At 68.8% G+C, this 113,619-nt stretch carries 109 protein-coding genes (1 of these 109 only partly in view); 53 read left to right on the top strand and 56 right to left on the bottom strand.

What is annotated here, in order from left to right; all coding sequences use genetic code 11:
* Together ACH413_RS18205 and ACH413_RS18200 are read right to left on the bottom strand one after the other, a co-directional pair.
* A protein-coding gene (locus ACH413_RS18205; protein WP_360034825.1) for an acyltransferase crosses the window boundary here: on the bottom strand, positions 1–681 show its 5' portion. The gene continues 417 nt to the left of window position 1, outside the view; the window shows 681 of its 1,098 coding nt (coding positions 1–681); the start codon lies at positions 679–681; its stop codon lies off the left edge, out of view.
* A gap of 58 nt (positions 682–739) precedes the next feature.
* Positions 740–1,339 carry a TetR/AcrR family transcriptional regulator gene (locus tag ACH413_RS18200; RefSeq protein WP_360034828.1) on the bottom strand — a complete coding sequence of 200 codons (600 nt, stop codon included), beginning with the start codon at positions 1,337–1,339 and terminating at the stop codon, positions 740–742.
* A 90-nt stretch (positions 1,340–1,429) separates the two neighbouring features.
* On the opposite strand from ACH413_RS18200, the gene ACH413_RS18195 reads away from it, so the two are divergent.
* Entirely contained in the window at positions 1,430–2,290 is an 861-nt protein-coding gene (locus tag ACH413_RS18195; protein WP_360034831.1) for an alpha/beta fold hydrolase, read from the top strand.
* 51 nt (positions 2,291–2,341) lie between these two features.
* Here ACH413_RS18195 and ACH413_RS18190 read toward each other — a convergent pair whose 3' ends face one another.
* Complete coding sequence (locus ACH413_RS18190) at positions 2,342–3,463, bottom strand: citrate synthase (protein WP_360034834.1); 1,122 nt, start codon at positions 3,461–3,463, stop codon at positions 2,342–2,344.
* Positions 3,464–3,505: 42 nt separating this feature from the next.
* Between ACH413_RS18190 and ACH413_RS18185 the strand changes: the two genes are divergently transcribed.
* Positions 3,506–4,615: a citrate/2-methylcitrate synthase gene (locus tag ACH413_RS18185; RefSeq protein ID WP_360034837.1), complete on the top strand. Its 1,110-nt coding sequence runs from the start codon at positions 3,506–3,508 to the stop codon at positions 4,613–4,615.
* Here ACH413_RS18185 and ACH413_RS18180 read toward each other — a convergent pair.
* A complete protein-coding gene (locus tag ACH413_RS18180; RefSeq protein WP_360034840.1) occupies positions 4,608–4,757 on the bottom strand; it encodes a hypothetical protein in 150 nt (49 codons plus the stop codon). The two genes, ACH413_RS18185 and ACH413_RS18180, sit on opposite strands and share 8 nt — an antisense overlap.
* A 70-nt stretch (positions 4,758–4,827) precedes the next feature.
* Between ACH413_RS18180 and ACH413_RS18175 the strand changes: the two genes are divergently transcribed.
* Positions 4,828–5,772, top strand: coding sequence for a helix-turn-helix domain-containing protein (locus ACH413_RS18175; RefSeq protein ID WP_360034843.1), 945 nt, complete (start codon positions 4,828–4,830; stop codon positions 5,770–5,772).
* Here ACH413_RS18175 and ACH413_RS18170 read toward each other — a convergent pair.
* Positions 5,677–6,120 carry a MarR family winged helix-turn-helix transcriptional regulator gene (locus ACH413_RS18170; protein ID WP_396425115.1) on the bottom strand — a complete coding sequence of 148 codons (444 nt, stop codon included), beginning with the start codon at positions 6,118–6,120 and terminating at the stop codon, positions 5,677–5,679. The genes ACH413_RS18175 and ACH413_RS18170 overlap by 96 nt on opposite strands.
* Before the next feature lie 184 nt (positions 6,121–6,304).
* On the opposite strand from ACH413_RS18170, the gene ACH413_RS18165 reads away from it, so the two are divergent.
* A complete protein-coding gene (locus tag ACH413_RS18165; protein WP_360034849.1) occupies positions 6,305–6,862 on the top strand; it encodes a YceI family protein in 558 nt (185 codons plus the stop codon).
* Here the strand turns inward: ACH413_RS18165 and ACH413_RS18160 are convergent.
* Entirely contained in the window at positions 6,849–7,652 is an 804-nt protein-coding gene (locus ACH413_RS18160) for a universal stress protein (protein WP_360034852.1), read from the bottom strand. The genes ACH413_RS18165 and ACH413_RS18160 overlap by 14 nt on opposite strands.
* A 99-nt stretch (positions 7,653–7,751) precedes the next feature.
* Between ACH413_RS18160 and ACH413_RS18155 the strand changes: the two genes are divergently transcribed.
* Positions 7,752–8,402: a response regulator transcription factor gene (locus tag ACH413_RS18155; protein WP_360034855.1), complete on the top strand. Its 651-nt coding sequence runs from the start codon at positions 7,752–7,754 to the stop codon at positions 8,400–8,402.
* Here ACH413_RS18155 and ACH413_RS18150 read toward each other — a convergent pair.
* On the bottom strand, positions 8,399–9,964 hold the full coding sequence (locus ACH413_RS18150; protein WP_360035137.1) for a GAF domain-containing protein: 1,566 nt from the start codon (positions 9,962–9,964) through the stop codon (positions 8,399–8,401). The two genes, ACH413_RS18155 and ACH413_RS18150, sit on opposite strands and share 4 nt — an antisense overlap.
* A 157-nt stretch (positions 9,965–10,121) precedes the next feature.
* Between ACH413_RS18150 and ACH413_RS18145 the strand changes: the two genes are divergently transcribed.
* Positions 10,122–10,772: a hypothetical protein gene (locus ACH413_RS18145; RefSeq protein WP_360034858.1), complete on the top strand. Its 651-nt coding sequence runs from the start codon at positions 10,122–10,124 to the stop codon at positions 10,770–10,772.
* A 20-nt stretch (positions 10,773–10,792) separates the two neighbouring features.
* On the opposite strand, the gene ACH413_RS18140 is transcribed toward ACH413_RS18145, so the two are convergent.
* The 3 genes from ACH413_RS18140 to ACH413_RS18130 all read right to left on the bottom strand — a co-directional run bounded on the left by ACH413_RS18140 (position 10,793) and on the right by ACH413_RS18130 (position 13,395).
* Positions 10,793–11,467 carry a family 16 glycoside hydrolase gene (locus ACH413_RS18140; protein ID WP_360034861.1) on the bottom strand — a complete coding sequence of 225 codons (675 nt, stop codon included), beginning with the start codon at positions 11,465–11,467 and terminating at the stop codon, positions 10,793–10,795.
* A 123-nt stretch (positions 11,468–11,590) separates the two neighbouring features.
* Entirely contained in the window at positions 11,591–12,748 is a 1,158-nt protein-coding gene (locus ACH413_RS18135) for a hypothetical protein (RefSeq protein WP_360034864.1), read from the bottom strand.
* Positions 12,749–12,831: 83 nt separating this feature from the next.
* Positions 12,832–13,395: a CGNR zinc finger domain-containing protein gene (locus ACH413_RS18130; protein ID WP_396425016.1), complete on the bottom strand. Its 564-nt coding sequence runs from the start codon at positions 13,393–13,395 to the stop codon at positions 12,832–12,834.
* 81 nt (positions 13,396–13,476) lie between these two features.
* On the opposite strand from ACH413_RS18130, the gene ACH413_RS18125 reads away from it, so the two are divergent.
* Positions 13,477–13,911, top strand: coding sequence for a nuclear transport factor 2 family protein (locus ACH413_RS18125; protein ID WP_360034870.1), 435 nt, complete (start codon positions 13,477–13,479; stop codon positions 13,909–13,911).
* Positions 13,912–13,916: 5 nt separating this feature from the next.
* A complete protein-coding gene (locus ACH413_RS18120) occupies positions 13,917–14,597 on the top strand; it encodes an MOSC domain-containing protein (protein WP_360034872.1) in 681 nt (226 codons plus the stop codon).
* Here ACH413_RS18120 and icmF read toward each other — a convergent pair.
* Positions 14,594–17,800: a fused isobutyryl-CoA mutase/GTPase IcmF gene (icmF, locus tag ACH413_RS18115; RefSeq protein ID WP_360034875.1), complete on the bottom strand. Its 3,207-nt coding sequence runs from the start codon at positions 17,798–17,800 to the stop codon at positions 14,594–14,596. The two genes, ACH413_RS18120 and icmF, sit on opposite strands and share 4 nt — an antisense overlap.
* A 138-nt stretch (positions 17,801–17,938) precedes the next feature.
* Here icmF and ACH413_RS18110 point away from each other — a divergent pair, with 138 nt between their 5' ends.
* Positions 17,939–18,280: a DUF1801 domain-containing protein gene (locus ACH413_RS18110; protein WP_360034878.1), complete on the top strand. Its 342-nt coding sequence runs from the start codon at positions 17,939–17,941 to the stop codon at positions 18,278–18,280.
* On the opposite strand, the gene ACH413_RS18105 is transcribed toward ACH413_RS18110, so the two are convergent.
* Positions 18,277–19,533 carry a LuxR C-terminal-related transcriptional regulator gene (locus ACH413_RS18105; RefSeq protein WP_360034881.1) on the bottom strand — a complete coding sequence of 419 codons (1,257 nt, stop codon included), beginning with the start codon at positions 19,531–19,533 and terminating at the stop codon, positions 18,277–18,279. The two genes, ACH413_RS18110 and ACH413_RS18105, sit on opposite strands and share 4 nt — an antisense overlap.
* 139 nt (positions 19,534–19,672) lie before the next feature.
* Between ACH413_RS18105 and ACH413_RS18100 the strand changes: the two genes are divergently transcribed.
* Entirely contained in the window at positions 19,673–20,572 is a 900-nt protein-coding gene (locus tag ACH413_RS18100; protein ID WP_360034884.1) for an NADP-dependent oxidoreductase, read from the top strand.
* 16 nt (positions 20,573–20,588) lie between these two features.
* Entirely contained in the window at positions 20,589–21,437 is an 849-nt protein-coding gene (locus ACH413_RS18095) for an NAD(P)-dependent oxidoreductase (RefSeq protein ID WP_360034887.1), read from the top strand.
* Here ACH413_RS18095 and ACH413_RS18090 read toward each other — a convergent pair.
* Entirely contained in the window at positions 21,343–22,236 is an 894-nt protein-coding gene (locus tag ACH413_RS18090; protein ID WP_360034890.1) for a polyprenyl synthetase family protein, read from the bottom strand. The two genes, ACH413_RS18095 and ACH413_RS18090, sit on opposite strands and share 95 nt — an antisense overlap.
* Positions 22,237–22,413: 177 nt before the next feature.
* Between ACH413_RS18090 and ACH413_RS18085 the strand changes: the two genes are divergently transcribed.
* A complete protein-coding gene (locus tag ACH413_RS18085; RefSeq protein ID WP_360034893.1) occupies positions 22,414–23,379 on the top strand; it encodes an aldo/keto reductase in 966 nt (321 codons plus the stop codon).
* Between the two features lie 30 nt (positions 23,380–23,409).
* Positions 23,410–23,808 carry a molybdopterin-binding protein gene (locus ACH413_RS18080; protein ID WP_030479020.1) on the top strand — a complete coding sequence of 133 codons (399 nt, stop codon included), beginning with the start codon at positions 23,410–23,412 and terminating at the stop codon, positions 23,806–23,808.
* Positions 23,809–23,814: 6 nt separating this feature from the next.
* Here the strand turns inward: ACH413_RS18080 and ACH413_RS18075 are convergent, their stop codons facing one another.
* From ACH413_RS18075 to ACH413_RS18050, 6 genes are all read right to left on the bottom strand, one after another.
* Positions 23,815–25,005 carry an acyl-CoA dehydrogenase family protein gene (locus ACH413_RS18075; RefSeq protein WP_360034896.1) on the bottom strand — a complete coding sequence of 397 codons (1,191 nt, stop codon included), beginning with the start codon at positions 25,003–25,005 and terminating at the stop codon, positions 23,815–23,817.
* Positions 25,005–25,841, bottom strand: a complete 837-nt coding sequence (locus ACH413_RS18070; RefSeq protein WP_360034899.1) for a 3-hydroxyacyl-CoA dehydrogenase NAD-binding domain-containing protein — start codon at positions 25,839–25,841, stop codon at positions 25,005–25,007. Before ACH413_RS18070 ends, ACH413_RS18075 begins: the two co-directional genes overlap by 1 nt.
* Positions 25,838–26,557, bottom strand: a complete 720-nt coding sequence (locus tag ACH413_RS18065) for an acetoacetate decarboxylase (RefSeq protein ID WP_360034902.1) — start codon at positions 26,555–26,557, stop codon at positions 25,838–25,840. Before ACH413_RS18065 ends, ACH413_RS18070 begins: the two co-directional genes overlap by 4 nt.
* Position 26,558: 1 nt before the next feature.
* Positions 26,559–27,302: a crotonase/enoyl-CoA hydratase family protein gene (locus tag ACH413_RS18060; RefSeq protein ID WP_360034905.1), complete on the bottom strand. Its 744-nt coding sequence runs from the start codon at positions 27,300–27,302 to the stop codon at positions 26,559–26,561.
* Positions 27,299–28,447, bottom strand: a complete 1,149-nt coding sequence (locus tag ACH413_RS18055; protein WP_360034908.1) for a CoA transferase — start codon at positions 28,445–28,447, stop codon at positions 27,299–27,301. Before ACH413_RS18055 ends, ACH413_RS18060 begins: the two co-directional genes overlap by 4 nt.
* A 114-nt stretch (positions 28,448–28,561) precedes the next feature.
* Positions 28,562–29,470, bottom strand: coding sequence for a LysR family transcriptional regulator (locus tag ACH413_RS18050; RefSeq protein WP_360034910.1), 909 nt, complete (start codon positions 29,468–29,470; stop codon positions 28,562–28,564).
* A 95-nt stretch (positions 29,471–29,565) separates the two neighbouring features.
* Here ACH413_RS18050 and ACH413_RS18045 point away from each other — a divergent pair, with 95 nt between their 5' ends.
* On the top strand, positions 29,566–30,831 hold the full coding sequence (locus ACH413_RS18045; RefSeq protein ID WP_360034913.1) for an FAD-binding oxidoreductase: 1,266 nt from the start codon (positions 29,566–29,568) through the stop codon (positions 30,829–30,831).
* Here ACH413_RS18045 and ACH413_RS18040 read toward each other — a convergent pair.
* Entirely contained in the window at positions 30,828–33,371 is a 2,544-nt protein-coding gene (locus ACH413_RS18040; protein ID WP_360034916.1) for a BTAD domain-containing putative transcriptional regulator, read from the bottom strand. The genes ACH413_RS18045 and ACH413_RS18040 overlap by 4 nt on opposite strands.
* A gap of 63 nt (positions 33,372–33,434) precedes the next feature.
* On the opposite strand from ACH413_RS18040, the gene ACH413_RS18035 reads away from it, so the two are divergent.
* Genes ACH413_RS18035 through ACH413_RS18025 form a run of 3 tightly spaced genes read left to right on the top strand, consistent with a single transcriptional unit; the run spans position 33,435 to position 36,286 of the window.
* A complete protein-coding gene (locus ACH413_RS18035) occupies positions 33,435–35,057 on the top strand; it encodes a C39 family peptidase (RefSeq protein WP_360034918.1) in 1,623 nt (540 codons plus the stop codon).
* Between the two features lie 42 nt (positions 35,058–35,099).
* Positions 35,100–35,564 carry a hypothetical protein gene (locus ACH413_RS18030; protein ID WP_360034921.1) on the top strand — a complete coding sequence of 155 codons (465 nt, stop codon included), beginning with the start codon at positions 35,100–35,102 and terminating at the stop codon, positions 35,562–35,564.
* Entirely contained in the window at positions 35,561–36,286 is a 726-nt protein-coding gene (locus ACH413_RS18025; RefSeq protein ID WP_360034924.1) for an alpha/beta hydrolase, read from the top strand. Before ACH413_RS18030 ends, ACH413_RS18025 begins: the two co-directional genes overlap by 4 nt.
* On the opposite strand, the gene ACH413_RS18020 is transcribed toward ACH413_RS18025, so the two are convergent.
* Positions 36,256–36,855, bottom strand: coding sequence for a TetR/AcrR family transcriptional regulator (locus ACH413_RS18020; protein WP_360034927.1), 600 nt, complete (start codon positions 36,853–36,855; stop codon positions 36,256–36,258). The two genes, ACH413_RS18025 and ACH413_RS18020, sit on opposite strands and share 31 nt — an antisense overlap.
* A gap of 81 nt (positions 36,856–36,936) precedes the next feature.
* Between ACH413_RS18020 and ACH413_RS18015 the strand changes: the two genes are divergently transcribed.
* Entirely contained in the window at positions 36,937–37,881 is a 945-nt protein-coding gene (locus ACH413_RS18015; protein ID WP_360034930.1) for a beta-ketoacyl-ACP synthase III, read from the top strand.
* A gap of 88 nt (positions 37,882–37,969) precedes the next feature.
* Here the strand turns inward: ACH413_RS18015 and ACH413_RS18010 are convergent, their stop codons facing one another.
* The 7 genes from ACH413_RS18010 to ACH413_RS17980 all read right to left on the bottom strand — a co-directional run bounded on the left by ACH413_RS18010 (position 37,970) and on the right by ACH413_RS17980 (position 49,606).
* Positions 37,970–41,662 carry a M28 family peptidase gene (locus ACH413_RS18010; protein ID WP_360034932.1) on the bottom strand — a complete coding sequence of 1,231 codons (3,693 nt, stop codon included), beginning with the start codon at positions 41,660–41,662 and terminating at the stop codon, positions 37,970–37,972.
* Positions 41,663–41,693: 31 nt separating this feature from the next.
* Complete coding sequence (locus tag ACH413_RS18005) at positions 41,694–43,262, bottom strand: serine protease (protein WP_360034935.1); 1,569 nt, start codon at positions 43,260–43,262, stop codon at positions 41,694–41,696.
* A gap of 151 nt (positions 43,263–43,413) precedes the next feature.
* Positions 43,414–45,540 carry a fibronectin type III domain-containing protein gene (locus ACH413_RS18000; RefSeq protein WP_360034938.1) on the bottom strand — a complete coding sequence of 709 codons (2,127 nt, stop codon included), beginning with the start codon at positions 45,538–45,540 and terminating at the stop codon, positions 43,414–43,416.
* Positions 45,541–45,861: 321 nt separating this feature from the next.
* The gene (locus ACH413_RS17995; RefSeq protein ID WP_360034941.1) at positions 45,862–47,244 is read right to left on the bottom strand and encodes an FAD/NAD(P)-binding oxidoreductase; all 1,383 of its coding nucleotides are present in this window, start codon (positions 47,242–47,244) and stop codon (positions 45,862–45,864) included.
* Positions 47,241–48,068, bottom strand: a complete 828-nt coding sequence (locus tag ACH413_RS17990; protein WP_360034944.1) for a 4Fe-4S domain-containing protein — start codon at positions 48,066–48,068, stop codon at positions 47,241–47,243. Before ACH413_RS17990 ends, ACH413_RS17995 begins: the two co-directional genes overlap by 4 nt.
* A 160-nt stretch (positions 48,069–48,228) precedes the next feature.
* Positions 48,229–48,963, bottom strand: a complete 735-nt coding sequence (locus tag ACH413_RS17985; protein WP_360034947.1) for a DUF4142 domain-containing protein — start codon at positions 48,961–48,963, stop codon at positions 48,229–48,231.
* A gap of 40 nt (positions 48,964–49,003) precedes the next feature.
* On the bottom strand, positions 49,004–49,606 hold the full coding sequence (locus tag ACH413_RS17980) for a hypothetical protein (RefSeq protein WP_360034950.1): 603 nt from the start codon (positions 49,604–49,606) through the stop codon (positions 49,004–49,006).
* 113 nt (positions 49,607–49,719) lie between these two features.
* Between ACH413_RS17980 and ACH413_RS17975 the strand changes: the two genes are divergently transcribed.
* Genes ACH413_RS17975 through ACH413_RS17960 form a run of 4 tightly spaced genes read left to right on the top strand, consistent with a single transcriptional unit; the run spans position 49,720 to position 52,004 of the window.
* Complete coding sequence (locus tag ACH413_RS17975; RefSeq protein ID WP_045315736.1) at positions 49,720–50,289, top strand: sigma-70 family RNA polymerase sigma factor; 570 nt, start codon at positions 49,720–49,722, stop codon at positions 50,287–50,289.
* Entirely contained in the window at positions 50,286–51,026 is a 741-nt protein-coding gene (locus ACH413_RS17970; protein WP_360034953.1) for a zf-HC2 domain-containing protein, read from the top strand. Before ACH413_RS17975 ends, ACH413_RS17970 begins: the two co-directional genes overlap by 4 nt.
* A gap of 57 nt (positions 51,027–51,083) precedes the next feature.
* Entirely contained in the window at positions 51,084–51,521 is a 438-nt protein-coding gene (locus tag ACH413_RS17965) for a hypothetical protein (RefSeq protein ID WP_360034956.1), read from the top strand.
* A 12-nt stretch (positions 51,522–51,533) separates the two neighbouring features.
* Positions 51,534–52,004 carry a DUF1232 domain-containing protein gene (locus tag ACH413_RS17960; protein ID WP_360034959.1) on the top strand — a complete coding sequence of 157 codons (471 nt, stop codon included), beginning with the start codon at positions 51,534–51,536 and terminating at the stop codon, positions 52,002–52,004.
* On the opposite strand, the gene ACH413_RS17955 is transcribed toward ACH413_RS17960, so the two are convergent.
* Positions 51,939–52,424: a GNAT family N-acetyltransferase gene (locus ACH413_RS17955; RefSeq protein ID WP_360035140.1), complete on the bottom strand. Its 486-nt coding sequence runs from the start codon at positions 52,422–52,424 to the stop codon at positions 51,939–51,941. The two genes, ACH413_RS17960 and ACH413_RS17955, sit on opposite strands and share 66 nt — an antisense overlap.
* Before the next feature lie 65 nt (positions 52,425–52,489).
* Between ACH413_RS17955 and ACH413_RS17950 the strand changes: the two genes are divergently transcribed.
* From ACH413_RS17950 to ACH413_RS17940, 3 genes are read left to right on the top strand one after another with little or no spacing between them, the layout of a single operon-like run.
* On the top strand, positions 52,490–53,635 hold the full coding sequence (locus ACH413_RS17950; RefSeq protein WP_360034962.1) for a SpoIIE family protein phosphatase: 1,146 nt from the start codon (positions 52,490–52,492) through the stop codon (positions 53,633–53,635).
* A complete protein-coding gene (locus tag ACH413_RS17945; protein WP_360034965.1) occupies positions 53,632–55,152 on the top strand; it encodes an ATP-binding protein in 1,521 nt (506 codons plus the stop codon). The genes ACH413_RS17950 and ACH413_RS17945 overlap by 4 nt, the downstream gene beginning before the upstream one ends.
* On the top strand, positions 55,145–55,585 hold the full coding sequence (locus ACH413_RS17940) for a response regulator (RefSeq protein WP_360034968.1): 441 nt from the start codon (positions 55,145–55,147) through the stop codon (positions 55,583–55,585). The genes ACH413_RS17945 and ACH413_RS17940 overlap by 8 nt, the downstream gene beginning before the upstream one ends.
* Here ACH413_RS17940 and ACH413_RS17935 read toward each other — a convergent pair.
* From ACH413_RS17935 to ACH413_RS17920, 4 genes are all read right to left on the bottom strand, one after another.
* On the bottom strand, positions 55,560–56,000 hold the full coding sequence (locus ACH413_RS17935; RefSeq protein ID WP_360034971.1) for a ClpX C4-type zinc finger protein: 441 nt from the start codon (positions 55,998–56,000) through the stop codon (positions 55,560–55,562). The genes ACH413_RS17940 and ACH413_RS17935 overlap by 26 nt on opposite strands.
* A 207-nt stretch (positions 56,001–56,207) precedes the next feature.
* Positions 56,208–56,933, bottom strand: a complete 726-nt coding sequence (locus ACH413_RS17930) for a lysophospholipid acyltransferase family protein (RefSeq protein ID WP_360034974.1) — start codon at positions 56,931–56,933, stop codon at positions 56,208–56,210.
* On the bottom strand, positions 56,930–57,934 hold the full coding sequence (locus ACH413_RS17925; RefSeq protein WP_360034976.1) for an MBL fold metallo-hydrolase: 1,005 nt from the start codon (positions 57,932–57,934) through the stop codon (positions 56,930–56,932). Before ACH413_RS17925 ends, ACH413_RS17930 begins: the two co-directional genes overlap by 4 nt.
* A gap of 21 nt (positions 57,935–57,955) precedes the next feature.
* Complete coding sequence (locus ACH413_RS17920; RefSeq protein WP_396425015.1) at positions 57,956–58,225, bottom strand: GNAT family N-acetyltransferase; 270 nt, start codon at positions 58,223–58,225, stop codon at positions 57,956–57,958.
* 38 nt (positions 58,226–58,263) lie between these two features.
* On the opposite strand from ACH413_RS17920, the gene ACH413_RS17915 reads away from it, so the two are divergent.
* The 4 genes from ACH413_RS17915 (at position 58,264) to ACH413_RS17900 (ending at position 63,265) form a co-directional block, all read left to right on the top strand.
* Positions 58,264–59,241 carry an LLM class flavin-dependent oxidoreductase gene (locus tag ACH413_RS17915; protein ID WP_360034980.1) on the top strand — a complete coding sequence of 326 codons (978 nt, stop codon included), beginning with the start codon at positions 58,264–58,266 and terminating at the stop codon, positions 59,239–59,241.
* 46 nt (positions 59,242–59,287) lie between these two features.
* Positions 59,288–59,773 carry a hypothetical protein gene (locus ACH413_RS17910; protein WP_360034983.1) on the top strand — a complete coding sequence of 162 codons (486 nt, stop codon included), beginning with the start codon at positions 59,288–59,290 and terminating at the stop codon, positions 59,771–59,773.
* A 182-nt stretch (positions 59,774–59,955) separates the two neighbouring features.
* On the top strand, positions 59,956–60,750 hold the full coding sequence (locus ACH413_RS17905) for an ABC transporter ATP-binding protein (protein WP_360035143.1): 795 nt from the start codon (positions 59,956–59,958) through the stop codon (positions 60,748–60,750).
* Complete coding sequence (locus ACH413_RS17900) at positions 60,743–63,265, top strand: FtsX-like permease family protein (protein ID WP_360034986.1); 2,523 nt, start codon at positions 60,743–60,745, stop codon at positions 63,263–63,265. The genes ACH413_RS17905 and ACH413_RS17900 overlap by 8 nt, the downstream gene beginning before the upstream one ends.
* Positions 63,266–63,323: 58 nt before the next feature.
* Here ACH413_RS17900 and ACH413_RS17895 read toward each other — a convergent pair whose 3' ends face one another.
* Complete coding sequence (locus ACH413_RS17895; protein WP_360034989.1) at positions 63,324–63,947, bottom strand: helix-turn-helix domain-containing protein; 624 nt, start codon at positions 63,945–63,947, stop codon at positions 63,324–63,326.
* 54 nt (positions 63,948–64,001) lie between these two features.
* Between ACH413_RS17895 and ACH413_RS17890 the strand changes: the two genes are divergently transcribed.
* On the top strand, positions 64,002–64,436 hold the full coding sequence (locus ACH413_RS17890; RefSeq protein ID WP_360034992.1) for a VOC family protein: 435 nt from the start codon (positions 64,002–64,004) through the stop codon (positions 64,434–64,436).
* A gap of 55 nt (positions 64,437–64,491) precedes the next feature.
* On the opposite strand, the gene ACH413_RS17885 is transcribed toward ACH413_RS17890, so the two are convergent.
* On the bottom strand, positions 64,492–65,331 hold the full coding sequence (locus ACH413_RS17885; protein ID WP_360034995.1) for a dienelactone hydrolase family protein: 840 nt from the start codon (positions 65,329–65,331) through the stop codon (positions 64,492–64,494).
* Between the two features lie 241 nt (positions 65,332–65,572).
* Here ACH413_RS17885 and ACH413_RS17880 point away from each other — a divergent pair, with 241 nt between their 5' ends.
* Positions 65,573–67,498, top strand: coding sequence for a hypothetical protein (locus ACH413_RS17880; RefSeq protein WP_360034998.1), 1,926 nt, complete (start codon positions 65,573–65,575; stop codon positions 67,496–67,498).
* Here ACH413_RS17880 and ACH413_RS17875 read toward each other — a convergent pair.
* Positions 67,482–69,194, bottom strand: a complete 1,713-nt coding sequence (locus ACH413_RS17875) for a discoidin domain-containing protein (RefSeq protein ID WP_360035001.1) — start codon at positions 69,192–69,194, stop codon at positions 67,482–67,484. The genes ACH413_RS17880 and ACH413_RS17875 overlap by 17 nt on opposite strands.
* 214 nt (positions 69,195–69,408) lie before the next feature.
* Between ACH413_RS17875 and ACH413_RS17870 the strand changes: the two genes are divergently transcribed.
* From ACH413_RS17870 to ACH413_RS17860, 3 genes are read left to right on the top strand one after another with little or no spacing between them, the layout of a single operon-like run.
* Positions 69,409–70,245, top strand: coding sequence for a DUF1996 domain-containing protein (locus ACH413_RS17870; RefSeq protein WP_360035004.1), 837 nt, complete (start codon positions 69,409–69,411; stop codon positions 70,243–70,245).
* Positions 70,242–70,703, top strand: coding sequence for a hypothetical protein (locus ACH413_RS17865; protein ID WP_360035007.1), 462 nt, complete (start codon positions 70,242–70,244; stop codon positions 70,701–70,703). Before ACH413_RS17870 ends, ACH413_RS17865 begins: the two co-directional genes overlap by 4 nt.
* A gap of 5 nt (positions 70,704–70,708) precedes the next feature.
* Entirely contained in the window at positions 70,709–71,680 is a 972-nt protein-coding gene (locus ACH413_RS17860) for a LacI family DNA-binding transcriptional regulator (protein WP_360035009.1), read from the top strand.
* Here the strand turns inward: ACH413_RS17860 and ACH413_RS17855 are convergent, their stop codons facing one another.
* From ACH413_RS17855 to ACH413_RS17845, 3 genes are read right to left on the bottom strand one after another with little or no spacing between them, the layout of a single operon-like run.
* The gene (locus ACH413_RS17855; protein WP_360035011.1) at positions 71,681–72,340 is read right to left on the bottom strand and encodes a hypothetical protein; all 660 of its coding nucleotides are present in this window, start codon (positions 72,338–72,340) and stop codon (positions 71,681–71,683) included.
* Complete coding sequence (locus ACH413_RS17850; protein ID WP_360035014.1) at positions 72,337–73,212, bottom strand: ABC transporter ATP-binding protein; 876 nt, start codon at positions 73,210–73,212, stop codon at positions 72,337–72,339. The genes ACH413_RS17855 and ACH413_RS17850 overlap by 4 nt, the downstream gene beginning before the upstream one ends.
* A complete protein-coding gene (locus ACH413_RS17845) occupies positions 73,212–73,580 on the bottom strand; it encodes a GntR family transcriptional regulator (protein ID WP_360035017.1) in 369 nt (122 codons plus the stop codon). Before ACH413_RS17845 ends, ACH413_RS17850 begins: the two co-directional genes overlap by 1 nt.
* 65 nt (positions 73,581–73,645) lie before the next feature.
* Between ACH413_RS17845 and ACH413_RS17840 the strand changes: the two genes are divergently transcribed.
* Together ACH413_RS17840 and ACH413_RS17835 are read left to right on the top strand one after the other, a co-directional pair.
* A complete protein-coding gene (locus ACH413_RS17840; RefSeq protein ID WP_360035020.1) occupies positions 73,646–74,464 on the top strand; it encodes a hypothetical protein in 819 nt (272 codons plus the stop codon).
* Complete coding sequence (locus ACH413_RS17835; protein WP_360035023.1) at positions 74,461–75,141, top strand: SDR family oxidoreductase; 681 nt, start codon at positions 74,461–74,463, stop codon at positions 75,139–75,141. Before ACH413_RS17840 ends, ACH413_RS17835 begins: the two co-directional genes overlap by 4 nt.
* On the opposite strand, the gene ACH413_RS17830 is transcribed toward ACH413_RS17835, so the two are convergent.
* The 9 genes from ACH413_RS17830 to ACH413_RS17790 all read right to left on the bottom strand — a co-directional run bounded on the left by ACH413_RS17830 (position 75,131) and on the right by ACH413_RS17790 (position 84,531).
* Positions 75,131–75,325: an MbtH family protein gene (locus tag ACH413_RS17830; RefSeq protein WP_360035026.1), complete on the bottom strand. Its 195-nt coding sequence runs from the start codon at positions 75,323–75,325 to the stop codon at positions 75,131–75,133. The two genes, ACH413_RS17835 and ACH413_RS17830, sit on opposite strands and share 11 nt — an antisense overlap.
* 22 nt (positions 75,326–75,347) lie before the next feature.
* Entirely contained in the window at positions 75,348–76,598 is a 1,251-nt protein-coding gene (locus tag ACH413_RS17825) for a SidA/IucD/PvdA family monooxygenase (protein ID WP_360035029.1), read from the bottom strand.
* Positions 76,599–76,787: 189 nt separating this feature from the next.
* Positions 76,788–78,122 carry a GH1 family beta-glucosidase gene (locus tag ACH413_RS17820; RefSeq protein ID WP_360035032.1) on the bottom strand — a complete coding sequence of 445 codons (1,335 nt, stop codon included), beginning with the start codon at positions 78,120–78,122 and terminating at the stop codon, positions 76,788–76,790.
* Entirely contained in the window at positions 78,115–79,071 is a 957-nt protein-coding gene (locus tag ACH413_RS17815) for an ABC transporter ATP-binding protein (protein ID WP_360035035.1), read from the bottom strand. Before ACH413_RS17815 ends, ACH413_RS17820 begins: the two co-directional genes overlap by 8 nt.
* Positions 79,068–79,886 (bottom strand): ABC transporter permease, encoded by an 819-nt coding sequence (locus ACH413_RS17810; RefSeq protein ID WP_093604263.1) that lies wholly within the window; start codon positions 79,884–79,886, stop codon positions 79,068–79,070. Before ACH413_RS17810 ends, ACH413_RS17815 begins: the two co-directional genes overlap by 4 nt.
* A 7-nt stretch (positions 79,887–79,893) precedes the next feature.
* Positions 79,894–80,874 carry an ABC transporter permease gene (locus ACH413_RS17805; RefSeq protein WP_360035038.1) on the bottom strand — a complete coding sequence of 327 codons (981 nt, stop codon included), beginning with the start codon at positions 80,872–80,874 and terminating at the stop codon, positions 79,894–79,896.
* Complete coding sequence (locus ACH413_RS17800; protein WP_360035041.1) at positions 80,871–81,776, bottom strand: oligopeptide/dipeptide ABC transporter ATP-binding protein; 906 nt, start codon at positions 81,774–81,776, stop codon at positions 80,871–80,873. Before ACH413_RS17800 ends, ACH413_RS17805 begins: the two co-directional genes overlap by 4 nt.
* Positions 81,777–83,420 carry an ABC transporter substrate-binding protein gene (locus ACH413_RS17795; RefSeq protein ID WP_360035043.1) on the bottom strand — a complete coding sequence of 548 codons (1,644 nt, stop codon included), beginning with the start codon at positions 83,418–83,420 and terminating at the stop codon, positions 81,777–81,779.
* Between the two features lie 115 nt (positions 83,421–83,535).
* Positions 83,536–84,531, bottom strand: coding sequence for a LacI family DNA-binding transcriptional regulator (locus tag ACH413_RS17790; RefSeq protein WP_093604271.1), 996 nt, complete (start codon positions 84,529–84,531; stop codon positions 83,536–83,538).
* Between the two features lie 264 nt (positions 84,532–84,795).
* On the opposite strand from ACH413_RS17790, the gene ACH413_RS17785 reads away from it, so the two are divergent.
* Positions 84,796–85,335, top strand: coding sequence for an MOSC domain-containing protein (locus tag ACH413_RS17785; protein ID WP_360035046.1), 540 nt, complete (start codon positions 84,796–84,798; stop codon positions 85,333–85,335).
* Positions 85,336–85,339: 4 nt separating this feature from the next.
* Here the strand turns inward: ACH413_RS17785 and ACH413_RS17780 are convergent, their stop codons facing one another.
* Entirely contained in the window at positions 85,340–86,074 is a 735-nt protein-coding gene (locus ACH413_RS17780; protein ID WP_360035049.1) for an alpha/beta fold hydrolase, read from the bottom strand.
* A gap of 181 nt (positions 86,075–86,255) precedes the next feature.
* On the opposite strand from ACH413_RS17780, the gene ACH413_RS17775 reads away from it, so the two are divergent.
* The 3 genes from ACH413_RS17775 to ACH413_RS17765 all read left to right on the top strand — a co-directional run bounded on the left by ACH413_RS17775 (position 86,256) and on the right by ACH413_RS17765 (position 89,200).
* Positions 86,256–87,152 carry an anti-sigma factor RsbA family regulatory protein gene (locus tag ACH413_RS17775; RefSeq protein WP_360035051.1) on the top strand — a complete coding sequence of 299 codons (897 nt, stop codon included), beginning with the start codon at positions 86,256–86,258 and terminating at the stop codon, positions 87,150–87,152.
* Between the two features lie 61 nt (positions 87,153–87,213).
* Complete coding sequence (locus tag ACH413_RS17770) at positions 87,214–88,512, top strand: wax ester/triacylglycerol synthase family O-acyltransferase (RefSeq protein WP_360035054.1); 1,299 nt, start codon at positions 87,214–87,216, stop codon at positions 88,510–88,512.
* A 22-nt stretch (positions 88,513–88,534) separates the two neighbouring features.
* On the top strand, positions 88,535–89,200 hold the full coding sequence (locus tag ACH413_RS17765) for an HAD family hydrolase (RefSeq protein ID WP_360035057.1): 666 nt from the start codon (positions 88,535–88,537) through the stop codon (positions 89,198–89,200).
* Here ACH413_RS17765 and ACH413_RS17760 read toward each other — a convergent pair.
* From ACH413_RS17760 to ACH413_RS17745, 4 genes are all read right to left on the bottom strand, one after another.
* The gene (locus ACH413_RS17760) at positions 89,197–90,471 is read right to left on the bottom strand and encodes a serine/threonine-protein kinase (RefSeq protein ID WP_360035060.1); all 1,275 of its coding nucleotides are present in this window, start codon (positions 90,469–90,471) and stop codon (positions 89,197–89,199) included. The two genes, ACH413_RS17765 and ACH413_RS17760, sit on opposite strands and share 4 nt — an antisense overlap.
* A 72-nt stretch (positions 90,472–90,543) precedes the next feature.
* Entirely contained in the window at positions 90,544–91,770 is a 1,227-nt protein-coding gene (locus ACH413_RS17755) for an ATP-grasp domain-containing protein (RefSeq protein WP_360035063.1), read from the bottom strand.
* A 92-nt stretch (positions 91,771–91,862) separates the two neighbouring features.
* Positions 91,863–92,480 carry a ScbR family autoregulator-binding transcription factor gene (locus ACH413_RS17750; RefSeq protein ID WP_360035066.1) on the bottom strand — a complete coding sequence of 206 codons (618 nt, stop codon included), beginning with the start codon at positions 92,478–92,480 and terminating at the stop codon, positions 91,863–91,865.
* The gene (locus ACH413_RS17745) at positions 92,477–92,887 is read right to left on the bottom strand and encodes a nuclear transport factor 2 family protein (RefSeq protein ID WP_093604291.1); all 411 of its coding nucleotides are present in this window, start codon (positions 92,885–92,887) and stop codon (positions 92,477–92,479) included. Before ACH413_RS17745 ends, ACH413_RS17750 begins: the two co-directional genes overlap by 4 nt.
* A 254-nt stretch (positions 92,888–93,141) precedes the next feature.
* On the opposite strand from ACH413_RS17745, the gene ACH413_RS17740 reads away from it, so the two are divergent.
* The 4 genes from ACH413_RS17740 (at position 93,142) to ACH413_RS17725 (ending at position 98,762) form a co-directional block, all read left to right on the top strand.
* On the top strand, positions 93,142–93,450 hold the full coding sequence (locus ACH413_RS17740; RefSeq protein WP_360035069.1) for a helix-turn-helix transcriptional regulator: 309 nt from the start codon (positions 93,142–93,144) through the stop codon (positions 93,448–93,450).
* A gap of 236 nt (positions 93,451–93,686) precedes the next feature.
* The gene (locus ACH413_RS17735) at positions 93,687–94,130 is read left to right on the top strand and encodes a lamin tail domain-containing protein (protein ID WP_360035072.1); all 444 of its coding nucleotides are present in this window, start codon (positions 93,687–93,689) and stop codon (positions 94,128–94,130) included.
* A gap of 137 nt (positions 94,131–94,267) precedes the next feature.
* On the top strand, positions 94,268–94,903 hold the full coding sequence (locus ACH413_RS17730) for a lamin tail domain-containing protein (RefSeq protein ID WP_360035075.1): 636 nt from the start codon (positions 94,268–94,270) through the stop codon (positions 94,901–94,903).
* 151 nt (positions 94,904–95,054) lie between these two features.
* Entirely contained in the window at positions 95,055–98,762 is a 3,708-nt protein-coding gene (locus tag ACH413_RS17725; RefSeq protein WP_360035078.1) for a S8 family serine peptidase, read from the top strand.
* Here ACH413_RS17725 and ACH413_RS17720 read toward each other — a convergent pair.
* Positions 98,756–99,718: a helix-turn-helix domain-containing protein gene (locus ACH413_RS17720; protein WP_360035081.1), complete on the bottom strand. Its 963-nt coding sequence runs from the start codon at positions 99,716–99,718 to the stop codon at positions 98,756–98,758. The genes ACH413_RS17725 and ACH413_RS17720 overlap by 7 nt on opposite strands.
* 138 nt (positions 99,719–99,856) lie before the next feature.
* On the opposite strand from ACH413_RS17720, the gene ACH413_RS17715 reads away from it, so the two are divergent.
* Genes ACH413_RS17715 through ACH413_RS17705 form a run of 3 tightly spaced genes read left to right on the top strand, consistent with a single transcriptional unit; the run spans position 99,857 to position 105,037 of the window.
* On the top strand, positions 99,857–101,281 hold the full coding sequence (locus ACH413_RS17715) for a glycoside hydrolase family 28 protein (RefSeq protein ID WP_360035084.1): 1,425 nt from the start codon (positions 99,857–99,859) through the stop codon (positions 101,279–101,281).
* A 4-nt stretch (positions 101,282–101,285) separates the two neighbouring features.
* The gene (locus ACH413_RS17710) at positions 101,286–102,662 is read left to right on the top strand and encodes a glycoside hydrolase family 28 protein (protein ID WP_360035087.1); all 1,377 of its coding nucleotides are present in this window, start codon (positions 101,286–101,288) and stop codon (positions 102,660–102,662) included.
* Complete coding sequence (locus ACH413_RS17705) at positions 102,659–105,037, top strand: TIM-barrel domain-containing protein (RefSeq protein ID WP_360035090.1); 2,379 nt, start codon at positions 102,659–102,661, stop codon at positions 105,035–105,037. The genes ACH413_RS17710 and ACH413_RS17705 overlap by 4 nt, the downstream gene beginning before the upstream one ends.
* Here ACH413_RS17705 and ACH413_RS17700 read toward each other — a convergent pair.
* Complete coding sequence (locus tag ACH413_RS17700; protein WP_360035092.1) at positions 105,024–105,485, bottom strand: MarR family transcriptional regulator; 462 nt, start codon at positions 105,483–105,485, stop codon at positions 105,024–105,026. The genes ACH413_RS17705 and ACH413_RS17700 overlap by 14 nt on opposite strands.
* A 109-nt stretch (positions 105,486–105,594) precedes the next feature.
* Between ACH413_RS17700 and ACH413_RS17695 the strand changes: the two genes are divergently transcribed.
* On the top strand, positions 105,595–106,755 hold the full coding sequence (locus tag ACH413_RS17695) for an FAD-dependent monooxygenase (protein ID WP_360035095.1): 1,161 nt from the start codon (positions 105,595–105,597) through the stop codon (positions 106,753–106,755).
* Between the two features lie 48 nt (positions 106,756–106,803).
* Complete coding sequence (locus ACH413_RS17690) at positions 106,804–107,607, top strand: intradiol ring-cleavage dioxygenase (protein WP_360035097.1); 804 nt, start codon at positions 106,804–106,806, stop codon at positions 107,605–107,607.
* On the opposite strand, the gene ACH413_RS17685 is transcribed toward ACH413_RS17690, so the two are convergent.
* Positions 107,581–108,843: a PucR family transcriptional regulator gene (locus tag ACH413_RS17685; RefSeq protein ID WP_360035100.1), complete on the bottom strand. Its 1,263-nt coding sequence runs from the start codon at positions 108,841–108,843 to the stop codon at positions 107,581–107,583. The genes ACH413_RS17690 and ACH413_RS17685 overlap by 27 nt on opposite strands.
* 81 nt (positions 108,844–108,924) lie before the next feature.
* Here ACH413_RS17685 and gabT point away from each other — a divergent pair, with 81 nt between their 5' ends.
* The 4 genes from gabT to ACH413_RS17665 all read left to right on the top strand — a co-directional run bounded on the left by gabT (position 108,925) and on the right by ACH413_RS17665 (position 113,447).
* Complete coding sequence (gabT, locus tag ACH413_RS17680) at positions 108,925–110,208, top strand: 4-aminobutyrate--2-oxoglutarate transaminase (protein ID WP_360035103.1); 1,284 nt, start codon at positions 108,925–108,927, stop codon at positions 110,206–110,208.
* Positions 110,103–111,515, top strand: coding sequence for an aldehyde dehydrogenase family protein (locus tag ACH413_RS17675; RefSeq protein ID WP_396425014.1), 1,413 nt, complete (start codon positions 110,103–110,105; stop codon positions 111,513–111,515). Before gabT ends, ACH413_RS17675 begins: the two co-directional genes overlap by 106 nt.
* A 46-nt stretch (positions 111,516–111,561) precedes the next feature.
* A complete protein-coding gene (locus ACH413_RS17670; RefSeq protein WP_360035106.1) occupies positions 111,562–112,524 on the top strand; it encodes a LacI family DNA-binding transcriptional regulator in 963 nt (320 codons plus the stop codon).
* 401 nt (positions 112,525–112,925) lie between these two features.
* Entirely contained in the window at positions 112,926–113,447 is a 522-nt protein-coding gene (locus ACH413_RS17665; protein ID WP_396425013.1) for a CAP family protein, read from the top strand.
* The last annotated feature ends 172 nt before the right edge of the window (positions 113,448–113,619 follow it).

Below are 113,619 nucleotides of genomic sequence, written 5' to 3'. Positions count from 1 at the left end.
CCGGTAGATCTCGTCCGGCACCCGTTCCGCGAGCTTGCGCCCGCCGATCGCCCCCAGCAGCAACATCCCCAGGCACTGCGGCCACCACCACAGGTGCAGGTCCCCGACCTGCCCGCTGCGCGCCGGAAAGACCAGCCGCGTCAGAAACGTCGTGCCGGCAACGATCATCGTCATGCCGACGACGGTCTTCGTCGTGATGGTGCGTTCTTTGATCGGCGGTGCCAACGCGATCGCGATGCTGAAGATCAGCAAGACCCCGACGAACCACAACGACCCGCTGTCCAGGAACGGCTGCCGGTCCGTGAACGCCTGCCACCACGAGACGTCCCGCCCGGCGCCGTTGTAGGCGATCCACACGAACGTCGGCCAGACGACCAGCGCGGTGACGACCCACGGCGTGCCGAGCCGCACGAGCCGCTCGACGATGAACCGCCGCCGCCCTTTGCGCTCGATCGAGCCGGGCGTGAAGATCCCGGCCATGAAGTAGAAGGTGCCCATGAAGAACAACCCCGACGGCCCGATCACCGCCGCCAGCACCGTCTCGACGCCGGGGTGGAACGTGACCTCGTTGACCTCGTCGTAGGGCCAGCCACCGATCGCGGCGTAGCCGAGCAGCGCGTGGCCGCCGATGACCCACGCCACCAGGATCACCTTCAGGTTGTCCACTGCGGACAATCTCATGGTTTTCATGGTCCGCTTCGCGACGCGATCACGCCAGCGGCCAAGGGGGCGGACCGCGCTAGGCGGAGAACAGCTGGTCGAGCCGGTAGTCGACGATCCGCGTGGCCTGGTCCGCGTCGTAGGCGTCGACCAGCATCGCGCTGAGGAGGCCGGCCGTCATGGTCGCGAGCGCGTCCGCCTCCAGCTGGAGGTCGAGGTGTGCCGGGACCCGGTCGCGTTTCCTGGCGAGTCCGAGCTGGTCAGCGAGCAGGCGCACGAGGTAGGGCATCATCGCCTGCTGGTCCGGCGCCTGACCGCCGCGCGTGACGTCCATGGCGAAGTAGGCGATCTGCACCGCGCAGAGCATGCGGCTGCGCTCGTCCGTCGGCAGGACCGCGAGCAGACATGCCCGCATGACCGCGCGTTCGTCACCGGTCCGCATCGCCTCCGCGATGCGCTGCCCGGCGCGTTCGGCGCCCAGCTCGGTGATCCGCTGCCAGGCGTGCCGCAGCATCTCTTCCTTGGTCGGGAAGTAGTACTGGATCTGGAACATCGACACGCCCGCCTCCGCCGCGACCGCGCGCAACGTCACCGACTGAAGGCCTCGCGTCGAAGCGATCCGGAAGAGCGCCTCCGCGAGGTCACGCCGTTTCTCCTCGTGGTCGACGCGCTTCGGCATGTGATCACTGTGTCACAACGACCGGTGTCGACGAGCACCCCGCGGCGCTGTTACATTGCATCTGCATTGGAAAAACAACCTGGGGGTGTGATGGTCGGGAAGTTCGTGGACCAGAAGGCACAGGAGCGCTACTTCGCCACCTACGAGGCGATCCGGCGGAAGTGGCCGGTGCCGTCGGAGGAACTGGACGTGGAGACGCGGTTCGGCTCGACCCGCGTCCGGCGCAGCGGCACCGGCACGCCGATCGTGCTGCTGCACGGCGCCATGGGCACTTCGCTGTCCTGGTACCCCTTCGTCGCCGAACTGGCGGCGCGGCACACCGTGTACGCCGTCGACATGATCGGCGAGCCGGGGCGCTCGGTTCAGACTCGGCCCATGGAGAGCACCGACGACGAGGCGGACTGGCTCGCCGACGTCCTCGCGGGCCTCGGCCACGAGAAGGTCCACCTGGTCGGGATCTCGCGCGGTGCCTGCCTGGCGCTGAACCTCGCCACCCGGCGTCCTGCGGGGGTCGCCGGCGTCCTCGCCTTCGAACCGGGCGGGTTCGGGATCAACTTCCGGAAGTTCGTCCTCTGGAGCATCGGCGAGCTGTCCAGCTGGTGGCTGCCCGCCGCGATCCTGCGCCGGGTCAGCGGCGGCGATCCCGCCGTGCGTCACACGATGCGCCCGCTGGTGTTCCGCGGCATGAAGTACAAGGTCCAGATGGCTCCGCTGCACGTGTTCACCGACGACGAGCTGCGGTCGATCGACGTGCCCACCTACTTCATCCTGGGCGAGCGCAGCTTGATCAAGGCACCGGAGCTCGCCGCGCGCGTCGAGTCGCTCGTGCCGCGCGTGCGCACCGAGATCGTCCCTGGGGCGACCCATGCGCTGAACCTGGAGGAAGTCGAGCTGACCAACGCGCGGATCCTCGCCTTCGCCGGGGAGGACCACGCCGGTCTGCCGGACTGAACGAGCTCTCAGCTGCCAGGCGTCCTGGGGGTCGCCTGGCGCTTCACCCGGCTACGGCCGGTCGCCCGTGTACACGCCCATCGTGCGGAACCGCAGGCCCGGCTCCTTGTACTCCTCCATGGCGTGCGCGATCCACCCCACGATCCGCGCGATCGCGAAGATCGCCTCGCCGGCGTCCGGCGCCATCTTGAACAGCAGGGCGAACTGGGCGAGCGCGAGGTCGACGTTCGGGAACGTCTGCGACTGGGTGGCGATCACCTTGTCCGCCACCAGGTCGCCGTGGCTGCGCAGCAGGGCGAAGAGGTGGTCGGCGCGCGGGTCGCGGCGCTGGTAGACGCGGTGGCCGAAGCCCGGGATGGGCTGGCCGGAGCGCAGGTGCTCGGCGACGGTGCCCATCGGGTCGGACTGGGCCTGCAGCAGGAACCGGTACGCGATCGTGGTGGCGGCGCCGTGCTTCTGGCCCTCCATCGCGCCCATGCCCGCCGACACGACGGCGTACGGGTTGGCGTGGGCGGAGGCGGCGACCCTGGCGGCCATGGTCGAGATGGCCAGGTCGTGGTCGGCCAGCAGGATCAGGGCGGCGTTGAGCAGGTCGGGCTGGGCGGGCTCCGGCGAGAGGCGGGCCCACAGGCGTTCGGCGATGTCGGTGCCCTGCGGCCTGCCGATCAGCGGGAGCGACTCGACGACGTCGGCGATCAGGGACTTGGCCGTGGTGACGGCCCGGTCGAGGTCGTAGCGCAGCGGATCGCCGACGCTGGCCAGGGCGATCGCCACGCGGACGCGGTCGGTGAGGGTGGCGCTGTCGGGCAGGGCCATCCAGATCTCCTGGCCCTCGGGGAACTGCATGCCCGCCGAGTCGATCTCGGTCCACAGCCAGTGCGCGACGTCCTCGAAGCGCTTGGTGCTGGAGAGTTCGGGGACGGAACGGCCGCGGTAGTGCAGGCGGTCGTTCTCCAGCAGGGAGATGCGGGTGCGGATGCGATCCGTCACAGCGGCCACTGCTCCGCGCGCACCAGTGCGCTGTGCCAGGGCCTCCACCTCGGCGACGCCGAACATGCTGTGGCGGTTCACCTTCGTGCTGGTCAGGTGGCCGCGGCTGACGTACGCGTAGACCGTCGCCGGTTTCACGCCCAGGCGGCGAGCAGCTTGATTCGTCGTCAACATTGATTCCATCAACGTTGACTGTACAAGACATGTTGACGGAGCCTGGTGTCCATGTTGATTGATGCACCCAAAGGGCTTAAAGACGTCGTCGTCACCACGACCCTGATCGGGGACGTGAACGGTGCCGCGGGCTACTACCACTACCGCGAGCACGACGCGATCGAACTGGCCAGGACGCGGTCGTTCGAGGACGTGTGGTTCCTCTTCACCGAGGGCAGGCTGCCGGACCCGGACGAGGCCGCGCTGTTCGCCCGCCAGACCGCCGAGCTGCGCACGGTGCCCGCATCGATCCGCGAGGTGCTGCCCGCCGTCGCGCGGTCGGGGTGCACGGCGCTGGCCGGGCTGCGGACCGCGTTGTCGATGCTGCCGGCGCAGCCGATGTGGGACGCGCCGATGAGCACCAGGAAGGCGGACGCGTTGAAGGTCAGCGCGATGACGCCGACGATCCTCGCGGCACTGCACCGGCTCAAGCTCGGACTTGATCCCGTCAACCCCAGGGTTGATTTGTCAACGTCGGCGAACTGGTTGTACATGTTGACCGGGCAGGAGCCGTCAACATGGGCGGCCCGTGCTGTCGAGCAGTACTTGATCGCCACGATCGACCACGGCTTCAACGCGTCGACGTTCACCGCACGCGTGGTCGCGTCGGCGGGAGCGGACGTCGTGTCGGCGGTGACGGCGGCGATCGGCACGTTCTCCGGGCCGCTGCACGGCGGCGCGCCGGACCGGGCGCTGGAGGCGCTCGACCTCATCGGGACGCCGGACAACATCGACGCCTGGGTGCGGGAGCGCATCGAACAGGGTGACCGGATCATGGGGTTCGGGCACGCCGTCTACAAGACCGAGGACCCGCGGGCGCGTCTGCTCAAGGAGATCGCGCTGGAGCAGCCCACGCGGCTCACGGAGTTCGCGGTCACCGTCGAGCGCAGGGTCACGGAGCTGCTGGCCGAGCTCAAACCCGGCCGGCAGCTGTACGCGAACGTGGAGTTCTACGCCGGCGTGGTGATGGAGCAGTGCGGCATCCCGCGAGAGATGTTCACGCCGACGTTCGCGTGCAGCCGGGTGATCGGGTGGTGTGCCAACGCGCTCGAACAGTCCGAGGACACGAAGATCATCCGCCCGGTCGCCCGCTACACGGGGCCGGAGCCCCAGATCAGGTGAGGTACCGCAGGTCGTTGCGCACGCGGCTGCGGTCGCGGTCGTTGACGTCGGACGAGCCCGCCAGACCGGAGGTGCGGTCACGGTGCCTGTCGAGCCAGACGGAGAGTGCTGCTACTGCCAGGACGATCGCTGCAAGAGTCATGTCATAAATGTATGGTCGGCAATATCCCGCCAACAGTGGCAGATCTGACGCTGCGCGCTAATATCCTGCCATGCTGGCTTCGGTGGCGGTTCCCCTCATCGACGGCGTCGCGCCGTTCGAGTTCGGCCTGCTCTGCGAGGTGTTCGGCGTCGACCGAACCGAGGAGGGCGTGCCGCTGATCGACTTCCGGGTCTGCGGCGAGCTCCCGAACGAGCCGGTGCCGACGAACGTCCGGGGCGTGAGCATCACGCCGGAACACGGGTTCGACGCGCTGCAGAGCGTCGACCTCGTCGCACTGCCCGCCGCACGGGTCCGCGACCAGTACCCCGAGAAGCTGGTCAAGGCGCTCCAGGAGACCAGCGCGACGCTGCTCAGCGTGTGCAGCGGGGCGTTCATCCTCGGCGCGGCCGGACTGCTCGACGACCGGAACTGCACGACGCACTGGCGCGAGGCGCGGCAGTTCCAGGAGCGGTTCCCGAAGGCCCACATGGACCCGGACGTGCTGTTCGTGGACGACGGCAACATCATCACCAGCGCCGGCACGGCGGCGGGGATCGACGCCTGCCTGCACCTGGTCCGGCGGGAGCTGGGCACCAAGATCGCCAACATCATCGCGCGCCGGATGGTCGTGGCGCCGCAGCGCGACGGCGGTCAGCGGCAGTTCGTGGAGCTCCCGATCCCGGAGTGCAGCTCCGACAGCCTGGAGCCGGTGCTGGAACAGGTGCTCGACACGATCGCCGACAACCACACGGTGGCCACGATGGCGAAGCTCGCCGTCATGTCCGAACGAACTTTCGCGCGCAGGTTCGCCGCGGAGACCGGCACCACCCCGAACAAGTGGCTGTCACTCCAACGGGTACTTCACGCGCGCAGGCTCCTCGAGGAGACCGACCTGGACGTCGACTCGGTCGCGACCAGGTCAGGCTTCGGGACAGCCGCTCTCCTCCGGCACCACTTCCATCGGGTCGTCGGCATCGCACCGAGCGATTACCGCCGCACATTCTCCTGTCGTTAGGCGCGTGAAGATCTTCTCGGAGATCTCCCGCAGCGCCGTCACCTCGGAGTCGTCGAGCAGGTCGAACACCAGCTTGTTGACCGTCTCGGCGTGCGCGGGCGCCGCCTCCTCGATCGCCGACCGTCCCTGGTCCGTCAGCACGACGAACGACCCGCGCCCGTCACTGCGGCAGTTCTCCCTGCGCACCAGGCCGCGCTTCTCCATCCGTGCGACGTGATGAGAGATACGGCTCTTCTCCCAGTGCAAAAACCGTGCAAGCTCCAACACGCGTACGCGTTCATCAGGCGTGTCGGTGAGCTGCACCAGCACGGCGAAGTCAGCCATCGAGATGTCCGAGTCGACTGACATTTGCCTGCTCAGATGCGCATTGAGCTCCCCCTGCATGCGGACGTAGGCACGCCACGCCCGCTGCTGCTCAGGTTCCAACCATCGTGTCACTGGTTCAGCATACGGGAATAGTTGACACATCATCCACGTTCCGGCAGGGTGAGTGACACTTCAACCAAATCGAGCAACCGAAGGACTTGACACCATGACCACCGCCACCAACCTCTCCGAACTGACCGGCGACTACGTCATCGACGGCTCGCACTCCCGCATCGGCTTCGTCGCACGCCACGCGATGGTCACCAAGGTTCGTGGTGCGTTCAACGAGTTCGACGGCAAGATCTCCATCGACGGCGACAAGCCCGAGAACACCACCGCCGCGGTGACGCTGAAGGTCGCGAGCATCGACACCCGCAACGCGCAGCGCGACGGTCACCTGACCACCAACGACTTCCTCGACGTCGAGACCCACCCGGAGATCACGTTCGTCTCGACCTCCGCGAAGCAGATCGACGACGACAACTTCGAGATCACCGGTGACCTGACCATCAAGGGCATCACCAAGAGCATCACGATCCCGTTCGCCTTCGAGGGCGTGGCCATCGACCCGTACGGCCAGACCCGCGTGGGCTTCGAGGGCTCGCACACCATCAACCGCAAGGACTACGGCGTGACCTGGAACGCCGCGCTCGAGACCGGCGGCGTGCTGGTCAGCGAGAAGGTCGTCCTCGAGTTCGAGATCTCCGCCGTCAAGCAGGCCTGACGACGGCCACCGGGCACGGGGCGTGGTAGATCAGGGCCTGCGAGGTAGATCCGAGCAGCATCCCGGCGAATCCACCACGCCCCCGGGACCCGACGACGAGCAGCCCGGCCCGTTGCCCCAGCTCCAGCAGCAACGGGATCGGCCGCTCCCCCACCACCAGTTGGTCCACCGCGACGTCCGGGTACTTCTCCAGCCACCCGGACATGCGCGTGTTCAGCAGCGACGACTGCTCGTCGACGTGCGCCATCGCCGCGACCAGCGACACCCCGGACGCCGCCGCCTCCTCGAACCCGAAGCCGATGGCCGGGTCCGACTCGGGCGAGAGATCGACACCCACCACCACGGGCCCGTCGTGCTGCTGTGCTCGATTCTTTGGCCACCTCACCACCACCACGGGACACTCACCGTGAATCGACAGCGCCACGGCCGTTGAGCCGATCAGCGCTCCGGTGAACCCGCCCAGCCCGTGCGATCCCACCACCACCTCGCGTGCGCGTGCAGACTCCGCGATCAACACGGGCGTGGGGTGTTCCATGCGCAGGTCGTGCTCCACGGACACGTCAGGTGCTTCTGCCCGTGCGACGGCAACGGCCTGAGAAAGCCACATTCGTCCCTGGTCGTACATGGCCGACCGCAGGTCACGCGCCGATGAGATGACTTCGGGATACCCGCGCGTCGGCAACGTGTACGCGTGCACCAACCGCAACGGCGCACCGTGATGCGCACACGACCGAGCGGCCCATGCCACCGCGGCGAGCGCGGACGAGGAACCATCGACTCCGACGACCACGGGAAGTCTGCTCGTGATCCCAAAGTAGGCCCGATCGTCGCAGTGAGCCGCGTGCCGTTGGTCCCCTCGTGGCAGGGTCTTTGGGCTACCGTGGCCCTCATGGCGACGCGTGTTTTCCTCGTCGACGACCACGAGATCGTCCGGCGTGGCATAGCGGACCTGCTCGGCGAGGAGTCCGATCTGGTCGTGGTCGGTGACGCCGCGTCGGTCACGGAGGCCCTGGCCAAGGTGCCGGGCGCCCAGGCCGACGTGGCGGTGCTCGACATCCGGCTCCCGGACGGCAACGGCATCGAACTGTGCCGCGAACTCCGCAGCCGGATCCCCGGCCTGCAGTGCCTGATGCTGACGAGCTTCGCGGACGACGAGGCCCTCTTCGACGCGATCATGGCCGGCGCCTCCGGCTTCGTGCTGAAGCAGATCCTGGGCGCCGACCTGGTCAACGCGGTCCGCACGGTCGCGGCGGGACAGTCCCTTCTGGACGCCCGCACGACTTCCGCGCTACTCAACCGGATCCGCCGCGAACGCGAGGAGGGCGACCCGCTGCGCATGCTCAGCGAGCAGGAGCGCACGGTCCTCGACCTGATCGGCGAAGGCCTGACGAACCGGCAGATCGCCGAGCGCATGTTCCTGGCCGAGAAGACCGTCAAGAACTACGTCTCGCACCTGCTGGCGAAGCTCGGCATGCAGCGCCGCACGCAGGCCGCCGTCTTCGCGTCGCAGTTCCGCAAGGACGTCGAGAAGCCGCACTAGCCCAGGGGAACGCGCCACACCAGGCAGGCGCCGCCGCCCTCCGGCTCCCGCACCTCCAGCGACCCGCCGAACTTGGCCGCGCGGTGGGTGAGGTTGCGCAGCCCGCTGCGGGCGGCGTCGGCCGGAACGCCCACTCCGTTGTCCTGCACGGTGATCACGACGTCGTCGCCGGCGTCGATGAGCACCGTCAGCTCGGTCGCGGACGCGTGCCGGACGCAGTTCGTCACGGCCTCGCGCACCACGGCCTCGACGTGTTCGGCGAGTTCGGGTGGCACGGAGTTGTCCACGGTGCCGGACATGCGGACGGACGGCTTGAGGTCCGTCGCCTCGGTCAGGCCCGCGACGAGGTCGAGGAGCCTGCGCCGCAACGACGTGTTGTCCGTCGAGTGCAGGTCGAAGATGGACGTGCGGATCTCGCGGACCGTCTCGTCCAACTGCTCGACGGCGGTCCGCAGGCGGGCGGCCACGTCGGGTTCGGTGATGCGGCGCATGGTGGCCTGCAGGGTGAGGCCGGTGACGAACAGCCGCTGGATCACGTGGTCGTGCAGGTCGCGGGCGATGCGGTCGCGGTCCTCCAGGACGTCGAGCAGGCGTTGTGAGCGTTGCTGCTCGGCGAACTCCAGGGCGACGGCCGCCTGGTCGGCGAACGACGCCAGCATCGGCACCTGGTCGGGCAGGAACCGCGTCTCACCGCAGCGGCGCAGCACGACCAGGGCTCCGGTGACGCCCATCTCGGACCGCAACGGCACGGCGAGGGCAGGACCGAAAGTCGTGCCGAGGTCGTCCACCAGCAGCGGGACGCCGGAGCGGACCACCTCGTCGACGGCGTAGTCGGAGGCGGTGAAGTTCTCGATCTTCACGCCCGCGCTCGCGGCGACGGACAGCGGCGTGTGGTCTCCGTCGCCGAGCACGACCAGGGCGGAGTCGGCGCCGGCCAGTTCGACGGTGCGCTGGGTGATCAGGCGCAGCGCGTACTCGCCGGACGCGCCGCCCAGCAGTTCGGAGTTGACCTCGCCGATCGCCTCGAGCCACCGCTCGCGCATGCGGGAGCGTTCGAACAGCCGGGCGTTCTCGATCGCGATGCCGGCCGCCGCGGCCAGGGCCTGCAACACGGCCTCGTCGTCGGCGGTGAACTCGGCGCCGTCGATCTTCTCGGTCATGTACAGGTTGCCGAACACCTCGTCGCGCACGCGTACGGGCACGCCCAGGAAGCTGTGCATCGGCGGGTGGTTGGGCGGGAAGCCGACGGACATCTCGTGCTGCGCGAGGTCGCTCAGGCGCAGCGGCGTCGGGTCCTTGATGAGCAACCCGAGCAGGCCCTTGCCCTCGGGCAGGTGGCCCATGGACGCGCGCGTCACCTCGTCCACGCCGACGTGCATGAACTCGGACAGGTCGTCACGGGTGCCGAGCACGCCCAGCGCGCCGTAGCGGGCGCCCACCAGGTCGGCGGCGGCCTGGACGATGCGCAGCAACGTCGGCTTGAGCTCCAGACCCGACGCGACGGCGAGCATGGCGCCGAGGAGCTCCTGCATCTGGTCGCGGGTGGTCACGATCTCGTCCATGCGGTCTCGGACCTCGTCGAGCAGCTCGTCGAGGTCGCGGCGACCAGGCACGTCAGGCACGCCGCCTAGATTCGCACATTTTCCGACGTCTCACGGCCCTAGTAAGAGGGGACCTTCGACTGTGGTCGATCTACGTCTCCGGCCGGAGAGTGAGCACATGACCATCGCACTGCCCGGCTCACTAGGACTCGTGGGTGAGGACGTGCGTGCCGTCCTGGCACTCGCGAGGGCCTCGGTCTCGGGGGTGCGGTTCGAGGTGCGGCCCGAGCAGATCGAGCTGCACACCTCCACTCCGCACGGCCGGGAGACGCGCGTCGCCTGCGGAGTCGCGCTGCTCAACGTCCGGCTGGCACTGCAGGGGCACGGCATCCGTCCACTGGTGACGTTGCTGCCGGGGCCGAGCGCGCACGACGCGGCCGCGGCCATCCGGCTCGGCGGGTACCAGGAAGCAAGTCCGGACGTGCTGGCGTTGCTGCACTCCCTGCGCACGAACCGTCGCGCGTGGACGGCGTTCCCCGAGCTGGCCTCCTGGCGCGGGCTGTTGTCGCGGGCGGCCGAGGTGGAACGGGCGTGGCTGCACGTGCGCAGCGGGACCGAGCTGGTGCTGTGCACGTTCAACCAGGGGGCGGCGGCGGAAATCCGTGCGGGACAGGCGATGCAGCGCGTGATCCTGACGGCGGGGACGATGGGGTTCGACGTCTCCCCCGCACTCGACCCGGTGGACCTGGCCGCGTTGCGCGCGGACCTGCGCCCACTCCTCGGCAGCACGTTGGTGCCGCAGATGGTGCTGCGGCTGGGCGCGCGGTAGACGCGCCCAGCGGCACGTGATCAGGTCGTGAGGAACTTCGTCGGGTCGGCCACGGGTGACTCGACGACGAGGTCCTTGTACTCGTCCTCGATGCCCTTGTTGTGGATCTGGATGGCCAGCGGGGCTTCGCGGCCCGCGGGTTCCTTCTTGTCCTCGAACTTCAGCACTTCCTGCGCCTTGCACTTCGCCGCGCCGTCGGGCAGCGGGCAGCACGCCATGCGCGCGATTCCGGTGTCACCGTCGGCGAGGATCTCGCACTGCGCCCACTTCTTCACGTCCCAGCTCGGGTGCGGGTACTTCGTGAACAGCTTGCCGCCGCCGTTGTTGTGGCCTGGGCGGTAGTCCCACGCGCCACCGTTGGGCGGCTGGAACTGGATGGCGCCCAGGCCGTTCAGGGCAGGGGTCGCGATCTTGCCCCAGATCAGCACGGTCGGCTTGTGGTCGCCGGAGACCTGGCGGAGCTTGAAGATCCAGCGGAAGCTCTTGTACTGCTGCTTGTTGTAGTAGATCCAGCCGCGCGAGGCGTTCTTCTGGCTGTGGATCGCGCCGTTCTTCACGACGAACGCGTCCTTGGCGTGCATGGTCCAGCCGTCGAGCGTCCTGCCGTCGAAAACCGGTACCAGCACGGGATCCGCGGCCTGCGCCGGCGTCGTGCCCGCCACCAGTGCCAGCACGAAGGCAGCGACTATCCACAATGGACGACGAAACATTTGCTACCGTCCTCGGCTCCGAGGGATTTCGGCAGCGACGGTGACCCCACCGTAGAACCGAGACATCGGAGCAGTCAACGGAAACGCGTGTTTCTGAAAACGGACAAACTAACGCGTCATCACCGCCTTCCAGAGCAACCGAGCCAGTTCCGGATGACAGATGTCGTTGTGCGCACCGGCGATTCCGTCGATGCGGCGGATCACCGACGTGCAGTCGACGTTGTGCACCTGCCCGCGCTGCAGCTCGCCGGGAGATCCGATGTTGTGGCCGTGGGCGTAGGTGCCCTGCACGCCGTGCGAACCGAGGCCGCCGTACTTCGGGTACTCGTCCAGGTCGACCTGGCGGCCCGATCGCGCGGCCAGCGGGTAGAACCTGCCGATCGCGTAGTCGTTCGACGACGTGGTGACGATGATCGGCCCGGGCACCCGCCCGAGCACGCCGCGGAAGTAGCCGGAGCCGGGTTCGCCGGGCAGCCGTTCGGCGAACGACCACAGCGACATCGCGCCCTGTACCAGGGTCAGCGTCGCGGCGGGCACCACGTTCGCCATGGCGGTCGCGGTGATGCAGCCGAAGCTGTGGCCCATCAGGTGGACGCGCGCGTTCGGGGCGGCCTGGGCGACCTCGCGGGCGATCCTCGCGGCGCCGCTCTCGCCGAACACCTTGGCCCGGCGCTTCATCTTCCAGAACGTCAGGATCCGCAACGGCGACAGGATCCCGCCCAGCGCCGGATCCTCCAGGCACGCCCGGTAGAGCTGCTCGGCGTCGAACGCCATCCCGTCCTCGCCCGGCAGGTCCGGAACCGAGCTCTCCAGGTAGTCGTAGGCCTGCTTGACCGCACCCGACATGCGGCACGGGTGTTGCCGCGCGGCCTCGACGATCGTGCGCACCGCGGCCGTACGTCCGGCACCGCCGCCGAGACGCTGGGCCTGGGCCTTGATGAACTCGTCCGACCGCACGTCCTCGTCGCCCCACGCCTTCGACGGCCAGTGCAGGCCGACGAGCAGGGACTTGAAACCGCCCGGAAGCCCATGCGCCGCTTCACGTTCGGCGCGGCAGTCGGCCATCGTCGCGACCCACCGCCCGTACTGTTCGCGGGCGGCCGGCACGTCGCCGTTCCACCCGTGGATGAAGAAGAAGACGTCGGTGACACCGCGGCGGGCGTCGTACAGGACGTCCGCGCTGTCGCGCCCCCGCTCGTTGCCGGTCTCGTCGAAGCAGACGAGGTGATAGCTGATGTCGTGACCTGGCACGGATTCTCGGGACATCGCGGATCACCACCACACACAAAGCGCGCCCAACTGTTGTCCGTTTAATCGGAACTGAGGCGGCTCATGTTTACCCCCGCTGATCAGGAAAACCCGTTCGGACCAGGGGATTCACCCCGATTGCGCCGGTAGTGGCGGGCCGCGCGGACCCTGTTGCCGCACGACGGCGAGCACCATTCACGGCGCGGATGGTCCTTCACGAAGTACAGCACGCAGCCCGGCGCATAACAGGCGCGCAACAGAAGCCGCTCCTCGCCGGTGAACAGCTCCACGGCCTCCGCGGCGATCGACGCGCGCTCACGATCCGCGAGCGAGCCCTCACTTTCGTTGAGCCGCAACAGTTCCCCGTCTCGCACAGCCAGCTGCGGCCACTGGTGCGCACTGCGCGCCGCACGGTTGACCTCACCCACGGCCCGTTCGAGGTCACGATCCTGCGCGACCGGACGCGTGTCCTCGGTGAGCACGCCCGCGAGGTCCCGCAACGCCTGCCGCAACGCGCGGAACGCCGTCAGGTCGGCCTGATCCGCCGGCACGCCCAGAAAATCGCGGAGCCCACCGACAGTCGTCAGGTCGTCGTGCACCTGCGACCGATTGGCCCAGACGGTGTTCATCAGCAGGACCGGACGGGGTTCGTCGGGGGTCAGCACGTCTAACGGTAACACAGGCTTGCATCCGTTAGAATCTCGTTCTAACGTTTGCAGCGTCGCCCAACCGTTGGAAGGACCGTCGTGAAACTCGTCCCCCCGTTCGACGCCGAGACCGCCCGGCTCAAGGTGCAGGCGGCCCAGGACGCCTGGAACACGAAGGACCCACAACGCGTCGCCGGCGCGTACACGCCCGACTCGGTGTGGCGCAACAGGTCCGACTTCGTCCGCGGCACCGACGAGATCGTCGCGTTCCTGACGAGGAAGTGGGAGCGCGAACACGAGTACGTGCTGCGCAAGTCGCTGTGGGCGTTCGGCGACGACCGCATCGCCGTGCGCTTCCAGTACGAGTGGCACGACGACGAGGGCCAGTGGTGGCGCAGCTACGGCAACGAGAACTGGGAGTTCGCCGAGTCGGGCCTGATGTCGCGGCGCGAGGCGAGCATCAACGACGTGAAGATCGCCGAAGCCGACCGCCGCATCGACCCGAACTCGACCTACGAGATCCCGCAGGAGTGAGGAACGTGCACGTCAAGGCACTGTGGCGCTTCCCGGTGAAGTCTCTGGGCGGCGAGGAACTGGACCAGGCCACGTTCACTCCGGACGGTGTGGAGGGCGACCGGCTGGTGCACGTGCAGGGCCCGCGCGGCGTGCTGACCGGACGCACGCGGTACGGACTGCTCACCATCCCGGCCACCACCGGCCCGGACGGCCCGCTGGTCGACGGACACCCGTGGGACAGCTGGCAGGCTCACGAGAAGGTGCTCCCCTTCGGCGGCAGGCTGACCCGCTACTCCGGGCCGGAGCGCTTCGACGTGCTCAACGTCCTCGTGGCCACGGACGGCCAGGTCGAGGCCGCGGGCGTGGACGTGCGGCGGCTGCGGCCCAACATCCTCATCGGCGGCGTCGAGGCCGGCGAGGAGGACGGCTGGCCGGGGCACGCGCTGGTGGCCGGCGACGTGGTGATCGGGATGTACCAGAAGCGCGCCCGGTGCGTGGTCACGACGATCGACCCCGACACCGGCGCTCAGGACCTCGACGTGCACCGGCGCATCCGGCACGAGTTCGGCGGCGTGCTGTGCCTGGACAGCTGGGTGATCCGGCCGGGCGTGGTCACCGTCGGCGACCCGGTGGAGCTGGTGCCGACCGACGAGCTCCCCGACCACATCGGCGGGTGGATCGTCGGCCGGCCCTACGCCGTCTAGATGTTGCGGCGGTACTGCCCACCCACCTCGAAGAACGCCTCGGTGATCTGACCCAGCGTGCAGACGCGGGCGGCGTCCATCAGCACGGCGAACACGTTCTCGTTCGTCTGCGCCACTTCACGCAGGCGGGCCAGCGCCTTCTGGGCCTCGTCGCGGTGCGCCGCCTGGTAGGCACGGGTGCGGTCGACCTGCGACTCCTTCTCCTCCTCGGTGGCGCGCGCGAGCTCGATCTTCACGACCTCGCGCGTGCCGTCCTCCGGCAGGAAGGTGTTGACGCCGATCAACGGCAGCGAGCCGTCGTGCTTGCGCTGTTCGTAGAGCATCGACTGGTCCTGGATGCGGCCGCGCTGGTAGCCGGTCTCCATCGCGCCGAGCACGCCGCCGCGTTCGGAGATGCGGTCGAACTCCAGCAGCACGGCCTCTTCGACGAGGTCGGTCAGCTCGTCGATGACGAACGAGCCCTGCAGCGGGTTCTCGTTGGCGGAGAGGCCCCACTCCTTGTTGATGATCATCTGGATGGCCATCGCGCGGCGGACGGACGACTCCGTGGGAGTGGTGATCGCCTCGTCGTAGGCGTTGGTGTGCAAGGAGTTGCAGTTGTCGTAGAGCGCGCACAACGCCTGCAGCGTCGTGCGGATGTCGTTGAAGTCCATCTCCTGCGCGTGCAGCGAACGGCCGGACGTCTGCACGTGGTACTTGAACTTCTGCGAACGCTCCGCGGCGCCGTAGCGGTCGCGCATGGCCACGGCCCAGATCCGCCGGGCCACGCGGCCGATGACGCTGTACTCGGCGTCCATGCCGTTGGAGAAGAAGAAGCTCAGGTTCGGCGCGAAGTCGTCGATGTTCATGCCGCGCGCCAGGTACGACTCGACGTAGGTGAAGCCGTTGGCGAGCGTGAAAGCCAGCTGCGAGATGGGGTTCGCCCCGGCCTCGGCGATGTGGTAGCCCGAGATCGACACCGAGTAGAAGTTGCGGACCTGCTGCTGGATGAACCACTCCTGGATGTCCGCCATCATGCGCAGCGAGAACTCCGTGGAGAAGATGCAGGTGTTCTGGCCCTGGTCCTCCTTGAGGATGTCGGCCTGAACGGTGCCGCGGACGTTGGCCAGCGCGGAGGCCCTGACCTTCGCGTACTCCTCGGCGTTCGGCTCACGGCCTTCCGCGTCCCTGAACTTCCCGACCTCCTGGTCGATCACGGTGTTCAGGAAGTAGGCGAGGATCGTCGGCGCCGGGCCGTTGATCGTCATCGACACGGACGTCGTCGGCGCCACGAGGTCGAAGCCGTCGTACAGGGCCTTCATGTCGTCGAGCGACGCGATCGAGACGCCGGAGGTGCCGATCTTGCCGTAGACGTCCGGCGGGGTGTCGGGGTCGCGGCCGTAGAGCGTCACCGAGTCGAACGCCGTCGACAGGCGCGTGGCCGGGTTGCCCTTCGACAGGTACTTGAAGCGGCGGTTGGTGCGGAACGCGTCGCCCTCGCCAGCGAACATGCGGGCCGGGTCCTCGCCCTCGCGCTTGAACGGGAAGACCCCCGCCGTGTACGGGAAGAAGCCCGGCAGGTTCTCCTTGCGCAGGAACCGCAGCAGCGAGCCCTCGTCGTCGTAGCGCGGCAGACTGACCCGGCGGACCTGGTTGCCGGACAACGTCTCCCGCGTCAGCCTGGTGTGGATCTCCTTGTCCCGCACCTTGAACACGAGCTCGTCGCCGGAGTACTGCTCCACCGTCGCCGGCCACGCCTGGAGCAGGTCCGCGGTGTCGCGGTCGACCTTGCGCTCGGCGGCGTCGGCGAGCTCGGCGATGTCCGTGACGCCCTTGCCGGCGGACTCCAAGGCCTTCTGCGCGGCGGAGAGCTGGATGTGCGTGCGCACCGCACCGACCTGTTCGTCGGTCTTGCGGTGGTAGCCGCGCACGGTGTCCGCGATGTCGGAGAGGTAGCGCGCACGAGAGGCGGGCACGACCGTGGACGCCGAAGTCGACGTCTTGCCGTTGACCGTCGTGAGAGAGCCTTCTTCCACGGCAAGACCGTGCTCCACCAGTCCGTCACGCAGGAACTGGTAGAGCGCCGTCACGCCGTCGTCGTTGAACGTCGCGGCGGACGTGCCGTAGACCGGCATCTCCTCCCACTTGACGCCGAACGCCTCGCGGTTGCGCACCATCTGCCGTGCGACGTCACGGCGTGCGTCCTCAGCACCGCGGCGCTCGAACTTGTTGATCGCCACGGCGTCCGCGTAGTCCAGCATGTCGATCTTCTCGAGCTGGGACGCGGCACCGAACTCCGGCGTCATCACGTACAGCGAGAAGTCGACGAACGGCACGATGGCCGCGTCGCCCTGACCGATACCGGGCGTCTCGACGATGACCAGGTCCGCACCGGACGCCTTGCACGCCACGATGGCCTGCTCCAGGCCATCCGGGATCTCGCTGCCCGCACGGCGCGTGGCCAGCGAGCGGAAGAACACGCGGTCGCCGTCGAGGCAGTTCATCCGGATGCGGTCGCCGAGTAGCGCGCCACCACCACGGCGGCGCGTCGGGTCGACGGCGAGCACGGCGATGCGCAGCTTGTCCTGCTGGTCGAGCCGGAAGCGGCGCACGAGCTCGTCGGTCAGCGACGACTTGCCGGAGCCACCGGTTCCGGTGATGCCGAGAACCGGCACCTTGTGGGTGGTCTCGAGAACGTCAGCGGTGCCGGCCTCGATGTGCGTGATCGCGCGCGCCAGGGCCTCGTCCGCCCCCGTCAGCAGCGCGTCGTGGCTGAACGGCTCGGTGAGCGCGTGGTCGCACTCCTCGATCATCAGGTTGATCATCCGCGCGAGGCCGAGCGTCTGCCCGTCCTGCGGCGAGAAGATCCGCGCGACCCCGCGCGAGTGCAGCAGCTCGATCTCCTCGGGGACGATGACGCCGCCACCGCCGCCGTAGACCCTGATGTGCCCGGCGCCGCGTTCGCGCAGGAGTTCGACCAGGTAGGAGAAGTACTCGACGTGCCCGCCCTGGTACGCGCTGATGGCGATGCCCTGCGCGTCCTCCTGGATCGCCGCGTTGACGACCTCCACCACCGACCGGTTGTGCCCGAGGTGGATGACCTCCGCACCCTGCGCCTGCAGGATCCTCCGCATGATGTTGATAGCCGCGTCGTGGCCGTCGAACAGGCTGGACGCGGTCACAAAGCGCACCGGGTTCGCCGGCTTGTGCAGAGTGGTCGCCATGAGAATAGTTTGACTTCCTACTATTGGACGTGCAACTGAGCGTGGTCCAGGTCTCTGTATCGAGCAGGAAACCGACATGATCCAGGCATCTGCCACAGGTTCGCTCGCGGAGCACTTCGCCCAGGTAGCGTGCGCGGCATGGCCGACGTGGACGACTACTTCGCCTCGCTCGACGCCCCGATGCGGGCCGCGTTCGAACGGGTCAGGGCGCTCGCGGAGGAGCTGGCGCCGGGCGCGGAGCAGGGCCTGAGCTACGGCCTGGCCGCGCTGCGGTACAAGGGCAAGCCGCTGCTCGGCTTCAAGGCGGCCAAGGACCACCTGGCCGTGTTCCCGTTCAGCCCGGCCGCCGTGGACGTGGTGCGCGAGCGCCTGACCGGCTACTCGCTCTCGAAGGGCACGATCCGGTTCACGACGGACATGCCGCTGCCCGACGACGTGGTGCGCGACCTGATCCGGCAGCGCCTGGGCGAGATCGGCTAACGCGCCGTCGCGCCCCACTCGTGGGCCAGCGCGGCCGCCTCACCACGGGAGCCGACGCCCAGCTTCTCCAGGATCTTCGCCACGTGGAACTTCACCGTGGACTCGCTGATGTGCAGGTCACCGGCGATGTCGCGGTTGCGGCGGCCGCGGGCGAGCTGCCCCAGCACCTCCAGTTCCCGCGTGCCCAGCACCGTCAGCGGGTCCTCACGGGGAGACTCCGGCGGCCCGAGCGGCACCTCGATCGTCACGGTCGAGCCCCATCCCGGCACCGCGTCGACCTCCACCACGCCGCCGATCGGCCCGAGCCGTTCGGCGACCCGGCGGGTGTCGAGACTGCCGCAGGACAGGGTGCCGGGGCCGTCGTCCCGGACGGTCGCGCGCAGCACCGCCCCGACGATCTTCCAGCCGATGTGGATCCGGCTCACTCCCCGCTGGTCGTCCAGCATCGCGTGCACGGAGGACCGGACGACCGCGGCGGCCGTGGAGGCGATGTCGGTCGGCAGGACGCGGTCCGCGCCTTCCTCCGCGCCGGGCGTGCCCAGGTCCAGCCGCACGTCCCGGCCGCGCAGGACCCGGCGCAGCGACTCGGCGAGCCGTTCGAAGGCGTCCCCGGCCCGTTCCTCGGTCTGCGCCCGGTCGAGGTCGGCACGCGCCCGCAGTTCGACCAGCGAGGTGACGGCCAGGTCGACGGCACGCGCACGAGCGGGTGCGTCGTCCACGTCGCGGTCACGCAGCACGCCGAGCAACGCGGTCAACGCGGCCCCGTACGCGTCGCCCAGATCGGAGATGGTCACGGCACGCGCCGCGGCGGCCGCGCGCGACACGGCGAGCGTCGCGGGCACCGCCTCGTTGCGCAGGGCCTCCATGTGCGCCGTCACGACGTCCCACAGCGCGTTGGCCGACGCCAGCACCACCTCGGACACCGGGGGCTCGTCGGTGCGCAGCAGCACCAGCAGCGCGCTCGGCGCGGAGAAGGCGCTGACGAGCACCACCACCGGGATCTCGACGCCGGCCAGGACCGCACGGCCCTGCCACGCTCCCCTGTCCCCCACCAGCGATCGCAACGCCGCGATGTCGGCGATCGTGACCGACGGCCCCGGTGACTCGCCGCGGAACTTGAACGGCGCGAACGAGCAGTTGGACAGCTCGGAGATCGCCCGGTGGGGAATGGCCTCGGCGAACGCCGCCGACAGCTGCGACAGCGTCTCGCTCAACGGCGCCTGGATCACCTGGGCGGCCTTCGACAGGTCCATGACTTCCAGGGTAGTCCGCCCGAAGGAGTGACCGACTGGCCTTTCGACTAGCCGGAACTAGCCGAAGTACGGGGGCAGGCCGGTCCGGACGACGCTAGTGTTGACATGTCAACCAAACGACGCACCTCTGGAGCAAGACATGAAGGCGATCACCTACACCACGTTCGGCGGCCCGGAAGTGCTGAACCTGACCGACGTCGAGGAGCCGCACGCCGGACCGGGACAGGTGCGGCTGAAGGTGGTGGCCGCGGCCGTCAACCCGCTGGACTCCAAGATCCGCAACGGCTGGATGCCCCCGGAGATGACGCCTCCCTTCCCCGTCACTCCCGGCCTGGAGGCCGCCGGGGTCGTCGACGAGATCGGCGAGGGCGTCACCGGTGTCTCCGTGGGCGACGAGGTCCTGGGCTGGGCGAGTGGTGCCTACGCCGAGTACGCCGTGGCCGGCGACTTCGCCCCCAAGCCCGCGAACCTCGACTGGGACACCGCCGCCGCGTTGCCCGTGGCCGTCGAGACCTCGGTCCGCGTGCTCGACCTCCTGAAGGTCGAGGCGGGTGACACCGTGCTCCTACACGGGGCGGCCGGCGTCGTCGGCGCGGTCGCGGTCCAGCTCGCGGTGGCCCGCGGCGCCACGGTCATCGGCACCGCCTCGCCGCGCAACCACGACTACCTGCGGTCCCTCGGCGCCCTCCCAGTGGCCTACGGGGACGGGCTCCGCGACCGCGTCCGCGCCGCCGCGCCGAACGGGGTCGACGCCGTGTTCGACGCCGCCGGAGCGGGCGACCTGCCGTTGTCGATCGAACTGCGCGGCGGAACCGACCGGATCGTCACCATCGCCGATCCCGCCGCCGCCGAACTGGGCGTCACGTTCTCCGGCGGCGGTGGCCCGTTCGGCGCTCGGCTCGCCGAGTACGCCCAGCAGGTCGCCGACGGCAAGCTCACCGTGCGGGTCGCGCAGAGCCTGCCGCTGGCCGACGCGGGCAAGGCGCAGGAGCTCAGCGCGACCGGTCACGCGGAGGGCAAGGTCCTGCTGCGCCCGTGAGGTAATGATTGACCCCATGACTCAACGTGTCGCGGTGACCGGAGGAAGCGGCAAGCTCGGGCGCGCCGTCGTGGCCGACCTGCTGGACCACGGCTGGGAGGTCCACAACCTCGACCAGGCCGCTCCCCCGGTTCCTCAAGGTGAGTTCACCCGCGTCGACCTCACCGACTACGGCCAGGTCGTGGAGGCGATCAGCGGGATCGACGACAGGTACGCCGGGCTCGACGCCGTGGTGCACCTGGCGGCGATCCCCGGTCCGGGCGTGGCACCCAACGCGCGCACGTTCCACAACAACGTGACAAGCACGTACAACGTGTTCGCCGCCGCACGGCTGGCGGGCGTGCGCAACGTCGTGTGGGCGTCCAGCGAGACGGTGCTCGGCCTGCCGTTCGACACTCCCCCGCCGTACATCCCGGTCGACGAGGAGTACGCGGGACGCCCGGAGACGTCGTACTCACTGGGCAAGCTGGTGGACGAGACGCTCGCCCAGCAGTTCTGCCGCTGGGAACCGTCGATGAAGATCATCGGGTTGCGGTTCTCGAACGTCATGGAGCCACACGACTACGAGCGCTTCCCGTTCGACGCCGACCCGTTCGCGCGCAAGTGGAACCTCTGGTCCTACATCGACGCACGCGATGGCGCGCAGGCCGTGCGCAAAGCGCTGGCCCACGACGCCACAGGTTTCGACGTGTTCATCATCGCGAACGCCGACACGTGCATGACGACGCCGAACGACGAGTTGGTCGCGCAGGTCTATCCCGGTGTGCCGCTCAAGCGAGAGTTTGGTCCGCACGAGACTCTGCTGTCGATTGAGAAGGCACGACGGGTGCTGGGGTTCGAGCCGGCGCACACCTGGCGGTCGTGACCGTCCTGGCGAGCGAGGCCAGCTCGTCCGCCGCCCGCGCCCTGGGACCGCACTGCCGCAGGTGGTGCAGGGCGCGGGCGAGCAGCAGTTCGGCCTGCTGCTCGCACCACTTCCGGCCGCCGTCGACGGTCATGCCGGAGCTGATCGCCGCCGCCACAGGGAGCGTGCGACGGTCGGAGTCCGGGGCCAGCACGTCGTCCACGTGCCTGCGCGCCAGTCCGATGTCGTCGCCGAACTCCCTGAGGTGCCCCGCCTGGCTCGCGGTCGCACCGGCGGCCAGCGCGCCGAGCTCGCAGGCCGCCGCGGTGAGCGAGCTGCTCTTGGCCGCCGCGACTCCCAGGTACTCGGCCATGTCCACGTCGTCGCGTTCGTCCATCTCCATCTCCTGGACGTAACCGTCCACAACGGACATCAGCGCGACGTTGAGGATCAGCACTCCTGGCTTGGTGAGCCGTGCGCACGCCAACGAGAGAAGCGCGTCGGCCGCCGACACGACCCTGTCCGCACCGAACACCTCCCGCGCACCCGTGCGTGCCATCAGGTCCACGTGCAGTTGTTCGTGCAGGTGCGCGAACTCCAGCGCGAGGGCGACCAGGGCCACGTCCACGTCACCGAAGGCCTCTGCGGAGAGCAGCACGAGCGCGGCCGTCGAGAAGTCCTGCCGGGCGAGGCCGAACTCGACCACCTCGCGCGTTTCGTCCGGAAGCTCCGCCAGCGCGGCCCGCAGCAACGGCCCGACCGCGGCGCGGGTGCGCTCCAGCACGTCCTGCGGTGGTGCGGCCACGTCGATGCTCGTCATGCGCTTTCCTCTCAAACCCCGGGAAAACGACGCTAAACCCGCTGATCAGACAATCAGGCCCGATAGCCACTGACGTGTCGAACAGAGGCACGATCCGGCGAGCCGGACTACGTTGATGTTGACGGGTTGTCGTCACCATCACCCGACCGTGATCGTCTTTTTCCTGAGGGGCTGACCATGCGCTACACCAAGCTCGCCGGCATGGACGTGTCCGAGATCTGTCTCGGCATGATGAGCTACGGAGATCCGAACCGCGGCGGCCATCCATGGTCGCTGCCGGAAGAGGACTCGCGGCCGTTCATCAAGGCCGCGCTCGACGCCGGCATCAACTTCTTCGACACCGCGAACGTGTACTCGGCCGGTTCGTCGGAGGAGATCACCGGGGCCGCGCTGCGCGACTTCGCCCGGCGCGAGGAGATCGTGCTGGCCACCAAGGTGAACGGCCGCATGCACGACGGCGTGAACGGCGCGGGACTGTCCCGCAAGGCCATCTTCGCCGAGATCGACAACTCGCTGCGCCGCCTCGGCACGGACTACGTGGACCTGTACCAGATCCACCGCTTCGACTCGACCGTTCCACTGGAAGAGACGCTGGAGGCGCTGCACGACGTCGTGAAGTCGGGCAAGGCGCGCTACATCGGTGCGTCGTCCATGTACGCGTGGCAGTTCGCCAAGGCGTTGTTCACGCAACGGGAGAACGGCTGGACGCGGTTCGTGTCGATGCAGAACCACTACAACCTCATGTACCGCGAGGAGGAGCGCGAGATGCTCCCGTTCTGCGCGGACCAGGGCATCGCCGTGATCCCGTGGAGCCCGCTGGCCCGCGGCCGGCTGGTCCGCGACTGGGACGCGACGACCGCGCGCACCGAGACCGACGAGTTCGGGTCCACTCTGTACCTGGAGTCGGACCGCGCGATCGTCGAGCAGGTCGCCGCCGTCGCCTCGGCTCGTGGCGTGTCACGGGCGCAGGTCGCGCTGGCCTGGTTGCGGCGCAATCCCGTTGTCACGGCACCGATCGTCGGCGTCACCAAGCCCGCGCAGCTCGACGACGCGGTGGCGGCGCTGGACTTCGCGCTGACCGACGACGAGGTGAAGCAACTGGAGTCGGGCTACCAGCCGCACCGCATCGCCGGCCACTCCTGACTCCGCGAACGCGGATATACACTCCCGCTCGTGCCGAATCTGCGGATCAGTGAGGCCGCCGCGCTGCTCGGGGTCAGTGACGACACCCTGCGCCGGTGGATCGACCAGGGACGCCTCGCGTCCGTCGTGCTCGACAACGGGCGCAAGGGCGTCAGCGGCACGGAACTCGCCGCGTTCGCCCAGAAGATGACCGACGTGGCCGAGCCCGGCGCGACCGTGGCGGCCTCGGCGCGCAACCGCATGAAGGGCATCGTCACCCGTGTCGTCAAGGACGGCGTGATGGCCCAGGTCGACATGCAGGCCGGGCCCTTCCGCGTCACGTCTCTGATGAGCCGTGAGTCAGCGGACGAGCTCGGCCTGGAGGTCGGCAGCGTCGCGGTGGCCTCGATCAAGTCGACGCACGTGGTCGTCGAGATCCCCGAGGCCTGAGCGGTTCTAGGCGAAGGCGCTCTCGCCGGTGATCGCCTTGCCGACGATCAGCGTGTTCATCTCGCGGGTGCCCTCGAAGGAGTAGATCGCCTCGGCGTCGGCGAAGAACCGGGCCACGTCGTAGCCGAGCACGATGCCGTTGCCGCCGAAGATCTCCCGCGACCAGGCGACGACCTCGCGCATCCGGGAGGTGACGAACGCCTTCGCGAGCGACGAGTGCTCGTCCTGGAAGATGCCCGCGTCCTGCAGCTTCGCGAGCTGCACGAGCATGCCCCACGACGCGGTGATGTTGCCGAGCGACTGCACCAGCTTGTCCTGCACCATCTGGAAACGCGCGATCGGACGGCCGAACTGCTCGCGCTCCTTCGAGTACGCGAGGGCGAGCTCGTAGGCGGCGACCATCACGCCGAGTGCCTGCCAGGCGACGCCGCCGCGGGTGGCGCGCAGGATCTCCGCGACGTCGCGGAACGAGTTGATGTTCTGCAACCGGTTGGCCTCCGGCACGCGGACGTCGGTCAGGGTGATCTCGGCGTTCTCGACGATCCGGAACGCGATCTTGCCCTCGATCTTCTCGGCGACGAAGCCGGGCGTGCCCCTCTCCACGACGAAACCCTTGACCTGGTTGTCGTCGAGGTCGCGGGCCCACACGATCACGTAGTCGGCGAAGGTGGCGTTGCCGATCCACTTCTTGGCGCCGTTCAACACCCACGCGTCGCCGTCGCGCTTCGCCGTGGTGCGCATGCCGCCCGCCACGTCGGAGCCGCCGAGCGGTTCGGTCATCGCGAACGCGCCGATCTTGTCCATCGCGGCCATGGCGGGCAGCCAGCGGTCGCGCTGCTCCTGCGAACCGCCCGCGTAGATCGAGTACATCGCGAGTCCGTTGTGGACGCCGAAGAACGTGGCGACGGACGCGTCCGTGCGGGTCATCTCCATCGCCAGCATGCCGGTGAGCAGGTTGCTGACGGCGGCGGGGTGCTCGCCGTAACCCTCGTACGACAACGCGGTGAGGCCGGCGCCGCGGAACTTGCCGATCAGCTCGTGCGGGAACTCGCCCTTGGCCCAGTACTCGTTCACCAGCGGCTTGATCTCGGTGGTCATGAACTCGCGGGCGCTCAGCAGGATCTTGCGCTCCTCGTCGCTCAGCAGCGCCTCGTAGTTGTAGAAGTCGGCGGTCAGCTGGTCTTCCAGGCGGTTCATCAGTTCTCCTCCAATGCCGTGAGCACGGCGAGCTGCTTGCGGTCGCGCGTCTCGGCGAGCGCCGAGTACGTGGAGGAGCCGTAAGCGTCTTCGACGGCCTTGATCAGCCGTTCTGGATCTTGTGACGGGGTGCCGAGTGCCAAGCCCTGCATGGACTTGCCGATGTGCGTGGCGAGGTGCCGGTAGCCGCCGGGGCCGCCACCGAGGTGGGCGCCGAGGAACGGGCCGACGGTCGCCCAGCGCAGGCCGAGCGAGTTCGTGACGACGGCGTCCAGGTCTGCCGGCGTGACGACGCCCTGTTCGACCAGGTAGGCGGCTTCGCGGGAGAGCGCGGCCTGCAGGCGGTTGCCGACGAAGCCGGGGATCTCCTTGCGCTCGACGACAGGGGTGCGGCCGAGCGAGCGGTAGAACTCCACGGCCTTCGCGATGGACTCCTCGCTCGTCTGCTCGCCGGGCACGACCTCGACCAGCGGGATCACGTGCGGCGGGTTGAACGGGTGTCCGATCAGGACGCGCGATCCGTCGATGCCCTCGGTGAACGCGCTGGACGGGATCGCGGACGACGAGCTGAGCAGCAGGGCGTGCTCAGGGGCCTCCCTGACGAGCTCGGCGAACAGGTTCTTCTTGAACTCGAGGTTCTCCGGGCCGTTCTCCTGCACGAAGTCCGCGTCCCGCACGGCTTCCGCGACGGTCGAGGCGATCTGCACGCCGTCCGGAACGACATCGGCGAGATCCGGACGCGGGTCGGTGATCCGCACGGTCAGGCCGTGCTCCACGAACAGGCGGGCCCACGACAGGCCGATGACACCTGCTCCGACGACTGCGACGGTCTTCATGCTTCCTCCAAGTAGTTGTGAACCGGCTTGGCGGGAGCGAGCGTCAGGTCGGTGATGACGTGGCTGGCGGACACGACCTCCAGCACCGGGAGGTCGGCGAGCGGCGCGAGGACGTGCTGGAACAGCTGCAGGCGCGCGGGACCGGTGTACGCGGCCTTGACCACGACGTCGGTGATCTCCGTGCGCACGAGCTCCTGTACCCGCAACGAACCGTCATAGTCAGGGATGGTCTTCAGCATGAAGGTTGGAACCGTGATCTCCGCCTCAGCCTGACGACGGTCCAGTTCGAACTGCTTGTAGCCCATCGTGGCCGTGGCCACCCGGACGGTTCCGTAGTCCAGCGTGCCGACGAGCGCGCCGTTGTCGGCGTAGAGCCTCGGCGACCCCATGACCTTCGGGTAGGCGCTGACCTCGCGGCCGGACGCGGTGGCGGCGAAGCTGTCGAGGTACATCGCGTGCAGGTACTCGCCGCGTTCGCCGTCGAAGACGACCGGGATCGCCTGGCCGGCCTCGGTGTACGGGCCGTAGCCGGTGACGTCGTTCATCTTCATGACCTCGAACCGGACGAGCGGCTCGTCGATCTCCAGAGGCGCGGGAACGACGGCCCGCAGCGCCTCCGGATCGGTCCGGTAGACGATGTTCAGGTACTCGCGGTCGAAGAACCGCGGCTGCACGGCGGGAAAGGCCGGTGCGGTGAGAGGCGTGATTCCCAGCATGTCAGCGTCCTGTCCACTGTGGAGTGCGACGCTCGGCGAACGCGGTCATGCCCTCGCGGACGTCGGCCGTGGCCATCAGCTTTGCGCTCTCGGTGCGTTGTGCGGCCCAGGGGTCCTGGGAGCGCACGACGTTCTTGACGGCGGCGAGCGCCAGCGGGGCGTTCAGGGCGATCTGTTCCGCCAGCTGCAACGCGATCGCGGCGGCCTCGCCGTTCGGCACGACCCTGTTGGCGATGCCCAGCGTGCCGGCCCGGACGCCGTCGATCGGCTCGCCGGTGAGCAGGATCTCCATCGCGAGGTGGTGCGGGATCCGTTGCGGCAGGCGGACGACTCCCCCGGCGGCGGCGATCAGGCCGCGCTTCACCTCGGGCAGCCCGAACCTCGCGTCCTGCGCGGCGACGATCAGGTCGCAACCCAGTGCCAGCTCGAACCCGCCGCCCAGCGCGAACCCCTCGACCGCGGCGATCAGCGGCTTGGTGAGCTCGGCCTCGGTGAGACCGCCGAGGCCGCGATCGCCGACCACCGGCGACTCACCCTTCAGCGCGGCCTTGAGGTCCATGCCCGCGCTGAACGAGCCACCCGCTCCGGTGAGCACGCCCACGCGCAGTTCCGGCGTGGCCTCCAGCTCGTCCAACGCGGCGGCGAGCTGCGTCGCGACGGCCGCGTTCACGGCGTTGCGGGCCTCCGGCCGGTCGATCGTGATCAGCAGTGCCGAACCAATGCGTTCGGTGCGCACGACAGTCATGCCAGCTCCTTCAACACTTCTGCGGTGTCCTGGCCGGGCAACGGAGCCAGGCGGCGGACGGTGGCGGGCGTGGCGGAGAACCGGACGGGGATGCCGATCGACCGGATCTCGCCCTCGCTCGGGTGCTGCACGACGTCGAGGAGGTGACCGTCGCGGACGTAGGGGTCCTCGTGCGCCTTGTCGAGCTCCAGCACCGGCCCGAACGGGATGCTGTGCTTCGCGCACACCTCCGCCCAGTCCTCACTGGACAGTGCGGGCGCGCACTCGTCGACCAGGCCCATCAGGTCGTCGCTGTCGCCGGGGTCGATCCGCTCACCGGCGACGCGCGGGTCCTCGACCAGGTCGGGACGTCCGGCGGCGGCGAAGAAGTCGCGGAAGTTCTGCGGGTTGTACGGGACGACGCAGGCGAGGCCGTCCTTGGTGTGCACGGCGTGGTGGCCCTTGGCCATCGACAGGTTGAAGCCCGTCGGCCCCTCCTCCGGCACGAACGCGTGGCCCGCGAGGTGCTCCACCAGGTTGAACGCGATCATCGTGTCCGCCATGGGGATCTCGACCTGCTGGCCCTCACCGGTCGAGTTCCGGTGCACCAGCGCGGCGAGCACGCTGTAGGCGATGGTCAGCGACGACACCTTGTCGCCGATGATCGTCGGCAGGTAGACCGGCCGTCCGATGGCGCGGTTCGCGATGTCGACCAGGCCGGACGCGCCCTGGATCGTCTCGTCGTAGGCGGCGACGCCGGCGCGGTCGGAGTCGCCGCGGAAGCCCTGGGCGTGGGCGTAGACCAGGCCGGGGTTGCGCTCGGCGACGTCGGCGTAGTTCAGCCCGAGCCTGCTCAACGCGCCGGGACGCATGTTGGTGATCAGCACGTCGGCCGTGTCGATCAGCTTGAGGGCGGTCTCGCGGTCGTTCTCGTCCTTGAGGTTGAGGGCGACGCTGCGCTTGTTCCGGTTGACGTTGAGGCTCAACGGGGTCATGCCCGGCGTGGTGCGGTAGCGGCCGTTGCGGACGGTGTCCACAGGCGACTCGATCTTGATCACGTCGGCGCCGAGGTCTCCGAGGATCTGGGCCGCGTACGGGCCCATGACCACGGTCGAGAGGTCGATCACCCGCACGCCGTCCAGCGGACCGGCGGTGATGTCCTTCATCGTTCGTCCTTTCGCACCTGTTCGTCCTTGCACCACCGAAGTTAGTGACGAATCGCGAGAAAGGGAACGATCATGTCGCGAACAATGGCATGACCACAGCGGTCACACCATTGTTCATTTGATTATCGGCTCCGCGAATACTTCTTTCGCGACCGCGACGAGTTCCTCGATGTCGCCGCCGTCGCCTCGGTCGCGCCGCCACAGCAGCCCGGTGTCGAGCTGCGCACGGAAGTCCTCGAACGGCAGGACAGCCATGTTCTCCAGGCGATATCCGCGCATCGAGCTGTCCTCGTCGAGCATCGAGACGGAGAACCCGAGCCCACCGGACACGATCTCCGAGGTGCCCTGGTAGCCGGTGTTGCTCAGCTGGATGCGCTTCTTGATGCCCAACTCGTGCAATTGCCGGTCGAGCTGCTCGAAATACGCGGGCATTATTTCCTCCGGCGACTTCGCGTACGCCAGATCGGCGAGATCGGCCAGTTTGACCGATTCACGGCCTTCGAACCGGTCGGCGGGCACCACGGCGCCGAGCCGTTCCGACATCACGTGCAGCGTGTCGAGGGAGGCCTCCTGCACGGGCAGCCGGGCCAGCGTGAGCGCGAGCCTGCCGTCCTTCACCGCCGCGACGAGGTCCGTGGTCGTCCCCGGCCACCGCTTGACCTCGAACCGCCCGGCGACCCGTTCCGCGAGCAGGGTCAGCCGTTCCCGCAACGCCGGGTGGATTCCGGCGGGCACACCGACGAACACCGTCGACCGGGTGGGCGCGGTGGCCTGGTCGAGACGCCACCGGATCGACCCGACGCGGTCGAGCACGTCCCGCGCGATCGGCAGCAGGGCGGCGCCGGCGTCCGTCAGCGCCACGTGGTGGGTGCTGCGGTCGAACAGCTGCCGCCCCAGCTCGTGTTCGAGGTCCTTGACGCGCTGACTCAGCGGCGACGCGGCCATGTGCAGCTTCCGGGCGGCAGCCGAGAAGTTCAGCTCCTCGGCGACCGCCACGAAGTACCTGAGATGCAGCAGTTCCACCTGCCCCAGACTAGGCCGTTCGGGTCAGGCCCTCACCGTGACGCGCGGCGCCCGGCTACCGGCTTCCCCCGGCTCTTCGCCCTATCGTGCGCCGCGTGTCCATCGAGCAACCCGCCGCCTTCCGCCCGCGCACGATCACCGAGGTCCTCCGTCCGGCGACAGCCGACGAGGTGGTGGAGATCGTCCGATCCGGCAGGCGACGGCTGCACCCGATCAGCACCGGCTACAACTGGGGCCTGGGTTCGGGTCTGCCGGTCGGTGACGGTGCCGCGGTCCTCGACCTGTCGGGCCTGGACCGCGTGCGCGCACTCGACCTCGAACGCGGTTACGCCGTGGTGGAGCCGGGCGTGACCCAGGGCGCGCTCGCGGAGTTGTTGCGCGGCACGCCGAGGATCTTCAACCTCACCACGTCCTCGTTGCGCACCAGCGTCATCGGCAACTCGCTGGAGCGCGGCGTCGGCGTGCACCGCGCCCGTGCCGAGGACCTGGTCGGGCTCGAAGTGGTGCTCGCCGACGGCCGGCGCGAGCACGTCGGCTGGTGGCCGGGCACGTCGGCCGTCCCGCGGCCGCACGGTCTCGGGCCGACGCTCACCCACCTGTTCACGCAGTCGTCGTTCGCGGTCGTCACGGCCGCCGTCGTCCGGCTGCTGCCGAGACCGGAGGAGGTGCGGGTGCTGCCCTTCACGTTCGCCGAGGACGACCTCGCCGACGCGGTCGACGTGCTGCGGTCGTGGACGGAGCAGCGCCTGATTCCGCCCACCACCAAGGTCTACAACCCGGTCGCGGCACAGGCGGACGGCTATCTGGCGCACGTCTGCCTCAGCGGCGCGGGCGAGGTGGTCGAGGCGCTCGGCTCGGTTCTTCTCGGCGAGGCAAGGCATTCACCGCTCGTCGCGGCCCCGGCGGTGGACGAGGTGGTCCGCGCGACGTACGCGGGTGATCCCGATCCGGCCGACACGTGGTTCCTGCGCAGGACGGCGGGCTGTCCTGCCGAGCGGATCGACGCCGAACTCGGCTTGCTGATGTTCCTGCCGATCGTGCCGTTCTCCGGCAAAACCGCGGCTCTCACGGAGAAACTGATCCACGACTGCTGCGCGTCGACACCCGCCGTCACGGTGAACGTCCTCGACAGCGACGCCGTCGACCACGTCATCGCGCTCGGCTTCCCGGCAGGCGATCCCTCGGCCGTCGCCGAGGCACAGGAGACTCTCGACCGGTTGCACCAAGCGTTTGCGGCACAGGGTTTTCCGGCCTACCGGCGGGACGTCGACCGGCCGGGAACGGCGACGGCGTTGCAGGCCAGGATCGGGCAGGCCCTCGATCCGGACGGGGTGTTCGCGCCCGGCAGGTACACGGCCTAGCCCAGCCCCGTCAGCTTCCGCGCCGCTTCCGTTTCCCCCCAGCGGAATCCGATGCGGCGCGACAGCTCCACGGCCTCGGTGTAGGAATCGCGCGCCTGCTCGGCCCGTCCCGCCAACTCGTGCACGGTGCCGCGGTCGAGCAGCACGCCCGCCTCGATCTGCCTGTCCCCCACCGACCGCGCGAGCCGCAACGCCTCGTCCGCCAGTTCCAGCGCCTGGTCCAGGGACCCGAGCTGGCGGTGGGCGTCGGCCATGTTCGCGAGCGCGTGCAGCTCGCCGGACCGGTCACCGCACGCCCGCAGCGTCGTCAGCGTCTCCTGGTAACACACCAGCGCGGCAGGAAGATCGCCCAGCGCCGCGTGCACCAGGCCCAGGTTGGTGCGCACGTAGGCCGCGCCCTGCGAGTCGTCCAGCTCCTCGCGCAACGTCAGCGAAGCCTCCAGTGAGGTCAGCGCGGCGGGCAGGTCGCGGCGGCGCCAGTGCGCGATGCCGAGGTTGTTGAGCGTCACGGCTTCCAGCTGGCGGTCGTGCAGGTCGCGGGCCAGCGCCAGTGCCGCCGTCCAGTGCTGCTGGGCTTCGGCGAACTTGAAGCCGCGCTCGCAGGCGGCGCCGAGTTCCTTCAACGCCAACGCTTCCGCGCGCACGTCGCCCAGCGAGCGGGCGGCCTCCAGGGCGAGCGTGTTCAACGCGGCCCAGTCCGCCACCTCCGAGCGGCGGCGGAAGTACCACGACAGACCGGCGGCGAACGCGATCGCGTCGGCCGGTGAGGCCTGGTGCGCGGCGGCGATCAGGTTGTCGCGCTCCTCGGCGAGCCACAGGTCGGTCGGGTTGTCCGCCAGCGCTTCCAGGTAGTGCTTGTGCAGGCGTTCCAGCGCCAGCGACCGTTCCTCGGATGACTCCGAGCCGCGGCAGCGTTCGCGGGCGAAGAGTCGCAGCAGGTCGTGCAAGGCGAACCGGCCGGGCACCGGTTCGTCGACCAGGTGCGCGTCGGCCAGTTCGGCGAGCAGGTCCTCCACGTCCGGCACGTCGGTCAGCGCCCGTGCCGCCGCGACCGCGAAGTCCGGGCCGTCCAGCAACCCGAGCAGCCGGAAGACCCTGGCCACCGCGGTCGATCCGAGTTCGGCGTAGCTGACCGCGAACGCCGAGCGCACCGCGACGTCGCCGAGCCGGAGCTCGTCGAGGCGGCGCGTCTCGTCCGCCAGCCTGGCGGCGAGCAGTGGCGCGGTCCACTGTGGACGGGCGGCCAGGCGGGCTCCCGCGATGCGCAGCGCCAGCGGCAGTCCGCCGCACCAGCGCACGAGTTCCGCCGCGTCCTCGACCCTGCCGGCGACGCCTTCGAGCAGCCGGAACGCGTCCTCCAGTGGCAGCGCACCGAGTTTCACGTACGAGGCGCCGGTCAGCGAGGTGAGCGGGCGGCGGGACGTGATCAGCACGGCCGAGCCCGGACCGGTCGGCAGCAGGCGCTTCACCTGGCCCGCGGTGGCGACGTTGTCCAGCACCACGAGCAGCCGGCGCGACGCGGTGAGCGAGCGGTACCGCAGGGCTTCCTCGTCGCCGGGCCGTTCGCCGAGTGCCCGCAGGAACTGGCTCAGGATCCGGTCCGAGGCGCCGTCGGAGAGGTCGGCGTAGAGCTGGCCGTCCGGGAACCTCGCGGCGATCTCGTGGGCCGCCCGCACCGCGAGCGCGGACTTGCCGATGCCCGCCTGCCCGGTGAGCACGCACACCGCGACCCGGTCCTGCCGGAGCTGCGCCTTGATCAGGTTCAGCTCGCGGCCGCGGCCGGAGAAGGTGACCACGTCCGGCGGCAGCTGCCGGATCGCCGCCGCGCCAACGGGTTTCGCGCGCAGGATCTCGGCCTGCAGCCGCCGCAGCGACTCCCCCGGCTCGACGCCGAGCTCGTCCATCAGCACCCGGCGGCACTCCTGGTAGGCGGCCAGCGCCTCGGCCGGGCGGCCCGCGCGGTGCAGCGCGACCATCTGCTGCTCGCGCAGGCGTTCGTTCAACGGGTGCTCGCGCACCCACTCGTTCAGGTCGGCGACGATCTCGACGTGCCGGCCGAGGTCGAGCTCCGCCTCGGCGCACTCGACCCGTGCGGCCAGCCGCAGCTCCTCCAGCTGGGCGACGACCCCGCGCAACAGCCCGGACGCGGCCAGATCCGCGAGGGCGGGCCCGCGCCACAACGCGAGCGCCTCCCGGTAGCTGCGCGGCGTGCGTTCCTTGCGGGCGGCGTCGAGCAGCTCGCTGAACCGGGTGAGGTCGAGCTCGGCGGGGTCGATCGACATCAGGTAGCCGGGCGCCCGCGAGAGCAGCCGCGATCCGACGATCTTGCGCAGCTGGTAGACGTAGACCTGGAGGTTCTTCAACGCCGTCTTGGGCGGCGCGTCGTCCCACAGCACGCTGATCAACCGGTCGACCGACAGCACCCGGCCGGGCTGGGCGAGCAGCAACGCGAGCACCGCGCGTTGCTTGGGCGGCCCAAGGCTCACCCGCACGCCGTCGTCGGCGTAACACTCGACCGGCCCGAGCACCCGGAACTCCACAACTCCCGATCGTAACTACCAACCGCATACCGGACGCATGCCACGCGCCAGGACGTTCGACCCATGACGAAAACCTCACTGGCACTGGTGGTGGCACTCGGCACGCTGGCCGCCGCCGTGTCCCCGGCTCAGGCCGTCGAGCCCTACTCCTCCAGCCCGTCGCAGTCGCACGCCGTCCGGTCGAGCGGCGGCTACGACGTGATCGTCGGCGGCGTGAAGAGAGCCACCGTCGCCGTCAGCGATCCCGCCTACACGATCAAGTCCTCCTCTTCGGCCGACGGCGCTCAGGCCGCCGTGATCTCCGACTTCAACGGCACCAGCGGCAGCTCGCTGAGCACGGTCGACCGCTACGGCAAGTCCCGTTTCGTGGCGCGCGGAGCGATCACCTCGGCCGTGTTCCACGGTTCGACGCTGGCCTACGCGGACGGCGAGAACGTCGTCGTCGACGGCGTCTCCGTGGGCAAGCTCAAGGGCCGCGCACCCCAGCTGCTCGGCTTCACCACCGACGGCACCGGTCTGCTGGCCGTGCAGCACCCGGACGTCGCCGACGACAGCACGTACGTGGGCTCGCTGGTGCGGTTCGACGTGAAGTCGGGCGCCGCGAAGCCGTTGATCACGTCTGGCGCTGAGGCGCTGTACCGCGACTTCAAGCTGGTCGACGTCAAGGGCGAGCGGCACGTCAGCTTCATCAAGCACAACGAGATCTACCGCTGCGGCGGCGCCGAACCGCAGTGGCTGGGCCTGGCGTCGGAGAACGGCGAGGTCCGGTCGCTGGTCGGCGAGACCAGGCACCACTACCGCAGCGCCGTGTGGAGCACCGACGGCGCACGCGTCGCGTACGAGGTCATGGGGTGCGTGTCCGACAAGACGCTCGGCCCCGACCAGTTCGCCGGCTTCAACGGCGTCTACGTCCAGGACCTGGCCACGCGCAAGGCTTCGCGGGTCGTCGAGGGCCTGTCGTTCAACTACGCGCTGACCGGCATCGACGGCGGCGAGCCCGTCATCGGCAGCCCCGCGAAGGGGTACGTGAAGGCGTCGGGCCTGCGCGCCGCCACGCTGGACGGTGAGGTGACCACGATGGGCCGGCTGAACCGCGCCGAGTACATCCACCAGCTGTGGGACACGCGCAACGAGTTCAACGGCAACTCGTCCTGCGGCCCGACCAGCGCGGTGATCGACCTCGTCACCTACCAGCTGCCCAACGAGTTCGGCGTGCAGGTCGCACAGCCGTTCTCGCACTACTCGAAGTGGGGCCGCTACATCACCGACGAGTTCTCCAACCGCGGCACCACCTTCAACCGCACGATGAACGACTGGTCGCGCACGGGCAGCTGGAAGGGCGCGCACGGCTGGATCACCGGCTACTACTGCGGCGGCAACCCGGCCCGCCCCTGCGCCTCGTGGGAGTCCGAGCGCGACTTCCTGGCCCGCAACGGCGCCGCGGTCCAGCAGGGCAACTTCACCCCGGCGCAGGTCCGCGCGTTCCTCGACCAGGGCAAGTTCGTGATCATGAGCGGCACGTGGGGCTCGACGGCCGGGCATCTGTCGGTGGTGATCGGGTACCACGACAACGGGTCGTTCTACGTCCACGACACCTATGGGGCGGGTACGGACGGGAGTTACGACGGGGCGAACCAGCTCTACACCTGGAACTACATCGCTCCCGCGCAGATGTGGGCCGCCTAGCTACTTGACGGCACGCGTCAAGTACTTGATATGGTCTGTCAAGTGGCGACCACCTCGGAACACGTGGACCTGCGGACCGACCTGATCCGGCTCGTGACGAGCCGCCTGCTCGACCCGCTGGAAATCCTGCTGCCGCAGGCCGATCTCGTCGGCCTGCGGCAGTCCGTCGAGGCCGACGCCGAGATGTGGGCGGCCCAGCTGCTCGGACCGGACGACGCGCTGGCCCGGCAGGTGGCCGTCCGCCTGATAGCCACGCTGTACCCCGGCGACACCCCGTTCGACCCGCCCGAGAGCTGGTGGTCGACGCCGCTGGGCCGTGCCGCCGCACGCCGCGCCGGCCACCCGAGCAAGGACCACGTGTCGTTGGGGGTGGCGGGAGCGATGCTCGGCATCACCCGCCAGGGCGTTCATGACCTGGTGAACCGCAACAAGCTGCTGCGGCACCCGGACGGCGGCGTGACCGTCGACTCGATCCGCACGCGGCTGAGCCTGAGGAGAGACCAGTGAAGTTAGCGGCTACCGACTTCGGCGGCGACGGCCCGTCGCACCTGCTCCTGCACGGCCTGGGCGGCAGCAGATCCGCCTGGGAAACGCTTGCGCCCCAGCTGAACGGCCGCGCCGCCGCGGTCGACCTGCGTGGGCACGGCGAGTCTCCCGACGGCGAGTGGGACTGGGAGGCAGTGCTCGACGATCTCGACGAGACAGCCGTCCATTTCGGACTCGACAACCCCGTGGTCGTCGGGCAGTCACTGGGCGGCGTCCTGGCCGGCCTGTGGGCACTGCGACACCTGTCGTGCCCGGCGGCGATCAGCCTGGACGGACACCGTTCCGCCACAACGCATCCAGCGAACTACGCGGGACTGCCGGCCGAGGAAGTCGCGGACGGCCTGGCCAAGCTGAACGCGATCTTCGACGCCCAGTTGGAGACGATCACCCGCCCGTCGCACGAGATCCTCTCGGTGCTGCGGACGTCGCCCGAACTCCTGGACGCCCTGCCGATCTTCGCGCAGGTGACCGGCCCGTTCCTGCTGGTGCTCGCCACCCGCAACCTGCCGGTGCCGCCCGATCTAGTGCCGTTGTTCGACGCTCACCGCGCGGGACTGCGCCGCGACCTGCCGAAAAACGTTCAGGTGCACGAGATCGACGCGACGCACGGCTTGGTGAACGAACAACCCGCAGAGGTCGCCGCGATCATCAATCACTTCGTGAGCAGTCGCTTCAACGCCTGACGGGCTCGGCGCGGTGCCGCGCTGTCGTGTTCGAGCTGCAGGAAGTGGTTGAGCGCCAGCATGACCCCGAGGATCTCGTAGATCAGCTGGTCGACGTCCGTGTCCAGCTTGAGGTCGCCATCGCTCACGGCGCGGCGGATGTGGATCCGCAGGTCCCTGCGCCACAACGCGTTCATGCCGGCCAGCGCGTCACGGACGCGACCGCTGCGCCCGTCGAACTCCGCGGTGGCGGCGGTGAAGAAGCACCCGCCGGGCAGCACCTCGCGTTCGAGGTAGGAGACCCAGGCCTCGCAGACGTCGATCAGGCGCGGCAGGCCCGACGGCATCTGCTTGACCTTGCGCGGCACCTCGCGCAGGAAGACCTCCGCGGCCTGGTCGACCACCGCGAGTTGCAGGGCCTCCTTGGTGCCGAAGTGGCCCAGCAGCCCCGCCTTGCTCATCCCGAGCTCCGTCGCGAGGCGCCCGATCGTGAGCCCCTCAAGACCTTCCGACGACGCGATGGCGAGGCTCCGGTCGAGGATGCGCTGCCGCGTCTCGCGGGTGTCGGCGACAGATCGGCGCGGGCTCATGTTTGTAGTCTACGTCTCTTTAGCTACCGACCGATCGGTTGCTATATTCGCCGGGTCGCCTGGCCTGAAGGAGAGTTCACCTTGTCCGGATCCCGTGTCGTCGCGTTCGGCCATCACCAGCCCGAACGCGTGCTGACCAACGCTGACCTGGAAAAGATGGTGGACACCAACGACGAGTGGATCCGCCAGCGCACCGGCATCGCCACCCGCCGCATCGCCGCCGAGAAGGAGACCGTCGCCGACATGGCCTCCGCGGCAGGTGCGAAGGCACTCGCCGCGTCCGGGCTCGCGCCGTCCGACATCGGGCAGGTCATCGTCGCCACCTGTTCGGCGATCGACCGCTCCCCCTCGACCGCGGCCAGGGTGGCGGCGCACCTGTCGATCCCGTCCGCCGTCGTCTTCGACCTCAACAACGCCTGCGCCGGCTTCTGCACGGCCCTCGCCACCGCCGACCACACGATCCGGGCCGGTGCCGCGCAGCACGCGCTGGTCATCGGTGCCGAGAAGATGTCCGACCTGGTCGACTGGACCGACCGCTCGTCCTGCATCCTGCTGGGCGACGGTGCCGGCGCGGCCGTGGTCAGCGCTTCCGATGACGCCCTCATCAGCCCGGTCACCTGGGGTTCTGACCCCAGCAGGAGCAACGCCGTGCGCCTCGTCGACGAGTGGCAGCCGCGCTTCTCCCAGGAGGGCCAGGCCGTCTTCCGCTGGGCCACCAGCGAACTCCCCGCCGTCGCCATCAAGGCGTGCGAACGGGCCGGCGTCGCCGTCACGGACCTCGCGGCCGTGGTCACGCACCAGGCCAACCTGCGGATCATCGAGGCGATGACGCGCAAGCTCGGTCTGCGCGAGGGCACCGTGATCGCCCGCGACGTGGTCGAGTCCGGCAACACCTCCGCCGCCTCGGTGCCGCTCGCACTGTCCAAGATGGCCGAGAGCGGCGAACTCCCGTCCGGTCAGCCCGTCCTGCTGTTCGCCTTCGGTGGCGGGCTGTCGTGGGCGGGCCAGGTGATCACCACCCCGTGACAGGCCAAGCGAGGGCACGGATGGAGCGTGCCCTCGCCCGTGGCGATGTTTCCCTGTCCCCTGCGACCTGCATCGCCGTCCTGACGGGCTAGCTCGCCCGCCGGGTCAGGCTCGCCGGTGCCAGGTCCAGGCCCCACGAGTCGATCGTGCCGACGTCCGCCTGGTAGACGTCCCGCACGCGGAGCTTCCACGTGCCGTTGGCCGACTCGCTCGACAGGTCGGCCGTGAAGGTCTGGTCGATGTCGTCCGCACTGCCACCGGTCTGGTCGCGCAACGGGTAGGCCGTGCCGTCCGGCGCGATCAGGGACACCGTCAGGTCACCGACGTACGTGTGCCGGATCTTCACGGCCACCGCCGCCCGGATCGACGGCACCGCCGAGCACCCGGAGATGACGAGGTCGCTGTCGACCGCAGCACCCGCGTCCGGGATGGCGACGTCGTTCGGGTTGGTGGCGCTGCAGGTTCCGCCGCCGCCACCGGTGACGGTCAGCGCGTACGTGGCGGTGCGCGACGCCGAACCGGCCGCGGTGATCGTGACCGGGTAGCTGCCGGGCGCCACCGACGCCGTGGTGCTGATCGACAACGTCGAACTCGCACCCGTGCTGACCGAGGCCGGGCTGAACGAAGCCGTTGCCCCGGAAGGCAGTCCGGACGCGGACAGCTGCACGGTCTGCGGCTGACCGCTGACGGTCTGGGTCGCCACGGTCGCCGTCAGGGACGCACCCGCCGCCACCGAACCCGACGACGGCGAGACCGCCACCGAGAAGTCCTCGGCCGGCGCACCACCGACCGCCGCCTTCCACAGCGTGTAGGCGATGCCGTCGACGGCGCGGTTCAGGTGCGGGTCGCTGATGTTCGCCGTGCTGTCGCAGGACGAGTGGTAGCACGGGTCGAACGCACGCCCCGCCGTACCGCCCCACTTCGTCGCCTGGGCGGACGTCTTGGTGGCGCTGGCGCCCATCGCGTAGCCGGACGCCGGGATGCCCGCGTTCGTGAACGACGCGTCGTCGGAACGGTTGCGGCCCTCGGTGTTCTCCTCGGGCTGCAGGTTCAGCGAGTCCCAGTAGGCCTTCATGTGCGCGGACTGCGTGGCGTTGAGGTTGTTGATGAAGTAGCCGCCGTTGACCGATCCGATCATGTCGAAGTTGTAGTAGGCCTTGATCTTCGAACGATCCGCCGACGAGAGCTGGGAGACGTAGAAGCGCGAGCCGTTCAGGCCCTGCTCCTCGTCGGTCCACCAGCCGAAGCGGACCTTGTTGAGCATCGACGGGTTGGTGCGCGCGAGGACGAGCGCGGTCTCCAGCAGTGCCGCGGAACCCGAGCCGTTGTCGTTGATGCCGGCGCCGGCGGACACGGAATCCAGGTGAGCGCCGAACATGTGCACGTTGTTCGCGTCACCGCCACGCCACTCGGCGATCAGGTTCGGACCGGCTCCGGACGTGCAGCCCGAGGTGCAGGCCTGTTCCGTCACGGCGTATCCGGCCGCGGTCAGCTTGTCCTTCACGTAGGTCACCGAGGCGCGGTACCCGGCCGACGTGGACCGGCGGTTGCCGCCGTTCTGCGACGCGATCGTGGAGAACTGGCTCAGGTGCTGCTTCACCGCCGCGATGTCGACGTCCGGTGCCTGACCGCCGCCACCTCCGCCGCCACCTCCGAGGTTGAGCGACCACGAGTCGATGCGCCCGGTGTCGTTGGCCGCGTTGTCGTTCACCCGCAGCTTCCACGTGCCGTTCGCGGTCTCGCCCGAGAGGTCGACGGTGTAGGTCTGGTCGATGTTGTCCGCCGAGCCGCCGGTGTTGGTGTGCAACGGGTAGGTCGAGCCGTCCGGCGCGACGAGGCTGACCGCGAGGTCGCCGACGTAGGTGTGGACGATCTTCACCGGGACCGTGCTGGTCGCCGACGGAGCCGTGGAGCACCCGGAGATCGCGATCGACGACTCCACCGTCGCGTTGTCGTTGATGGTCACGTCGTCGCCGTTGCTGCCGGAGCACCCGCCACCGCCACCGCCGGAGGTGACCGTCAACGAGTACACAGTGGACTTCGTCGTCGTGCCGGCCGCGTTCACCGTCACGTTGTAGGTGCCCGCGGGCGTGGACGAGCCGGTCGAGATCGTCATGGTCGAGCTGCTGCCAGTCGTCACCGAGGCCGGGCTGAACGCCGCAGAAGCTCCGCTGGGCAGGCCGGTCGCCGACAGCGCCACGGTCTGCGCGGCACCGCTCACGGTGGCGGTGTTGACGGTCGCGGTGGCCGAGGAACCCTGCGCGACGCTGCCGGAGGACGGCGAGAGCGCGACGGAGAAGTCGTTCGACTGACCGGTGCAGACCGGGTCGTTCGTCTGCGCTGGCACGGACACCGCGTCCCACGCCGCCTTCACCGTGGTGAAGACCCGGCAGTCGGAGTAGAGGTTCTTCGCCGCGTTCAGCGTCGCCGTGCGGACGTTGACGTACTTCCAGTTCGACGTCTTGGCCAGCAGGCCGTTGTAGAAGACCTTGCCCGCCTCCTGGATGCCGACACCGGTCACCGAGGACGGGCCGCCGGAGCAGATCGGGCTGGTCGGGTCGCCGCCACCGGGGCTGCTCCCCTTGGCCACCAGGTAGAACCAGTGGTTCAGCGGACCGGCCGCCTTGTGCACCTCGGTGCTCGGGATGGACGACGAGAAGCAGTTCGGGTCGCCGCTCACGAGCGACGGGTTGTACATGTTGCGCAACGGCTGGGTACCGCTGAAGTTGACCTCCTCGCCGACGAGGAAGTCCGGCGGGTCGTTGGGGTTGTTGGCGAAGTGCTCGGTCAGGGCGCCGAAGATGTCACCGGTGCCCTCGTTGATCCCGCCGTTCTCGTTGCCGGAACCGTTGCCACCAGGCGTGGTCTGGAAGATCGCGTGCCCGTACTCGTGCGCCACCACGTCGATCGCGGTGAGCTGGCGGTCACGGGCGCCGTTGTAGCCGAACGTCGTGTTGCTGCCGGTCCAGTAGGCGTTGGCCTCCTGGAGCCCGACCTTCGCCGCGAACGTCCGGCCGTTGCCGTCGACGCCGTTGCGCCCCAGCCACTGCGAGAGCATGGCCCACTCTTGTTGCGCCGCATACAACACGTCGACGCACGCGGTTTCCAGGTCGTTGGCGCTCGCGCTGCCCCACGCGTCGTCGGTGCCGGTGTAGGCGCCGCCGCTCTGGCCGCCGCACTGCAGGCCGGGCTTCGTGGTGTCGGTCATGCTGAACGACGACCCGGAGCCCGACGTGCCGATGGTGACGTCGCCGTTGTAGTAACCGCGGCCGGTTCCGGCGAAGACCTCGTCACGTGAGCCGAGCACCGCGCCCGTGGACGCGTCGACGAACACGTGCAGAACGCTCGGCGCACGGCCTTTCGTGCCGCGAACGACTGTCTCCCAGGCGAGTTTCGGCGCGTCGGTCGCGTGCACCACGAGCCGTGGCGCGTCGACGGCGTTCGCCACCGCGAGCTGGGTCCGGGAGATCGCCTTCGCCCGGTCGGCGCTGATCTTGGCGGTGGTGTCGACCGCGATCGCTTGCTGCTGGGCGACGTTGGTGCTCAGCACGGCACCGGTGGCGTTCTTGACGACGACGTAGTCGCCGCCCACGACCGGAAGTCCTTGATAAGTGCGTTCGTAGGCCACGTACTGCAGGCCGTTACCGCCCTGCGTCGTCGAGACGACGTGCGCGTCCCCGCTGCTGGGCGGAGGTTCCGGCGCGGCGGAGGCGGGCAGGACGACTGTCGCGATGGCTGTCGCTGTCGCCAGCGCAGCTGATAGCAGGGTTCTTCTTCTCACGGTGGAGCTCCTTAGGCAGGGAGAGCGGTGTTCAGGCGTCGGCGCGCTGGCCCGTGACGAGGGCGGCGGCCGTCGCGAAGGTGACGTCGTCGAACAGCGCCGACACCGGGTCGTCCGGGTGGTTGTCGTCGCGGCTGACGAGGGTGAGCGTGTAGCTGACGCCCGCCCTGAGCGGTGCGGTGACCTGCTGCCAGCCCTGACCGCTCGTGCAGGTCCTGGCCAGCGGAGTCGTGGTGGCGCCGGAGGAGTTGTCGGTCAGCACGACCTTCGCCCAGGCGTACTGCACGCTGTCCGGGCAGGACTGCGAGTACCAGACCGAGAGCGTGCCCGCGGCCGGTGCGGTGAAGGTCTGCCGGACGGTGGACTCGCCGTTGGTCGCGGTCGCGGCCCCGAGGCGCACGGCGTTCGTGCCGGTGCGGGCACCCGAGTTCACGACGGTGGCGGTGCCGCCGCCGGTCCAGCCGGTCAGCGATCCCGACTCGAAGCCGCCGTTCGCAACGCCGCCGCTCCCGCCCACGGTCAGTTCGACCGCGGCCGTTTTCGTCGCGCTGGTACCGGTTCCGGTCACCGTGACCGTCGCCGTGCCGGACGTCGCCGAGGACGAGGCCGCCAGCGTGAGCGTGGCGCTCTCCCCCGCCTTCACCGAGGCCGGCGCGAACGTGGCGGTGACGCCGGACGGCACACCGGACGCGCTGAGCGCGATCGTCTGCGCGGCACCGGTCGCGGTGGTGCCGACCTTGACCGACGCCGACTGCCCCGGCTGGACGGTCACGGACCTGGGTTCGACCCCGATCGAGAAGTCGTCACCGGGTTGATCTCCCAGCTGCTGGCGGATCAACGGCTCGTAGTGGGTGATCTTCGCGCCGACCTGCGGTCCCGCGCACTGCGCGTCGCCGGACTCGATCAGCCCGACCTGCCGCCACACGCCGTTCTGCTGGACCACGAGCGGGCTTCCGCTGTCGCCGGAGCACACGCCGGTGGTGTCGTTCTTCACCGGCCCGAAGCAGAGGTGCTTGTCCGGTGTGAACGTCCAGCCGATGTTCTTGCAGCCACCGGTGGCGTCGGGGTCGATCACCGGGAGCGTGGCCTTCTTCATGACCGGGTCGTAGTCGGCGGTGGTGGTGCCGGGCCCGGTCTTGCCGTGCGTGGTGAGCAACGCCTGCGTGCCGACGGCGTTGAGCGCGGGGTCGGTGGCGAGCTGCAGCAACGACGCGGGCGTGCCCACGTTGCGATCCAGCGTCAGCACCGCCACGTCGTCACCGGCCAGCGAGCCCCACTGGTAGTCGGGGTGCTTCCAGAACGACGTGATCTTGGCGACCACTCCGTCGGTGCCGGTGAGGTCGGTGCGGCCCCAGATGACGGTCTTGTCCTTGACGTCGCCGTAGGTCGGGTCCATGCAGTGCGCGGCGGTGACGACCTTGTTCGGCCGCACCAGGGCGCCGCCGCACGAGACCTTCTGCGGATGCGCGCTGCCCGGTCTGGTGATCACCACCTGCCACGGGTGCTCGGCGTGCGTGGTGTGTTCGCCGCCTTTTACCGCGTGCGCGGATCCGGGAATCAGGGTGGCGACCAGTGCCGCGACACCGACGATTAATCGCATTGTTTTCACAGCGGACAGATTCGCTTCACCGGACATTCCGGCACAATGCCTAACTCTTCAGTGCGCCGTTCACTTTTCAGTTGTGCGATTCTTCGCGCCATTCGGTGAAGCGGGTCCCGCCGGGGATGCGGGACCCGCTCACCGCCGGTCGCTAGAGCGTGACCGACCAGCTGCTCAGCACGCCGACGTCACCGGGGCCGTTGTCCCCGATCCGCAACGTCCACGTGCCGCCCGCGGCCTCCCCTGCCGCCGGGACCACGCTGAACGTCCTGCCGCTGACGAACGGGGTGCACGAGTAGTTGCCACCCGGCGTCCGCAGCAGCGGGTACCAGCGGCCGCTCGGCGCCACCAGCGTGACGTTCAGGTCTTCCAGGCAGGTGTGCGTGGCGCCGACCTTCACCGTGACCGGGTTCCTGGCGGAGCCGGTGGCGGTCGACCGCAGCGGGCTGACCACCGTCTGGAAGTCGCGGATCTGGTAGTCCGTGTCGTTCGTGAACGTCCGGCCGCCCGTGTCACCGGGCGACGTGCGGGCGGTCACGGCCGGGCTGGGCTTCGACTTGTTGCCCGCCGCGTCCCTCGCCTGGACGGTGAACGAGTACGAGGTGTCCGCGGTCAGGCCCGTCACAGTCGCCGTGGTGCTCGTGACGGTCGTGGCGAGCGCACTGCCGTTGTAGACCTCGTAACTCGCGACGCCCACGTTGTCGACGGACGCGTCCCAGGCCAGTGCCACGCTGGACGCGGTGACACCCGTTGACCTGGGGTTACCGGGCGTCGTGGGCGGTTCGTCGTCCGCCGTGCCCGGCTGGGTGCGCGCGCTGACGGCCGCGCTGGCGGCGGAGGCGTTGCCCGCGGCGTCCTTGGCCTTGATCGTGAAGGTGTAGTCGTTGTCGGGCTTGAGTCCGGTGACGGTCGCCGTGGTGCCCGTGACCGTCGTGGCGAGCGCACTGCCGTTGTAGACCTCGTAACCCGTCACGCCGACGTTGTCCGTGGAGGCGTCCCAGGCCAGTGACACGCTGGACGAGGTGGTGCTCACGGCGCGAGGGGCCCCTGGAGCGGTGGGCGCGGTGGTGTCACCGGGACCACCGGTGACCAGCGTGAGGTTCCACTTGCGCAGTGCCTCGTTGACCGGCTGGAAGATCGACAGGTCGGCGTCGTTGGTCGGGTTCTGCACGCACTGCGACGGGCCGCCGTCGTGCAGGCCGACCGCCTTGTCGCCGAGCAGCCAGCCACCGCCGGAGTCACCACCGAGTGAGCAGGCGGTGGTCCAGGTGAGGTCCTCGATGACCAGCCCGCCGCCGTAGTCGACGGACTTGTGCGTGTACTTGACCTCGCCGCACTTCCACTTGGAGGTGTTGCCCGAGTGGCAGACGCGGTCGCCGACCATCGCCTCGGCCGAGCCGGTCAGGGTGATCGCGGGCTCGCCCCACGTGTTGACCGCGGCGGACAGGTTCCACCCCGTCTCGGTCACCGCGACCACGCCCATGTCACCCTCGCGGGCGTTCACGCTGCGGCTGCCGCCGACGTTCGACGTGCCGAGCCGGTTCTGCTGCCCGGACTGCCCGTAGGCGGCCTGGTTGGCGTCGTTCGTGCAGTGCCCGGCCGTCAGGAAGTGCTTGCCGCCGTTGGCATCCGTCGCGGGGAACCCGACGGAGCAGTACGTCTCGGAGCCCGGCCACCACGGGCTGCCGGTCTGCACCGTCCCGGCCTGCTGGCGCTGCTGGGAGTCCGTCTCGGCGACGCCGGCCCCGAGCTTCTTGACCGCCGCCAGGAACTTCTCAGTGGCCTGGGTCTTCTTCGTCCTGTTGACCGTGACGCCGACCTGGTTGTTCTTCACGTCGACGCCCCAGCTGTAGACGCCGGGCACGCCGGTGCCGATCAGCTTGCGGACCTCGTCGAGCTGGCGGTCGAGGTCGGCCTGGCTCCGCTGGACCTTGGTCGCCCTGACGCCACTGGCGGTCGCCTGGGCCACGGCCTCGTCGGTGGTGACCGCCACGGTCAGCGCCCCCGCCTCGGCGTCGAACCAGTGGCCGGCGAGCTGACCGAGCAGGGACGGCGGCAGGCTCTTGAACCGCTTGTGCGCGTCGTCCTGGGCGGTGAGCTGGGTACGTGCCTGCTGGGGCGAGATGCCCAGCGCCGTCGCCACGCCGTTCACGGCGGCGGGCGGTGCGGCGGGCGTGTCGGGCTGGACGGCTTCCGCCGATCCGCTTTGAATTGCCGCGAACACACCGATCGCGAGGACCGGCCCGCACGCGGCGGCGATGATTCTGCGCATTTGCATGGCTGGAACTCCTTCAGGCAGGGGTTCCGGAAAAATAAGTCCGGAAACCGGCCCGCGGACAGCCACGACCGCGTTTAACAGTTCAGTTCGGCGATTTTCCGGGATTCACCTCCCCCGGAAATAGGCCGGTGTGGCGACTCGGGAGCCCGCCGAGCCGCCACACCGTTGGTGACGCACGAGAAGGAGGTTCAGGCAGCCGGTGCGGGAACGAGCGCATCGCCGCGTGACGTCATCGGTCCGCCACCTGGCCACGCGGGCGACGTCGGAGTTCGCCGTTCCCGCTTGCCCTGTACCGACTGCCTGAAGTCCTCCTGTACCTGGTTAGGGCCTCGCACGTCCTCCGCCCACGCGCACCATCTCCGGCCTCGAACGCGAATGCCTCCGCCGCTGCAATGGCGGGGACATCGACGACGAGACGGACGGGGGAACAGATGATGCGAGGGCGGCGACCGGTTCGGGAACCGGGATCATGGCGGTCGGGAGGGCCTCCTCGACGGCGGCGGCAGCGGGCTCTTCCTCCGGCTGCGTCCACACAGGAGTGTTCGTCTCGACCGCGTTCTGCCGGAAGAGCTCCGGAGTCTCGGTGATGATCTTGCCCGGCGATTCCAGACCCACGATGCCGACGAGCTTGCCGTTGGCGATGAAGCCGGTGAGTCCGTTCACATCGGTGGTGTCGGTGCCCAGGACGGGCAGGCCGGCACCCTGCACGCGCATGCCGTACTGCTCGGTCCAGAACCGCGGGACCGGCGTGTACGTCTTGGCGTGGTTGCGGCCCACCAACAGGTTCTCGGCCGCGGCCCTGCCTCCCTCGACGGCGTTGAGCCAGTGCTCGACGCGCCGCACGGCACCGTTGAAGCGCATGTTGGGCCAGCGGGCCACGTCACCGCAGGCGACCAGGTTCTCGGCGCCGACCACGTGGTTCGTCGAGTCGCACAGCACGCCGTCGGAGATGTCGAGGCCGGAGCCGCGCAGCCAGTCGACGGCCGGGGAGGCGCCGACGGCCAGCACGACGCAGGAGGCGAAGAAGACCTGGCCGTCGCTCAGGTGGATGCCGATGCCGCCGGGCTGACGCACCCAGTGCTTGATGCCGACACCGGTGGCGAGGCGGACGCCGTGCTCGACGTGCGCCTCGGTGATCTTCTTGCCGATGTCGTCACCGACGATGCCGCCCAGCAACGCGGGCGAGCGCACGATCAGGGCCACGTCGCGGCCCATGTGACGAATCGAACAGGCGAGCTCGCAGCCGATGAACCCACCGCCGATGACGGCGACGAGACCCTGCGACTGACGGATGTTCTTGCGGATCGCGATCGCGTCGTCCAGCGTCCGCAGCACGTGCACCCGCGGGTCGTGGCGAGGAGCCCCGCCCATCGCCCTGGCGTCGACGCCGGTGGCGATGATCATGCCGTCGTACTTGATCTCCTGGCCGCCGGGCACCCAGACGGACTGCGACTTGGGGTCCAGGTGCAGGGCCGGGGAGTTCAACATCCATTCGGCGTCGAGGTCACCGGAGAACGACAGCAACGAGTCGTCCGGGGTCCACTCTCCGGTGATCATCTGCTTCGACAGGCAAGGGCGGTGGTACGGGAGGTGCCGCTCGGCGGACAGGATCGTGATCTGTCCGTCGAAACCCATCTCCCGCAGCCGTTCCGCGGAACGAACTCCTCCGAGTCCGCCGCCGACGACCACGATCCGTTCGCTCACTTCACTCGCTCCCTGATCTCGATCGCGCGCATCGGGCACGCACGTTGTGCCGCCCTGGCCTGAGCGAAGTGCTCCTCCGGCGGCCGGCGGTTGTAGGTCAGGCGGTTGTCCTCGATCAACTGGAAGACGTCCGGTGCCTCCGCCTGGCAGGTGCCGTAGCGATGGCATTTCTCGTTGTTGACGCTCACGTCCATCGCGTCGCCCTCGCCGACACCGGGTTCCTTGCCGCGCTCGGAGTCGAGCATCCCGATGCGCATGAGCACCTCGGGCGGGAGGAACCGGGCCAGGGCCAGGGTCGCGGTCGGGACGAGAACGGTGAGGCCGGCCAGCCAGAGAACGGACAGGTTGCCGTTCGCGATGGCGCCGAACCAGGAGTGCACCACGGTGATCGTCACGGCGATGTAGGCCGTTTGGTGGAACCGCAGCCACTTGCGGTAGAAGACTTTGTGCCGCATCGAGGCGAGCACGGCGATCGCGAGCATGACCTCCAGGCCGAGGATGCCCAGCGCGTGCCGGAACAGGCCGCCGTCGACGAACGGCAGGACGAGCTTGATGAAGCTGAACGTGCCGGTCTGGATCAGGGTGAAGGCGAAGGCGTGAACGCATCCGAATGCGATCGCGAGCGAGGCCAGCACCATGTGACCGTTCTTCAGTCCCTCACGGCCGGTGAGCTTCTCGGCCCATCCGGTCGCGATCAGCACGCCCCAGGACAAGGTGGCGCACATCATGACGTAAGCCAGCCTGGCAGACAGCTGAGCCATCTTCTTGACGCCCGAGTCGAACTCGGACGACTGGGCCACCAGGAGCGGAATCTGGCTGGACAACAACACTTCCTCCGATAGAACTCTCGCGGGAACCCGCCCGGACCTGCGGTGCAGGAGTGGACACTTCAGGGCCGGGCGGGTGGGAACAGGTCCGCGTTGGAGTGCCTCTGACCTTGGGACACCACCTCCGTTTCCCGTCGTGCAACGGGGTCTTGCAGAATCACCGCACCGGTCGTCGCGGGCGGAGTACTCGGAGCAGGAGCACCGTCAGAACGGCTCCCGCGGCGGTGACCGTGAGGATCACCCACATGTTCGGCCCCTCGTTCGAGGCCAGGGTCGCGTTGATGATGCCGCCGGCGGGCTGGGGTTCCGCGAACGACGAGTCGGCCGCGAGACCGGTGCTCTCCAGCAACGTCATGTGCTTCATCACCACGTCGATGCCTGCCTGCGCGAACCCGCGGATCACGTCGTTGCGGGTCTGCGTGCGGACCTTCGCGATGAAGTTGAAGACCTGACCGTGCGCGGCGCGCAACCGGGCCACGAAGGCCTGGTCGAACGCGTCTCCTTCGAGACCGTTGAGCTCTTCCATCCACGACTGCTGCGACGGGTTCGGCACGTCCGGGGTGGTGAGCCCGAACTGGGCGGCCGTCTTCTTCGTCAGCGTGTCGAGCATCATGTGGTCGAGCATGATCATCTTGCCGATCTGCTTGACCCGCGCGTTCGACGCCTTGGTCGCCGTGAGCTCACCCATGGGCATCTCCCACAGGCCTGCCTGGCGCACCTTGTTCAGCAGATCGCGGTCGTTCGCGGTCAACGGTCCCGTCGGGGTGTCCATCACTCCCCCGGTGTCCGCGGGCTGCGCTGCAGCCGTGGCGGACAGGCCGGTGAAGAGGAACAACATCGCCAAGACGGTGGCGAGGGCTCTGGTCATCGTCTTGATGTCCTCGTTGTCCAATGGGAAGTCGGTAGGGGTGTGCGGGGTTCGAGCAGTGGGCTCAGTAGCCGGGCGCTGCCGGCGGTGGCGCAGACTGCGGTGTCTGGCCGCCGGAGCTGGGGGACGTGCTCGGCGTGCTGCTGCTCTTGTTCTGGGTGTTGTTCTGCGCTTTTCCGCCGGTGATCTTGGCGCCGTTGGGGGCGGTGACGAACCACACTCCGCCCTTTCCCTGGCCCTTCATGTCACCGGCCGCCTTGTCCTCGGCGAAGGTGTACTGCGGCCAGCCCTGGATCGTGAGCTGCTTGGTACCGTCCGGCCTGGTCAGGACGCCCATGGAGATCGGGTCGACCCCGGTCGCCATCGGTGTCTTGTCCGCCAGGACCGGTTTCCACGCCTTGGCGCACTCGCCCTCGCAGTTGGACTTGGACGGCTTCGGCACGTCCTTGTCGTAGCGGTAGAGCGGGAGCCCGTCGGCGTCGGTGACGAACCACCCCATCTGCTCGGTGTTCGCGATGAAGTACATGTTCGCGCCGCTCAGATCAGCGGGTTTGGCCTGCAGGCCACCCGGTGCGGCCGCCCCTCCGGGAGGGGTCTGGGCGCTGCCGCACGCGGTGAGGGAGATAGCCAGTGCCGCCAGGGCGGTGATGGCTGGTCCACGTCGCATCGGCAGGTCCTTTCTCGGCGGGGTACCGAGGAGTACGGACACGATCCGGTGACGGTTCACGAACTTCGTGAGGAATATTTGCCTCTCGACTTGAGACGGTTGATAGGGCAAGGATGTCCCCCGTGGCGCGGCATAGACGTCAACGCGAGTTAGACGAACAATCACCAAGACCGGGGTCTCTCGAGGAAGAGTTGATCCGTCGGCTGTACGAGGAATTCGGGAGCGCCCTGCTGGGACACTGCATGAGGCTGACGGGCCATGATCGTCAATGGGCCGAGGACATCGTGCAGGAAACCCTGGTCAGGGCATGGCGCAACGCCGAAAAACTCGAGCGTGACCCCGTGCTCTTGCGGTCGTGGTTGTTCACGGTGGCAAGGCGGTTGGTCATTGACGACAGGCGTAAGAGAAGCGTCCGTCCGCAGGAGTTCGAACTGACCCCTTCGGACGAGTCGCCTTCCGGCAGCGAAGAGGATCGCACCCTCGCGGCGATCGTCGTGGCCGAGGCGATGAACGGTCTCTCCGAGGAACACAGGGAGGCTATTCTCGAGACATATCTGCGGGACCGCACTGTCGGTGAGGCCGCGGCTGCACTGGGTGTGCCGCCGGGAACGGTCAAGTCGAGGGTGTACTACGCGCTCCGTGCGTTGCGGCGTGCGTTGCACGATCGGGGAGAGACGCGGTGACAACGGCACCAGATCACCTCGACGTCGCCGCCTACGTGCTCGGCATCCTCGATGCCGATGAGGTGGAGGCGTTCGAGAACCACCTGACCGAGTGTCGGCGGTGTGCTCTTGACCTGCGCGACTTCGCGGTGGTGCCCGACCTCATCGACGAGGCCGACGCGGGCGGGATGCTGCGCGGGACAGCTCCGGAACGCCCCGACGGCAAGTCGGTCCGGGTCATGCTCGACGCCGTGTCGGCGCGCAGGAAGCGCCGCCGGTGGTTCGTCGCCCAGGGTGTCGCGGCCGCCGCCGCCGGCATCGTGGCGGTGACCGCCGTGGTGACGACTCTCGTCGTGCGCGGCGGGGACGAGGGCTCGAACCAGGCGGCCCCCAACAACACCACGACCACGTCGCAGACTCCGGTGGCGAACAACTCCACGGACTCCTCGATGAAGGTCCAGCAGCAGGATCCAAACAGCGGTGTCTTCACGAAGATCACCGCCTCCGACGAGCCGTGGGGAACCTCGATGGACATCGAGGTCAGCGGCATGGTCGGCCCCAGCAGGGGTTCTCTCGTCGCGGTCGGACGCGCGGGTCGCGTCGCCCAGGTGACGTCCTGGTACGCCCCGGAACCGGTGGCGGGCGACAAGAAGACCATCCGGCTGCAGGCCAACGTGGCCATGCGCTGGCACGAGATCGCGACGTTCCGGATCGTCGACGAGAACGGCAAGACCCTGCTCGAGGTCGTGGCTTCCTGACGTTTCGCGACACCAGAGCGCTGCCCCCGCGGGATCCGTGAGATCCTGTGGGGGCAGTTGTCGTTTTCCGGGGAGGCTATCTACGTGGCAATTGGCCCGTCAGCGGTCGAACGCTGGCTCGATCTGTCCACAGAGGAACTGCGTGCGCAGATCACGAAGCTCGTCGCCGCCCGGCTACCGGATGATCACCCTGTGTGGCATGCGATCCGGCGTCATCCAGCGCTCGTGCCCCGCATTCGCGGCGTCCTGTCCGGACTCGCGGCGACCGCGGCCGGCGGCAAGGACGAGGCCATGCAGAAGGTCTGGATCTCCAAGGCGCGTGCCGCTCTGGACCAGCCCTACGTGGCGCCGGTGAAGGCCGCCCGCAAGCCGGTGGTTAAAGAAGAGCCGGTCGAGGAACCCGAAGCGGTGATCGACCTGCGCGAGCCGGAACCACAGCAGCTCAAGCAGCCGCACAAGGCCATTCCGACGATGCTCTTCCAGGAACCTAGTTAGGGGTCCGCTCAGATGGTCGTCTTCGGATCGTTCATCTCCCTGGCCGGCTTGCTGATCCTCTTGTTCCGCAACGCCCCGCTGGGCGGCCTGAGCCCGGCGGTGGTCGGCTGGGTGCTGATCCCGCTCGGACTGGTGTTCGCGGTGCTGGGCGTGCTGCGCAACCGCCGCAAGCGCGCGCAGGGGGTTCCCGGCCCGGTCGGGAACCCGATCCAGCGGGCGAAGGCGTTGCCCCGGCTGTGGAAGACCTGGCGCAGCGGGAAGTACCCGGAGCTGCCGCGCAGCCAGGTGCTGCTGTGGGCGGTGGGGCTGGTCTACCTCGTGTCGCCGATCGACGTCCTGCCGGAGTTCCTTCCGGTGATCGGCGTGACCGACGACGCGGGTGTCCTCGTGTGGCTGCTCAGCAGTCTTTCGGTGGCCTCAGGCTCGTACCTGCGCTGGGAAAAGGATCATCGCGACACGAGTCGCGGGATCGAGGCCCCGTGAGGCCTCCTCGCGCATGATCCCGGCCAGTCCGGGCGAAGTCTCCGCGACGGCCTGGAAACCGAGGCGCTCGTAGTACGGCGCGTTCCACGGCACGTCGCGGAACGTCGTCAAGGTCACAGCGCGCCCGGAGCTGGTGACGTGCTCGATCAGCGCGGCACCGATCCCCTGGCGCGCGTGCGACGGATGCACGCTGACCTGGTGGATGTGGGTGGCGCCGTCGACGTCACCGACCGCGATGAACGCCACGGGCACGCCTTCCGCGCCGATGGCGACCCAGACCTCGTGCTCGGTGAGGTCCTCCAGGGACATCGGGTCGTCGTCGGCGATCTCGGGCATCCCGATGTCGCGGAACGGTTCTCCGGAGGCGTTTTCGATCTGCTGGAGGTACGGCAGTTCGGCTGGTTGGGCGAGACGGATCAACACGCCCGTCATCCTGGTAGGTCGGACGCGGACCCCGCAGCCCAATAACGTTAAAGTCCGACGCGATGCGAACGAAGACAGTGCGCGTCCTCCTGGTAGAGGACGACGATGGCGACGCCCTCCTCGTCGAGGCGTTGCTCGAAGAGGTGAGCGCTCCGTTCGTGCTGGCGCGCGCCCGCACGCTGGCGGAGTCCGAACGACTGCTCGCCGACGCCGAGTGCGTGCTGCTCGACCTGGGCCTGCCCGACGCGACCGGCCTGAACGCGCTGCACAGGTTGCTGAGCAAGCCGGACGCGCCCGCGATCCTGGTGCTGACCGGGCGCGACGACGAACGCGAGGGCATCACCGCGGTCGCGGCCGGCGCGGAGGACTACCTCGTCAAGGGCCAGGTCGACGGCGAACTGCTGCTGCGCGGGGTCCGGTACGCGGTCGAACGCCGCCGTTCCGAGGACGCCCAGCGCCAGTTGCGGGAGGCGAAGCTGCTGGCCGCCGAACGGGCCCGGCTCGAACGCGGCCTGCTCCCTCCCCCGCTGCTGCAGAACTCGGACGTCGACCTGGAGGTCCGCTACCAGCCCGGCGGCCAGCGGATGCTGCTCGGCGGCGACTTCTACGACGCGGTCGGCATGCCGGACGGGACCGTGTACGCGATCATCGGCGACGTCTGCGGCCACGGCCCGGACGAGGCCGCGCTGGGCGTCTGCCTGCGGATCGCGTGGCGCGCGCTGGTCCTCTCCGGCGCACCGCCCGAGAAGGTGCTGCAGACGCTGGACCAGGTGCTGGTCGCGGAACGGCACGGTGACGGCATCTTCACCACGGCCTGCATGGTCACCGTCGCGCCGGACCGCCGCTCGGCGCGCTACTTCCTCGCCGGGCACCCCGAGCCGTTGCTGATGGTGGGCGACCGGATCGTCGATCTGCCGCAGTCGAAGATCGGCGTGCCGCTCGGCGTGCTGCCCGACTACGCGTGGACCGGCGTGGACGTGCCGCTGCCGTCCGGCTGGTCGTTCGCCTGCTACACGGATGGATTGATCGAGGGCCGGGTACCTGACGACATCGACCGGCTCGGCGTGGAACGCCTGTGCGAGATTCTGGAGAAGCACCTGCGCAACGGCCCGAACTGGATGGACTCCGTCATCGCGGAGGTGACGGAGCTCAACGGAGGCGCGCTCGATGACGACGTGGCCATTCTGCTGCTGAAGGACGGTAAGTGAATCTCCCGCAGAGGATGCCTGCGAGCCGCCTGCTGGTCGTGATCTCGGCGGTGCTGCTCGCCATGACCGCGGTCGCCATCTCGTCCACGGTGGTCGCGCTGGACGCGCTCGGCGACACGAGGGCCCGGTCGGTCGACCGGATCGAGCCCGCCGCACGCCGCTCCCAGACCCTGAGCCGCTCGCTGATCGACCAGGAGACCGGCGTACGCGGTTTCACCCTCACCGGGCAGGACGACTTCCTCAAGCCGTACCTGGACGGCCAGGCGGCCCAGGCGGAGGCCGCCAGGAACGTGCGCGACCTCGTCGGCGACGTCAACGGCCGGGTCAGCCGCATCGAGGACCTCGCGCGGCAGTGGCGCTCCGAGTACGCGGACCCGACGGTCGCCGCGATCAAGCAGTCCGGCCCCGCCGCCGGAGTCGCCGGCGACATCGAACGCGGCAAGGTGGTGTTCGACCAGCTCCGCGCCGAGACCGCCGCGTTGCAGAGCGACATCGGCGCGCTCTCCCGGCAGGCCCGCGCGGACCTCGACAGCGCGGCGAAGGTGGTGCTGTGGCTGGTGATCGGCATGGGCGTGCTGCTGGTCGCGGTGATCGGCGGGTTGTCGCTGCTGCTGCACCGGCTGCTGATCGCGCCGCTCGCGAACCTCGCCGACCACACCCGGCAGGTGGCCTCCGGCGACTTCGAGCACGAGATCGACGCGGACGGTCCACGCGAGACGGTCATGCTCGGCGAGGACGTGAACCAGATGCGCCGCCGGATCGTGCAGGAGCTCGAGACGCTCGCGGAGGCGAAGTCCGAGCTGCAGCGGTCGAACTCGGAGCTGGAGCAGTTCGCCTACGTCGCCTCGCACGACCTCCAGGAGCCGCTGCGCAAGGTGGCGTCGTTCTGCCAGCTGCTGCAACGCCGCTACGGCGGCCAGCTCGACGAGCGCGCCGACCAGTACATCGAGTTCGCGGTCGACGGCGCGAAGCGCATGCAGGTGCTGATCAACGACCTGCTGGCGTTCTCCCGCGTCGGCCGGATGTCCCGCGAGCAGACGGTGATCGACCTCAACGAGCTCGTCGGCCACGTCGTGAGCAGCTTCTCCGAGCGGATCGAGGAGACGGGCGCCCGCCTCGAGATCGCGGAGCTCCCCTCCGTGCGAGGTGAGGCGTCTCTGCTCAGCGCGGTGTTCCAGAACCTGATAAGCAACGCGTTGAAGTTCAAGGGCGCCGAGGCGCCGGTGATCTCACTCGACGTCGAACGCGACGGCGAGATGTGGAAGTTCACGGTGCGCGACAACGGCATCGGGATCGAGCCGGAGTACGCTGACCGGATCTTCGTCATCTTCCAGCGCCTGCACCCGAAGGACGCCTATCCGGGCACGGGCATCGGACTGGCGATGTGTCGCAAGATCGTCGAGTTCCACGGTGGCACGATCCGGTTGAAGACCGATGTGGACTCCGGCACCAGCTTCGAGTTCACCCTGCCCGTTGTCGCGGAACTTGCCGCCAAGGTTGAGGAAGTACATGTCTGAGTCACCACTGAACGTGATCGACGTCCTGCTCGTCGAGGACGATCCCGGCGACGCCCTGATGACGCAGGAGGCGTTCGAGCACCACAAGATCCGCAACTCGCTGCACATCGTGAAGGACGGCGTTGAGGCGCTCGAGTTCCTGCGGCGCGAGGGCCAGTACGAGAACGCGCCGCGGCCGGGCCTGATCCTGCTGGACCTCAACCTGCCCCGCAAGGACGGCCGCGAGGTGCTCAGCGAGGTCAAGGCGGACGCCGAGCTGCGCTCGATCCCCGTCGTCGTGCTGACGACCTCGGAGGCCGAGGAGGACATCCTGCGCAGCTACAGCCTCTACGCCAACGCCTACGTCACGAAGCCGGTGGACTTCGACCGGTTCATCGAGGTCGTCCGCCAGATCGACGACTTCTTCGTCACCGTGGTGAAGCTGCCCCGCTGATCACGGCGGCGCTGAAGTCCAGGCAGGACCTGCAGATCTGCGCCTCGGCACCTTCGTGGACCGGTTTGGTCTCGCTGCAGAACGAGCAGTGGCCGACCTCGGCGACCTGAGCCGCGCTGACGCACACGTTGCAGATCAGCGCGACCGGTCCGGCCATCAACTTGTCGACGTCGTCGCCGACGCGCCCGCAGAACCAGCAGCGCTCGGTGCGCCTGGACTGCTCGACGATCTGGTGCACGCGCTGGTGGCTCATCGCCAGCGCTTCCGCGATCTCGCGCATCGAGCCGCCGGCGCGGTGCAGCACCAGCACGCTGTGGTGGTAGATGGCCTTGGCGATGTCGGCCTGGGACTGGGCGGCCGCGGAGGCGGTACCCGCCTTCCGCGCCACTGCCAGCAGTTCTTCATCCAGAGTCATGCCGTCTACGTTAGCTAGACGCGTCTACTGCGACTAGACGCCGTCTAGGTGACATAGACACTCAGTCGACGCTGCGCACGATCACGGGTTCCTCGCCGGCCTGCACGACCCACTGCTGGGGTTCGCGCGGTTCAGGCACAACTGGCGCCCAGATCCCCGTCCCACCGGGACGACGCTGCCTGCGTAACTCGAATTCCTCTCGCGTGGTCATGCACTGTGGCTACCCGCCTCAGCCGAACGTATGCCTGACAGCATCGTCGTGATGGCCGCCATGACCCGTCGCGTGGCCTCGGCCAGCACCTCGGCGGTGGGCTCGAGGTCGTACAGGTCCGACAGGTCGACCGGCGCGCCCGCGACGACCTCGATCTTCTTGCGCGGCAACAACCTCGGCAGGATCGTGCCCTTGGGCAACAGGTCCTGCGTCCCCCACTCGGCGACGGGGACCACCGGGACGCGCGATGCGAGCGCCATCCGCGCGACACCGGACTTGCCCTTCATCGGCCAGTTCCCGGGATCGTCGGTGAAGGTGCCCTCGGGGAACACCATCACGCACTCCCCGTCGCGCAACGCCTCCACGGCGGGCCGCAACGCCTCTGAGGCCTTCACGGTGCCCCGTTCAACCGGAATGTGACCCCCGGACCGCATGACCCAGCCGACGACCGGCATGCGCCACAGAGAGGCCTTCGCGAGGACGCGCGGCACCCGGTTCGACATCAGTGCGAACACCACGGCCGCCACGGTGTCCGCATTGGACAGGTGGTTGAAGGCGAGGATCACGCCGCCGTTGCCCGGCACGTGCTGCTTGCCGCGCACCTTGAGGCGCACGAACAGCACGACAACGGGCCACAGCACGTCGATCGCCAGCGAGAACCAGAATCCCCTGCCGCGGCGGGGCATCTTCCAGGTCCAGGCGGCCAGCTCAAGCGGTGTCACACCTGGTATTCGAGCACGCCGGCGTTCAGAGTTCGGGTCAATTCGCCACGTTCGACGAGAACGTCGAGGTGCGCGGCCGTCTCACCGATCGCCAGCACCTGGTTGAACATGTCGAGATCGTCGAACCGGCGCTGGCGGCGGGTCCAGCCGATCTTGCGGGCGGTCTCGTACGCGCTGCCCGCCACCGCCCGGTGGATCTCCTCCAGGCGCTGCTCGTGGAACTGCAGCAGCTCGTCGACGCGGGCGTGCGAGCTGTCGGTGACCTCGCCGTGCGCGGGCAGCAGCTTGAGGTCCGGCAGTTCGCGGGTGAGCCGCAGCGACGTCATGTAGTCGCCGAGCGGCAGTTCGGGCCGGAGCGGTTCGAAGCCGATCGACGGCGTGATGTGCGGCAGCACGTGGTCGCCGGAGAACAGCACCTTCGCGGTGTGGTCGACGAACACGACGTGACCGCGGGTGTGGCCGGGCGTCGGGATCACTTCGAGCTCGCGGTGTTCGAGGCCGACCGTGCTGCGGACGAGCCACTCGTCCGGCTCCTCGTAGTCGCGCAGGGCGTCACCGCGGTCCACGTGGTGCATGATCTTGATCCACGTCTCCGCCAGCTCCGCCGCACCCCATTTGCGCAGGTCGGCGACGTGCTGGTCGTCCTGGCCGTGGAGCATGTGCATCAGCGAGGGCTGCTCGCCGAGGCCGAGGCCGATCTTGCTGCCGAACGTCCGGCGCAGCGACACGGCCATCGTGAAGTGGTCGCGGTGCACGTGCGTGATGAGGAACTTCTTGATGTCCTCGAAGCCCTTGTCCAGGGTGCCCAGCGCGGCCTCGAGCTGGTCGCGGGCCTCGTCCAGCGCCCAGCCGGAGTCGATCAGGACGAGCCCGTCGCCGTCCTCGATCGCGTAGACGTTGACCGCGCGCAGCCCGTCGTTCGGCAGCGGCAGCGGAATCCGGTGCACACCTGGTGCGACCTCGAACGCGCCCGGCTCACTCCACACGCTCGCCCACCTCATTGTTAGCGACAGCAACTATTCCTACCGGATAGTAACCCGGTATTCCGGATGCTTGTCGATGTACTTCGCCACGAACGGGCACAACGGGGAAATCTTGACATCACGGGCGAGCGCGTCGTCGAGCGCGTACTTCGCGAGCTGGGCGCCGAGGCCCTGACCGGCGTACGCCTCGTCCACCTCGGTGTGCACGAGGGCGACGACCTCGCCGATGATCCGGTACTCCAGGAAGCCGGCCAGCGCACCGTCGACATGGACCTCGTAGCGGCTCTCGGCCTCGTTGTTGGTGACCACATCAACCATCTTGCCCCGGACGATGGAAAATGGCCCGCATGGACGTCTACCTGCTCATCCTGGGTGACCACCTGCCCAACCCGTGCACGGGGCAGGAGGTGTCCCAGGCCGATCGGCTGCGGGCCATGGTCGAGCAGGCGGTGGTGGCCGAGGAGGCGGGCTTCGCGGGCGTCGCGATCGGCGAGCACCACTTCACCCGCTACATCGTGTCCGCGCCAGAGCTGCTGCTGGCGGCCGTGGCGGCGCGCACGACCAGACTCAGGCTCTCGACCGGCGTGACGCTGCTGGCCCACCGCGACCCGGTGCTGGTCGCCGAGTCGCTGGCGACGCTCGACGTGCTGTCGGACGGCCGCGCCGAGCTGATCGTGGCGCGCGGGGTCGACAAGGAGACGGACGCGGCGTTCGGCGTGCAGCCGGGTGAGCTGCGGGCGCGGTTCGAGGAGCACCTGCGGTTGCTGCTCAAGCTGCTGGAGGAGCCGTCGGTGAGCTGGGACGGGCGGTTCCGGGGGCAGCTGAGCGACGTGACGACGACGCCACGGCCGGTTCAGACGCCGCGGCCCACGGTGTGGATCGGGTCGGGATCGGCGGTGTCGGCGGATCTGGGGGCCGAGCTGGAGATGCCGTTGATGCTGCCGTCGACGTTGCGGGATCCGTCCATCTACCTCGAAGTCGTGCAGCGGTACCGGGAGCACTTCCCCGCCGGACGCGTCGGCGTGCCCAGTCACGTGTTCGTGTCGCGGGAGGACGCGCGGGAACGGTGGCGCCCGCACCTGGCCGAGTACGCGCGGTTCGCCGATCCGTGGCGCGGAGACGGCGACATCGATGTCGACGCGATCATGGACGGCGCGGCGGTCTGCGGCACGCCGGACGAGGTGGCGGCGCGGCTGAACGCGTTGGCGGAGCACCTGTCCATCGACACGCACCTGGTGATGGTGGACATCGGCGGCATGCCGCACGAGTCGGTCATCGAGACGATCCGGCTGTTCGGCGCCGAAGTGCTTCCGAAACTTGTTTAACGCGAGCGGTGCCAAGGGTTAACACGAGTTCGGCAGGATTGCGGGCGTGGGCATCACCGTCATCGGCATCACGCATCCTGGGCAGGTCGGGGTTCTCCCCGGCGGCACGAACGTGCTGGTGCTGGCCGACGACGGCACGTACGCCGACGAGTTCCTCGACACCGACTTCGGCGCGCATCAGCTGGTGGTGCGCGCTCACGGGCGTGGGTCGGCGTTCTTCGGGGTGGCGGACAAAGCCCGTGAGTTGGGTGCGGATCGGATCCTCTTCGGTGGCGTGCACGACACCGCCGCCTCTTTCGCCACCGGAGAGGATCCCGTGCTGGTGCTCGGAGTCCGGCCACCCGGCGGCCCGATCGCGATCAACGCGGCGTTCGCCGAGTGGATGGACCGCTGGCCGAGGCCGGCGCGTGCCTACCACGGCGACGTGGACCACTGGCTCGCGGAGAACGCGTTGAGGGAAGGCCTCCGCGTGGAATTGGTTTCATGGCTGATGGAACCGACCGTCCCCTTGCGACGGAAGTTGACGGCGTAGTCATCTGAAGGCTGAAGACATTGCCGCAGCAGTGAATTAGCGTTTCCTCCAGGCGACCGCGTGGCTACGCGGCGCAGCTGAGAGTTCTCTCAGCGTGGTGACTCGGGCGGGGGCACCGGGGTTAATCTCAGGGTCGATCTCAGTGGAAGACCTGACCCTTCGGTGTGCCCGTGTCGCCGAAGATGGTGCGCACGAAAGCCCATAGGAGGGGACAAGAAGTGAGCGCGTCCGATGGAGTCGCGGCGAGAGCCGTCGACGTGTGGAAGTCTTACGGGTCCGGCGACGCCGCCGTGACCGCGCTCGCGGGGGTGAGCGTCGACCTGGACAAGTCCAGGTTCACCGCGATCATGGGTCCGTCCGGGTCGGGCAAGTCGACGTTGATGCACTGCCTCGCGGGGCTGGACGACGTCACGAGCGGCGAGGTGTGGGTCGGTGGCACGAAGGTCACCGGGCTGAAGGACCGCGGGCTCACGGAGCTCCGGCGGGACAAGGTCGGTTTCATCTTCCAGCAGTTCAACCTCCTGCCGACGCTGACGGCGGAGGAGAACATCACGCTGCCGCTCGCGATCGGCGGCAAGAAGGTCGACAAGGCGTGGTTCGACGTCGTCGTCGACACGGTGGGTCTGAGGGACAGGCTGACCCACCGCCCGACGCAGCTGTCGGGTGGTCAGCAGCAGCGCGTCGCTTGCGCGCGTGCGTTGGTGTCGCGCCCTGACGTCGTGTTCGCGGACGAGCCGACCGGCAACCTGGACTCGCAGTCCGGTGCCGAGGTCCTCGGGTTCCTGCAGCGGTCCGCCCGTGAGTTCGGGCAGACGATCGTGATGGTCACGCACGACCCGAACGCCGCGTCGTACGCCGACCGCGTCATCTTCCTCAAGGACGGCCACATCGTCCGCGAGCTGCTGTCGCCGTCGGCGGAAGAGGTTCTCGACACGATGAAGCACCTCGACTCGGTTGTCGCGGTGCCGCATGTTTAGGGCGACTATCAAGAGCTTGCTGTCGCGCAAGCTCCGCCTGGTGCTGTCCGCGCTCGCGGTGGTGCTGGGTGTGATGTTCGTGTCCGGTTCGTTCGTTCTGACCGACACGCTTCAGCGTTCGTTCACCGACCTGTTCTCGTCGGCCTTCGCCAACGTGGACGTGTCGGTGTCGCCGAAGGCGGAGAAGGGCAAGCAGCCGGAACCGCTGACGCCGCAGGCGATCTCCGACGTGAAGTCGGTGCCGGGCGTGGCGTCGGCCGTCGGTGACGTGCAGGGGTCCGCGCGGCCGATCGGCAAGAACGGCAAGGTCATGACCACGTCGGGCGCGCCCCGGCTCGGTTTCAACTGGACGGGCACCGGCCAGGAGAAGATCCGCGACGGTCGCGCGCCGCAGTCGGAGAACGAGGTCGCGGTCGGCGCGTACCTGGCGACGACCGGGCAGTTCAAGGTGGGCGACGAGATCTCGCTGCTCACCCAGGAGCCCAAGAAGGTCTTCAGGATCTCCGGTGTCTTCGAGTACGCGGGTGGCCGCGACTCGCTGGGCGGCGAGCTGTCGGTGGCGTTCACCGAGCCGGTCGCGCAGCAGTTGTTGCTGGGCAAGAAGGACGTGTTCTCCGGCGTCACCGTCACCGCGGCCCAGGGCACGTCGGACGACGCGCTGCGGGACGCCGTCGCGGCGAAGATGGGCTCCGGCTACGACGTCAAGACCGGTGCGACGCTGGCGAAGGAGCAGGCCGACCAGATCAACGAGGGCCTGAAGTTCTTCAACTACGTGCTGCTCGGGTTCGCCGGCATCGCGTTGTTCGTCGGCATCTTCATCATCCTCAACACGTTCTCCATCATCGTCGCCCAGCGCACGCGGGAACTGGCGCTGTTGCGGTCGATGGGCGCCTCGCGCGGCCAGGTCATCGGGTCCGTGGTGCTGGAGGCGTTGGTGATCGGCCTGATCGCGTCGATCGTCGGTCTCGGGGCAGGGGTCGGCGTCGGGGCGTTGCTGGCCACCATCTTCAGCACGGTCGGCGGCGGCAACCTCCACCTCGCGGGCATCGGCGTGCCGATGTCGGCGATCATCTCGTCGTTCGCGGTGGGCATGATCGTCACCGTGGTCGCGGCGGTCATGCCGGCGCTGCGGGCGTCGCGGATCGCGCCGGTCGCGGCGATGCGCGAGGCGGCCACGCCGGACCGTCCGCTGACGAAGATCACGATCACCGGTGCCCTGGTGGCCGCCGCGGGTGGCACTTCGCTGGCGTTCGGCTTCAACCAGGCCTCGCTGCCGTTGATCTTCGGCGGCATCCTGGTGGCGTTCGTCGGCGTCGCACTGCTGACGCCGATCCTGTCCAAGCCGATGGTGTCGCTGATCGGCCGCCTGCTGTCGTGGTCGATGCCAGGCCTGCTGGGGCGCCGCAACTCCGCGCGCAACCCGCGCCGCACCGCGATCACCGCGGCCGCGCTGATGGTCGGCATCTCGCTGATCACCGGCGTGAGCGTCGTGCTGACGTCGGCGACCAAGTCGATCGAGAAGCTGGCCTCCGGTCAGCTGCAGACCGACCTGATCATCTCCGGCGAGGGCCAGATGGAGGGCCAGCCCGCGACGTTCAAGCGGGACGTCCTCACGAAGATCGAGAAGACCGACGGCGTCAAGTCGGCGGTCGGCTGGTCGCAGGACGGCGTGCTGCAGGGCGAGAACCAGATGTTCGCGGTCGGCGTCACCGACATGCCCGCGATGGCGACGATGTTCGCGCTGAAGCCGAAGTCCGGTGACATCACGCCGTTGAAGGACGGCCAGGTCGCGCTGCCGGAGGAGATGGCGGCCGAGAAGGGCTGGACGGTCGGCAGCACGGTCTCGCTGCAACTGGCCAAGGCCGCGGCGCCGCAGAACTACACGGTCGCCTTCATCTGGGCCAAGTCGCAGGTGCTGCAGGGCGCGCTGGTGCTGCCGGAGTCGGCCTCCGCGCAGTTCCGGTCCGACCAGATCGCCCAGGCGTTCGTCCAGGTGGGAGCGGGCGTGTCCGCGGCGGACGTGCAGAAGCGCGTCGAACCGCTGTTCGCGGACAACCCGGAGATCACCGTCCAGGACCGCAGCGCGTTCGTGAAGCAGACGACCTCGCAGTTCGACACGGTCCTGCTGATGATCCAGATCCTGCTGGCGCTGGCGATCCTGATCGCCGTGCTCGGCGTCATCAACACCCTGGCGCTGTCGGTGATCGAACGGACCCGCGAACTGGGCCTGCTGCGCGCCATCGGCATGCGGCGGTCGCAGGTGATGCGGATGATCACCGTCGAGTCGGTGGTGATCTCGGTGTTCGGCGCGGTGCTCGGCCTCGCGGTCGGTCTCGCCCTGGGCATCGCGACCGTGCAGGCGCTGAAGGACCAGGGCATCTCGGAGATCGGGCTCCCCTGGGCCACCATGGTCCAGTACCTGGTGGTGGCGGCGTTCGTGGGCGTGGTCGCGGCGATCCTGCCGGCGATCCGCGCGGCTCGGCTGAACGTGCTGGACGCGATCGCCTACGAGTAGCCCGCTCAGCCGCCTCGGCGGTCGTTCGGGCAACTCCCCGGCTGTACCGGTCACTCGTTCACAACACGAGTCGTGTCCAGGTTTCGACCAACCACGACTCGTACCGCTCGATCGAAAGTTCCGTGGTCCTGGCCAGCAGCAGGTAGGTCTCGGCTTGACCGAGCACTGCACCCGTCTGCGCGACCCAGTCCACGTTCTCCTCTGACATCAGGCCATCGGCGGCCAGCTTCCGGAAGAAGCCGCCGATGGCCTGATGTGTCTGCGTGCGCGCCGCCTGCGCGCGTTCGGCGATCTCCGGCTCGATCGCCTCGGCCTGCTGCACCACCTTCAGCAACGCCCCGGTCCGGCCCATGAGCATCGCGCCGATCCCGGCCATCCGCGCGATCCGCTCCCCCGCCGTCGGCGCGTTCATCGCCTGCTGGAACCAGTCGCGGTCCGGCACGGCCACGGGGTGGTGGTCCCCCGCGATCGCCACGTCCATGCAGCGCTGCAACAACGCGGCCTTGCCCTCGAACCGCACGTACACCGTGCGAGCGCCCACGCCGGCCCGCTTGGCCACGTCGGTCAGCGTCGTGGCGACGTAGCCGCGTTCGGTGAACAGCTCGGTCGCCGCCTCGATGATCCGGACCTCGGTGTCCGCCCGGCGCGCCGCTCGCAGATCCCTGTTGACGTCGTCTGTCACATGTTGCAGCCTAACTGCATAAGTGCAGTCTCACTGCAATCAGGAGGTCACGAGATGAGCACCGCGCCACGGCTGGAGGGCATCCACCACGTCAAACTGCCGGTCTCCGACCTGGAGAAGTCGCTGGCCTGGTACCAGGACCACCTCGGCTACCTGCCCGTCATGCACTTCGTCGAGGAGGGCGTCCTGATGGGAATCGCCCTGGTGCATCCGAACGGCGGGCCGGGCTTCGCGATCCGCCTCGCCCCCGAGAAAGCCGCTGCGGCGGCCGGGTTCGACTACTTCGCCATCGGCGTGCCGGGCGAGGAGGCGATCAACGCGCTCGCGGCGCACCTCGCCGCACGGGGTGTCGCGCACGCGGGCGTGATGCGGACGCAGGTCGGCTGGCTGCTGTCCGGCGTCACCGATCCGGACGGATACGACGTCCGCTTCTACACGGTGCCGCTGGAGATCCCGGAGGGCGCCGGGCTGATGGTGAGGGAGACGTGACGAGGTTGCTGTGCCAGGCCGTCGCACACAGGCACAGCAACCCGATCAACTGAAATCAGGCGTGGGGACAGGTGTCCCGGTAAGCACTGATGAGCGTGTTCGCGGCCGGTGCCGGGCACAGGAACTGGTCGTAGCGCAGGTCGTCGTCGACGAACCGCTTGAGCCAGGACAGCGTGAACTTGCGCACCGTCACGTTGTCGCTGCGAGGTGCCGAGTGGTCGCCGCCGCGCAGTTCGAGGAACGCCTTGTCGGGGGCGGCGGTCATCGAGTTGTAGAACGGCGTGGAGTGCTGCGAGTTCGGGGCGGTGGGGTCGTTCTGGCCGCCGAGCACCATGGTCGGCACCGCGATCGTCGGCCAGCTCTTGGTGGTGTGCCAGCCGGCCATCGGGATCGAGGCCTGCAGGGCGGGACGGGTGGCCGCGGCGCGCAACGCTCCGCCGCCGCCCATCGAGTGGCCCATCACGGCGAGCCGCGAGGCGTCGACGCGCGGGTTGGTGCGGACCACGTAGTCCAGTGCTGCCAGGAGTTGACGGCCCCGGCTGTCGGGGTCGTCGAAGCCGGACAGGGTGTTGATGGTGATCACGACGAACCCGTAGGACGCCAGCCGCGGGCCGAAGTGCGCGACGGACGACTGGGTGGCGGTGAAGCCGGGTGAGACGGCGACGGCGCCGAACGTGAGATCACTGGTCGGGGTGTAGACGGTGCCGCCGCCGAAGTTCGACTGGCGGGCGACGGCGACGGACGTCACGGCGAAGGTGCCGCGAGCCGCCTCGACCGTTGCGGCCGTGGGTGCGGGGCCGCGTTCGTAGGGGTTGGCCGCCGCTGTGGCGACGGCGGGGGTGGCGACCGGGATCAGCGCCAGGGTGAGTGCCGCAAGCACGACTTTGATGCGCACGACGATGACACCTCGATTGGTTGCAGGGGAACCAAAAACCGACGGCGAGGCTCACGCTACCGCCCGGTAGCACCGGACGGATTCGGCCACATGGATGGTTACGGGGACGTTTCGACGATGTTCGACAACTTGTCGTCGAACGGGGTTCGTCACCCAGCGCAGCGGACCGGGACATTGTCGTCCGGTCCAGTCACCGTAGAAGCGGTATGCGGCGAATCAGATGGCGCACAAGGGTGATCACGTGCCCACTCGGAGACAGTTCCTCGTTCTGAGCTCCACAGCAGCACTCACCAGTCTGCTGTCCGAGACTCCCGCGTCCGCAGCCGAAACCGCGCAGCCGTATGCGTCCTACTGGCACCCGGCGACGATCCTGAACTGGGATCCGTCGACCGACCGGGACGCGAAGTACAACCGCAGCACGGTGCCGCTCGCGAGACGTGCCGTTCCGGCCAGACCGGCCAACGCGCACGCCCGTCCTGGCGAGGCTCGGGTGCAGGCGCTCGTGGCGTACGCGCCGACGAGCAACAACCCCGCACAGGGCGCGCTCGACATGAACTACTACGCCACGAACTACTGGCAGTACATCGACGAACTGGTGTTCTGGGGCGGATCCGCGTCCGAGGGCCTGATCCTCGCTCCGAACCCGACCGTCACCGACGCCGCGCACCGCAACGGGGTCAGGGTGATCGGCAACGTGTTCCTCCCGCCGACCGCGTACGGCGGCCAGATCCAGTGGGTCCGCGACTTCGTCAAACGCGACGGCGACCGGTTCCCGGTGGCGGACAAGATGATCCAGGTCGCGCGCCACTACGGGTTCGACGGCTGGTTCCTCAACCAGGAGACCGCCGGCGGCAACACCCAGCTCGCCACCGACATGCGCGACTTCATCGTCTACCTGAAGAAGTCCGGGCTGCGGATCATCTGGTACGACGCGATGACCGACAGCGGCAGCGTCAGCTGGCAGAACGCCCTGACCGCGCGCAACCGGATGTTCTTCGAGCCGTCCGACGAGATGTTCATGAACTTCTGGTGGAGCACGCAGGGTCTCGCGAGCTCGGCCGCACTGGCCCAGCAGATGGGCCGCAGCCCGTACGACCTGGCGTCCGGTGTGGACGTCGAGGCCAACGGCTACAACACCGGCGTGGGCTGGGCTTCGGTCTTCCCCGAGAACAAGCCGCACGTCACGTCGCTCGGCTTCTACCGTCCGGAGTGGACGTTCAAGTCGGCGAGCGGCCCCGCCGACTTCTACAGCAGGGACAACAGGTTCTGGGTCGGCCAGAACGGCGACCCGGCGAACACCACGACGACGTCGAACTGGAAGGGCATCGCCCACTACATCACCGAGCTGACGCCGATCACGAGCCTGCCGTTCGTCACGAACTTCAACACCGGCCACGGCAGGAAGTTCGCGGTCGGCGGCACGGTCCGGTCGACGCAGGCCTGGAACAACCTGTCGTTGCAGGACGTCCTGCCGACGTGGCGGTGGAGCGTCACCAGCACCGGCACGAAGGTCACGCCGTCGCTCGACTGGGACGACCCGTACGACGGCGGCACCGCGCTGAAGATCACCGGCACCCCGCAGTCCGCCAACGACGTCCGGCTGTTCGCGACGTCGTTGCAGCTGACCGGCAACAGCCAGTTCGAGATCGTCCACCGCACCGGCACCGGACCGTCGCGACTGCAGGCGGTCCTGCGGATCGGGACCACTGAGAAGGTCCTCGACCTCGGCGGGGTCAGCGGGGCGTGGCGGCGCAGCGTCTTCCCGCTCGGCGAGCACTCCGGCGCGACGCTCACCGAGATCTCGCTGCGGGTCCTGCCCGGCGCGGCCATCACCGCGCTGATCGGCCGGATCGGTGTGACGAACCCGGTCATGACGGCGCCGGTGGCACCGTCCAACGTCCAGGTCGAGCAGGTGAGCCGCACCAACGCCACGACGGCATCGGCACGGCTCACCTGGACTCGTTCGCCCGGCACGATCAGGCAGTACCGGGTCTACAAGTGGACCGGTTCCGAACGGATCTTCCTCGGCGGCACGACGAACGACGCGTACTTCGTGCCGGCGATCCCGCTCAACTCGGGCGAGACCGCGCAGATCGAGGTCGAGGCGGTCAGCGAGGCGTTCGACGTCTCCTCACCGGCGACGATCTCGATCACTGGTACACCCTGACGTAGTCCAGCACCATGTCCTGCGGCAGCTGCGTCCCGGCCCCCGGCGGGCCGGGCCAGTCGCCGCCCACCGCGTTGTTGATGATGATGAAGAACGGGTGGTCGTAGACCCACGGGCCGCGCGTGGTCTCCAGCACGTTCCGGTCGACCGTGAAGAACCTGTTGCCGTCCACGGAGAACGTCATGTGGCTGGAGTCCCACTCCACCGCGAAGGTCCGGAACGCCGACGACGCCGGCTGGCCGAGCGCGAGCGGCGACCCGTAGCCGCCCGCGCCGAAGTAGGCGGGAGCGTGCAGGGTCGAGTAGACGGTGTTCGGTTCCTTGCCGACGTGTTCCATGATGTCGATCTCGCCGGTGTAGGGCCACGGCCTGCCCTGGTCGAAGAAGTCCGCGCCCAGCATCCAGAACGCCGGCCACAGCCCCTGCGTCGACGACACCTTGATCCGCGCTTCGACGCGGCCGTAGGTGAACTTGAACTTGCCGTAGGTGTTGAGCCGCCCGGACGTGTACTGGCAGGTCCCGCTGCCGCTCACCGGATCGACGGGGCACGCGCTGCCCGGCGTCACCTCACGACGGGCCTGCAACACAAGGTTGCCGTTGCCGTCGTGCCGGGCGTTGTTGTTGTTCGTGTAGTACTGCAGCTCGTTGTTCACGCCCGGACCGACCTCCGGCGTCCACTTCGAGGCGTCCGGTCCGGTGCCCGCGGGCGCGTTGAACTCGTCCGCCCACACCAGCCGACCGGGGAACGACGGGTTCGGCGGCAATGGCGGTGGCGTGATCGGCGCACCACCCGTGCCGTAGACCTGGAACTCCCACAGCGAGTAGCCGTAGCCGTTCGACCTGGCCGTGCCGTACAACCGCACGTACCGGCCGGTGCCGCTGACCGTCAGCGTCTCCTTGAACCCGCGTCCGGTGGTGGTCGAGTAGATCTGCCGCCAGTTCGCGTTGTCGTCGGACACCTCGAGCCGGTAGGCGGTGGCGAACGCCGGGTCCCACTGCAGCACGACCTTCGAGATCTGGGCGGTGGCACCGAGGTCGACGGAGATCCAGCCGGGGTCGACCCAGCCGTTCACCGGGCTCGTCGCCCAGCGCGAGGCGGGATCGCGGTCGAACGCCCTGGCCGGCGAGCACTGCCAGCAGTTCCCGTCGTCTTGGAACGTCGACGCGGCACCGGTCTTCCCGTAGGACAGCAGGGTTTCCCCGCCGTTGCCACCGTCCCGGGTGCCGAACACCTGGAACTCCCACAACGAGTAACCCCATTGCGTGGCCCGCTGGGTGAGGTCGAGGCGCACGTACCGGCCGGTGCCGGTGACCGGAAGCGTTTCCGTGCCGCCCGGCCCTGTCGTCGTTCGACGAAGTTCCTGCCAGCTGGTGCCATCGGCGGAGATGCTGAGCGTGTACGCCCGCGCGCTGGCGGATTCCCAGGCCAGCACGACCTGGTCAACCCGCGCGGACGAGCCGAGGTCGATCTGGATCCACTGCGGATCGCTGAACGTGCTCGACCAGCGGGTGCCGAGATCGCCGTCGACCGCGGCGGCCGCGCCGAACGCGACGTTCTCGCTGCTGGACGCGGTGACGGGACGATTCTGCGAGATCAGCGGACCGGCGGCCGAGGCCGGTACCGGGACGAACAGAGCGGCCGCGACCATCGCCGCGACGAACAGAGGGAGTCTTCCGCGTTGAAGCCTTCCTGACATGAATGCTCCTGAGGCCGGAGAACGGGACGGCGGCGCGAGAGAGCGCTCTCTGGGACAGGAGTTCAGAGCCGAGAGTCAGGGCAGCAGGCGGGCCGTGTCAAGAAAACCGGTACTTCTGAACATTACTTGCGGATTGACGCCCGATTACGGGCTGCGCCATGCTCGACAGGCGTGAGAGCGCTCTCCCAATCCTGCTGCGGAGAGGAAAGCTTCAATGAGGAAGCCTTTGTTCCACATCGCCGCCGTCATCGGGCTGATAGCCACGGCTCTCAGCATTCCCGTTGCGGCACAAGGAGAACCTGTCCGCGTGGCCGAGTTCCTCGCGGAGTGCCCGATCAGCCACCGGCTGGCGGACGACCCGATCGTGCTGCCGAACCTGGCCGGTGCCTCGCACTTCCACGACTTCTTCGGCAACCACTCGACGAACGCCCGGTCCACCCAGCAGTCGCTGGAGGGCCAGACGGGCAACTGCAACCCGGCCGCGGACATCTCGTCCTACTGGGTGCCGACGCTGTACCGCGACAACACGGCGATCGCACCGACCGGGGTCACCTTCTACTACCTCGGCGAAGGCGTGAACAACCCGGCGGCGATCCAGCCGACGCCGTACGGGTTGAAGATCGTCGCGGGCAACGCGAAGGCCACGGGCGATGCCGACAGCATCGCGCGCTGGTCCTGCCTGCACGCCGGGCACGTCAACCCGTCCAAGAACTTCGTGACCTGCCCGGCGGGCACGATGCTCGAGACCTACCTGGACTTCCCGCAGTGCTGGGACGGCCGCAACCTCGACTCGGCCGACCACAAGTCCCACATGTCCTACCCGGTCGCGGGCGGCTGCCCGTCGAGCCACCCCGTGTCCGTGCCGAAACTCCGGATGGTGCTCAGGTATCCGGTCAGCGGAAGCACCGCCGGACTGCGACTGGCTTCCGGTACAGGGCAGACGATGCACGGTGACTTCTTCAACGTGTGGCCGCGCGCCGAGATGGAGCGCCGTGTCCGCAACTGCATCAACGTGGTGATCAAGTGCGACCACGCCGGCAACCACGGTTGACGGTTCTCCTGCTGGCAGGCCTTCTCGCGGCCTGCCAGCAGGCTCCACCACCGCAGCCACCGCCACCCTCGACCCCCCAGAACGGTTACGGCGCAACGGAACGGGCGTTCGTCGAGCTCGCCATCGCCACCGACGAGCAGGCGCTCAAACTGCTCGACCTGACGGACTCCGCCTCGCTCAAGGAGAACCGGACCATCGAGCTCACCGAGCTGAGGAAGCTGCTCGACGCGCCGTACGTGAACAACCACGCCGGGCACGACATGCCCGGCATGCCGACGGATGCCGAGATCCAGCTCGCCTCGACCAGTCCGGACGCCTTGAAGCAGTTCGTCCACACGCACCTCACCGAGTCGCTGGAGGTCGTGCGCTCGGCCGGTTCCGCGATCACCCACCCGCCGACCGCCGAGGTGGTCAAGCTGATGGAACGCCACCGCACCGCGGAACTGGCGGCCGGGTGAAGCGCGTGACGCTGGAGGAGGTGGCCCGCGTGGCCGGAGTGTCGCGCGCGACCGCGTCGAGAGTGGTCAACGGCGCCTCCAGCGTCGACGAGTCGCTCCGGCACGCCGTGCAGAAAGCCATCTCCAGCACCGGTTATCTGCCGAACATCGCCGCGCGGTCGCTCGTCACGCGCCGGGCGGACGCGATCGGGCTGCTGCTGCCCGACGAACGCCGGATGGACGGCGACCCGCACCTCGCGAGCGTCGTCAGCGGCGTCACCAGGGTCGTGCGGCCGCTCGGCATCCACCTCGTGCTGATGATGACCGGGCCGGGCACCCGCGAGCAGGCGATGAGCGACCTGCGGTGCGGTCGGCTGGACGGCGTGATCCTCGTGCACACCGATCCGGCGGATCCGGTGCCCGGTCAGCTGATCGCGGCCGGATTGCCCGTCGTGCTGGCAGGCCGCCCGCTCAAGCCGATGCCGATCACGTACGTCGACGTGAACCAGACAGCCGGCGCCGCGATGGCGGGCCGAAGGCTCAGGTCGTTGCAGTGCAACAGGATCGCGACGATCACCGGCCCGCAGGACACCCCGGCGGGCCAGGACCGGCTCGCCGGGTTCCTCGCCGAGGTGCCGGACGCCGTGGTGGTGCACGGCGACTTCACCCGGCAGTCCGGCGTGGCCGCGATGGAACGGCTGATCGCCTGCTGCCCGGAGGTCGACGGCGTGTTCATCGCCTCGGACCTGATGGCGAACGGCGCGATCCCCGTGCTGCACCGCAGCGGCCGCAAGGTTCCCGATGACGTGGCGATCGTCGGGTTCGACGACAGCAGCGCCGCGCTGACGTCCGAACCCGAGCTCACGACCGTCCGCCAGCCGATCAGCGACATGGCCGCCGAGATGGCACGTCAGCTGCTTCGCCAGATCAGCGAGCCGCGCACCCCCGTCACGTCGGTGGTCTTCGAGCCGTCCCTGGTGGTGCGGGACAGCGGCTGATCACGTGGTGCGCACGCGCACCGGCATGGTCCTGGCGATCGCCCACGTCCCGGCCAGCGCGACCAGGAACGCCGCCACGGACACCAGGTGCCACCCGGAGCCCAGCAACACCGGCAGGTTCGGGATGAACGGCAGGTTGCCCGATCCGGGGATCCCCACAGTCGTGACGGCCACCAGCGGCAGGACGATCGGGATCGAGAAGACCCCGCCCGCGCCGAACCGGTCGAACGCCGCCGCGCAGAACATGCCGGCCGCGGACCACACCAGGAACATCAGGAAGTACGCGACCGGCGAGGCGTGCTCGTCGGACTGCCAGTCCATCAACGAGTAGATCCCGCCCTCGACGAGGAACCCGAGCCAGCCGAACACCGCCATCCCGAGCGCGAGCGCGAAGGCGAACGCGGAAGCTCCGGCCAGGAACTCCCGGCGCGTGCGGCCGTGCGCGACGGCGATCGGCAGCAGGTTGTGGATCAGGTAGATGCCCACCCAGAACAGGAACCAGCGCGCGATCTGCGACATCACCACGTTCCACGCGCTGAGCTCGACGCGGGTGAAGGCGTCGACCGCGAACGGCGTCACGACGGCCAGCGCGAAGGCCCCGGCCGCGATCAGCAGGCAGAACACGCCGACCGAGGTCGTCAGGTGCCGGAAGATCTTCACCGCTTGCCTCCGACCGGGTCGGTGAGGTGGACGAACATGTCCTGCAACGCGATCGGGCCGAGCTCCAGGCCGAGCCCGCGGGCGCGGATCAGCTGGTCGTCGTCCAGTGCGCCGTAGACCATCGCGGCCTTGGTGCGCCCCAGCGACTTCTCGCTGAGCACGGTCAACGCCGCGGTGAACTCGTCGACGTCGGAGGCGTTCCCGGTGACCTCGGTACCGCGCGAGCGCAGCACGTCGGCCTCCTCCTGCAGCACCAGCCGGCCGCTGTCGATGATCAGGACCTCCTCCAGCAGCGACGCGAGTTCCTCGATGAGATGGGTGGAGATGATGATCGTGCGCGGGTGCTCCATGAAGTCGTTGAGCAGCGAGTCGTAGAACGCGTAGCGGGTCGGCGTGTCCATGCCGAGGTGCGACTCGTCCAGCATCGTCAGCGGTGAGCGGCTGGCGAGCCCGATCACGACGCCGAGCGCGGACCGCTTGCCCAACGACAGTGCGCCGACCTTGGTCTTCAGGCCGATCCCGAACAGCTCGGTGAGCTCCAGCGCGTACGCGTTGTCCCACGTGTCACGCCAGGCCGCGCCGTACTCCAGGACGTGCGAGACCTTGTCGCCCTTGTCCGCGGCGTCGGCGGAGTGCCGGACCAGGCACACCTGACGCATCGCGGCGGCGTTCTCGAAGACCGGCAGGCCGTCGAGCTGAACGGATCCTGAAGCCTTGCGGTAGCCGGCGAGCGCCGACATCAGGCTGGTCTTGCCGGAGCCGTTGCGGCCGAGCAGTCCGTAGATCTTGTTGCCGGACAACGAGAAGCTCATGTCGTCGACGGCCGCCATGTTGCCGTAGCGCACTGATAGGCCCTGCACGTCGACCCGCATCACACGCCCCCGTTGTTCTCGTGCTGTTCGATCCGGCGGATGACCTCGGCGAGCGGGATGCCGATGGCGCGCGCCTCCGCGACCATCGGGTCCACGACCTCGCCGAAGAAGCTCTCCCGCCCCTGTGCCCGCAGCATGTCGCGAGCCATCGTGCTCACGAACATCCCGATCCCCCTCTTCTTGTAGAGCACCTGCTCGTCCACGAGCTGCTGAAAGGCCTTCGCGGCCGTCGCCGGGTTGATCCGGTAGTAGGCGGCGTACTGGTTGGTCGACATGACCTGCTCGTCCGCCTTCAACGCCCCGCTGAGCACGTCCGCCTTGATCCGGTCGGCGATCTGCCGGTAGATCGGGCTCCGGTCGTCGAACATGGGTTAGTTCCTTGGTTCGTTACTCATGTAATGAACCATAGCAGTGGCGGCGTAGCATTCACCAGGTGGTCGGGGTCGCGATTCTGTGCGCGGTGCTCGCGGCCGGGTGCAGCGCGCTCGGTGCGATGTGGCAGCACGCCGGGGTGCGGGAGACGACCAATCTGAAGCTGACCTCGGCGCTCCAGCTCGTGCGGTCACGCCGCTGGGTCTACGGGTTCCTGGTGCTCTTCGCGTGCGCTGTTCTGCAGATCGTCGCGCTGGCACTGGCCCCGGTGTCGGTGGTCGCGCCGCTGAACGCGCTGGCCATCCCGATCATCGCGGTGACGCGGGCGCGGCGGCTGACCGGACTGCTCGCCGTGGCGGTGCTGGTGACGACGGCCGGGATCGTGGTGTTCGTGTCCATCACGGCGGGCGCGGCGGTGCCGACCGAGGTGTCGCCGAAGGTGGCGCTGCAGGCCGGGCAACTGGTCGTCGCGGGTGTGCTGGTGTGCGTCGTGGCGGCGACGTTCACCGCGGACGCCGTGCGGGCGCTGGCACTCGCCGTGGGCGCCGGGATCGCGTACGGACTGGTCGCCGTGCTGGTCAGGGACGTCACGACCACGCTGCCGGTGATCGAGTGGCTCTCGCTCGGCGGGCTGGTCGTCGCCTTCCTGACCGGGGCGTGGTTCATCCAGCTCGGGTACGCCGCCGGGCCGCCGGATCTCGTCGTGGCCGGGCAGACCGTCGTGAACCCGATCGTCGCCGCGTGGATCGGCATCAAGCTGCTCGGCGAGGGCACCGGCATGAGCGCGCTGACGCAGGCCGGTCTGGTGATCAGCGCGGTCGTCGCGGTGTCCGGCACCATCGTGCTGGCGTACTACCACCGTGCCAGAGTGACGGCATGACCTTCGTCGTCACGGGTGGCAGTGGTTCGCTGGGCAAGCACGTCGTCGCCGCGTTGCCGGGGGCTCACTCCGTTTCCCGGTCCACCGGAACGGATCTGTTGCGCGGCACGGGGTTGAACGCTCTGCGCGCGGACGTGGTGGTGCACTGCGCGACGTCGTTCCGGCACGAGGTGCAGATGGCGCGGGCGGTGCTGGCCGCGAAGCCCGCGCACCTGGTGTACATCTCGATCGTCGGCTGCCACGAGGTGCCACTCCCCTACTACCGGCAGAAGCTCGCCGCCGAGCGGGTGATCATCGATTCCGGTGTGCCGCACACGATCCTGCGGGCCACGCAGTTCCACTCGTTGCTGCGCAAGATGTTCGACGGCGCGTCGAAGCTACCGCTGATGGTCGTGCCGGGGTTCCGCTTCCAGCCGGTCGACGAGGCCGAGGTCGGCCTGGAACTGGCCTCGCTGGCCCAGGCGCCGCCCGCAGGCAAGGCACCGGAGTTCGGCGGGCCGGAGATCCGCGAAGCCGTCGACTTCGCGCGGATGTACCTGGCCGCAACAGGAAAGCAGCGCAGGCTCTTGCCGTTGAAGGTGCCCGGAGCGACGTATCGCGCCTACCGCGCGGGCGGGAACCTGGCTCCCGGCCGCGCGGTGGGCGAGCGAACGTTCGAGGAGTACGTCAGCGGATAGACGCAGGCCTGAGGTCCGTCCAGTTCTCCTCGACGTAGGCCAGGCACGCCTCGCGGCTCTCCTCGCCGAAGACCTTGGTCCACCCGGCGGGCACCTCCGCGAACACCGGCCACAGCGAGTGCTGCTGCTCTTCGTTGACCAGCACGAAGAAACGGCCTTCCGGGTCCTCGAACGGGTTGGTCATGACGGGTCCTTCCTGGATGGAACTACTTGACTGCCTGGAGCTTCGGTTCTGCCTGCTGCTGGGCCACCCGGCGCAGCACCGAGTCGAGGATCTCGCCGACGCGCACCGCCGTGTTCGACAGCAGCGACGACGTGATGCCGTGCGTGTGTTCGGTGCCGCCCTGCAGGTAGATGCCGCCGCGCAGGCCGTCGTCCGTGACGACGCGGTAGTCGCGGGTCACCTTCAACCGGCCGCGCTCGTCGCGCTCGCAGTGGCCGGCGAGGTCGCCGAGCAGCTTCACCGGGTTCGCCGGACGGTAGCCCGTCGCGTAGACGATCACGTCGGCGTCGATCGGCAACCGGCCGCCGTCGGCGAGCGACTCGACCACGCACTTGCCGTCGGCGGTCACGTCGGTGAGCTTGGAGGTGTTGTGCAGCAGCAACTTCTGCCGGCCAACGACCTTCTCCCGGTACACCCGCCGGTACAGCTCCTCGATCAGGTCGCCGTCGACCACGCCGTAGTTCGTGTTGGCGTGGTAGCCCATCAGCTTCTGCTTGACCTCCTCCGGCGCGGAGTAGAAGTCGTCCACCGCGGCGGGGTCGAAGATCCGGTTCGCGAACGAGCTGTCGTCGGCGGGGCTGTAGCCGTACCGCGCGAAGACGCCGTGCACCTCGGCCCGCGGGAAGCGGTCGTGGAAGAACGCCACCGCCTCGGCCGCGCTCTGGCCGGCGCCGACCACGACGACCTGGCGCGGGTCCTTCAGGGTGTCGACGCGGGTGAGCAGGTCCTTGTTGTGCCAGATCCGGTCGCTCGTCTCGACGCCGTCCGGCAGGTTGGCCTCGAGACCGGTCGCGAGCACCAGGTTGCGGGCCCTGACCTGCTGGTCGCCGACGGCGAACTCGAAGCCCTCGGCACAGGTCCGCACCTGCGAGACCTCGGCGCCGTAGGAGACGTGGTGCCCGACCCGTTCGGCGGCCCACTCGAAGTAGTCGTGGAACTCCTTGCGCAGCGGGAAGAGGTTCTTGTGGTTGACGAAGTCGATCAACCGACCGCGGTCGCGCAGGTAGCACAGGAAGCTGAACTCGCTGGTGGGATTGCGCAGCGTGACAAGATCCTTGAGGAAGGACACCTGCATGGTGGCGTCCTCGAGGAGCATCCCCCGGTGCCAGCCGAACCGCTGCTGCCTCTCGAAGAAGCGAGCCCTGACCGGCAGCTCGTGTTCCTCCACCGCGATCGCGAGAGCGAGGTTGGACGGCCCGAAGCCTATTCCGGCCAGGTCTAACACCGGTTCCATCGCGATCCTCTCCTGGCACTCCTTGGCGTAAAGTAACCCTAACTTAACTAAGGTATGCCTTAGCTAGTGCATTCGGACGTGATCTACGCCGCTGGATCGGTGTTCAAGCCGCGACATGGAACCGGCCCGGTCGCTGTGGGGGCGCAGAGATTCCACAACGACCGGGCCGGAGACTGGGTTGAGCTGGGATTACGTCCGTGATCGGGTGATCAGGTCGCGGAACCACTGCGCGCTCTGCTTCAAAGTGCGCTCCTGCGTCTCGTAGTCGACGCGGACGATGCCGAACCGCTTGGCATAGCCGTAGCCCCACTCGAAGTTGTCCATGAGCGACCACGCGAGGTAGCCGCGCACGTCCGCACCTGCGCGCACGGCCTCCGCCACGGCGCCGATGTGCGACTTCAGGTACTCGACGCGGTCGGTGTCGGCGACGTAGCCGTCCTCGACGTCGAGGTCGTCGAAGGCCGCGCCGTTCTCGGTGATCACCATCGGCACGCCGTAGTCCTGGTGCAGGCGGACCAGCAGCGCCGTGAAGCCCTCGGGAACGATCTCCCAGTCCATCGCCGTGACCGGACGGCCCTGCGGCACCACCTCGGACACGGCCGGGTCGTCGGTCGCCTTGTGGACGTGCGAGGTGTAGTAGTTCACGCCGAAGACGTCCAGCGGCGTCGAGATGATCTCCAGGTCGCCGGGGCGGACCGGGATCTCGGCACCGCGTGCGGCGATGTCGACCAGCACGTCCTCCGGATATCGCCCGTGCACCAACGGATCCATGTAGATCCGCGTGCCCAGGCCGTCCGCACGACGGGCCGCATCCACGTCGCGCGGGTCGTCCGAGGCGGCCGTGTGGGTGCCCATGTTCAGCGTGATGCCCAACGACGCCACGCCGCGCGTCCTCAACTCCTGCGCCGCAAGACCGTGCGCCAGCAGCAGGTGGTGGGTCGCGCGCATGGCCTCGGCGAAGTTCGTGCGGCCCGGCGCGTGCCTGCCGGTGTCGTAGCCGAGCATCGCCGAGCACCACGGCTCGTTCAGCGTCGTCCACGTCGGCACGCGGTCACCCAGCGCGTCGTGCACCAGGCCCGCGAACTCGGCGAAGCGGTAGGCCGTGTCGCGGTGCGGCCAGCCGCCCGCGTCCTCCAGTTCCTGCGGCAGGTCCCAGTGGTAGAGCGTCAGCCACGGATCGACGCCCTTCTCCAGCAGCTCGTCCACGAGCCGGGAGTAGAAGTCGACGCCCTTGGCGTTCACCGGACCGCGGCCACCGGGCTGGATGCGCGGCCACGACACGGAGAAGCGGTACTTGTCCACGCCCAGCCGCGCGATCATCGCCACGTCGGACGGCATGCGGTGGTAGTGGTCGCAGGCCACGTCACCGTTCTCGCCGTTGAAGACAGCACCGGGGCGGCGGGCGAAGGTGTCCCAAATGGACAGTGTCCGGCCGTCCTCGTCGTACGCGCCCTCGATCTGGTACGCCGACGTCGCGACGCCCCAGAAGAAGTCCGCGGGCAGGCCCGAGGTGATGTCAGACATGGACGCCCTCCAGCCAGCACGCCACACGACGGCGTTCCTCGACGGTCTCCAACGACGGCATCCGCTCACCGCAGACGTCCATCGCGGAAGGGCAGCGCGGGTGGAACGGGCAGCCAGACGGCATCGACCGCAGGTCCGGCGGCGAACCCGGAATGCCCTTCAGCTCACGACGTGGACCGCGCAACGCCGGGAACGACCCCAGCAGGCCCTGGCTGTACGGGTGCTTGGCGGCGCGGTAGATCTCGCCCGCCGGCGCCTCCTCGACCACCCGCCCGCCGTACATGATCGCGATGCGGTCCGAGAACTCGACCAGCAACGAGATGTCGTGGGTGATGAAGATGACCGAGAAGCCGAGCGTCTCGCGCAGCCGCATCATCTGACCGAGGATCTGCCGCTGCACCACCACGTCCAGCGCGGTCGTCGGCTCGTCCATGATCACGATCTCGGGTTCCAGCGCGAGCGCCATCGCGATCATCACGCGCTGCCGCATGCCGCCGGAGAGCTGGTGCGGGTACGAGCCCAGCCGGTCGACCGGGATGCCGACCAGCGACAGCAGCTCACGGCCGCGCGCGGTCCGTTCCGGGCGCTTCATCTGCGGCCGGTGCGTGCGCAGCACGTCGTCGATCTGCGTGCCGACCGAGATGACCGGGTTCAGGGCGTTCATCGCGCCCTGGAACACGATCGCGATCTCGTTCCAGCGCAGCACCTGCAACTGCTTGTCGGTGAGCGACAGCAGGTCCTGGCCCTTGAACAGCACCTCGCCGGACGGCACCTTGCCCGGCACCTGGAGCAGCCGGGTGGCGGCGTAGGCCAAAGTGGACTTGCCGCTGCCGCTCTCCCCCGCGAGCCCGAGCACCTCGCCCGCGTTCAGCGTCAGCGAGACGTTGTGCACGGCTCGCAGGTTGCCGTAGTCGACCGAAAGATCGCGGATCTCCAGCACCGGGCTCATGCGCGCACCTTCCGCAGGCGGGGATTCGCGTACTCGTCGATCCCGAAGTTGATCAGAGCCAGTGCCGTGCCCAGCAACGCGATGCACAGCCCGGCGGGGACGAACCACCACCACGCGCCCAGGCCGAGCGCCTGGTTGCTCTGCGCCCAGAACAGGATCGTGCCCCAGTTCCAGGTCGACAGCGAGATCACGCCGACGAACGACAGGGTGATCTGCAGCATGACCGCGAAGATCACCGTGCCGACGAAGCCGGAACCGATGACGGCCAGCAGGTTGGGCAGCACCTCGAACACGATGATGCGCCAGGTCCGTTCACCGGACGCCCGCGCGGCCTCCACGAAGTCCCTGCGCCGCAACGACATCGTCTGGGCCCGCAGGATCCGGGCGCCCCACGCCCACGCCGTCAGGCTGATCACCCCGGCGATCAGGACGGTGTCCGCCGACGGCAGCATCGAGGCCACGATGATGATCAGCGGCAGCGCCGGGATCACCAGGAAGACGTTGGACAGCATGGACAACGCCTCGTCGGCCGCGCCGCCGAGGAACCCGGCGGTCACCCCGACCAGGATCGACAGGAACGTCGCCAGCACACCGCAGACCAGCCCGACGACCATCACTCCCCTGGTGCCCACGAGCACCTGCGAGAAGATGTCCTGCCCGGTCATGGTCGTGCCGAACCAGTGCGCGCCCGACGGCGGCGACAGCAGGTCGTCGCTCATCGCGGACGGGTCGTAGGGCGCGATCCACTCGCCGATCACCGCGATCAGCGTGAAGAAGGCCAGAATGCCGAGGCCCAGCTTGGTCTTGAAGTTCATCGGAGTCTCAGCCCTCCCGCCGCGTGCGCGGGTCCAGCAGCAGGTAGCCGATGTCCGCGAGCAGGTTCGCCACCAGCACCGCCAGTGTGATCACCAGGAACACTCCCTGCATCAACGGGTAGTCCTTCGCGCCGATGCCCTGGAACAGCACGTAACCGAGGCCCGGGTAGGAGAACACCATCTCGACCAGCAGGGCGCCGCCGACGATGAAACCCAGCGACAGCGCGAAACCGGAGATCGACGGCAGCACGGCGTTGCGCGCGGCGTAGGCGAACATGATCCGCTTCTGGGTGAGTCCCTTGGCCCGTGCGACGAGCACGTAGTCCTCCGCCGTCACGGTCACCATCATGTTGCGCATGCCCAGGATCCAGCCGGCCACCGAGCTCACGATGATCGTGACGCCGGGCAGCACCGCGTGCTCCAGCATGCTGCCGATGAACTCGCCGGAGAACTCCGGCACCAGCCCCGGCGCGTAGCCGCCGGACGCCGGGAGCAGCGGCCAGGTCACGGAGAACAGCGAGATCGCGATCAGCCCGAGCCAGAAGTACGGGATCGACGACAGGAACGTCGTGATCGGGATCAGGTTGTCCATCCACGACCCGCGCTTCCACCCCGCGTAGACGCCCAGCAGGGTGCCGAGCAGGAACGCGATGACCGTGGTGACACCGACCAGCCCGAGCGTCCACGGCATCGACTGCGAGAGCACGTCGGCGACCGGGGTCGGGAAGAACGTGAACGACAGCCCGAGATCGCCCTGCAGCAGGGAACCCCAGTAGTCGACGTACTGCTCCCAGATCGACTTGTCGTCGTCCAGCCCGAAGAGGATGTACAGCGACGCCATCGCGTCGCTGTTCAGCCGCCCGCCGAGCTTGGTGATCATCGCCTGCACCGGGTCGCCGGGCAGGAAGCGCGGCAGCAGGAAGTTCGCCGTGATCGCCGCCCACAGGGTGACCAAGTAGAACAGCGCACGACGTAGCAGGAAGGTCATGCCGCCGCCTCCGCGTACAACCAGCAGGCCGCCCAGTGCCCGTAGGAGTCGACCTCGGTGCGCGGTGGTGCCTGCGTCCAGCACCGCTCCTGCACCTTCGGGCAGCGCGCCGCGAACTGGCAGCCGGTGGAGATCTGCGCGACCTCCTCCAGCGGCGCGTCCAGCGCGAGCACCGACCGTTCCGGGTCGGGCGCGGACTCGATCAGCAGCTGCGTGTACGGGTGGGCGGGCCGCTGCGTCACGGACTCGCTCTCGCCGCCCTCGACGATCTGCCCGCCGTACATCACGAACGTCTCGTCCGCGAAGTAGCGCGCCGACGCGATGTCGTGCGTGATGTAGAGGACCGCGAGCTTGAGCCGTTCCTTCAGGTCCAGCAACAGGTTCAGCACGCCGAGCCGGATGGAGACGTCCAACATGGACACCGGTTCGTCGGCGAGCAGCACCTCGGGGTTGGCCGCGAGCGCCCGTGCGATCGCGACGCGCTGCCGCTGACCGCCCGACAGCTCGTGCGGGTACCGCGAGGCGAAGTCGGTGGGCAGGTTCACCCGTTCCAGCAGCTCCTCCACCGTCTCCGACCGCTTGTGGATCTTCAGCGGCCGGGTCAGGTGGTAGCGGATCGTGTGGATGGGGTTGAGGGACGCGAAGGGGTCCTGGAACACCATCTGGACCTTGCGCCGGTACTCCCGGACCCTTCGCACCTTCTCGCCGTCCAGCAGGATCTCGCCGGAGGTGGGTTCCACGAGCCGCGCGAGCAGCTTCGCCACCGTCGACTTGCCCGATCCGGATTCGCCGACGAGGGCGGTCACGCGCCCGCGGCGCAGGACGATGGAAACGTCCTGCACCGCGCGCACGCGCTTGTAGGTCTTGACCAGACCCTTCGCTTCAAGCGCGACTTCATTCATTTAAGATCCCGCGGGCTTCAGCTTCATGACGATCTGCAGGGCGTTGGGCAGGGTGGCCTGCGGCGGACCGTACGGGTCCTCCTCGGAAGGCCAGCCGACCCAGTTCTTCGTGCTGTACTCCGCACCGATCGGGCCGGCGGAGGTCGGGATCATCGGCACCTGTTCGACCATGATCTTCTGCAGCACCGCGAGGGCCTTGGCCCGCGCCGCGTCGTCCGCCGCGTTCGCGTACTCGGCCAGCGCGGTGGTCGCCTCGGGGTTGTTGTAGCGCCCGAAGTTCACCGCCGCGGTCTGCCCGGCCGGCTTGATCTCCGCGCCGTCCATGATGTTCTGGTACATCTCGTACGGCGTCGCGCCGGTGTTGGTCCAGCGCAGCGAGCCCTGGAACGCGCCGTTGGCGAAGTCGGTCGTCCACGCGTCCGCGGTCTGCGTGCGCACGGTCGCCTCGATGCCGATCTTCTTCAGGTCGCCCTTGATGATGTCGAGCACCGTCAGGTAGTCGGACCAGCCGGACGGGTTCGTGAGCTCGATGGTGACGGCCTTGCCGTCCGGAGCCTTGAGCACGTCGCCCTCGAGCTTGAAGCCGGCGGCGGTGAGCTTCTGCTTCGCCCCGTCGACGTCGATCTTGAACTTCGCGTCCTTGTACTCCGGCGCGAGGAACGAGTCACCGGCGGGCAACGGCATGCCGGTCTTCGACTCGAGCTTCGGGAAGAGCTTGGCCTCACCCTTGACGAAGATCGCCTCGCGGTCGATCACGTCGCTCATCGCGGAGCGCAGCGCGGCGTTGTCGAACGGCGCGACCGTCGTGTTCAGCCACAGACCGTGGATGCCGAGACCGGCCGGGAACCAGAGCTTGTGGTTCGCCGGGTCCTTGTCGACGTAGAGCTTCTGGTAGTCCGGGATGAAGACGTAGGACCACTGGCTCGCGCCCGACGCCAGCGCGGTGGTCTGCGCCGTGTTGTCGTTGTACGAGGTGTACTGGATCTCCGGAACCTTGGGGAGTTCCTGCCAGTACTCGGCGCGCCGCGCGATCGTGACGGTCTGCGAGGTGAACGACTTCAGCTCGTACGGACCGGTGCCGACGGGCTTCGGGTTCGTGTAGGTCGTCGGGTCGGGGACGGTGCTCCAGACGTGCTGCGGAATCACCATCGCGGAGATGACCTTGTTGCGGTTCACGAACTGCGGGCTCGCGAACGACACCTCGACCTTGCCGTCCGAGGTCGCCGTGGCGGTCTCGACCTTGAGCGAGTCGCGGTTGTTGAGCGCCGGCCACTTCTTCAGGATCTCGTACGAGAAGGCGACGTCAGCGGCCGTGAGCGGCTTGCCGTCGGACCACTTCACGTTCTCCCGGATCGTGAAGGTGACCTTCTTGTAGTCGGGCGTCCAGTCCCACTTGGTGGCGAGCCACGGCACCGGGTCCTGAGCCGGGCGCGTGTTGTTCACGAACGCGAGCGGCTCGTAGATCTGGTAGCGGTAGCCGAGCGACCCCGCCGCCGACGTGGGCAGGAACGGGTTGTGGTTCTCGGTCAGCGGCCCGTTGGGCATGCCCACGGTCAGCACTCCGGCAGCCTTGGTGGCGCCACCAGAGGAGCAACCGGTCGCCGCGAGCGCCAGTGCTAGCGCGACGATGACTGTTCTGCGCATGGGGGAATCTCCCGATACGACGGAGCATGAGAGCGCTCTCTCATGCGTACGGCGAACTCGCCAGGCCTTTGGCAGACCCGGCGTGTTCGTTTCAGTTGTGGTGGAGCAGGGTGGGTCAGGGCGCGGATTCGCGCACGATCAACGAGGTCGGCAGCACCAGCGGGTGGTCGGGCATCGGCTGTCCCTCGAGCGTGGAGAGCAGCATCCGCGCGGCGGCGGCACCCATCTCCTGCAGCGGCTGGCGGATCGTCGTCAGCCGGGGTTCGGTGTGTCCCGCGACCGGGACGTCGTCGAAGCCGACCACGGACACGTCGTCGGGGACGACGCGGCCGGCTTCCCGCAGTGCTCGCAGCACACCGACCGCCGAGAGGTCGTTCTGCGCGAACACGGCGTCGAACGGGATTCCACTCGCGACGAGCTTGTCCACGGCGACTTCACCACCTTCCGTGGTGAAGTCGCCGTCGACCACGAGGTCCGGGTGCAGCGTCAGGCCCGCTTCCGCCAAAGCGAGCCGGAACCCGTCCAGCCTCGCCTGAGTGCACCCGAAGTGCGGTGGTCCGGTGACGACGGCGAACCTGCGGCGGCCTGCCGCGACGAGATGCCTCGCGACATCCGCGCCTCCCTGCCGGTTCGTCGTCGTCACCGAAGGGAACTCCGGGTGCGAGCCGCGGTCGTCGATCATGACGACCGGCAGGCCCGCCCGGTAGAGCGTGGAGATGTAGTGCAGGGCGTCCGGGGGCTCGACGACCAGCAGGCCGTCGAAAGCGTTGGCGGACACGTGGTTCGCGAACTGGTTCAGCGACTCGGGTCCGCGGTTCAGCGTGTAGAGCAGGAGGCCGTAGCCGTCGGCTTCGAGCGTGTCGACGATGCCCTGCAGCACCTCGCCCATCCACGGCCAGGTGAGCGACGGCGCGAGCATGGCGACAGTCCTCGTGCGACCCCGCGCCAGACCCACGGCACGGGCGCTCGGCACGTAGCCGATCTCGTCGATGACCTTGCGAACTCGTTGCGCGGTAGAGGCGTCCACGTCCGGCTTACCGTTCAGCACACGTGACACGGTCGCTTTGGACACCTGGGCGCGTTGGGCGACCTCTGCGATCGTGACACGCATGCCGAACTTCCTTCCGCCGCCTCCTGAAACCGGTTTCGGTACCGGTTCCGACGAGGTGTGACGGAGTCAACAGCCTGACGTGAGTATTAGTCAAGACTCTTGCCGGAAGTTCGTGAGAGCGTTTCCACAGCTCGGTGCATCGACGCAGGTAGAACACTGTCGGGTGACCTGAAATGAGACACCTTGATCGATACCAGGTTCCGTGTTTCGTTGCGCCGAACGGAGTATCCGTCGCGTCTCGGCTGATCGTGCACAATCAGGGACATGGGGGTTGTGACAGCGGTCAGCCGCAACGAGGAGTACACGTTCACAAAGCCGACACGGGAGAGCATTACCCTGCTCGCCGGTCTCGGCGTCGAGGGCGACGTCCATCAGGGCGTCACGGTCAAGCACCGGTCGCGGATGGCGCAGGACCCGACCCAGCCGAACCTGCGTCAAGTGCACCTGATGCACGCCGAGCTCTTCGACGAGTTGCGGGACAAGGGCCACGCCGTGGAGCCCGGTCAGATCGGCGAGAACGTCACCACGCGGGGCATCGACCTGCTCGGCCTGCCCACGGGAACGTTGCTGCACCTGGGTTCCGAGGCCGTGGTCGAGGTGACCGGGCTGCGCAACCCGTGCCTGCAGATCGACGGGTTCTCCAAGGGGCTGCTCAAGGAGGTCGTGGGCAAGGGTCCCGACGGCGAGCTGATCCGGCGCGCGGGGATCATGTCGGTCGTGCTCGTGGGCGGCGTCGTCCGGCCAGGTGACGAGATCCGCGTCGAGCTGCCCGCGCAGCCGCACCGCCCGCTGGAGAAGGTCTAGCCGTCTAGTCGTTGCCGAAGTGGTCGTCGAGGATCACCGAGATCGTTCTCGGCGCCTCGACGACCGCGAGGTGCGCGGCGTCCCCGACGACGTAGAGCTCCGAGTCCGGCAGGTCGTCCGCGATGTGCCGGACGAGTTCCGTGGGCGTCGCGTGGTCCTGCGCCGCCGCGATCACGACGGTCGGCACGTCGATCTTCGGCAGGTCCGGCCGCAGGTCCATGTCCCGGACGGCCTCGACGCAGGCGAGGTACGACGGCAGGTGTGCCCTGAGCAGTTCGGCGCGGTAGTGCTCGACGACGGCGGGCGCGCAGGTCGGCGTGAACCACCGGGAGACCACCGAGTCCGCGACGGACTCCATCCCGTGTGAGCGCAGCAGTGCGATGCGTTCGTCCAGCCTGGCCTTGTCCGGCACCCACGCGGTGGTGCACACCAGGGCCAGCCGGGAGATCCGGTCGGTGTGCGCGGCCAGCCACATGCCGACCATGCCGCCGAGGGACACGCCGCAGTAGTACACCTGGCGCAATCCCAAGTGGTCCAACAGTTCCACGACGTCGTGTGCCAGGTCCTCGATCGTGCACGGACCTTCGACGGGCGCACTGCCGCCGTGGCCGCGGTGGTCGAAGCGCAGCAGGCGGAAGGGCAGCGAGAACTCGCGCCACAGTCCGGTCGTCGTGCCGAGCGCGTTGCCGAGCACGAGCACCGGCGCGTCCTGCGGCCCGGTCAGCGTGTGGTGCAACACGGCGTCACCTCCTCGCTGTGCCCCGACATCGCGAGTCTGCCTGGGCTTTTGCCCGTCCGCACGACGAATCCGGCGGACGGCGGCACACGTACCGACAACCACCGGCCTGGCCCCCGCCGAAACACTGTTACGGGGAGCAGAATGGTGACCTGCCGCCGCCACCGACCTCACCGGGAAGCCGATGAACTCCGTTGCTCCGTTCGCACACGAGGCCCTGTTCTACCGAGACGAGGACACCTTCCTCTCCGGTACGGCCAGATTCGTGACGGAGGGTGCCGACAGGGGCGAGCCGGTGCTGGTGGCGGTGCCGGAGGCGCGCATCGCCCTGCTGCGCGCACGCCTGGGCGAGGTGGCGGACCAGGTCCACTTCATCGACATGACCGAGGCCGGCCGCAACCCCGGCCGGATCATCCCCGGTGTGCTGATGGCGTTCAGCGCGAGCACGCAGGGCCGCTTCCGGATGGTCGGCGAACCGATGTGGCCCGGCCGCACCGAACTCGAGTACCCGGCGTGCGTGCAGCACGAGGCACTGATCAACACGGCGTTCGAGGGCAGACAGGGCGTCATCCTGTGCCCGTACGACGCGGCGGCGCTGCCCGGCCGCGTGCTGGAGGACGCGCGGCGCACCCATCCCGTGGTGATCGACGGCGAGCGGCGGATGGCGAGTGAGTGGTACACCGACCAGGCGGGCCTGGCCGACATCTACAACGTGCCGCTGCCACCGCCGCCCGCCGACGCCGAACAGCACCCGTTCACCGTCGGCACGCTCGCGCACATGCGCAAGGTCGTGTCGGCGTACGCGCACTGGCTGCGCCGCGAACAGGTCGAGGACCTGATGCTCGCGGTGAACGAGCTCGCGACGAACAGCATCCTGCACGCGTCCGGGCGCGGGGTGCTGCGGATGTGGCGCGAGGGCGACACCGCGGTGTGCGAGGTGAGCGACGAAGGTGCCGGCTTCCCGCCGTCGTTCACCGGCCTGTCCGGCTTCGGAATCGTGATGGTGAACCTGTTGTGTGACCTGGTTCGCACCCACACGAGTCACAGCGGTACCACCGTTCGAGTGTACTTGGGCCGGTAGAGAGTCACCGCCATCTCATCGCAATGCGCACGACACGAGGACCTGTTTTCCTTGCACGGATATGACAGACCACCTCTCCCCCCTTGACATCGCTTTCCTCGCAATGGAAGGCGACAGCAACCCGTTGCACCTCGGCGCGGTGGCGAGCTTCGCACCGTCCACTCCGGTGCATCCGGCCCGCATCGCCGCCGTGCTGTGCGAACGGGCGCAAGAGATTCCGCGCCTGCGCCAGCGCGCCCGCACCTCGATGTTCGGCGGCGCGCGCTGGGTGGAGGACCCCGGCTTCGCGCCGGAGGACCACGTCTTCACGCATCACGTGCGCGGCCGCGATCGGTTCGCCACCTTGGTGTCGCACCTCATGGCGCAGCCGCTCGACCTCGCGCGCCCGCCGTGGGAGCTGCACGTCATCACCGGCCTCGCGGGCGGCAGGTTCGCCGTCGTCGCGAAGCTGCACCACTCGCTGTGCGACGGCATGAAGGCCGTTGGCCTGGGAATTCAGCTCTTCGACCCGTCCCGGCTGTCCATTCCGGACGCTCCGCAGCCCGTGGCGAAGTCGATCATCCCGTCCATCCCGTCGCTGCGCGGGATCAAGGACACGTTCGACATCGCCTCCTCGGTGCTGATGAACACGCGCCCGCCGACGCTGAACTCGCCGGTGCTCACCGCGTCCACCCGGCCACGCCGCGTGGTGATGTCGCGCCTGGATCTCGCGGACGTGCACCGAATCCGGCGCGCGCACGGCGGCACGGTGAACGACGTGCTGCTCGCCCTGGTCACGGGTGCGTTGCGGCACTGGCTTTCCGCGCACGGCAGCGCCGGCCCCGACTCGGTCGTGCGCGCCCTGATCCCGGTTAACCAGCGCTCACGCTCCGGCGACGGCGCCTCGGGCAACCAGATCTCCGGATTCCTGGTCGCGCTGCCGGTCGGCGAGGCGGACCCGGCGGAACGCCTCAGGAACATCCGCGCGCAGATGGAGTCGGCGAAGGCCGCCGGCCCGGACCGAGGAGCCGGCGCGCTGCCGTTGCTCGCCGACAAGGTGCCGCCGCTGGTGCACCGCCTGGCCGCGCCGGTGATGGGCCGCTGCGCTCCTCTGCTGTTCGACACGCTGGTCACCTCGGTGCCGCTGCCGTCCGTACCGCTCGCCCTGGACGGCGCCGCGTTGTGCGAGATGTACCCGGTGGCGCCGGTCGCACCCGGCCACGCCGTCGGCATCGCGCTGTCGGTGTACCGCAACTCCGTGCACGTCTGCCTGAACACGAACCAGTCGTGGATGTCGGACGCCCAATGGCTCGACGGGGTGCTGCGCCGAGAGCTCGTCGCGTTGCAGGAGACCCGCGAGCTGGTGGGTTTGCCGAGGTAGACGCACGGGCAAACCTGGTTTCATGAGCAACACCGTGGTCCTCGACGTGGACGGCACCCTGGTCGACACCAACTACCACCACACGGTGGCGTGGCTGCGCGCCTTCCGCGAGGCCGACATCACCGTGCCCGGCTGGCGAGTGCACCGCGCGATCGGCATGGGTGGCGACAAGCTGGTCGCGGCCGTCGCCGGCGACAAGGTCGAACAGGACCACGGCGACGACCTGCGCGCCGCCTGGGAACGCCACTTCGACTCCATGATCGACGAGATCCAGCCGCTGGAGGGCGCACACCGCCTGATCCGGGCCGCGACCGACCTGGGCCTGGCCGTCGTGCTCGCCAGCTCGGGCAAGCGCAAGCACGTCGAGCACTACCTGAAGCTCCTCGACCCCGGTGACGTCGCGTGGACGACCTCCGACGACGTCGAGGACAGCAAGCCCGCGCCGGACCTGATCGAGGTGGCGCTGCGCGAGGTCGAGGGCGGACGCGCGGTCGTCGTGGGCGACTCGGTGTGGGACTGCGAGGCCGCCAAGCGGGTCGGGCTGCCGTCGATCGGACTGCTGACCGGCGGCTTCAGCGAGGACGAGCTGGTCGATCGCGGAGCCTCGGCGGTGTACGCGGACCTCGACACGCTGCGGGCGGAACTGGCCGACCTGCCGTTCGCCGTGGTGAGCGAGCCGAACGCCTAGGGCAACGGCTCCTGCGACGGAGTCGGCACCTCAGAGGACTTCTTGCGGTCCTTCTTCTTCTCCTTGTTCTTCTTCGCCGTCTCGTCGACCGGCTCGTCCTCGGTCGTCTCGACGGCCGAGGAGGACGACGGGTCCACCCCGCTCGCCCCTGGCTGCGGCGCCCCGGGCACCCCAGGCGCTTCCGAACCGTCCGGCGTCTGCACCACGGTCACCGTGGACTGCGTCACCGTCACGACGTGAGTGCGCGCGTCCGGCGCCACCGGCTTGTCCGCCGCCGGAGCCTCGTTCCCGCCGCCGGCGAAGTTCGCCACCACCACGGCCACCGCGGTGACGGCCACCGCCGCGGCCGAGATCGCCAAGCGCTTGCTCCGCCCTGACCGGGGCTCGGGCACGACCGGACCCGTGGGCGCGTCCGGGGCGACGGCCGCGTCGGGCAGCAACGCCGGCAACCCGCGGCTGGCCTCGAAAGCAGCGGTCAGCGAGCGGGCGCACTGGGCGGCGGTCGGCCGGCGCGACGGGTCCATGTCCGTCATCGCGGACAGCAGCGACTCCCAGGCAGGCGGCAGGTCGAGGGGAATCCGCGGCGACCGGGCCAGCCTGGCCAGCGCGGCCTCGGCGTCGCCACCGGGGTACTCGCTGCGGCCGGTCAGGCACTCCAGCAGGACGAGGCCCAGCGCGTAGACGTCGGCGGCGGGCCCGACGTCCGAGCCGCGCACCTGTTCCGGCGACAGGTAGCCGGCGGTGCCGACCAGCACGCCGGACGTCGTCACCCGCGTCACCTCGGCCACCAGCGCGAGACCGAAGTCCGCGAGGTACGCCTGCTTCTCCTCGTCGTCGATCAGGATGTTGGACGGCTTGATGTCGCGGTGCACGACGCCGAGTCCGTGCACGTGGTCCAGGACCACGGCGATCTGACTGCCGATCCGCGCCACGAACCGGGGCGGCAGCGGCTCGCGCATGCGCTGACGCAGGGTGCCACCGGTGATCTCGCGCATCACGAAGTACGGGCGGCGCGACAACGAACCCGACGCGTAGACGGGGATGATGCCGGGGCAGTCCAGCGAGACCAGCATCGAGGCCTCGCGCTGCAACCGCAGTTCGTCGTCGGGCAGGCCGGGGCCCGTGAAGATCTTGATCGCGACCGGCGACGTGGTCTCGCGGTCCAGCGCGCGGTAGACCTCCGCCATGCCACCCGAGCCGAGCAGCGACCCGATCACGTAGCGGTCGTCGACCACCGCGCCCGTCAGGTCACCGTCCCAGCGCTCGCTCATGGGCCTCCGCTCCGTCGCAAAGCAAACCTAACGGGTCGCGTGGAATCACGGCTACCCGGCCACACCTGACGATCAAACTACGATCAGCCCGGCTTCGATCTCCCTGACGACCGCCACATCACGTTCCAGCTGGTCGGCGTCGGTCGTCGCCAGCACTACCGAACCCAACGACGTCCACAGGTCGTCGGTACGCGGCACCATCGAACCTTCGCGATAGGCCAGCGCGTCGCTCTGGTAACTGGGCAAAAGTGAGGCCAGCTCGTCAAATCGCACCGAGTTGCCGAGCTCACCGGCGGCGGGCGAGGACAGGTACACCGACTTCACGTGCCGCCACCGCGAGTACCGGCCGACCGACGTGTCACCGTCGACGCGGTGCCGCACCATCCGGGTGATCTGGCTTTCCCCGGTGCCGAGCACGGTGAGCTCCTGCTGTTCCGCGCCTGCCAGCCGCGCGCCGATCTCGATCAGCCGCGGGCCGTCGGGAGTGATCATGACCTCCACGTGCGCCGGCCCGTTGCGGACACCGGTCGCCTCGAGCACCTGGCACACGTAGCCGAAGAGCACGTCGACCACGGGCTCGTCCTCCGCGACCAGCGTGTTGGACAGGTAAATGCCGAGCCGGTCGCCGCGCCGTTGCTTGGCATAGCGCCAGACCGCGACAAGGCCGTGCTCGCCGTCGATCGAGTAGGTGTCGACCTCGTACTCCGTGCCCACCGCGAGTTCCTGCACGAGCACCTTGTCGTTGCGGATGTTCAGCTTGTTAACGCAACCGAGAATCCGGTTGAACTTGGCGCGCCAGTCGTCGCCGGGCATCGCCACGAACACGTCGTCCGTACCGCCGCTTTCCTGCGGTTTCAACACGATCGGCGAGTCTTCCAGGCCCTCGCGCCGCAGCCACGCGGCGACCTCGTCGACGCGGTCGGAGCTGATCTGGCGCAGGTGCGGCACCTCGGCGGTGCGCAGTGCCACGGCCATCTGCCACTTGTCGCGGCGGGCGGAGGAGAGCGTCAGGACGTTCGACCGGCCCGGTGCGATGAGCTCCGACAACGCCTCCGCGGCCTCGACGCCGGTCTCGGTGCCCGGTACGACGGCGATCGGGTCGCGCACGGCCAGCTTGGCGGCGAGCTCGTCGAGGTCGTGCAGCAGGTGGACCTCCGCGAAGTCGTCCGGGAACCAGTTCAGCCCCGCCGGCGGCTTCTCCGTCGTCAGCACGGCGATCGCGTCGACACCACGTGCCACGAACGCGGGGGCGATGCCTTTGCCCGCCGAATACGGATCCACGACCACGATGCTGCTCACCCTTGCTCCTTCGTTAGGACACCTGACGAACGAGGAGCACAACGGCCCTGGCGCGAGCGGGCATTCCTGTCTCGACTGGGTCGAGACGACCGTCACTCGAAACGCAACGTCTCGTAGACAGGTCTTGTCACCAGGCAGCCAGAAGACGCCCGCCACACCCGCGCGAGCCGCGTGCGGAGATCGGTGCCGCCGCTCAGGGCCTGGGCCACGAACTGCAGTCCGAGCAGCTCCGCGACGATCTGCTCGGCCGTGTGCCGGACGTTCACCTCCGGCAGCAGCTCACCTCGTTCCCGCGCGAGCGAGAGCAGCTCCCGCACCACGGCGACCCAGCCGACGACCTGCGCGGCGGCCACGACGTCGAAGAACACCGCCTCCCGCAACAGCTTCGCGCTGACCCGCACGGTGAGGTCGGTGTCCAGCCTGCGGGTGAACTCGAACGACATCGCGATCAGCGCCTGGATCGGCGACTGCTCGATCGCGAGCTGCTCGTCGCGCAACCGGTGCCACAGCAGCGACTGCTCCTCGATGATCGCGACGCCGAGGGCCTCCTTGGAGCGGAAGTGGCAATACAGCGCACCTTTCGACACGTCCGCTCGCGCGCAGACGGCGGTGAGGCTGGATCCGGCGAACCCGTCGCGGTCGAACACCTCCGCGGCGGCGTGCAGCAGCTTGGCCCTCGTGCGGACCGATCTCTCGCGGTTGACGCTCATGCCTCAGTCCGCGCGGCCCCTGTGGCGACGGCGGCGGCCAGCGTGTCCGGCATCTGCCAGTACTGCTCGATCTCCCCCAGGTGCACGGACACGACGGCCGCGAAGCGCACGTCCACCCGCTCGGCCGTGGTCAGGACCCGCCAGCGTGCCGAACCGACCACGGCCGCGTCTCCTCCGTCGACGATCACCTGGCGGGCCGAGAGCCGCTCCAGGCCGAACGTGGCGAACAGGGTGAGGAACTGGGACTCGACCTCCCGGCGGGTGCGCTGGCCGGTCGTCCACCGGGCGCCACCGGGGTCGGGCGCCTCCCATTCCACGGTCGGTGCGCACAACCGCGCGATGCCTGCCGCGTCCTGCGCGGCGAGCCGCGCGAGAAACACCTGCACCACTTCGACCGTCGAGAGCATTTTCTCCACCTTCTCATCCCGGTCATTGCTGTAGCAACGGTCCTGGCGCGGTCACACTAGTCAAAGCACCACAATGCGAGATCGCGCACCCCGTTGGCCCAGCTCACTTTCACCCGAACATCCGAGCGACGCATTCCGGAGGTACGCGAACTTTCAACGACCGGCGGTATCACCGCAATGCAGGGCCCCATGATCCAGACTTTGCGGCATGGTGGTCGACACACCCACCCATCACACCGAAACGGAGCAGAACCGTGCTCAAGGCAGCCCTACCAGCCCCAGAGCACCAGGACGTGCCGCCCATTACCGCGCTGATTCCGCAGGCTAGGCGAGAGCAGGGCCTCACCCAGCGCGAACTCGCGGACCTGTTGTGCGAGATCTCACAAAACGACAGCGTCACCCGTGAAGAAGTGTCGAGATGGGAACGCGGCAAACGCATTCCCGGCCCCTACTGGCGTGCCTTCCTCAGCGCGGCGCTGCACGTGCCGCACGCCGCGGTCGACAAGGCGGCGACGATCGCACGCGAGACACGCAGGGCGACTTCCGAAGACCACTCCGGTTGACGGAGCGCGGGCAGGCCGGAGGAAGCCTGCCCCTGTCCGGGAAGCGGTGCACCGCCAGGCCCCCGCGGCCACCGTCTTCCCGCAAGTCCCAGGCAGAGCAGGTCTTTGGCCCCCTGTGACGACCACCGGGCCGGGCCAGACTGCGATCTGTGACACCCCCAGGAAACACCGTCGCAACGTGCCTGCTGCTCGCCGGTGCCGCGCTCGGCGGCGCACCGGGGGTCTCCCCGGTCAAGGTGAACGAGATCGCGCTCGGATCGAGCGGATTCGTAGAGCTGCGCAACACCGGCTCCACCGAGGCAGACATCGGAGGATGGTCGGTCCAGGCCTGCGCCGGCAGCACTCCGCGAATCCTCGCCACCATCCCTGCGGCCACCGTGCTACCTCCGGGTGAATACTTCCTGATAGTCGGCGGCGCGTTCAGCGGAACGGTGCCCAACGGGATCGTCGTGAGCACAGTGGACGGCTCGGGTGTTATCGCTCGAAACCGGCACGGTGCGCACACCGACAGCGTGGGCCTGACCTCGTCCTCGCCGTGCCGCGAAGACGGTCCCGCCACGCCCTGCCCGAATTCCGGCGAGGGCTCCTCACTCGGCCGCGACAGCGCCTCGCGCGACACCGACCACAACTCCACTGACTTCACCTGCCACATTCCCACTCCCGGAGAAATCAATCCGTAACCGCCCTTCAATGGCCCCTTACGACTTACGGGAAATCAGAGCAAAGTCGGTCCCGGCGGCAAGACAGGTCGTTTAACGAGACCAGGCAGGCCGCCACGAGAAATGCCCACAATTCACTTCTCGAAAGGACCGAGACAATGCGTCGACTGCTGAGCGGAGCCACGGCTCTCGCATTCGCGAGCACCATCGCGTTCGCGGGAATGGCGACCGCGGCCGAGGAGCCCGGTGCTCCCGAGGTCATGGCCGTGCCGGTTGTGCTCGTCAACGAGGTCTCGACGATGGGCCCGAACGGACCGCTCGACGAGGCGATCGAGATCGCCAACACCACGGACCAGCAGCTCGACCTCACCAACTGGGTGCTGAAGATCTACAACCAGCAGAACCAGGTCATCCAGACGATCCCGCTGATGGACTCCCTCAGCCAGCCGATCGTGCTGGCGCCCAAGAACAACGTCGGCTCCACGCTGGTGCTGACGGGCGCCGAGTTCTCCGGCACCACGAGCACGCAACACGTGCTCCCGGTGAACTTCCTCGGCGTCGAGGGCATTCCGGTGTACGGCGGTGTCGCGATCTTCGGCAGCAACGCGCCGACCGCTTTCAAGATCGACGGCGTCGCGTTCTCGGCGAGCGCGGTCACGCCGAAGGAGAGCGTCAACGCCGCTCCGGAAACCGCGCAGACCGCCGCGTTGAACGGCTCGAACACCCGCAACATCCTCAGCCAGGACACGAACAACAACCAGCGTGACTTCTCGCTGCAGGAACGCACCTTCTGACCGAGCAACCCCAGGAGCCCGGGCCGTCACCGACGGTCCGGGCTCCGCCGCGTGGCGCGAAGTCGCCAACGGCGACCAACCGCCGCTTTCCAGTGTTCCGCAAGGAATTCCGGCCCCTCATCCTGCTGTGAACTGATCACGAGGAGGCGCCGTGTTCCGACACGTCCTGGCACCCGCCATCGCCGCGGCCACGCTCGTCGCACCACCGGTGTCCGCGACGCCACCGGCACCCCCGCCGGCGCAGACGTCCGAGGCGTCGCACCGGATCACGCTGATCACCGGTGACGTCGTCGACTACACCGAGCGCTCCGACGGCCGAAAATTCGCCCAGATCCACGCCGCGCCACGGGAAGGCGAGCCGCCGATCTTCCACACCATGACGACGGCCAAAGGTCTGCACGTCTACCCCTCGGACGCGATCGGCGCCGTCACGTCCGGCACCGTCGACGACACCCTCTTCAACGTCACCGAACTCGTGCGCACCGGCCAGTCCGACGACCGCACGACCACCGTCCCGGTGCTCACGATCGGCGGCATCAGCGCGAGCGCGCACACCAGGATCAACACCCTGAACGCGGCCGGCATCCACGTGGAGAAGGCCAGGGCGCAGGAGTTCTGGCGTTCCCTGGACATGAGCGTGAAGTCCGGCGTGCGGGTGAGGTACGACCGGCCGATCCGGGTCACGCTCGACCAGACCACGAAGCAGATCGGTGCCCCCGCGGCGTGGGCGGCCGGACTGAACGGCGCCGGCGTGACGGTCGCCGTCGTGGACACCGGCATCGACCAGCACCACCCCGACGTCGCCGCGAAGATCACCGAGACGGCGAACTTCTCCGACGAACCCGACGTGACCGACCGCCACGGCCACGGCACGCACGTCGCCTCGATCATCGCGGGCACCGGGGCGAAGTACTCCGGCGTCGCCCCGGCGGCGAAGCTGATGGTCGCGAAGGTGTTCAACGGCGCGGGTGAGGGCGACACCTCGCAGGTGATGGCGGGCATCGAGTGGGCGGCCCGGTCCGGTGCGAAGATCGTCAACCTCAGTCTCGGCGGCGACGTCACGGACGGCTCCGACGACCTCAGCGCGCTGGTCGACCAGCTCTCCGCCGAGACCGGTGTGCTGTTCGTGGTGGCGGCGGGCAACAACGGCCCTGCCGGGCGTTCGGTCACCTCCCCCGGCGCCGCGGCTTCGGCGCTCACGGTCGGCGCGGTCGACCGGCAGAACAAGCGCGCACCGTTCAGCAGCACCGGTCCGCGCATCGGCGACGCCCTCGTGAAGCCCGAGATCACCGCGCCGGGTGTCGGCGTGGTCGCCGCGCGCGCCGCGGACACGTCGATGGGCGCGCCGGTCTCGGACCTGCACACCGCGTCGTCCGGCACCTCGATGGCCACCCCGCACGTCGCGGGTGCGGCCGCGTTGCTCGCCCAGCAACACCCCGGCTGGACCGCGCGGCAACTGAAGAACGCACTCGTGACCAGCGCGGCCGACGTGGCCATGCCGTGGTACGAGCAGGGCGCGGGCCGGTTGGACGTGGCGCGCGCGGTGGCGAGCAAGGTGACGGGACCGGCGTCGGTGAGCTTCGGGCGGCAGGAGAAGGGATCCGGCGACACGCTCACCCGGGAACTCGTCTACACCAACGACTCCGACTCCCCGCTCACCCTCGATCTGGCCTCGTCCTTGAAGGGCTGGGACGGCACGTCCACGACCGCGTTCGGGCTCAGCACCTCACGTCTCACCGTCCCGGCCCGCGCTCAGGCCACCGCGATCCTCACCCTCGACCCCGACGCCGGTCCGGCGGGCGTGTACGGCGGCGTCGTCACGGCCACCGGCGCGGGCACCAGTCTCCGCACGGCGGTGAGCGTCTACGAGGCACCGCGGACGTTCCCGGTGTCGGTGCACGTCCGCGACACCGCGGGCAAGGCGCCCGCGCCCGCCTTCGGCCAGCTCATCGACGACTCCAACGGCCAGGACGACGTCAACGACCCGTTCGACGACACCCTCAGCTACGTCTTCGACGTGGTGAACGGCGAGGGCGTCGCGAACGTGCCGGGCGGCCGCTACTCCGCGGTGAGCTGGGCGACCGAGAACACGGCGGGAGTGCGCCGCTGGTCCGCGCTGGCCGCACCGGAACTCACGGTCGCCGGCGCTCAGGACGTCTCGCTCGACGCGCAGCGGACCGTGCCGATCGAGGTCGTGCCGCCGGGCCCGGCCGAGCAACGCGACCGCACCGTCACGATGCGCCGCGTCCTGCCCGCCGAGGGTGGCAACCTGCCGCTGATCACCGAGACCTCTGCCGCGCTCGGCACCGCGCCGTGGGAGATCCGCGCCACCCCGTCCCCCGCCGCGGGCAAGGGCGCGATCTCGTTGCAGGACAACGTGACCCTGCAGACCGCCACGGTCACGCTGACCTCCGGCGGCCGCACGCTGAACGCCGACGGCGACGTCGCCGTGCTGTCCGCGAAGTGGTCCGGCGAACGGACCGACGTCAAGGTCGTGAAGATCAAGCCGGACACCCCCGCCGTCATGGTCAGGGCCGCCAACGCCGCCGCGGCCACCGCCGCCCAGGAAGGCAGGAAGGTCCTGCTGTCCTATGTGGACCAACCGGGTGCGCTTCCGCTCACCGGGCTCGCCAGCGCCGCGCTGCCCTCGCTCAGCGTCAGCAACGCCGACGGCGAGTTCCTCGCGAAGCAGCCGGCGATCAGGCTGAACGTCAAGCCCGGTCCGGAGTCCGTGTTCAACCTCAGCTACCTCGACGCCAACGGCATCCCCGCCGCCCACCGGCGGACGGTCGACCCGGCGAAGCTCGTGCTGCGCAGGACCTCCTACCACGCCGACAAACCCGGCCTCACCGTGCAGAAGACGTGGTACCCGTTCCCGACCGGGCTGTGGCAGACGCAGATCATGCGCGGCACCACGTTCACCCCGCCCGCCGCGTGGAACGAGTACATCGGTCCCGGCGACGACCGGATCGTCTGGAAGCGCTCGGTCACGTTGAGCGGCACGGACGACAAGGGCGCTCGCGCGGCGATGGCGATGTACCAGGAGAACGTGTTCCGCGACGGCCAGGCGCCTGCCGTCGAACGCTGGTTCGCCGGACCGATGTACAGCACCGCGATCGACCTGCGGTCCGACCACCCCGCCCGCTATCCCGCCGCGGGCGACGCGTGGCGCCAGCTGTGCTCGGACTGCCGCACGGGCGACACGTTCGTCCCGGCTCTGCAGTGGACGGACGGCACCCCCGGTCACTACACGAACCCGTACCAGAACAGCAAGTTCTTCACGACGACCAAGGTCCGCCTCTTCCAGGGCGACCGCGAGATCGGGCAGAACCAGGACCCGCTGGCGTTCTACCCGACCTTCCCGCTGTCACCGGACCAGGCCACCTACCGCCTGGAGAAGGTCGAAAGCCACGCACCCGGAGCAGTCGCGGGCGCGGTCAACCCCGTCCTGTTCACCCTCGCCCCGCGCACCGAGACGACGTGGACGTTCCAGTCACGCCGGTCGCTCAACCCGCCACCGCGCGGCTACTCCTGTCACGCCCAGGCGACGAGCTGCCAGTTCCAGCCGCTGATCCAGCTGCACCACGACCTGCCGCTCGACCTGACGAACTCCGCACCGGCGAACACGCCGTTCGTCTACCACCTCACGGCGTCCGGCAGCGCGCCCGTGACCGCGGTGAAGGTGCAGTGGTCCGCGGACGGCGTGACCTGGCGGCCGGCGCGGATCCAGCCCGACGGCGGCCGCTGGCAGGTCACGATCGACAAGCCGGGCGGTGACGTGTGGCTGCGCACCGAGGCCAGGGACGGCGCCGGGAACACCGTCACGCAGACCATGCAGAAGGCGTTCCGCACTCACTGAGGCGGCAGGAGGGAACCCGCACCTCGAGAAGCCGCGCGCAGGCCCGCCTGGAACCGGGTCTGCGCGCCCAGCTCGTCCATCAGCCGGTGCAGGCGCCGCTGGTAGGTCCGGTAGCTCAGCCCGAGCTGCTTGGCGATGCTGCGGTCCGGCAACCCGGTGGCCAGCAACGCCAACAGCCGCGCGTCCGCGATCGAGACATCGGAGCTCGCCGGCTGACCTGGTAACGACAGCGGCACAGCGTCGTCCCAGAGCTTGCCGAACAACGCCCCGAGCGAGTCGAGCAACGCCGACCGGTGCACGATCACCGCGCTCTCCAGCGTCGTCTCGGTGCTGTACAGCGGAATGAGCCCGAGATGGGCGTCCGCGAGGATCATCTTCGTCGGCGCGACCGCGACGACCCGCGCCTCCTCCCCCAGCGACAGCCCCATCTCCAGGTCGGCGCGCAGGTCGTGCAGCTCCAGCGCCCGACGTTCGTAGATGCCCCGGAACCGGACGCCGCGGCGCAGCAGCTCCTCCTCCACCGGGTGCAACGACGTGGGCGCTTTGGCGTACGGCGGCTTGTCCACGAACCGCACCTCGTACCGGGCCGTGCGCATCACCTGGTCCGCACGCTGCGAGATCGCCTCGGCTCCGTGCACCACCTCGACGAGGTCAGCGGGAGCGCGCATGCCCGCCGCCCGTTCGTAACGGACCTGCAGCGCGCCCGCCAGCAGCCGCTCGCGCCGCAGGTCGTCCTCGCGGCGCAGGAAGTACGCCGCCAGCGCGACGTCCGGGGCGACGGCCGTGTGCAGCCCGTCGGCCTGGTGGACGAAACCGAGCTCGGTCAACGACCTCAGCGCGGCCCGCACCACCCGCTCGGCCAGTCCCGCCGCGGGACACAGCTCCGCCAGCCCCAGCTGGTAGGAGTCCACGAGCGCCTCGTAGACCGCGAGTTCCGTCGGACGCAATCCGAGCACGCAAGCAGTATGCCGACTTCGGGCAGCCGTTGACGCGGGGCCGGAAACGGGTGTAGACATCGGGTGAAAAGGTTTTCAAGACCTTCTCATCGCCGCCGCTCGCAGTTGTGCCAACGCATGCGTGCGAAAGGACGGCCGATGGAGACCAATCGCCGCGACTTCCTCAAAGTCGCCGGTGCCACCGCGGGTGTCACGATGTTGTCCGGCTCGTTCCTGCCGGCGCCGGTCGCCTCGGCACAGGAGCACACCGCGATACCGATGGCCGAGTCGCCGTGGGACCAGGTGCCGGCCATCCTCGCGAAGATCGTGCCGCCCACGTTCCCCGGCGCGAAGTTCGACGTCACGGCGTACGGCGCCAAGGGCGACGGCAAGACGAAGAACACCGAGGCGTTCAGGAAGGCCGTCGAGGCCTGCTCCGCGGCGGGTGGCGGCCAGGTCGTCGTGCCCAAGGGCACCTTCCTGACCGGCGCGATCACCTTGCTGAGCAACGTGAACCTGCACGTCTCGGAAGGCGCCACCCTCCGCTTCTCCACCGATCCCAAGGACTTCCCGCTGGTCTACACGCGGTGGCAGGGCATCGAGTGCATGAACTTCTCGTCGTTCATCTACGCCCGCAAGGCCGAGAACATCGCGATCACCGGACCGGGCCTGATCGACGGCCAGGGCCCGTCCGGTCCGTGGTTCGACTACGACGACAAGCGCCAGCCCGACTGGGAACAGCTGCAGAAGTGGGCCGTCGACAACAAGCCCGTGACCGACCGGAAGTTCGGCATGGGCCACTACCTGAAGCCGAACATGATCACGCTCTACGAGTGCCGCAACGTCCTCGTCGAGGGTGTTCAGCTGCGCAACTCCGCGATGTGGAACGTGCATCCCGTGCTGTGCAGCAACGTGACGATCCGCGACATCTTCGTGTACAGCCGCGGCGGCATGGTCGACGGCTGCGATCCAGAGGCCTCCCAGTACGTCCACATCACCGGGTGCCGGTTCGACTGCGGCGACGACGGCATCGCGATCAAGGCCGGTCGCGACGCCGACGGCCGCCGAGTCGGTGTGGCCAGCGAGAACATCGTGATCGAGAACTGCTCGTTCGAGGGCCGTTGGGGCGCCCTGACGGTCGGCAGCGAGATGTCCGGCGGCGTGCGCAACGTCTTCTTCCAGGACTGCACGGTGAAGAAGGGGTCGTCGTACAAGCCCTTCCACGTCCTGTACATCAAGACGAACAAGCGGCGCGGCGGCACCGTCGAGAACATCCACGCCCGGCGGATCAAGGCCACCGACGTCGACCGCGAGGCGATCATGGTGACGCTGAACTACAGCCTCACCGGCCCCGGCTACGGACCGATCGTGAACCCCAGGGTGCAGAACATCACCGCCGACGGCTTCACCGTCAACGGGGTCAAGAAGACCGCCGTCGCCCTGGACGGCCTGGGCGAGTCGCACATCAGGAACGTCGCGATCTCCAACAGCACCTTCACGAACGTGACCACCGCGAAGCCCGGCGTCAAGAACGCGGACGGCACCACGTTCACCAACGTGACCATCAACGGCAAGAAGGTCTGATCCCGTGTCCCTGTCACGTCGTGATTTCGCCCGTGTCTCCGGCCTGACCGCCGCCGGTCTCCTGCTGCCCACCGGGATCGCCGATGCAGCCGCGGACCCGTGGCGCGAGGTGCCGCTGATCCTGGCACGCATCTGCCCGCCACGTTTTCGCAGAAAGGACTACGACGTCACCGCGTTCGGCGCGAAGGGGGACGGCCTCACCAAGAACACCGAGGCGTTCCGGCGCGCGATCACCGCGTGCCACCGCTCCGGTGGCGGACGTGTCGTGGTCCCCGCGGGCACGTTCCTCACCGGCGGCATCCGGCTGCTGTCCAATGTGGAGCTGCACGTCCGCGAGGGCGCCACCGTCAGGTTCTCCACCGACCCCGAGGACTACCTGCCGCTCGTGCTCACCCGCTGGGAGGGCACGCTCTGCCACAACTACCAGCCGTTCATCTACGCGTTCGAGCAGAAGAACATCGCCATCACCGGCCGCGGCACCCTCGACGGCGACGCGGTGAACGGCAGGTGGGCGAGCTGGGGTGCGGGCTCGACGCCGTTGCTGCGGCAGTGGGGCGAGGACGGCGTCCCGGTCGAGCAGCGGATCATGGGGCCTGGGAAGAACATGCGGCCGAACATGATCCAGTTCTTCCGCTGCCGGAACCTCCTGGTCGAGGACGTGCTGATCCGCAACCCGGCGATGTGGTCGCTGCACTTCGTGTTCTCCCGCAACATCACCGTGCGCCGGATCGAGATCTACTCCACGAACTCGCAGGGTGACGGCGTCGACCTCGACTCGTCGTCCTACGCGCACGTGCACGACTCGAAGTTCAACACCAATGACGACTGCGTCGTGGTGAAGTCCGGCCGGGACGCGGACGGCCGGCGGGTCGGCATCCCGTCCACGCACGTCGTGGTGGAGCGCTGCAAGTTCTCCGGACGCTGGGGCGGGGTCACGATCGGCAGCGAGATGTCCGGCGGGGTGTCCCGGGTCTTCTGCCGCGACTGCGAGATCAACGCGCCGGACTTCCCCGGCCGATACCCGATCAAGCACGCGCTCTACGTCAAGACCAACCAGGACCGCGGCGGCGTGATCGACGGCGTGCACCTGCGCAACGTCTTCGGCCAGAACGTCGAGCGCGAGATCCTGTTCGTCTCGATGTACTACCAGAACGGCGGCACGAAGGGCTTCTTCCCGCAGATCGACAACCTCACGATCGACCGGATGCGGATCAACGGCGGCCGGATCGCGGCCACCTTCCGCGGTTTCCCGCAGCAGCACATCAGGAACGTGCGGATCACCAACTCGACCTTCACCGGGATCACCGAGCCGAACCTGATCGAGCACACCGACGACCTGGTGTTCCGCAACACCACGATCAACGGGGTGGTGCCGGCATGAGGCACCTGCTCGCACTTCTCCTGCTCGCCGCCGGGCTCTCGGCCGGCGCACCGATCGCCGTGGCCGGCACCGGCCTGACGTGGAAGGCCGTGAACAGCCCGTTCTCGCTGGACTTCCAGGACGGCCGGCGCAAGCTGACCGGCCAGCGCGAGACGTTCTACCGGCTCGCCGACGGCACCCAGCACTCGTTGACGAAGGTCGTTGCCCAGAAACGGGTTCCGGGCGGCGTCCGGTACGTCGTGGCGACCACTGAAGCGTCCAGGACGGCGGACGTCGTCGTCACGCGGACCTCACGAGGCCTCCGCGTGGGCTGGACGTTGGAACCGTCCGCTGGAGTGGCTCAGGTGTCGGCGAACCTGACCGGCTCGCTGGAGGAGCACTTCCTCGGCGGCGGCGCGCACACGATGTTCGTTGACCTGCAACGACGTGTGCTGCTGAACAAGGCCGTGTTCGTCGGTGCCTCGACGTTCGGCAAGTGCAACAAGAACGGCGCGCCTTCGACGTTCTTCATGTCCAGCGCGGGTTACGGCGTCTACGCGGACACGAAAGCGATCGGCAGGACGGCGTTCCCCGGCGCCCTGGCCGACGACCACTGCGCGGACAAGCCGGCGCCGTGCCCGGTCACGTTCGGCGTGCCGGACCGGATCCAGTTGTGCTTCAAGACCTCCCGGCTCGACTACGAGGTCTACTCAGGCTCACCGCAGCAGGTCAACAGCGCCTACTTCCAGCGCGTCGGCACGCCCACGCTGCCGCCCGCCCGGCAGTTCGCGCTGACGAAGTGGCGCGACAAGTACAACCACTCCGACGAGGTCGTGGAGGACGTCACGCAGTTCCAGGCGCGCGGCGTCCCGCTGGACACGCTGTGGGTCGACAACCCGTGGGAGCAGGGTCCGGAGGGCGCCCGGCCGACCTACGCGTGCATCGGCGCGCTGAAGTTCGACAAGACCATGTACCCGGACGCGCAGGGCACGATCGACTGGATGCGGTCGCGTGGCGTGAACATGGGCGTGTGGGTGGCGCCGTTCCTGAGCAAGGCCTCGGACGGAAAGACGTGCCCGCACGACTACCCTGAGGGTTCCTTCGCCCAGTCGGATCGCACGAACGTGTGGGACATCGACCTCACGAACCCCGTCGCGCGCGCTCACTACGAGGCCCGGCTGGAAGCCGTGTTCCGCATGGGCGTGAACTTCGTGAAGGGCGACCGCGGCGAGGAGCACAACTTCGAGGAGACGACGTTCGCCGGCGGCCCCGGCACGCTGATCCACAACGAGTATCCGTTGCTGTACGCGGAATCCGTGGTGAAGATGCTGCGGAAGGTGCACGGCGACAACTACACGACGTTGTTCCGCGCGGGTGGCGACGGGATGCCAACGCTGCTGCACGGTTTCTGGCAGGCCGACGCGGACATGAGCTTCGACGGCCTGCGGCTCACGACCCGGCGCGGCCTCAACTCGTGGATCTCCGGCCATCCCGTGCACGGCTCGGACATCGGCGGCTACCGCAACCTCGGCGGCGGCCCGTCGGAGTCGTTGTTCGTGCGGTGGGCGCAGCAGTCCGCGGTGACGCCGGTGTTCCAGGTCGGCAGCTCCGGCCGCAACTCGACGCCGTGGCTGTACGACGCGGCGACGTTCGAGCGTTTCAAGCGGGCGGCCGTCCTGCACTACGAGTTGTTCCCGTACCTGTACGCGCAGGCAGTTCGCGCTTCGCGGGACGGCACGCCGATCACGCAGCCGATGGCGTTCCGCCACCCCGGCGAGGAGGCCGCGTGGAAGGCGGACCAGCAGTTCATGGTCGGGCCGGACCTGCTCGCTGCTCCGGTGACCGCCGATCGCGCCGAAACCGATGGGGCGGCCGGGAAACCGACGCCGGTCGACGTCTGGCTGCCCCGCGGTGAGTGGATCGACCTGTTCTCCGGAGCGCGGGTGAGCGGCGGCAGGACGATCACGCGGGAGTCCACTTTGGACGAGTTCCCGCTGTACCTGCGGGCTTCCGCGGCCATGCCGTTCAACTTCCGCGCACCGGACGTCTGGTCCAAGCCGTGGGGTGTCAACGACCTGGACCGGCGCGATCGCGCGGGCTGGCTCGTGTCGCCCACGGCGAACGGCCGCTTCGGCAACCTGCAGGTCGACTCGTTCGGCAAGCACGTCCTCGTGACCCTGCGCGGCGCGCCGAGCGAGTCGCAGCTGATGGTGCCCGCGGACGTGAAACGCGTGGTGATCGACGGCAAACCCGTGGGTTCCTCGACCGTCGAGGACCTGCGCGGCACAGCGGCGGGCTGGGCGGCTGTCTCCTCGGCGCCCGGCACGTTCGGTGGCACGGTGCTGAAGCTTCAGCCCCGACACGGCTCCAGCACCGTGCTGCTCACTCTCGGCTGAGGTGCTCCTGGAGGTCGTCCACGAACCGGCCGAGCAGCCGGCCGAGCGTCGTCTTGTCCTCCTCGGACCAGTCGGCGACCGCGCCGGTGAGCCGCCCGAGGACGGCCTCCAGGTAGCGCCCGGCCGCCGCCGCGCCGGCGTCCGTCAGCTCGACCAGACGCGCACGCTGGTCGTCGGGGTCGGTGACCCGGCGGACCAGGTCGGCGCGCTCCAGGTCGTGCAGGTGCCTCGTGACGTGCGGGCCGACGACCTGCATCCGTGCGGCGATCTCCCCCACCCGCAACGGCCGGCCGGCCATTCGAAGGGTGATGAGCACGGTCAGGCCGGGGCGGTCGATCGGGAGGCCGACGTGCTCCATCCCCCGCTCGACCAGCTGGCTGCGGTTGAGCACGGTGCCCAGTTGCATCAGGCGCGGCAGCAGTGCCGCAGGGTCCAGGGCCTCGCTCATCTCACACCTTACTTACCTAACTTAGGTATACGCTTGCCTCAGTCGCTCGCAACCGTAGCGATCATCGCGGCCCGAAAAATGATACCTAAGTTAGGTAACTGGAGGAATCATGAGCTCAGTCCTGATCTCCGGCGCCAGCATCGCCGGCCCCGCGCTCGCGTTCTGGCTGCGGCGGAACGGCTTCGACGTCACCGTCGTGGAGAAGTCGCACGCCCTGCGCGGCGGCGGCTACCCGATCGACATCCGCGGCACCGCGTTGGAGGTGGTCGACCGGATGGGCCTGCTCCCCCGCCTGCGCGAGGCGCACGTGGACACCCGGCAGATCACGTTCCTCGACTCGGACGGCGGTCTCGTCGCGTCGATCCGCCCGGAGACGCTCATCGGTGGTGACGGCACCGACCTGGAGGTGCGGCGCGGCGACCTCGCCGAGATCCTCTACGACACCGTGCGCGACGACGTGGAGTTCCTCTTCGACAACACCATCGTCACGATGAACGAGCACGCGGACGGCGTCGACGTGACGTTCCGCAGCGGCTTGGAGCGCACCTACGACCACGTCATCGGCGCGGACGGTCTGCACTCGACGGTGCGTGCGCTGACGTTCGGCGAGGAGGAGCAGTTCCACCGCTACCTCGGCTACTGCTTCGCGGGCTTCACCCTGCCCAACCACCTCGGTCTCCGGCAGGAGGCGTTGATGTGGAACGAACCCGGCCGCGCCGCCGCCCTGTACGCGGTGGGGTCGAACGAGAGCGTGCACGGCTTCCTGAGCTTCACCCGCGCCGAGGCCCCGTTCGGCGCGTTCCGCGACCCGCAGGCCCAGCGCGACCTCGTGGCGTCGGTGTTCGCCGAGGACGGCTGGGAGGTGCCGGGCATGGTCAAAGCGATGCACGAGGCCGACGACCTGTTCTTCGACACGGTCAGCCAGATCCGCATGCCGCGCTGGTCGTCCGGCCGCGTCGCGCTCGTCGGTGACGCCGCGTACGCCCCGTCGTTCCTCACGGGCCAGGGGTCGAGCCTCGCGCTCGTCGGCGCGTACGTGCTGGCGGGCAACATGAGCGACTTCGCCGCGTACGAGCGCACGATCAGGCCGTTCGTCGAGGCGAACCAGGGCCTGGTCGACGTGGGCAACGCGGAACTCTTCCCCGGCACTCCCGAGGCGCTGGCCGCCCGCAACGCCGCCCTGCGCTCCCGCGCGACGATCCCCGCCGCGCCCGCCCGGCCGGAGCACTCCGCGCTGACCCTCCCGGAGTTCCCGCTGCTATCTCCGTGACAGCTCTTCCACAGGCGGCTCACAGGAAACGGCCGCAATCTGGGTCGCATGACGGACAACCACGACCGCGGCCTCCAGTTCGACCTCGCCACGCTCATCGGGCGCCGGCGGGCGTTGACGCTGCTCGGCGGCGCAGGCCTCACGCTCGTGGCCTGCGCCCCGTCGACCACCACCGCGACATCGACCACCACGACGGCGGGCTCGTCCACGACGGCGGACGGTTCGCCGCTGGAACCGATCCCCGAGGAGACCGCCGGCCCGTACCCCGGCGACGGCTCCAACGGCCCGAACGCGTTGACGCAGAGCGGAATCGTGCGGTCGGACATCCGGTCCAGCTTCGGTTCCTCGACCCGCACGGCCGAGGGCGTGCAGCTCACGATCGACCTGACCGTCCAGAACGACGACGGCAAGCCGTTCGCGGGCGCCGCGGTCTACCTGTGGCACTGCGACATCAACGGCGACTACTCGATGTACTCGGACCGCGTGAAGAACGAGAACTTCCTGCGCGGCGTCCAGGAGGCCGACGCGTCCGGCAAGCTGAAGTTCGTCAGCGTCTTCCCCGGCGCGTACTCGGGGCGCTGGCCGCACATCCACTTCGAGGTCTACCCGAGCCTCGCCGAGGCGACCAAGGCCGGCAACAAGATCACGACCTCGCAGCTCGCGTTGCCCGAGACGACGTGCAAGGAGGTCTACGGCACGACCGGCTACACGCAGAGCGTGCAGAACATGGCGCGGACGTCCCTGAAGCAGGACATGGTGTTCCGTGACGGCGTCGACCACCAGATGGCGACCATGTCGGGCGACGTCGGCTCCGGCTACACCGCCTCACTGACCTTCGCGGTGGAGGGCTAGCCACAGTTCCGCGCGCAGGCCGGGTGAGTCGAGCGAGCGGCCGAGAGCCTGCTCCGCCTTGCGCACCCGGTTGCGCAATGTGTGCCGGTGCACGCCCAGTTCCGCCGCCGCCGGGTCCCAGGCGCCGTGGTGGGTCAGCCAGACCCGCAACGTCTCGCGGGTCTCGGCGTCGAGCGGCCTGAGCAACGCGTCCGCGAACCCGTCCGGGACCTTCAGGCTGCCGGCGAGGTCCTCGAACGTCCGCACGCCCGCTCGACGTGCCTGCTGGGCCTCGCGATAGCCACGCGCGACCTCGGTGACGTCCACTTCGGACGATGCGACGCCGTCGAACTCGTCGGTGAGCACGACGACGTCACCGTCCACTTCGGCCCAGAACACGGTGTCGTCCGGCGGTTCGTCGGCGAGGAACACCCGGAACCGTGCGGGCAGTCCGTCGATCGGCAGCCCGGCCAGCAGCATCCGGAACTCGCCGGCGCGCAGCTCCCGCCTGGCCGCGTCGACGGAGTCGTGCTGGGCGAGCGCGAGGACGAGCAGCGACGCCGCCGTGTTGACGATGCCCGGATCCGGTCTGGCGGTGCCGACCGCCAGAACGCCTCGGGCGCGGCTGCCGAGGACCTGGAGGAACACGTGCACGCCGTCGAGCTCGAACGCGGCGCTGGCCAGGCCGCCCGCGGTCTTCAGCCGGGCGAGCTCGGCGGTCAGGTCCGGGACGAGACGCGGGTTGTGGGCGTGCACGGGCTCGCCGGCCGCGTCGAGGAGCACGGCCCAGCCGTCGATCCACTGGCCGAGCCTGCGCACCACTCCCCCGACGCCACCCCGCACGGCCGCACGCGTCAACGCCCGTTGTGCCTCGCTGGTCCTGGTCAGCGCCGCGTACTCGTCGGCTGCCAGCGCCTTCGACACCGCCTTGCTGATGGCGATGAACGGCACCTCGCGCGGCACCTCGACCAGGCCCAGGTCCGCCTTCGCCGCGGCCTCCACCAGCGAGGACGGCACGACGTCGTGGCCAAGTCCAACACCGAAGCCGAGCCCGACGACCCCCGCGCGCACGAGCCGTTCGACGTAGCCGTCCCGCAGCGCGTGCAGGCCTGTCGTCAGCAACAGCTCGCCGCCCTCCAGGAACGGCGTCGGATCCTCCAGTTCCGTGCCGTGCACCCACCCGACGGGCCTCGACACGTCCCCGGCCAGCACCGGCAACGCCAGCTTCCCCGCCAGTTCCCGCAGCGTGATGGGCATGTGCCACTTTGTACATCTCATCGCCCACAGATCGCCATTTCAGCCACTGCGCAGCGCGCTGACCAGGGCCATGCTGGGAACATGACCCGACTGCGCACCGCGATCCCCGGTCCCAAATCGCTGGAACTCCAGGCGCGGCGCAAGGGCGCCGTCGCCGCCGGGGTGGGCTCGACGCTGCCCGCCTACATCGACTCCGCCGACGACGGCCTGCTGATCGACGTCGACGGCAACCAGCTCATCGACCTCGGCTCCGGCATCGCCGTCACGAACGTCGGCAACCCGGCGCCCGCCGTCGCCGAGGCGGTGCACGCGCAGATCGACAGGTTCAGCCACACCTGCTTCATGATCACGCCGTACGAGAGCTACCTCGACGTCTGCGAGGCGCTGAACGAGCTCACGCCCGGCGACCACGAGAAGCGGTCGGTGCTGTTCAACTCCGGCGCCGAGGCCGTCGAGAACGCGGTCAAGATCGCCCGGCACGTCACCGGCAGGCAGGCCGTCGTGGTGTTCGACCACGGCTACCACGGCCGCACGAACCTCACGATGGCGTTGACCGCCAAGAACATGCCGTACAAGCACCGGTTCGGCCCGTTCGCGCCCGAGGTCTACCGCGTGCCGGCGTCCTACCCGTTGCACGACGGCCTGACGGGTCCCGAAGCGGCGCAGCGGGCCATCGCCGCCATCGAGAAGCAGGTCGGCGCGGACAACACCGCCGCACTCGTGATCGAACCGATCCAGGGCGAGGGCGGCTTCATCGCCCCCGCAGAAGGCTTCCTGCCCGCGATCGCCGAATGGTGCCGTGAGCGCGGCGTGCTGTTCGTCGCCGACGAGATCCAGACCGGCTTCTGCCGCACCGGGTCGTGGTTCGCGCTCGACCACGAGGGCGTGGTGCCGGACCTGATCACCACTGCCAAGGGCATCGCGGGCGGCCTGCCGCTCGCCGCCGTCACGGGTCGCGCCGAGATCATGGACGCCGTGCACGTCGGCGGCCTCGGCGGCACCTACGGCGGCAACCCGGTGGCGTGCGCGGCGGCCCTGGGCGCCATCCGCACGATGCGCGAGCGCGACCTGAACGCGGCCGCTCGCCGCATCGAGGAGACCGTGCTGACCAGGCTCCGCGCGATCGCGGAGAAGACCGACGTCATCGCGGACATCCGCGGCCGCGGTGCGATGCTCGCCATCGAGTTCACCGAACGCACGCCCGACGTCGCCGCGCGCGTCGCGAAGGCGTGCCACGAACAGGGTGTCGTCGTGCTGACGTGCGGCACTTACGGCAACGTGATCCGCCTGCTGCCCCCGCTGGTCATCCCGGACGACCTGCTCGCCGAAGGACTCGACGTGCTCGAAGGAGCCCTGCTCGCATGATCGAATTTCACACCGCCCAAGACGTCGAGGCCGCGGTCGCCAAGGCCGCCGCCGTCGCCCCCGAGTTGGCCGCACTGCCCGCGCACCGCCGTGCGTCCGCGCTGGACCACGTGTCCCGGCGCCTCGCCGAACGCGCCGAGGAGTTCGCGCAGGCCATCAACGACGACTCGGGCAAGCCGCTCAAGTGGGCGCGCATCGAGGTGACCCGCGCGATCTCCACGTTCCGCTGGGCTTCGGAGGAGGCCCGCCGGTTCTCCGGTGAGCTGCAGCGCCTCGACACCGACCCGTCCGCCGAGGGCCGCCTCGCGCTGGTCCGCCGGGTGCCGCGCGGCCCGGTGCTGGGCATCGCGCCGTTCAACTTCCCGCTGAACCTGGTGGCGCACAAGGTCGCTCCCGCGATCGCCGTGGGCGCACCGATCGTGCTGAAGCCGGCACCCGCCACCCCGAAGGTCGCGTTCCTGCTCGGCGAGTTGCTGGCCGAGACCGACCTGCCGGACGGCGCCTTCTCGATCCTGCACCTGTCCAATGAGGACACCGCCCGGCTCGTCGAGGACCCGCGCCTGCCGGTCGTCTCGTTCACCGGTTCGGGCCCGGTCGGCTGGGGCATCAAGGAACGCGTGCCGCGCAAGCACGTCACGCTGGAACTCGGCGGCAACGCGGCCGCGATCGTCGCGCCGGACTGGCAGGACGTCGAGTTCGCGGCGCAGCGCATCGCCACGTTCGCGATGTACCAGGCGGGCCAGTCGTGCATCTCGGTGCAGCGCGTCTACGTGCACACCGACGTGTACGACGCAGTCTCGGAAGCCGTGGTGCAGCACGTGAACAAGCTCGACGTGGCCGGCGACGTCGGCCCGTTGATCAACGACGCGGCCGCCGACCGCGTCGAGTCGTGGGTCCAGGAGGCCGGCGCCACGGTCCTGACCGGCGGTACCCGCGACGGCCGCACCTACGCGCCGACCGTGCTGACGGACGTGCCGGAGGACTCGAAGGTCAACGCCGAGGAGGTGTTCGGCCCGGTCGTGACGCTGACGCGGGTGGACAGCGTCGAGGAGGCGTTCGACCGAGTCAACAGTTCCCGGTACGGCCTGCAGGCGGGCCTGTTCACCACCGACGTGCGACTCGCTTTCCGTGCCGCGCAACGGCTCCAGGTAGGCGGCGTGATCGTCGGCGACGTGCCGAGCTACCGCGCGGACCAGATGCCGTACGGCGGCGTGAAGGAGTCCGGCATCGGCCGCGAGGGCCTGCGCGCGGCCATGGACGACCTCACCGAACAGCGCGTCCTCGTCCTGACCGGCCTGGAGCTCTAACTGACGATGATCGGTCGCTCTTGACCTTGACTGCGATGATTTGCGCGTGGCCGTCACGATCAGGGATGTCGCTCGCCAGGCTCAGGTCTCCGTCTCGACCGTCTCCCGTGCGCTGAGCGCACCGGGCCTGGTCAAGGACGCGACCCGGCAACGGGTCCTGGACGTCGTCGCCGGGCTCGGCTACCAGCCGAACCGGGCGGCGAGAAGCCTGATCACCGGCCGCACCGGCAACCTCGCCGTGGTGGTGCCCGACCTCCTCAACCCGTTCTTCCCGTCCGTCCTGCGGGGCGTGCAGACGAAGGCGGGCGAGGCGGGCACCTCGGTGTTCTTCTGCGACAGCAGAGAGGACCCCGAAACCGAGGCCGAACTAGTGCGAACGATGGCATCCCAGGTAGACGGCGTCGTCCTCTGCGCGTCACTGCTGTCCGACGAAACGATCATCGACCTCGCCGCGGTGACGCCGCTGGTGCTGATCAACCGCATAGTGCCGGGCGTCTCGTCGGTCCTGATGGACAGCGCCAACGGCATGGAACAGGTGGTGACACACCTGGAATCACTGGGCCACAAGCACTACGTCTACCTGGGCGGCCCAGCCGCAGCCTGGTCGAACAACCGCAGGATGCAGGGCCTCAACGGCCGCGCCCAGCTGCTCGGCTCGTTCGACCCGAACTTCGACGGCGGCTACACAGCCGCCGAACAAGCGCTCAAAACCGGCGCAACGGCGTTCATCGCCTACAACGACCTGATCGCACTAGGCGCACTCGCCTACCTCGCGGAGCACGACGTCAAGGTGCCGGAGCAGATCAGCGTGACCGGCTTCGACGACATCCTGTACGCAACCATGTGCTCGCCCGCGCTGACGACAGTCCACATGCCGACCGAGGCCGCAGGCGAGGTAGCCGTGGACCTCTTGGCCACCCTCCTGGACGGCGGACAGGCCGAGCACCGGGAACTCCCGACGACGCTGGTAGTCCGCGCAAGCACCGCGAGAGCACATTCCTCGTCATAAACGAACAACAGCCCACCACCCCACTCAGGCCGTGAGGGAGTCGCTTCGGGGTGACTCCCTCACGCGGCCAGTGGAGTGAGCTCTAGTCGTACCCGCGAACGTGGCCATCCTCGTCGGCGAGAATTTCGTAGCCATCCATGTCCAGCTCCTAACGTTGGTGTTCGACATCACAAACCGTAGAGCCTCAGCCGCGTCCTGTGGAGTGAATTTGCATCGCAACCGGGGTAGTCGGCGGTAACCCAAGGGGGTCGTAGGGGTGTCCCCCGACACCTAGCCCACCCGTGACCTGAGTCACACACCAAGGCTACAGCATGACTACACACCGCCTATCAAGACAACAGTTTTCCCGACAACTATTGCCCTCCATACCCCATTCAGGGGACAAAACTGTCATGCGTTGGATGCTCACCGTAATCACCGCAACAGCAGCCCTACTCCTACCGACCACCCCAGCGGTGGCCTCCACCCCTGTTTCCAAGGCGGTGGAACTCATGAACTCGTACCGCGCAAAGCACGGCGTGCCCCCTCTCTCCCTCGATTCCGAAGTGTCAAGAACAGCGCAAGAATGGGCAGACCACCTCCACGCGACAAACAGTTTCGAACACCGCCCGGACAACGCCTACGGCGAGAACCTCTACGAGACCGGCGGCCGCAAAGAAATCGATTCAGTGATCGTGAAAGCCCTGGAAGACTGGTACGCCGAATCACGCCGCTACGACTACAGCAAAGAGATGACGCAGTCGAACGTCGACTACGGCGTCCTCCACTTCACAGCGATGGTCTGGAAGGCGACAACCCAAGTAGGCGTGGGCGTGGCCCAGGGCCGCAACGGCACCTACGTGGTGGTGAACTTCGCAGAACGAGGCAACACCCTCAACCACTTCAAGACGAACGTCCTACCGCCAACAGCAGCAGCAGCCTGATCCAGCGATGCCGAAGGCGAGCCGTCCTTCCGAACGGGCTGGGCGGTGGGTCCCGTCACGAGTCGCACCACAGCTCTTGCTGCACCTGGGGATGGGTGTCAACTCGACACGCTTTTCGTCGAGTTGACACCCATCCCCAGGTGTGGCCCGCTCTTGGTGCGGCTCGTGACGG

Origin of the sequence: Lentzea sp. NPDC020367 (assembly GCF_044387305.1) — a bacterium.
Classification (GTDB): Bacteria; Actinomycetota; Actinomycetes; order Mycobacteriales; family Pseudonocardiaceae; genus Lentzea.
Note: the sequence above shows the minus strand (reverse complement) of the source record. Positions and strands in the feature narration are given on the sequence as shown.

Coding starts and splice junctions, on each gene's coding strand:
- ACH413_RS18005 (WP_360034935.1), bottom strand. CDS start 43,262: ATGCGATTAATCGTCGGTGTCGCGGCACTGGTCGCCACCCTGATTCCC.
- ACH413_RS18095 (WP_360034887.1), top strand. CDS start 20,589: ATGACTCAACGTGTCGCGGTGACCGGAGGAAGCGGCAAGCTCGGGCGC.
- ACH413_RS18170 (WP_396425115.1), bottom strand. CDS start 6,120: ATGTCAGTCGACTCGGACATCTCGATGGCTGACTTCGCCGTGCTGGTG.
- ACH413_RS18155 (WP_360034855.1), top strand. CDS start 7,752: ATGGCGACGCGTGTTTTCCTCGTCGACGACCACGAGATCGTCCGGCGT.
- ACH413_RS17820 (WP_360035032.1), bottom strand. CDS start 78,122: ATGTCTGACATCACCTCGGGCCTGCCCGCGGACTTCTTCTGGGGCGTC.
- ACH413_RS18035 (WP_360034918.1), top strand. CDS start 33,435: ATGACGAAAACCTCACTGGCACTGGTGGTGGCACTCGGCACGCTGGCC.
- ACH413_RS17905 (WP_360035143.1), top strand. CDS start 59,956: ATGGTGCGCACGAAAGCCCATAGGAGGGGACAAGAAGTGAGCGCGTCC.
- gabT (WP_360035103.1), top strand. CDS start 108,925: ATGACCCGACTGCGCACCGCGATCCCCGGTCCCAAATCGCTGGAACTC.
- ACH413_RS17875 (WP_360035001.1), bottom strand. CDS start 69,194: ATGTCAGGAAGGCTTCAACGCGGAAGACTCCCTCTGTTCGTCGCGGCG.
- ACH413_RS17730 (WP_360035075.1), top strand. CDS start 94,268: ATGCGTCGACTGCTGAGCGGAGCCACGGCTCTCGCATTCGCGAGCACC.
- ACH413_RS17700 (WP_360035092.1), bottom strand. CDS start 105,485: ATGAGCGAGGCCCTGGACCCTGCGGCACTGCTGCCGCGCCTGATGCAA.
- ACH413_RS18180 (WP_360034840.1), bottom strand. CDS start 4,757: ATGACTCTTGCAGCGATCGTCCTGGCAGTAGCAGCACTCTCCGTCTGG.
- ACH413_RS18090 (WP_360034890.1), bottom strand. CDS start 22,236: ATGACGAGCATCGACGTGGCCGCACCACCGCAGGACGTGCTGGAGCGC.
- ACH413_RS18135 (WP_360034864.1), bottom strand. CDS start 12,748: ATGTCCCGAGAATCCGTGCCAGGTCACGACATCAGCTATCACCTCGTC.
- ACH413_RS17835 (WP_360035023.1), top strand. CDS start 74,461: ATGACCTTCGTCGTCACGGGTGGCAGTGGTTCGCTGGGCAAGCACGTC.
- ACH413_RS18175 (WP_360034843.1), top strand. CDS start 4,828: ATGCTGGCTTCGGTGGCGGTTCCCCTCATCGACGGCGTCGCGCCGTTC.
- ACH413_RS18150 (WP_360035137.1), bottom strand. CDS start 9,964: ATGGACGAGATCGTGACCACCCGCGACCAGATGCAGGAGCTCCTCGGC.
- ACH413_RS17830 (WP_360035026.1), bottom strand. CDS start 75,325: ATGACCAACCCGTTCGAGGACCCGGAAGGCCGTTTCTTCGTGCTGGTC.
- ACH413_RS18070 (WP_360034899.1), bottom strand. CDS start 25,841: ATGAAGACCGTCGCAGTCGTCGGAGCAGGTGTCATCGGCCTGTCGTGG.
- ACH413_RS17900 (WP_360034986.1), top strand. CDS start 60,743: ATGTTTAGGGCGACTATCAAGAGCTTGCTGTCGCGCAAGCTCCGCCTG.
- ACH413_RS17850 (WP_360035014.1), bottom strand. CDS start 73,212: ATGCGGGTCGACGTGCAGGGCCTATCAGTGCGCTACGGCAACATGGCG.
- ACH413_RS18100 (WP_360034884.1), top strand. CDS start 19,673: ATGAAGGCGATCACCTACACCACGTTCGGCGGCCCGGAAGTGCTGAAC.
- ACH413_RS17975 (WP_045315736.1), top strand. CDS start 49,720: ATGTCCCCCGTGGCGCGGCATAGACGTCAACGCGAGTTAGACGAACAA.
- ACH413_RS18085 (WP_360034893.1), top strand. CDS start 22,414: ATGCGCTACACCAAGCTCGCCGGCATGGACGTGTCCGAGATCTGTCTC.
- ACH413_RS17685 (WP_360035100.1), bottom strand. CDS start 108,843: ATGCCCATCACGCTGCGGGAACTGGCGGGGAAGCTGGCGTTGCCGGTG.
- ACH413_RS17845 (WP_360035017.1), bottom strand. CDS start 73,580: ATGTTCGACGACCGGAGCCCGATCTACCGGCAGATCGCCGACCGGATC.
- ACH413_RS17805 (WP_360035038.1), bottom strand. CDS start 80,874: ATGACCTTCCTGCTACGTCGTGCGCTGTTCTACTTGGTCACCCTGTGG.
- ACH413_RS17815 (WP_360035035.1), bottom strand. CDS start 79,071: ATGAGCCCGGTGCTGGAGATCCGCGATCTTTCGGTCGACTACGGCAAC.
- ACH413_RS17890 (WP_360034992.1), top strand. CDS start 64,002: ATGAGCACCGCGCCACGGCTGGAGGGCATCCACCACGTCAAACTGCCG.
- ACH413_RS18185 (WP_360034837.1), top strand. CDS start 3,506: ATGTTGATTGATGCACCCAAAGGGCTTAAAGACGTCGTCGTCACCACG.
- ACH413_RS17665 (WP_396425013.1), top strand. CDS start 112,926: ATGCTCACCGTAATCACCGCAACAGCAGCCCTACTCCTACCGACCACC.
- ACH413_RS17750 (WP_360035066.1), bottom strand. CDS start 92,480: ATGAGCGTCAACCGCGAGAGATCGGTCCGCACGAGGGCCAAGCTGCTG.
- ACH413_RS17825 (WP_360035029.1), bottom strand. CDS start 76,598: ATGGAACCGGTGTTAGACCTGGCCGGAATAGGCTTCGGGCCGTCCAAC.
- ACH413_RS18110 (WP_360034878.1), top strand. CDS start 17,939: ATGGCCGACGTGGACGACTACTTCGCCTCGCTCGACGCCCCGATGCGG.
- ACH413_RS18195 (WP_360034831.1), top strand. CDS start 1,430: ATGGTCGGGAAGTTCGTGGACCAGAAGGCACAGGAGCGCTACTTCGCC.
- ACH413_RS17785 (WP_360035046.1), top strand. CDS start 84,796: ATGGGGGTTGTGACAGCGGTCAGCCGCAACGAGGAGTACACGTTCACA.
- ACH413_RS17705 (WP_360035090.1), top strand. CDS start 102,659: ATGAGGCACCTGCTCGCACTTCTCCTGCTCGCCGCCGGGCTCTCGGCC.
- ACH413_RS18105 (WP_360034881.1), bottom strand. CDS start 19,533: ATGGACCTGTCGAAGGCCGCCCAGGTGATCCAGGCGCCGTTGAGCGAG.
- ACH413_RS18075 (WP_360034896.1), bottom strand. CDS start 25,005: ATGAACCGCCTGGAAGACCAGCTGACCGCCGACTTCTACAACTACGAG.
- ACH413_RS17810 (WP_093604263.1), bottom strand. CDS start 79,886: ATGAACTTCAAGACCAAGCTGGGCCTCGGCATTCTGGCCTTCTTCACG.
- ACH413_RS17915 (WP_360034980.1), top strand. CDS start 58,264: ATGGACGTCTACCTGCTCATCCTGGGTGACCACCTGCCCAACCCGTGC.
- ACH413_RS17800 (WP_360035041.1), bottom strand. CDS start 81,776: ATGAATGAAGTCGCGCTTGAAGCGAAGGGTCTGGTCAAGACCTACAAG.
- ACH413_RS18065 (WP_360034902.1), bottom strand. CDS start 26,557: ATGCTGGGAATCACGCCTCTCACCGCACCGGCCTTTCCCGCCGTGCAG.
- ACH413_RS17765 (WP_360035057.1), top strand. CDS start 88,535: ATGAGCAACACCGTGGTCCTCGACGTGGACGGCACCCTGGTCGACACC.
- icmF (WP_360034875.1), bottom strand. CDS start 17,800: ATGGCGACCACTCTGCACAAGCCGGCGAACCCGGTGCGCTTTGTGACC.
- ACH413_RS17950 (WP_360034962.1), top strand. CDS start 52,490: ATGCGAACGAAGACAGTGCGCGTCCTCCTGGTAGAGGACGACGATGGC.
- ACH413_RS17870 (WP_360035004.1), top strand. CDS start 69,409: ATGAGGAAGCCTTTGTTCCACATCGCCGCCGTCATCGGGCTGATAGCC.
- ACH413_RS17760 (WP_360035060.1), bottom strand. CDS start 90,471: ATGAGCGAGCGCTGGGACGGTGACCTGACGGGCGCGGTGGTCGACGAC.
- ACH413_RS18145 (WP_360034858.1), top strand. CDS start 10,122: ATGACCATCGCACTGCCCGGCTCACTAGGACTCGTGGGTGAGGACGTG.
- ACH413_RS17745 (WP_093604291.1), bottom strand. CDS start 92,887: ATGCTCTCGACGGTCGAAGTGGTGCAGGTGTTTCTCGCGCGGCTCGCC.
- ACH413_RS17960 (WP_360034959.1), top strand. CDS start 51,534: ATGGTCGTCTTCGGATCGTTCATCTCCCTGGCCGGCTTGCTGATCCTC.
- ACH413_RS17715 (WP_360035084.1), top strand. CDS start 99,857: ATGGAGACCAATCGCCGCGACTTCCTCAAAGTCGCCGGTGCCACCGCG.
- ACH413_RS18190 (WP_360034834.1), bottom strand. CDS start 3,463: ATGGAATCAATGTTGACGACGAATCAAGCTGCTCGCCGCCTGGGCGTG.
- ACH413_RS18165 (WP_360034849.1), top strand. CDS start 6,305: ATGACCACCGCCACCAACCTCTCCGAACTGACCGGCGACTACGTCATC.
- ACH413_RS18200 (WP_360034828.1), bottom strand. CDS start 1,339: ATGCCGAAGCGCGTCGACCACGAGGAGAAACGGCGTGACCTCGCGGAG.
- ACH413_RS17795 (WP_360035043.1), bottom strand. CDS start 83,420: ATGCGCAGAACAGTCATCGTCGCGCTAGCACTGGCGCTCGCGGCGACC.
- ACH413_RS17980 (WP_360034950.1), bottom strand. CDS start 49,606: ATGCGACGTGGACCAGCCATCACCGCCCTGGCGGCACTGGCTATCTCC.
- ACH413_RS18000 (WP_360034938.1), bottom strand. CDS start 45,540: ATGCAAATGCGCAGAATCATCGCCGCCGCGTGCGGGCCGGTCCTCGCG.
- ACH413_RS17790 (WP_093604271.1), bottom strand. CDS start 84,531: ATGCGTGTCACGATCGCAGAGGTCGCCCAACGCGCCCAGGTGTCCAAA.
- ACH413_RS18020 (WP_360034927.1), bottom strand. CDS start 36,855: ATGAGCCCGCGCCGATCTGTCGCCGACACCCGCGAGACGCGGCAGCGC.
- ACH413_RS17690 (WP_360035097.1), top strand. CDS start 106,804: ATGACGGACAACCACGACCGCGGCCTCCAGTTCGACCTCGCCACGCTC.
- ACH413_RS17775 (WP_360035051.1), top strand. CDS start 86,256: ATGAACTCCGTTGCTCCGTTCGCACACGAGGCCCTGTTCTACCGAGAC.
- ACH413_RS17935 (WP_360034971.1), bottom strand. CDS start 56,000: ATGACTCTGGATGAAGAACTGCTGGCAGTGGCGCGGAAGGCGGGTACC.
- ACH413_RS17695 (WP_360035095.1), top strand. CDS start 105,595: ATGAGCTCAGTCCTGATCTCCGGCGCCAGCATCGCCGGCCCCGCGCTC.
- ACH413_RS17925 (WP_360034976.1), bottom strand. CDS start 57,934: ATGAGGTGGGCGAGCGTGTGGAGTGAGCCGGGCGCGTTCGAGGTCGCA.
- ACH413_RS17940 (WP_360034968.1), top strand. CDS start 55,145: ATGTCTGAGTCACCACTGAACGTGATCGACGTCCTGCTCGTCGAGGAC.
- ACH413_RS18060 (WP_360034905.1), bottom strand. CDS start 27,302: ATGACTGTCGTGCGCACCGAACGCATTGGTTCGGCACTGCTGATCACG.
- ACH413_RS17770 (WP_360035054.1), top strand. CDS start 87,214: ATGACAGACCACCTCTCCCCCCTTGACATCGCTTTCCTCGCAATGGAA.
- ACH413_RS18055 (WP_360034908.1), bottom strand. CDS start 28,447: ATGAAGGACATCACCGCCGGTCCGCTGGACGGCGTGCGGGTGATCGAC.